Origin of the sequence: Streptomyces macrolidinus, from assembly GCF_023887685.1 — a bacterium.
GTDB lineage: Bacteria > Actinomycetota > Actinomycetes > Streptomycetales > Streptomycetaceae > Streptomyces > Streptomyces macrolidinus.
Map to the genome: position 1 here is coordinate 112,123 of NZ_JAMWMR010000002.1, position 115,343 is coordinate 227,465.

At 71.2% G+C, this 115,343-nt stretch carries 93 protein-coding genes and 1 tRNA gene (2 of these 94 only partly in view); 30 read left to right on the forward strand and 64 right to left on the reverse strand.

The features are described 5' to 3' along the window. Nucleotides 1-561, reverse strand: partial view of a 30S ribosomal protein S1 gene (gene rpsA, locus NGF19_RS02745; protein WP_252421879.1) — the start only. 933 nt of this gene lie to the left of the window's left edge; the window shows 561 of its 1,494 coding nt (coding positions 1-561); the start codon lies at nt 559-561; its stop codon lies beyond the left edge, outside the window. Nucleotides 562-949: 388 nt separating this feature from the next. Between rpsA and NGF19_RS02750 the strand changes: the two genes are divergently transcribed. Both NGF19_RS02750 and hrpB read left to right on the forward strand, forming a co-directional pair. Further along, nucleotides 950-1,762 carry a class I SAM-dependent methyltransferase gene (locus NGF19_RS02750; protein WP_372505566.1) on the forward strand — a complete coding sequence of 271 codons (813 nt, stop codon included), beginning with the start codon at nt 950-952 and terminating at the stop codon, nt 1,760-1,762. Between the two features lie 40 nt (nt 1,763-1,802). Further along, nucleotides 1,803-4,325: an ATP-dependent helicase HrpB gene (hrpB, locus tag NGF19_RS02755; protein WP_252421881.1), complete on the forward strand. Its 2,523-nt coding sequence runs from the start codon at nt 1,803-1,805 to the stop codon at nt 4,323-4,325. 69 nt (nt 4,326-4,394) lie between these two features. On the opposite strand, the gene NGF19_RS02760 is transcribed toward hrpB, so the two are convergent. Continuing rightward, nucleotides 4,395-6,128 carry a lytic transglycosylase domain-containing protein gene (locus NGF19_RS02760; protein ID WP_252421883.1) on the reverse strand — a complete coding sequence of 578 codons (1,734 nt, stop codon included), beginning with the start codon at nt 6,126-6,128 and terminating at the stop codon, nt 4,395-4,397. A 291-nt stretch (nt 6,129-6,419) separates the two neighbouring features. Continuing rightward, nucleotides 6,420-9,146, reverse strand: coding sequence for a DNA polymerase I (polA, locus tag NGF19_RS02765; protein WP_252421885.1), 2,727 nt, complete (start codon nt 9,144-9,146; stop codon nt 6,420-6,422). Nucleotides 9,147-9,409: 263 nt separating this feature from the next. Here polA and NGF19_RS02770 point away from each other — a divergent pair, with 263 nt between their 5' ends. From NGF19_RS02770 to NGF19_RS02800, 7 genes are all read left to right on the forward strand, one after another. Next, complete coding sequence (locus tag NGF19_RS02770; protein WP_252421886.1) at nt 9,410-11,689, forward strand: FdhF/YdeP family oxidoreductase; 2,280 nt, start codon at nt 9,410-9,412, stop codon at nt 11,687-11,689. A gap of 55 nt (nt 11,690-11,744) precedes the next feature. Then, on the forward strand, nt 11,745-12,233 hold the full coding sequence (locus tag NGF19_RS02775; RefSeq protein ID WP_252421887.1) for a PaaI family thioesterase: 489 nt from the start codon (nt 11,745-11,747) through the stop codon (nt 12,231-12,233). Nucleotides 12,234-12,979: 746 nt separating this feature from the next. Continuing rightward, nucleotides 12,980-14,194, forward strand: coding sequence for a branched-chain amino acid ABC transporter substrate-binding protein (locus NGF19_RS02780; RefSeq protein WP_252422215.1), 1,215 nt, complete (start codon nt 12,980-12,982; stop codon nt 14,192-14,194). 108 nt (nt 14,195-14,302) lie between these two features. After that, nucleotides 14,303-15,232, forward strand: coding sequence for a branched-chain amino acid ABC transporter permease (locus tag NGF19_RS02785; RefSeq protein WP_252421889.1), 930 nt, complete (start codon nt 14,303-14,305; stop codon nt 15,230-15,232). Between the two features lie 5 nt (nt 15,233-15,237). Then, a complete protein-coding gene (locus tag NGF19_RS02790; protein WP_252422216.1) occupies nt 15,238-17,010 on the forward strand; it encodes a branched-chain amino acid ABC transporter permease in 1,773 nt (590 codons plus the stop codon). 5 nt (nt 17,011-17,015) lie between these two features. Then, entirely contained in the window at nt 17,016-17,885 is an 870-nt protein-coding gene (locus NGF19_RS02795; protein ID WP_252421891.1) for an ABC transporter ATP-binding protein, read from the forward strand. Then, the gene (locus tag NGF19_RS02800; protein WP_252421893.1) at nt 17,882-18,598 is read left to right on the forward strand and encodes an ABC transporter ATP-binding protein; all 717 of its coding nucleotides are present in this window, start codon (nt 17,882-17,884) and stop codon (nt 18,596-18,598) included. Before NGF19_RS02795 ends, NGF19_RS02800 begins: the two co-directional genes overlap by 4 nt. Before the next feature lie 80 nt (nt 18,599-18,678). Here NGF19_RS02800 and NGF19_RS02805 read toward each other — a convergent pair whose 3' ends face one another. Beyond that, nucleotides 18,679-19,329, reverse strand: coding sequence for an ANTAR domain-containing response regulator (locus tag NGF19_RS02805; protein ID WP_252421895.1), 651 nt, complete (start codon nt 19,327-19,329; stop codon nt 18,679-18,681). Between the two features lie 103 nt (nt 19,330-19,432). On the opposite strand from NGF19_RS02805, the gene NGF19_RS02810 reads away from it, so the two are divergent. Next, nucleotides 19,433-19,506, forward strand: a tRNA-Leu gene (locus NGF19_RS02810). A 102-nt stretch (nt 19,507-19,608) separates the two neighbouring features. Continuing rightward, nucleotides 19,609-20,367, forward strand: coding sequence for a helix-turn-helix domain-containing protein (locus tag NGF19_RS02815; protein WP_252421897.1), 759 nt, complete (start codon nt 19,609-19,611; stop codon nt 20,365-20,367). Between the two features lie 18 nt (nt 20,368-20,385). Here the strand turns inward: NGF19_RS02815 and pyk are convergent, their stop codons facing one another. After that, on the reverse strand, nt 20,386-21,822 hold the full coding sequence (gene pyk / locus NGF19_RS02820) for a pyruvate kinase (protein ID WP_252421899.1): 1,437 nt from the start codon (nt 21,820-21,822) through the stop codon (nt 20,386-20,388). 179 nt (nt 21,823-22,001) lie between these two features. Here pyk and NGF19_RS02825 point away from each other — a divergent pair, with 179 nt between their 5' ends. Beyond that, nucleotides 22,002-23,807 (forward strand): 5'-nucleotidase C-terminal domain-containing protein, encoded by a 1,806-nt coding sequence (locus tag NGF19_RS02825; RefSeq protein WP_252421901.1) that lies wholly within the window; start codon nt 22,002-22,004, stop codon nt 23,805-23,807. Nucleotides 23,808-23,879: 72 nt separating this feature from the next. On the opposite strand, the gene NGF19_RS02830 is transcribed toward NGF19_RS02825, so the two are convergent. From NGF19_RS02830 to NGF19_RS02845, 4 genes are all read right to left on the reverse strand, one after another. After that, a complete protein-coding gene (locus NGF19_RS02830; protein ID WP_252421902.1) occupies nt 23,880-25,283 on the reverse strand; it encodes a lysine N(6)-hydroxylase/L-ornithine N(5)-oxygenase family protein in 1,404 nt (467 codons plus the stop codon). After that, complete coding sequence (locus tag NGF19_RS02835; protein WP_252421903.1) at nt 25,280-26,635, reverse strand: pyridoxal phosphate-dependent decarboxylase family protein; 1,356 nt, start codon at nt 26,633-26,635, stop codon at nt 25,280-25,282. Before NGF19_RS02835 ends, NGF19_RS02830 begins: the two co-directional genes overlap by 4 nt. Before the next feature lie 158 nt (nt 26,636-26,793). Then, nucleotides 26,794-29,280, reverse strand: coding sequence for an aminopeptidase N (pepN, locus tag NGF19_RS02840; protein ID WP_252421904.1), 2,487 nt, complete (start codon nt 29,278-29,280; stop codon nt 26,794-26,796). A gap of 143 nt (nt 29,281-29,423) precedes the next feature. Beyond that, nucleotides 29,424-29,759 (reverse strand): chorismate mutase, encoded by a 336-nt coding sequence (locus NGF19_RS02845; protein WP_252421905.1) that lies wholly within the window; start codon nt 29,757-29,759, stop codon nt 29,424-29,426. A 161-nt stretch (nt 29,760-29,920) separates the two neighbouring features. Between NGF19_RS02845 and NGF19_RS02850 the strand changes: the two genes are divergently transcribed. Further along, nucleotides 29,921-30,820: a hypothetical protein gene (locus NGF19_RS02850; RefSeq protein ID WP_252421906.1), complete on the forward strand. Its 900-nt coding sequence runs from the start codon at nt 29,921-29,923 to the stop codon at nt 30,818-30,820. A gap of 3 nt (nt 30,821-30,823) precedes the next feature. Here the strand turns inward: NGF19_RS02850 and qcrB are convergent, their stop codons facing one another. The 15 genes from qcrB to hisI all read right to left on the reverse strand — a co-directional run bounded on the left by qcrB (nt 30,824) and on the right by hisI (nt 49,260). Then, nucleotides 30,824-32,485 carry a cytochrome bc1 complex cytochrome b subunit gene (qcrB, locus tag NGF19_RS02855; protein ID WP_252421907.1) on the reverse strand — a complete coding sequence of 554 codons (1,662 nt, stop codon included), beginning with the start codon at nt 32,483-32,485 and terminating at the stop codon, nt 30,824-30,826. Between the two features lie 155 nt (nt 32,486-32,640). Continuing rightward, complete coding sequence (locus tag NGF19_RS02860; protein ID WP_252421908.1) at nt 32,641-34,104, reverse strand: glutamate synthase subunit beta; 1,464 nt, start codon at nt 34,102-34,104, stop codon at nt 32,641-32,643. Continuing rightward, on the reverse strand, nt 34,097-38,710 hold the full coding sequence (gene gltB / locus NGF19_RS02865; protein WP_252421909.1) for a glutamate synthase large subunit: 4,614 nt from the start codon (nt 38,708-38,710) through the stop codon (nt 34,097-34,099). The genes NGF19_RS02860 and gltB overlap by 8 nt, the downstream gene beginning before the upstream one ends. Nucleotides 38,711-39,128: 418 nt before the next feature. Further along, nucleotides 39,129-39,860, reverse strand: a complete 732-nt coding sequence (locus NGF19_RS02870) for a VIT1/CCC1 transporter family protein (protein WP_252421911.1) — start codon at nt 39,858-39,860, stop codon at nt 39,129-39,131. A 199-nt stretch (nt 39,861-40,059) separates the two neighbouring features. After that, complete coding sequence (lgt, locus tag NGF19_RS02875; RefSeq protein ID WP_252421912.1) at nt 40,060-41,121, reverse strand: prolipoprotein diacylglyceryl transferase; 1,062 nt, start codon at nt 41,119-41,121, stop codon at nt 40,060-40,062. 114 nt (nt 41,122-41,235) lie between these two features. Next, a complete protein-coding gene (locus NGF19_RS02880; protein ID WP_252421913.1) occupies nt 41,236-42,006 on the reverse strand; it encodes a DsbA family protein in 771 nt (256 codons plus the stop codon). Between the two features lie 125 nt (nt 42,007-42,131). Then, complete coding sequence (gene trpA, locus NGF19_RS02885; RefSeq protein ID WP_252421914.1) at nt 42,132-42,962, reverse strand: tryptophan synthase subunit alpha; 831 nt, start codon at nt 42,960-42,962, stop codon at nt 42,132-42,134. After that, complete coding sequence (trpB, locus tag NGF19_RS02890; RefSeq protein ID WP_252421915.1) at nt 42,959-44,245, reverse strand: tryptophan synthase subunit beta; 1,287 nt, start codon at nt 44,243-44,245, stop codon at nt 42,959-42,961. The genes trpA and trpB overlap by 4 nt, the downstream gene beginning before the upstream one ends. A gap of 168 nt (nt 44,246-44,413) precedes the next feature. Then, nucleotides 44,414-44,623: a tryptophan biosynthesis modulator TrpM gene (gene trpM, locus NGF19_RS02895; protein WP_252421916.1), complete on the reverse strand. Its 210-nt coding sequence runs from the start codon at nt 44,621-44,623 to the stop codon at nt 44,414-44,416. Between the two features lie 20 nt (nt 44,624-44,643). Continuing rightward, nucleotides 44,644-45,453 carry an indole-3-glycerol phosphate synthase TrpC gene (gene trpC / locus NGF19_RS02900; RefSeq protein ID WP_252421917.1) on the reverse strand — a complete coding sequence of 270 codons (810 nt, stop codon included), beginning with the start codon at nt 45,451-45,453 and terminating at the stop codon, nt 44,644-44,646. 235 nt (nt 45,454-45,688) lie between these two features. Then, complete coding sequence (locus NGF19_RS02905; protein WP_252421918.1) at nt 45,689-46,150, reverse strand: DUF2752 domain-containing protein; 462 nt, start codon at nt 46,148-46,150, stop codon at nt 45,689-45,691. A 104-nt stretch (nt 46,151-46,254) separates the two neighbouring features. Further along, the gene (locus NGF19_RS02910; protein ID WP_252421919.1) at nt 46,255-46,491 is read right to left on the reverse strand and encodes an HGxxPAAW family protein; all 237 of its coding nucleotides are present in this window, start codon (nt 46,489-46,491) and stop codon (nt 46,255-46,257) included. 129 nt (nt 46,492-46,620) lie between these two features. After that, nucleotides 46,621-47,259 (reverse strand): TIGR02234 family membrane protein, encoded by a 639-nt coding sequence (locus tag NGF19_RS02915; RefSeq protein ID WP_252421921.1) that lies wholly within the window; start codon nt 47,257-47,259, stop codon nt 46,621-46,623. A 94-nt stretch (nt 47,260-47,353) separates the two neighbouring features. Continuing rightward, nucleotides 47,354-48,847: an anthranilate synthase component I gene (locus tag NGF19_RS02920; protein ID WP_252421922.1), complete on the reverse strand. Its 1,494-nt coding sequence runs from the start codon at nt 48,845-48,847 to the stop codon at nt 47,354-47,356. Between the two features lie 11 nt (nt 48,848-48,858). Continuing rightward, nucleotides 48,859-49,260: a phosphoribosyl-AMP cyclohydrolase gene (hisI, locus tag NGF19_RS02925; protein WP_252421924.1), complete on the reverse strand. Its 402-nt coding sequence runs from the start codon at nt 49,258-49,260 to the stop codon at nt 48,859-48,861. Nucleotides 49,261-49,333: 73 nt separating this feature from the next. On the opposite strand from hisI, the gene NGF19_RS02930 reads away from it, so the two are divergent. Next, nucleotides 49,334-49,969, forward strand: coding sequence for a TIGR03085 family metal-binding protein (locus NGF19_RS02930; protein WP_252421925.1), 636 nt, complete (start codon nt 49,334-49,336; stop codon nt 49,967-49,969). 46 nt (nt 49,970-50,015) lie between these two features. Here the strand turns inward: NGF19_RS02930 and NGF19_RS02935 are convergent, their stop codons facing one another. The 10 genes from NGF19_RS02935 to hisD all read right to left on the reverse strand — a co-directional run bounded on the left by NGF19_RS02935 (nt 50,016) and on the right by hisD (nt 57,817). Beyond that, nucleotides 50,016-51,278, reverse strand: a complete 1,263-nt coding sequence (locus NGF19_RS02935) for an MFS transporter (RefSeq protein WP_252421926.1) — start codon at nt 51,276-51,278, stop codon at nt 50,016-50,018. Between the two features lie 50 nt (nt 51,279-51,328). Continuing rightward, on the reverse strand, nt 51,329-51,916 hold the full coding sequence (locus NGF19_RS02940) for an ArsR/SmtB family transcription factor (RefSeq protein ID WP_252421927.1): 588 nt from the start codon (nt 51,914-51,916) through the stop codon (nt 51,329-51,331). 143 nt (nt 51,917-52,059) lie between these two features. Then, nucleotides 52,060-52,815 carry an imidazole glycerol phosphate synthase subunit HisF gene (hisF, locus tag NGF19_RS02945; protein ID WP_252421928.1) on the reverse strand — a complete coding sequence of 252 codons (756 nt, stop codon included), beginning with the start codon at nt 52,813-52,815 and terminating at the stop codon, nt 52,060-52,062. 25 nt (nt 52,816-52,840) lie between these two features. Next, complete coding sequence (locus tag NGF19_RS02950; protein ID WP_252421929.1) at nt 52,841-53,248, reverse strand: RidA family protein; 408 nt, start codon at nt 53,246-53,248, stop codon at nt 52,841-52,843. Then, entirely contained in the window at nt 53,245-53,970 is a 726-nt protein-coding gene (gene priA, locus NGF19_RS02955) for a bifunctional 1-(5-phosphoribosyl)-5-((5-phosphoribosylamino)methylideneamino)imidazole-4-carboxamide isomerase/phosphoribosylanthranilate isomerase PriA (protein ID WP_252421930.1), read from the reverse strand. Before priA ends, NGF19_RS02950 begins: the two co-directional genes overlap by 4 nt. 3 nt (nt 53,971-53,973) lie before the next feature. Continuing rightward, a complete protein-coding gene (gene hisH, locus NGF19_RS02960) occupies nt 53,974-54,621 on the reverse strand; it encodes an imidazole glycerol phosphate synthase subunit HisH (RefSeq protein ID WP_252421931.1) in 648 nt (215 codons plus the stop codon). After that, nucleotides 54,618-54,782, reverse strand: a complete 165-nt coding sequence (locus tag NGF19_RS02965) for a CG2302 family histidine operon protein (RefSeq protein ID WP_252421932.1) — start codon at nt 54,780-54,782, stop codon at nt 54,618-54,620. The genes hisH and NGF19_RS02965 overlap by 4 nt, the downstream gene beginning before the upstream one ends. A 4-nt stretch (nt 54,783-54,786) precedes the next feature. Further along, a complete protein-coding gene (hisB, locus tag NGF19_RS02970) occupies nt 54,787-55,389 on the reverse strand; it encodes an imidazoleglycerol-phosphate dehydratase HisB (protein WP_252421933.1) in 603 nt (200 codons plus the stop codon). Further along, nucleotides 55,386-56,495, reverse strand: a complete 1,110-nt coding sequence (locus NGF19_RS02975) for a histidinol-phosphate transaminase (protein ID WP_252421934.1) — start codon at nt 56,493-56,495, stop codon at nt 55,386-55,388. Before NGF19_RS02975 ends, hisB begins: the two co-directional genes overlap by 4 nt. Continuing rightward, entirely contained in the window at nt 56,492-57,817 is a 1,326-nt protein-coding gene (gene hisD, locus NGF19_RS02980) for a histidinol dehydrogenase (RefSeq protein ID WP_252421935.1), read from the reverse strand. Before hisD ends, NGF19_RS02975 begins: the two co-directional genes overlap by 4 nt. Before the next feature lie 460 nt (nt 57,818-58,277). Here hisD and NGF19_RS02985 point away from each other — a divergent pair, with 460 nt between their 5' ends. The 3 genes from NGF19_RS02985 to ybaK all read left to right on the forward strand — a co-directional run bounded on the left by NGF19_RS02985 (nt 58,278) and on the right by ybaK (nt 61,214). After that, on the forward strand, nt 58,278-59,792 hold the full coding sequence (locus NGF19_RS02985; protein WP_252422217.1) for an oxidoreductase: 1,515 nt from the start codon (nt 58,278-58,280) through the stop codon (nt 59,790-59,792). Nucleotides 59,793-59,911: 119 nt separating this feature from the next. Continuing rightward, nucleotides 59,912-60,652, forward strand: coding sequence for an LON peptidase substrate-binding domain-containing protein (locus NGF19_RS02990; protein WP_252421937.1), 741 nt, complete (start codon nt 59,912-59,914; stop codon nt 60,650-60,652). A gap of 55 nt (nt 60,653-60,707) precedes the next feature. After that, nucleotides 60,708-61,214 carry a Cys-tRNA(Pro) deacylase gene (ybaK, locus tag NGF19_RS02995; RefSeq protein WP_252421938.1) on the forward strand — a complete coding sequence of 169 codons (507 nt, stop codon included), beginning with the start codon at nt 60,708-60,710 and terminating at the stop codon, nt 61,212-61,214. A 367-nt stretch (nt 61,215-61,581) separates the two neighbouring features. Here ybaK and NGF19_RS03000 read toward each other — a convergent pair whose 3' ends face one another. The 4 genes from NGF19_RS03000 to NGF19_RS03015 form a co-directional block, all read right to left on the reverse strand. Further along, nucleotides 61,582-62,268 (reverse strand): AAA family ATPase, encoded by a 687-nt coding sequence (locus tag NGF19_RS03000; RefSeq protein WP_252421940.1) that lies wholly within the window; start codon nt 62,266-62,268, stop codon nt 61,582-61,584. A 34-nt stretch (nt 62,269-62,302) separates the two neighbouring features. Further along, nucleotides 62,303-63,121 (reverse strand): ABC transporter permease, encoded by an 819-nt coding sequence (locus NGF19_RS03005; protein ID WP_308288441.1) that lies wholly within the window; start codon nt 63,119-63,121, stop codon nt 62,303-62,305. Between the two features lie 91 nt (nt 63,122-63,212). Further along, nucleotides 63,213-64,226, reverse strand: a complete 1,014-nt coding sequence (locus NGF19_RS03010) for an ABC transporter ATP-binding protein (RefSeq protein WP_252421941.1) — start codon at nt 64,224-64,226, stop codon at nt 63,213-63,215. A 76-nt stretch (nt 64,227-64,302) separates the two neighbouring features. Then, nucleotides 64,303-65,517, reverse strand: coding sequence for an NYN domain-containing protein (locus NGF19_RS03015; protein WP_252421943.1), 1,215 nt, complete (start codon nt 65,515-65,517; stop codon nt 64,303-64,305). A gap of 222 nt (nt 65,518-65,739) precedes the next feature. Between NGF19_RS03015 and NGF19_RS03020 the strand changes: the two genes are divergently transcribed. Continuing rightward, nucleotides 65,740-65,916, forward strand: a complete 177-nt coding sequence (locus NGF19_RS03020; protein ID WP_252421945.1) for a hypothetical protein — start codon at nt 65,740-65,742, stop codon at nt 65,914-65,916. A gap of 134 nt (nt 65,917-66,050) precedes the next feature. On the opposite strand, the gene dnaE is transcribed toward NGF19_RS03020, so the two are convergent. Further along, complete coding sequence (gene dnaE / locus NGF19_RS03025) at nt 66,051-69,590, reverse strand: DNA polymerase III subunit alpha (protein ID WP_252421947.1); 3,540 nt, start codon at nt 69,588-69,590, stop codon at nt 66,051-66,053. Nucleotides 69,591-69,991: 401 nt separating this feature from the next. Between dnaE and NGF19_RS03030 the strand changes: the two genes are divergently transcribed. The 3 genes from NGF19_RS03030 to NGF19_RS03040 all read left to right on the forward strand — a co-directional run bounded on the left by NGF19_RS03030 (nt 69,992) and on the right by NGF19_RS03040 (nt 73,031). Then, nucleotides 69,992-71,308 (forward strand): DUF2252 domain-containing protein, encoded by a 1,317-nt coding sequence (locus tag NGF19_RS03030; protein WP_252421949.1) that lies wholly within the window; start codon nt 69,992-69,994, stop codon nt 71,306-71,308. Between the two features lie 125 nt (nt 71,309-71,433). Beyond that, nucleotides 71,434-72,126: a hypothetical protein gene (locus NGF19_RS03035; protein WP_252421951.1), complete on the forward strand. Its 693-nt coding sequence runs from the start codon at nt 71,434-71,436 to the stop codon at nt 72,124-72,126. 92 nt (nt 72,127-72,218) lie between these two features. Beyond that, on the forward strand, nt 72,219-73,031 hold the full coding sequence (locus tag NGF19_RS03040) for a thioredoxin domain-containing protein (RefSeq protein ID WP_252421952.1): 813 nt from the start codon (nt 72,219-72,221) through the stop codon (nt 73,029-73,031). 110 nt (nt 73,032-73,141) lie between these two features. On the opposite strand, the gene NGF19_RS03045 is transcribed toward NGF19_RS03040, so the two are convergent. From NGF19_RS03045 to NGF19_RS03070, 6 genes are all read right to left on the reverse strand, one after another. After that, nucleotides 73,142-73,711 carry a dienelactone hydrolase family protein gene (locus NGF19_RS03045; protein WP_252421953.1) on the reverse strand — a complete coding sequence of 190 codons (570 nt, stop codon included), beginning with the start codon at nt 73,709-73,711 and terminating at the stop codon, nt 73,142-73,144. Nucleotides 73,712-73,758: 47 nt separating this feature from the next. Then, the gene (locus tag NGF19_RS03050) at nt 73,759-74,499 is read right to left on the reverse strand and encodes an SDR family NAD(P)-dependent oxidoreductase (RefSeq protein ID WP_252421954.1); all 741 of its coding nucleotides are present in this window, start codon (nt 74,497-74,499) and stop codon (nt 73,759-73,761) included. A gap of 83 nt (nt 74,500-74,582) precedes the next feature. Further along, complete coding sequence (locus NGF19_RS03055; RefSeq protein WP_252421955.1) at nt 74,583-76,169, reverse strand: Na+/H+ antiporter; 1,587 nt, start codon at nt 76,167-76,169, stop codon at nt 74,583-74,585. A gap of 121 nt (nt 76,170-76,290) precedes the next feature. Next, complete coding sequence (locus NGF19_RS03060) at nt 76,291-77,235, reverse strand: RluA family pseudouridine synthase (RefSeq protein ID WP_252421956.1); 945 nt, start codon at nt 77,233-77,235, stop codon at nt 76,291-76,293. A 58-nt stretch (nt 77,236-77,293) separates the two neighbouring features. Next, on the reverse strand, nt 77,294-77,953 hold the full coding sequence (gene lspA, locus NGF19_RS03065) for a signal peptidase II (protein WP_252421957.1): 660 nt from the start codon (nt 77,951-77,953) through the stop codon (nt 77,294-77,296). An 81-nt stretch (nt 77,954-78,034) separates the two neighbouring features. Continuing rightward, entirely contained in the window at nt 78,035-79,276 is a 1,242-nt protein-coding gene (locus NGF19_RS03070; RefSeq protein WP_252421958.1) for a TraR/DksA family transcriptional regulator, read from the reverse strand. A 636-nt stretch (nt 79,277-79,912) separates the two neighbouring features. Here NGF19_RS03070 and ileS point away from each other — a divergent pair. After that, nucleotides 79,913-83,050 carry an isoleucine--tRNA ligase gene (gene ileS / locus NGF19_RS03075; RefSeq protein WP_252421959.1) on the forward strand — a complete coding sequence of 1,046 codons (3,138 nt, stop codon included), beginning with the start codon at nt 79,913-79,915 and terminating at the stop codon, nt 83,048-83,050. A gap of 168 nt (nt 83,051-83,218) precedes the next feature. Here the strand turns inward: ileS and NGF19_RS03080 are convergent, their stop codons facing one another. The 16 genes from NGF19_RS03080 to rsmH form a co-directional block, all read right to left on the reverse strand. Further along, entirely contained in the window at nt 83,219-84,460 is a 1,242-nt protein-coding gene (locus NGF19_RS03080) for a DivIVA domain-containing protein (RefSeq protein ID WP_252421961.1), read from the reverse strand. A 52-nt stretch (nt 84,461-84,512) separates the two neighbouring features. After that, nucleotides 84,513-84,803: a YggT family protein gene (locus tag NGF19_RS03085; RefSeq protein ID WP_252421963.1), complete on the reverse strand. Its 291-nt coding sequence runs from the start codon at nt 84,801-84,803 to the stop codon at nt 84,513-84,515. A gap of 51 nt (nt 84,804-84,854) precedes the next feature. Beyond that, nucleotides 84,855-85,487, reverse strand: coding sequence for a cell division protein SepF (locus tag NGF19_RS03090; RefSeq protein WP_252421965.1), 633 nt, complete (start codon nt 85,485-85,487; stop codon nt 84,855-84,857). 129 nt (nt 85,488-85,616) lie between these two features. Next, the gene (locus NGF19_RS03095) at nt 85,617-86,336 is read right to left on the reverse strand and encodes a YggS family pyridoxal phosphate-dependent enzyme (RefSeq protein WP_252421967.1); all 720 of its coding nucleotides are present in this window, start codon (nt 86,334-86,336) and stop codon (nt 85,617-85,619) included. Nucleotides 86,337-86,342: 6 nt separating this feature from the next. Further along, nucleotides 86,343-87,071 carry a peptidoglycan editing factor PgeF gene (pgeF, locus tag NGF19_RS03100; RefSeq protein ID WP_252421969.1) on the reverse strand — a complete coding sequence of 243 codons (729 nt, stop codon included), beginning with the start codon at nt 87,069-87,071 and terminating at the stop codon, nt 86,343-86,345. Continuing rightward, nucleotides 87,068-88,261 carry a cell division protein FtsZ gene (ftsZ, locus tag NGF19_RS03105; protein WP_252421970.1) on the reverse strand — a complete coding sequence of 398 codons (1,194 nt, stop codon included), beginning with the start codon at nt 88,259-88,261 and terminating at the stop codon, nt 87,068-87,070. The genes pgeF and ftsZ overlap by 4 nt, the downstream gene beginning before the upstream one ends. 279 nt (nt 88,262-88,540) lie before the next feature. Beyond that, nucleotides 88,541-89,326, reverse strand: a complete 786-nt coding sequence (locus NGF19_RS03110) for a cell division protein FtsQ/DivIB (protein ID WP_252421971.1) — start codon at nt 89,324-89,326, stop codon at nt 88,541-88,543. A 43-nt stretch (nt 89,327-89,369) separates the two neighbouring features. Further along, nucleotides 89,370-90,461 (reverse strand): undecaprenyldiphospho-muramoylpentapeptide beta-N-acetylglucosaminyltransferase, encoded by a 1,092-nt coding sequence (gene murG / locus NGF19_RS03115; RefSeq protein ID WP_252421972.1) that lies wholly within the window; start codon nt 90,459-90,461, stop codon nt 89,370-89,372. A gap of 6 nt (nt 90,462-90,467) precedes the next feature. Continuing rightward, the gene (gene ftsW / locus NGF19_RS03120; RefSeq protein ID WP_372505567.1) at nt 90,468-91,799 is read right to left on the reverse strand and encodes a putative lipid II flippase FtsW; all 1,332 of its coding nucleotides are present in this window, start codon (nt 91,797-91,799) and stop codon (nt 90,468-90,470) included. 155 nt (nt 91,800-91,954) lie between these two features. After that, on the reverse strand, nt 91,955-93,382 hold the full coding sequence (gene murD / locus NGF19_RS03125) for a UDP-N-acetylmuramoyl-L-alanine--D-glutamate ligase (RefSeq protein WP_252421974.1): 1,428 nt from the start codon (nt 93,380-93,382) through the stop codon (nt 91,955-91,957). Beyond that, nucleotides 93,364-94,437, reverse strand: a complete 1,074-nt coding sequence (gene mraY / locus NGF19_RS03130; RefSeq protein ID WP_252421975.1) for a phospho-N-acetylmuramoyl-pentapeptide-transferase — start codon at nt 94,435-94,437, stop codon at nt 93,364-93,366. The genes murD and mraY overlap by 19 nt, the downstream gene beginning before the upstream one ends. Beyond that, nucleotides 94,434-95,864 carry a UDP-N-acetylmuramoyl-tripeptide--D-alanyl-D-alanine ligase gene (locus tag NGF19_RS03135; protein ID WP_252421976.1) on the reverse strand — a complete coding sequence of 477 codons (1,431 nt, stop codon included), beginning with the start codon at nt 95,862-95,864 and terminating at the stop codon, nt 94,434-94,436. Before NGF19_RS03135 ends, mraY begins: the two co-directional genes overlap by 4 nt. Before the next feature lie 4 nt (nt 95,865-95,868). Then, nucleotides 95,869-97,416, reverse strand: coding sequence for a UDP-N-acetylmuramoyl-L-alanyl-D-glutamate--2,6-diaminopimelate ligase (locus tag NGF19_RS03140; protein WP_252421977.1), 1,548 nt, complete (start codon nt 97,414-97,416; stop codon nt 95,869-95,871). Nucleotides 97,417-97,587: 171 nt separating this feature from the next. After that, nucleotides 97,588-99,534 (reverse strand): peptidoglycan D,D-transpeptidase FtsI family protein, encoded by a 1,947-nt coding sequence (locus NGF19_RS03145; RefSeq protein WP_308288442.1) that lies wholly within the window; start codon nt 99,532-99,534, stop codon nt 97,588-97,590. A gap of 5 nt (nt 99,535-99,539) precedes the next feature. Beyond that, nucleotides 99,540-100,088, reverse strand: coding sequence for a cell division protein FtsL (gene ftsL / locus NGF19_RS03150; protein WP_252421981.1), 549 nt, complete (start codon nt 100,086-100,088; stop codon nt 99,540-99,542). A gap of 72 nt (nt 100,089-100,160) precedes the next feature. Continuing rightward, nucleotides 100,161-101,159 (reverse strand): 16S rRNA (cytosine(1402)-N(4))-methyltransferase RsmH, encoded by a 999-nt coding sequence (gene rsmH / locus NGF19_RS03155; RefSeq protein ID WP_289734014.1) that lies wholly within the window; start codon nt 101,157-101,159, stop codon nt 100,161-100,163. 421 nt (nt 101,160-101,580) lie between these two features. On the opposite strand from rsmH, the gene NGF19_RS03160 reads away from it, so the two are divergent. The 4 genes from NGF19_RS03160 to NGF19_RS03175 all read left to right on the forward strand — a co-directional run bounded on the left by NGF19_RS03160 (nt 101,581) and on the right by NGF19_RS03175 (nt 107,313). Further along, nucleotides 101,581-102,123 (forward strand): beta-class carbonic anhydrase, encoded by a 543-nt coding sequence (locus tag NGF19_RS03160; protein WP_252421985.1) that lies wholly within the window; start codon nt 101,581-101,583, stop codon nt 102,121-102,123. Between the two features lie 281 nt (nt 102,124-102,404). Continuing rightward, on the forward strand, nt 102,405-103,469 hold the full coding sequence (locus NGF19_RS03165) for an AAA family ATPase (RefSeq protein ID WP_372505559.1): 1,065 nt from the start codon (nt 102,405-102,407) through the stop codon (nt 103,467-103,469). After that, nucleotides 103,469-104,827 (forward strand): DUF58 domain-containing protein, encoded by a 1,359-nt coding sequence (locus tag NGF19_RS03170; protein ID WP_252421987.1) that lies wholly within the window; start codon nt 103,469-103,471, stop codon nt 104,825-104,827. The genes NGF19_RS03165 and NGF19_RS03170 overlap by 1 nt, the downstream gene beginning before the upstream one ends. Further along, the gene (locus NGF19_RS03175; RefSeq protein ID WP_252421989.1) at nt 104,824-107,313 is read left to right on the forward strand and encodes a transglutaminase TgpA family protein; all 2,490 of its coding nucleotides are present in this window, start codon (nt 104,824-104,826) and stop codon (nt 107,311-107,313) included. Before NGF19_RS03170 ends, NGF19_RS03175 begins: the two co-directional genes overlap by 4 nt. 248 nt (nt 107,314-107,561) lie before the next feature. Here the strand turns inward: NGF19_RS03175 and NGF19_RS03180 are convergent, their stop codons facing one another. The 3 genes from NGF19_RS03180 to NGF19_RS03190 form a co-directional block, all read right to left on the reverse strand. After that, nucleotides 107,562-107,957: an SCO2097 family morphological protein gene (locus NGF19_RS03180; protein WP_252421991.1), complete on the reverse strand. Its 396-nt coding sequence runs from the start codon at nt 107,955-107,957 to the stop codon at nt 107,562-107,564. A gap of 278 nt (nt 107,958-108,235) precedes the next feature. Then, nucleotides 108,236-109,060 (reverse strand): methyltransferase, encoded by an 825-nt coding sequence (locus NGF19_RS03185; protein WP_252421992.1) that lies wholly within the window; start codon nt 109,058-109,060, stop codon nt 108,236-108,238. 185 nt (nt 109,061-109,245) lie between these two features. Beyond that, on the reverse strand, nt 109,246-109,785 hold the full coding sequence (locus tag NGF19_RS03190) for an SAV_6107 family HEPN domain-containing protein (RefSeq protein ID WP_252421993.1): 540 nt from the start codon (nt 109,783-109,785) through the stop codon (nt 109,246-109,248). Nucleotides 109,786-109,947: 162 nt separating this feature from the next. On the opposite strand from NGF19_RS03190, the gene NGF19_RS03195 reads away from it, so the two are divergent. The 4 genes from NGF19_RS03195 to NGF19_RS03210 all read left to right on the forward strand — a co-directional run. Then, entirely contained in the window at nt 109,948-110,907 is a 960-nt protein-coding gene (locus NGF19_RS03195) for an ATP-binding cassette domain-containing protein (protein ID WP_372505560.1), read from the forward strand. Further along, nucleotides 110,879-112,969 (forward strand): YhgE/Pip family protein, encoded by a 2,091-nt coding sequence (locus NGF19_RS03200; RefSeq protein ID WP_252421994.1) that lies wholly within the window; start codon nt 110,879-110,881, stop codon nt 112,967-112,969. Before NGF19_RS03195 ends, NGF19_RS03200 begins: the two co-directional genes overlap by 29 nt. Nucleotides 112,970-113,048: 79 nt before the next feature. Further along, on the forward strand, nt 113,049-113,684 hold the full coding sequence (locus NGF19_RS03205) for a TetR/AcrR family transcriptional regulator (RefSeq protein ID WP_252421995.1): 636 nt from the start codon (nt 113,049-113,051) through the stop codon (nt 113,682-113,684). Between the two features lie 336 nt (nt 113,685-114,020). Next, a protein-coding gene (locus NGF19_RS03210) for a phytoene desaturase family protein (RefSeq protein ID WP_252421996.1) crosses the window boundary here: on the forward strand, nt 114,021-115,343 show its 5' portion. Its footprint extends 207 nt past the window's final position; the window shows 1,323 of its 1,530 coding nt (coding positions 1-1,323); it begins with the start codon at nt 114,021-114,023; the stop codon falls past the right edge of the window.

The window sequence follows — 115,343 nt, forward strand, 5'->3', positions numbered from 1 at the left end:
GACCACGTTGTTGCGGTTCTTGTCCAGCTCGATGATCTTCGCCTCGAGCTCCTTGCCGACGTACGGCTGGAGGTCGCGGACGCGGCGCATCTCGACGAGGGAGGCCGGCAGGAAGCCACGGAGGCCGATGTCGAGGATGAGACCACCCTTGACGACCTCGATGACGGTACCGGTGACGATGCCGTCCTCTTCCTTGATCTTCTCGATGGTGCCCCAGGCACGCTCGTACTGGGCGCGCTTCTTCGAGAGGATCAGGCGGCCTTCCTTGTCCTCCTTCTGGAGAACAAGGGCCTCGATCTCGTCACCGACGGCGACGACCTCGTTCGGGTCGACGTCGTGCTTGATCGAGAGCTCGCGGCTCGGGATGACACCTTCGGTCTTGTAACCGATGTCGAGCAGGACCTCGTCCCGGTCGACCTTCACGATGACGCCGTCGACGATGTCGCCGTCGTTGAAGTACTTGATCGTCTCGTCGATCGCGGCGAGGAAGGCTTCCTCGTTACCGATGTCGTTGACCGCTACCTGCGGGGTGGTGGCGGTGGTCTCGGTGCTGCTCGTCATGTGGGAAAGGGCTCCGGTACGGACATTGAAGTCGTAGGCACTGCTTACGCCGGGAGCCCGTTTCGCTCTGCAGAAGCCGGACAGCCAAGGAAGCGCCACACAGAATCACTGTGGAGCCTCGACAACCGAGGGGACATACATACAGATGCGAGCGCAGCCTGCTACGTCTGAGGCGCGCAGGCTCGCAGCGCAACTTGTAGCATACGGGGGCAGCCGGACAGGGTCAATGCGCGAAGCGCACACCCGGGGCAGATCGCCGCATTTCCGGCACAAGACCCGTGCGACACCCTGCCGCGTTCGGCTGACGCGACAGGCCACGCAGGCCTGGGACAGCCGCTTCCACGGCACCGCCGAGACGGTTGCACGGAAGAGTACGACGAGGGAGCCCATCATCCAAGAGCCCGAACCGTTCGAGCCCGAAGCCACCCGACGCGCGGCCGGCGACGTGGAGAGTTCCCGCGCCAACCGGGGCTGGTGGGACCGGAACGCGGACGAGTACCAGACCGAGCACGGCACGTTCCTCGGCGACGACCGCTTCGTATGGGGCCCCGAGGGGCTCGACGAGGTGGAGGCCGAACTGCTCGGGCCCGCGCAGGATCTCAAGGGCCGGGACGTCCTGGAGATCGGCTCCGGCGCGGCGCAGTGCTCGCGCTGGCTCGCCGCCCGGGGCGCGCGACCGGTGGCGCTGGACCTCTCCCACCGCCAGCTCCAGCACGCCCTGCGCATCGGCGCCGCCTTCCCCCTGGTCGAGGCCGACGCGGGCGCCCTGCCCTTCCGTGACGGGTCCTTCGACCTCGCGTGCTCCGCGTACGGGGCGCTGCCGTTCGTCGCCGACCCGGTCGTGGTCCTGCGCGAGGTCCGCCGGGTGCTGCGGCCCGGCGGCCGTTTCGTCTTCTCCGTGACCCACCCCGTGCGCTGGGCGTTCCCCGACGAGCCGGGGCCCGAGGGCCTCTCGGTCGCCGCGTCGTACTTCGACCGCACGCCGTACGTCGAGCAGGACGAGCAGGGGCGGGCGGTGTACGTCGAGCACCACCGCACGCTCGGTGACCGCGTCCGGGACATCGTGGCGGGCGGCTTCCGGCTCGTCGATCTGGTCGAGCCGGAGTGGCCCGCCTGGAACACCTCCGAGTGGGGCGGGTGGTCGCCGCTGCGCGGCGGCCTGATCCCGGGCACGGCGATCTTCGTGTGCGAGCGGGACTGACCCGGTCCGAGCCGGTCGGGGCGCCTGGAACACTGGTGCGGTGATCCGCCACGACGCCCTCGACCGCCTGCCCGTCCGCCACGCCGTCCCTGCGCTCCGGGGCGCGCTGGACGAACACGGCGTCGCGGTGCTGTGCGCGCCGCCCGGTACCGGCAAGACGACGCTGGTGCCGCTGGTCCTCGCGGGGCTCGTCGGCGGCGGGCCCGCGCGCCGTGTGATCGTCGCCGAGCCGCGGCGGATCGCGGCGCGGGCGGCGGCCCGGCGGGTGGCGTGGCTGCTCGGGCAGCGGCCCGGCGAGAGCGTCGGGTACACGGTGCGCGGCGAGCGCGTGGTGGGGCGGCACACACGCGTGGAGGTCGTCACGACCGGTGTGCTGTTGCAGCGGCTCCAGCGGGACCAGGAGTTGGCGGGCGTCGACGTGGTCGTGCTGGACGAGTGCCATGAGCGGCATCTGGACGCCGACACGGTCGCGGCGTTCCTGCTGGACGTACGGGAGGCGCTGCGGCCCGAGCTGCGGCTGGTGGCGGCGTCCGCGACGACGGACGCCGAGGGCTGGGCCCGGCTGCTGGGCGGGGCCCCGGTGATCGAGGCGGCGGGTGTGTCGCATCCCGTCGAGGTGGTGTGGGCGCCACCCGTGCGTCCTGTACGGCCGCCGCACGGGATGCGGGTGGACCCGGCGCTGTTGGCGCATGTGGCGTCGGTGGTGCGGCGGGCGCTCGCGGAGTGCGCGGGGGACGTGCTGTGCTTCCTGCCCGGCGTCGGGGAGATCGCGCGGGTCGCGGGACAGCTCAAGGGCCTCGGGGACGTCGAGGTGCTCCAGGTGCACGGGCGGGCGCCCGCCGCGGTGCAGGACGCGGTGCTGTCGGCCGGCACCGGCAGGCGCGTGGTGCTGGCGACGGCCGTGGCGGAGTCGTCGCTGACCGTGCCGGGCGTACGCGCGGTCGTCGACTCCGGGCTCGCGCGGGAGCCGCGTGTGGACCACGCGCGCGGGCTGAGCGCGCTGACGACGGTGCGGGCCTCGCAGGCGACGGGACGGCAGCGCGCGGGCCGGGCGGGGCGCGAGGCACCCGGCCGGGTCTACCGCTGCTGGTCCGAGGCGGAGGACACACGGCTGCCGCGCTTCCCGGCGCCGGAGATCAAGCTCGCCGATCTGACGGCGTTCGCGTTGCAGGCGGCGTGCTGGGGCGATCCGGACGCCTCCCGTCTGGCGCTCCTTGACGCACCCCCGGGCGGGGCGATGGCGGCGGCGCGCTCGGTGCTGACGGCGATCGGTGCGGTGGACCCGGCGGGGCGGGCCACGCCGCGCGGTCAGGAGCTGGCCCGGCTGGGTCTGCATCCGCGGCTGGCGCGGGCGCTGCTGGACGCCGCCCGGGAGCTCGGCGCGGACCGGGCGGCCGAGGTGGTCGCCCTGCTGAGCGACGAGCCGCCGCGGGAGTACGGCGACGACCTGGCGGCGGCATGGCGGACGGCCCGGCGCGGCGGCGACGCCTACGCGGCGCGCTGGCGGGACGAGGTGCGCAGGCTCCGGTCCTCGCTGAGCGCGCCTTCCCGAGGCTCTCTCGGCGGCGGGGCGGGCGCGGCCGGGGCCCGGGACGATCAGGCGGCCGGGCTCGTCGCGGCCCTTGCCTTCCCCGAGCGCCTCGCGCGGGCCGACGGCGGCTCGTACCTCATGGTGAACGGCACCCGCGCCACGCCGGGCGACGGGTCGGGGCTGCGCGGCGCGCCGTGGCTCGCCGTCGCCGTCGCGGACCGGCCCGTCGGCGCGGGGCACGCGCGCGTGGGGCTCGCCGCGGCGGTCGACGAGGACGTGGCGCGGCGGGCCGCCGGGGCCCTGTACGCCGAGGAGGACGAGGTCCGGTGGGCCGAGGGGGACGTGGTGGCCCGGAGCGTCGCACGGCTCGGGGCCGTGGAGCTGACGGTACGGCCGCTGCGGGACCCGGCACCCGACCTCGTACGGGGAGCCCTGCTGGAGGGGCTGCGGGAGGAGGGGTTCGGTCTGCTGCGGTGGTCCGCGGAGGCGCGCGCCCTGCGGCAGCGGCTCGCGTTCCTGCGGCTGCACCTGGGTGCGCCCTGGCCGGACGTCCGTGACGACGCGCTCCACGCGCGCGTGGACGAGTGGCTGGAGCCCGAGCTGGGCCGTGCCCGGCGGCGTGCCGACCTCGCGCGGATCGACGCGGGGCAGGCTCTCGCCCGGTTGCTGCCCTGGTCCACCGGGGAGGCGGCGCGCCTGGACGAGCTGGCTCCCGAGCGGATCACCGTGCCGAGCGGGTCCAGGGTCCGGGTCGACTACGCGGTCCCCGAACGGCCCGTCCTCGCCGTCAAGTTGCAGGAGATGTTCGGGCTTCAGGAGTCGCCCGCGCTCGCGGGTGTGCCCGTCCTGGTGCATCTGCTCTCCCCCGCCGGGCGGCCCGCCGCCGTCACCGCCGACCTCGCGTCCTTCTGGCGGGAGGGGTACAGGGCCGTACGGGCCGAGCTGCGGGGCCGCTATCCCAAGCACCCCTGGCCCGAGGACCCGGCCGGCGCGGAGCCGACCCGGCACACCAACGCGCGGCTCAGGCGCTGACACGTCGCACACGACGGCGGCGCCCCACCCTGACAGGAGGGGCGCCGCCGTCGTACGTCCGTACGTGGTCTACGAGGCCGCCTCGGCCACCGTCAGTTCGACCGTGAGGGTCTTGCCGCCCGCGAGTTCGATGCGGAGCAGGAACGTGCCGGTCGTGTCGTCGGCGTACAGCTTCGGCAGCTCGATCCGGCCGTTCGCGTCGGTCTCGAGGCCCGTGAGGGTGCGTACGGCCTTGCCGCTCGCGTCCTTGAAGTAGGGGCCCTTGTCGTTCGCGGTCGGGTCGAGGACGGACGTGACCACGGTCGCGGTGGCCGTGACACCGCGCGCGGCGGCGCCCTGGTACGTGGCCTTCACGCCGACCTGGGTCGCGAACTCGCCGCCCGGGGTGGCGGTCAGCTCGGTGCCGCTGGTGGGGGTGAGGGTGTCGGCCTGCCGTTCGGTGACCGTGGCCGTGTAGTCGACGCCGGGGACCAGGCGGCCGACGACGAGGGCACGGACCGTGAACGTGCCGGTCTTCGTCCCAGCGACGAGCGCGGGCGCGGTGGCCTTGCCGGAGCTGTCGGTGACCACCGTCGCGACGGTCTCCCCGCCGGTGAACGCGGCGTCCGTGTCGCCGGTGATCGTGAACCGCACGCGGACCTTCGGTACGGCCTTGCCCGCCGTGGTCACGGCCTTGACCGCGACCTTCTGGTCGAACGTGTCGCCCGTCATGGCCGAGAGCGTGCCCGTGCCGCTGTCGGCCAGGTGGTCCACGGTGTCGGTCGGCGTGGGCGCGGGCGTCGCCGGAGGTGTGGACGGCGGCGTCGGCTTCGACGGCGGGGTGGGGTCGGCGGGCGGCGTCGACGGGGTCGAGCCGGAGCCGGTGTGGTCGCCGCCGCCGGGCTTGTGGGGGGCGGGCTTCGTGGGCTTCGGCTGTGTGGTCTCCCGCGGCGTGGGCGTGGGCGTGGGGCCGACGCCGGAGTGGTCGTCGCTGCGGTGCGAGGGCAGCGAGCCCGTGCCGTCCGGGATGGAGTGGCTGCCCTTGCGGTAGTACTCGTACCAGGACAGAACGGTGTTCAGGTAGTCCCGCGAGTTGTTGTAGCTCAGGATCGCCGCGTCCATGCCCGACCGGACCGACATGTCGCGGTCGAGGCGACAGAGGTAGTGCCCGGCGGCGAGGGCGGCGTCGTAGATGTTGTTGGGGTCCTTGACGCCGTCGCCGTTGCCGTCGCGGCCCGCCCAGTCCCAGGTGGTGGAGAGGAACTGCATGGGGCCGATGGCACGGGCGTAGGTGCCGTCGTGGTTCAGGATCCGGGCGAAGCCGCTGCTGCCGTCGAGTTCGGGGCCGAGGATCGGCGAGAGCGTCTTGCCGTTGGCGTCGACCCGGCCGCCGCGCGCGTGGCCGGACTCCACCTTGCCGATGGCGGCGAGCAGTTGCCAGGGGAGGTTGCAGCCCGGCTTGGACCGCTGCAGTTCGTCCGCCGCCTTCTTGTAGGCGTCGAGGACGGTGGCCGGGATACCGGCCTCGGAGGCCCCGGGGGAGCCGGAACCGCCGGTGGTGGGGTCCGTGGTCGTGCCGGGCGACTCGGTGGGGCTGTTGAGCGGCGGCAGGTCCGTGAAGTAGCCGCTGTTGCCGGTGGCCGTGCCGCCGTCGTCGCCGTTGCCGCCCGCGTCGGGCGTCGGCTGGGCGCCGCTGGTCAGTCTGCCCTGGTCGTCGGTGGTCACTCCCGAAGCCTGGGACGCGGTGAGCGCCGCGACCGCGGCTGCGGCCACGGCTGTGGTGGCCGCTCCCCTGCGCAGCCTCTTGCCGAAATGCGCCGCCATTGAGTGAACCCCTCCCGTCGACGACCATGCCTGTGCTGTTGTGGTGGTGCGTGGTACGGCCACACCCCCGGCGTGGCAGCCAATTGACCCTACGACAACTTCCGTCGCGCGGGCACCCGTTGGCGCTCGGCGCTTCCCCTTCGGTCACACCCGCCGCGACCGGCGCGCGGACCGGCCGGGCCACCACACCCTTTCACGCGTCCCTCCTGGGGGACACCCGTGATCGACGTATGGTTGCGCCCGGCCGGTCTCATTCATGAGCAGGACATTGCCTGTTGGGGCACCACTTCGCTAGTGCGCCGCGGACTCCCAGTCGCCGCCGTCGCCCACCGAGACGTCCAGCGGCGCCCTCAACCGCACCGCGTCCGCCATCTCGCGGCGGACCAGTTCCTCCACCCGGTCGCGCTCGCCCGGGGCGACTTCCAGGACGATTTCGTCGTGGACCTGGAGGAGCATGCGGGAGGTGAGGCCCGCCTCACGCAGGGCGCGGTCCACGTTCAGCATGGCGATCTTGACGATGTCGGCGGCCGTGCCCTGGATCGGGGCGTTCAGCGCCATGCGCTCCGCCGTCTCCCGGCGCTGGCGGTTGTCGCTGTTCAGATCCGGCAGATAGCGGCGGCGGCCGAACAGCGTCTCCGTATAGCCGGTGGCGCGCGCCTCGTCGACCACGCGGCGCAGATAGTCCCGTACTCCACCGAAGCGCTCGAAGTACGTGTCCATGAGGGCGCGGGCCTCGGCCGCCTCGATGTTCAACTGCTGGGACAGGCCGAACGCCGACAGGCCGTACGCCAGGCCGTACGACATCGCCTTGATCTTGCGTCGCATCTCGGGGTCCACCGCCGAGCGGTCGACGCCGAACACATGGGAGGCGACCGTGGTGTGCAGGTCCTCGCCGGAGGTGAACGCCTCGATCAGGCCCTCGTCCTCCGACAGATGGGCCATCACGCGCAGTTCGATCTGGCTGTAGTCCGCCGTCAGCAGGGAGTCGAAGCCCTCGCCCACGACGAAGCCGCGGCGGATCGCCCTGCCCTCGTCCGTCCGCACCGGGATGTTCTGCAGGTTCGGGTCCGTCGAGGACAGGCGGCCCGTCGCCGCGACCGTCTGGTTGAACGTCGTGTGGATCCGGCCGTCCGCCGCGATCGTCTTGATCAGGCCTTCGACCGTGACGCGCAGCTTCGCCTGCTCACGGTGGCGCAGCATGATCACCGGGAGTTCGTTGTCCGTCTGCGTCGCGAGCCAGGCCAGCGCGTCCGCGTCCGTCGTGTAACCCGTCTTGGTCTTCTTGGTCCTGGGCAGGCCCAGCTCGCCGAAGAGGACTTCCTGAAGCTGCTTGGGCGAGCCGAGGTTGAACTCGCGCCCCGCCGCCGCGTGCGCCTCCTTCACCGCCTGCTGCACGGCGCCCGCGAACATCTGCTCCATGGCCTCAAGATGCGTACGGTCCGCGGCGATGCCGTGGCGCTCCATGCGGGCCAGCAGCGCGGAGACCGGCAGTTCCATGTCGCGCAGCAGGTCCGCCGCGCCGACCTCGCGCAGCTTCTGCTCGAACGCCTCGCCCAGATCGAGGATCGCGCGGGCCTGGATCATCAGCGCCTCGGCCTCGGCGCCCTCGTCCGCCCCGAACGCGAGCTGCCCGTCCGCCAGGGCCGCGGGCTCCAGCTCCCGGCCCAGATACTCCAGCGACAGCGCGTCCAGCGCGAAGGAGCGGCGGCCCGGCTTGACCAGATACGCGGCCAGCGCCGTGTCCATCGTCACGCCGTCCAGCGACCAGCCGTGCTCGGGCACGACCCGCATCGCGCCCTTGGCGTTGTGCAGCACCTTGGGCCTGGCCGGGTCGGCGAGCCACTGCGCGAACGCCTGCTCGTCGGCCTCGTCGAGCTGCGCCGGGTCGAACCACGCCGCCGCCCCGTCGGCCGCGGCCAGCGCGATCTCGGCCACCGCGCCCGTGCCCAGCGCCCACGCGTCCACCGTGGCCACGCCCAGAGGCTTGTGGCCGTGCTCGGCGAGCCACGGCTTCAGCTCGCCCGCCCCGAGCACCGCGCCGTCCAGCTCGATGCCGCTCGCCGCGACCGGTGTCGTCTCGGCCACCTCGGCACCCGGGTCGACGGCGAACAGCCGCTCGCGCAGCGACGGGTTCCTGATCTCCAGGGTGTCCAGGATCATGGCGACGCCCGTACGGTCGTAGGGCGCGCGTTCCAGGTCCGCGACCGCCTTCGGCAGTTCGACCTGCCGCTCCAGCTCCGTGAGACGGCGGTTGAGCTTCACCGACTCCAGATGGTCGCGCAGGTTCTGCCCGACCTTGCCCTTGACCTCCTCGGCCCGCTCGACCAACTCCGCGAACGAACCGAACTGGTTGATCCACTTCGCGGCCGTCTTCTCGCCGACGCCCGGGATGCCCGGCAGGTTGTCCGACGGGTCACCGCGCAGCGCCGCGAAGTCCGGATACTGCACCGGCGTCAGCCCGTACTTCTCGAACACCTTCTCCGGGGTGAACCGGGTCAGCTCCGAGACGCCCTTCGTCGGATACAGCACCGTCGTGTGCTCGGTGACCAGTTGGAAGGAGTCGCGGTCGCCCGTGACGATCAGCACGTCGAAACCCTCGGCCTCGGCCTGGGTGGCGAGCGTGGCGATCACGTCGTCCGCCTCGAAGCCCTCGACCGCGAAACGCGGGGCGCGCATCGCGTCCAGCAGCTCGCCGATCAGCTCGACCTGGCCCTTGAACTCGTCCGGGGTCTTCGAACGGTTCGCCTTGTACTCCGCGAACTCCGCCGAGCGCCAGGTCTTGCGGGAGACGTCGAACGCCACCGCGAAGTGCGTGGGCGCCTCGTCACGCAGGGTGTTGGCCAGCATCGACGCGAAGCCGTAGATCGCGTTCGTCGGCTGGCCCGTCGCGGTCGTGAAGTTCTCCGCGGGCAGCGCGAAGAACGCGCGGTACGCGAGGGAGTGCCCGTCCATGAGCATCAGCCGGGGACGGCCGCCGCCGGAGGTCTTCTCGGTCTTCTTCGATGCTGTCTCTGCCACGCCCTCGATCCTGCCACGCCCCACTGACAGCGAGAGCCGTCCGGTACCGGCCGGTGGCTCTGTCACAGGCGCGTGCGAGGATCGGAGACCTACCTCACAGGTGGAAGCGACCGGTGGGGACGGGCAAGGACGGTCAGTGGAACCGACCGGCGGGAACGACCGGCGGGAATCGACCCGTAAGAACGCCGGTGCGAACGACGGGCGGGAACGCCGGTCGCTCGGCCGATGGGAACGCGCAGGTGTGAACGAAGGGGAGGGCCGCGATGGCCAGCAAGCCGCCCAAGGGTGACCCGGTCCAGGACGCGCCGCAGGTGGCCGGGGCGCAGCACGCCGCCGCGGGGCTGCCCGCCGTCGGGCACACCCTGCGCATCGCCCAGCAGCAGATGGGCGTGCGACGCACGGCACTCACGCTGCTGCGGGTCAACCAGAAGGACGGCTTCGACTGCCCCGGCTGCGCCTGGCCCGAGCCCGAGCACCGGCACACCGCCGAGTTCTGCGAGAACGGCGCGAAGGCGGTCGCCGAGGAAGCCACGCTGCGCCGGGTCACCCCGGAGTTCTTCACCGCGCACCCCGTGTCCGACCTCGCCACCCGCAGCGGCTACTGGCTGGGCCAGCAGGGACGCCTGACCCACCCCGTGTACCTCCCCGACGGCGCGGACCGCTACGAGCCCATCACCTGGGAGCGCGCCTTCGACATCGTCGCCGAGGAGATCGCCGCGCTCTCCTCCCCCGACGAGGCCGTCTTCTACACCTCGGGCCGCACCAGCAACGAGGCCGCGTTCCTCTACCAGCTCTTCGCCCGCGAGCTGGGCACCAACAACCTGCCCGACTGCTCGAACATGTGCCACGAGTCCTCCGGCTCCGCGCTCTCCGAGACGATCGGCATCGGCAAGGGCAGCGTCCTGCTGGACGACCTCCACCGGGCGGACCTGATCATCGTCGCCGGACAGAACCCCGGCACGAACCACCCCCGGATGCTCTCGGCCCTGGAGAAGGCCAAGGCGAACGGCGCGCGGATCATCAGCGTCAACCCACTGCCCGAGGCGGGCCTGGAGCGCTTCAAGAACCCGCAGACCCCGCAGGGCATCCTCAAGGGCGCCGCCCTCACCGATCTGTTCCTCCAGATCCGTATCGGCGGCGACCAGGCCCTCTTCCGCCTCCTCAACCAGCTGATCCTCGACACCGAGGGCGCGGTCGACGAGGAGTTCGTCCGCGAACACACCCACGGCTTCGAGGAGTTCGCCGCAGCCGCCCGCGCCGCCGACTGGGCCGAGACCCTCACCGCGACCGGCCTCACGCGCGAGGAGATCGAACAGGCCCTGCGCATGGTCCTCGCCTCGAAGCGCACCATCGTGTGCTGGGCCATGGGCCTCACCCAGCACAAGCACTCCGTCCCCACCATCCGCGAAGTCGTCAACTTCCTTCTGCTGCGCGGCAACATCGGCCGCCCCGGCGCGGGCGTGTGCCCCGTGCGCGGCCACTCGAACGTCCAGGGCGACCGCACCATGGGCATCTTCGAACGCCCCGCCCCCGCCTTCCTGGACGCCCTGGAGAAGGAGTTCGGGTTCGCGCCCCCGCGCGAGCACGGCTACGACGTCGTACGCGCCATCCGCGCCCTGCGCGACGGCGAGGCCAAGGTCTTCTTCGCGATGGGCGGCAACTTCGTCTCCGCCTCCCCGGATACCGAGGTGACCGAGGCCGCCATGCGCCGCGCGCGCCTCACCGTGCACGTCTCGACCAAGCTGAACCGCTCGCACGCCGTCACCGGCACCCGCGCCCTGATCCTGCCGACCCTCGGCCGTACCGAACGCGATCTCCAGGCCGGCGGCGAGCAGTTCGTGACCGTCGAGGACTCCATGGGCATGGTCCACGCCTCGCGAGGCCGGCTGAAGCCCGCGAGCCCCCATCTGCTGTCCGAGCCCGCCATCGTCTGCCGCCTGGCCCGCCGCGTCCTCGGCACCGGCAGCACGACCCCCTGGGAGACCTTCGAGAAGGACTACGCGACGATCCGCGACCGCATCGCGCGCGTGATCCCCGGCTTCGAGGACTTCAACGCGCGCGTGGCCCGCCCCGGAGGCTTCGCACTCCCCCACGCCCCCCGCGACGAGCGCCGCTTCCCCACCGCCACCGGCAAGGCCAACTTCACCGCCGCCCCCGTGGAGTACCCGACGCTGCCCGAAGGCCGGCTGCTGCTCCAGACCCTGCGCTCGCACGACCAGTACAACACCACGATCTACGGCCTGGACGACCGCTACCGCGGCATCAGGAACGGCCGCCGCGTCGTCCTCGTCCACCCCGAGGACGCCCGCGCGCTGGGCATGGCGGACGGCTCGTACGTCGACCTCGTCAGCGAATGGAAGGACGGCGTCGAACGGCGCGCGCCCGGCTTCCGCGTCGTGCACTATCCCACCGCCCGCGGCTGCGCCGCCGCGTACTACCCGGAGACCAACGTCCTGGTCCCCCTAGACGCCACCGCGGACACCAGCAACACCCCCGCGAGCAAGTCCGTCGTGATCCGCCTGGAACAATCGGCGGCCGACTGAGCGTTTGCTCAGCCACCAGCCGCGTGACCGATCACCGCCGAACGGAGCCGTACCCATGGGCGAGCAGCACACCGTGAAGTTCCCGCAGGAAGTCCTCGACGAGTACGCCGCGCTCGGCGTCGACCTGCCCGCCCTCTTCTCCGCCGGGCACCTCGGCACCCGCATGGGCGTCCAGATCGTCGAGGCCGCCGCGGAGCGCGTCGTCGGCACCATGCCCGTGGAAGGCAACACCCAGCCCTACGGCCTGCTGCACGGCGGCGCCTCCGCCGTCCTCGCCGAGACACTCGGCTCGATCGGCGCCATGCTCCACGGCGGCGCCACCAAGATCGCCGTCGGTGTCGACCTCAACTGCACCCATCACCGCGGGGTGCGCTCCGGCCTGGTCACCGGGGTCGCCACCCCTGTCCACCGGGGCCGCTCGACCGCCACGTACGAGATCGTGATCAGCGACGAGGACGGCAAGCGCGTCTGCAGCGCCCGCCTCACCTGCATGCTGCGCGACGTACGACAGGGCGACGCCGACCTGATCCCCGCCGCGGGCTGACCGCCAGGGGGTGGCCCCGCCGTACGGACACCCCCTGCCGTCCCCGTACCTCTCCGAACCCGCGCTTTCCCTGGACCCGCCCCTCTGCGTACCCGCACCTTCCGTACCTCTGCGGAGCCGCACCTCTCCCGGACCCGCCCTTCTCCGGACCGACCGGACGCCGCGCCCCGGCCGGGCCCAAACGCGCCCCTTGCCGTGCGCGCCGGGACAACCCACCGCATCGCGCTCAAGGCAGCGCGAGACAGCGTGAGACAGTGCGAGACAGTGCGAGACATCCGTATCCGACCGTCATCCGACTGTTCCGGATTACCGCCTGTTCCGGATTTACCGCGGAATCCCGACCCCCATTTCCTGATGTAACACTGCGTGACACGCGCGCAATACGACATCAATGCTCTCTTCGCCGACATCCGCCTCCTTGATCATTTGCGACACGTGACTCGGCCTGCGGCGCACGCGCGCTCAACTCCCTCGCGACGAAACGGAATTGATCGTTCGATAAACGTGTGGAGTACATGGAATTTCCGCCAAACCGGCCAAGATCCACCCCTGCGGAAGCCAGACAACCTGCACGTCATAACAAGAAAGTCACAAGCCAGCGCACGAGATGCCCATTTCGTGAGACCGGGCCTAGAGTCACGGCCAGTCACCGCTCCATCGGGAGTTCGGTACCAGCGCGGCACCCGCCCGCCCTCACCCCGGGTCGGCCACGCTTGCGGAAAGGACTGATTGTGCGACAGCGTTCCCTGGTGATACTCACCTCCGTTCTCACGACCGGAGCTCTGACCCTCACCGCGTGCGGCTCCCGCGACGACAAGAGCGACAACAGCGGTGCCAAGAACGACATCACCGTCACCATCGGCGTCGACGCCCCGCTCACCGGCCAGAACTCCGCCACCGGCCTCGGCATCCAGTACGGGTCCCAGATCGCCGTCGACGACGCCAACAAGAACCACACGGTCCCCGGCGTCACCTTCAAGCTCAAGGCCCTGGACGACAAGGCGCTGCCCGCCACCGGCCAGCAGAACGCCACCGCGCTCGTCGCCGACGCCAGCGTCCTCGGCGTCGTCGGCCCCCTCAACTCCGGTGTGGCCACACAGATGCAGCAGGTCTTCGACACCGCGAACCTGGTCGAGATCTCCCCCGCCAACACCGCCCCCGAACTCACCCAGGGCAAGAACTGGCAGACCAAGAAGGTCCGCCCGTACAAGACGTACTTCCGCACCGCCACCACCGACGCCCTGCAGGGCGGCTTCGCCGCCGACTACGCCTACAACGGCCTCAAGAAGAAGAAGGCCTTCGTCGTCGACGACAAGCAGACCTACGGCGCCGGACTCGCCAAGATCTTCAACGAGCAGTTCACCAAACTCGGCGGCAAGGTCGTCGGCACCGACCACGTCAACACCGGTGACCGCGACTTCTCCACCCTCGTTACCAAGATCAAGAACTCGGGCGCCGAAATGCTCTACTACGGCGGCCAGTACGACGAATCCGAAGTCCTCACCAAGCAGCTCAAGGACGCCGGCGCCAAAATCCCGCTCTTCGGCGGCGACGGAATGTTCTCCCCCACGTACATCAAAACCGCAGGTAAGGCATCTGAAGGCGACCTCGTCACCTCCATCGGCGTCCCCGTCGACACCCTGCCCGCCGCCAAGGACTTCATCGCCACCTACAAGGCCAAGAAGTACCCCGGCGACTACGGCACCTACGGCGGCTACTCCTACGACGCCACCACCGCCATCATCAAGGCCGTCGGCCAGGTCGTGAAGGACGGCAAGCTGCCCTCCGACGCCCGCGCCCAGGTCGTCGCCGCCGTCCAGAAGAACACCTTCGACGGCATCTCCGGCAAGCTGTCCTTCGACGAGTTCGGCGACACCACCAACAAGCAGCTCACCGTGTACCAGGTCACCGGCGGCGAGTGGAAGTCCGTGCACAGCGGCAGCTTCGAGCCCAAGAGCTGACCCCGAGGCACAGCCCACCGCACCACCCAGGGCCGCGCGGCACCGACCACCGTCACCGCGCGGCCCGTCCTCTTCCCCGACCCTCCCCACTCCCATGGAGGCCATGCGGTGAACACCCTGCCGCAGCAGCTGGCCAACGGGCTGTTCCTCGGCTCGATGTACGGGCTGATCGCCATCGGCTACACGATGGTGTACGGCATCGTCCAGCTCATCAACTTCGCCCACGGCGAGATCTTCATGACCGGCGGCTTCGGAGCCCTCACGGTCTATCTCGCCCTGCCGGACGGCATATCCATGTGGATAGCCCTCCCCGCCATGCTCCTCGGCGGCGCCCTCGTCTCCGTACTCATCGCCGTCGGCGCCGAACGCTTCGCCTACCGCCCCCTGCGCGGAGCACCACGCCTCGCCCCGCTCATCACCGCCATCGGCCTCTCCCTCGCCCTCCAGCAGGCCGTCTTCAACTGGTACCCCAACGCCAAGGCCGCCCGCGTCTTCCCCCAACTCCCCTTCGGGCCCTACCACCTCGGCTCCGTCAACATCCAGAGCGGCGACGTCTTCCTCATCGTCGCGGCCCCCCTCTGCATGGCCGCCCTCGCCTTCTTCGTCCGCCTCTCCCGCACCGGCCGCGCCATGCAGGCCACCGCCCAGGACCCGGACACCGCCCAGCTCATGGGCATCGACACCAACCGCATCATCGTCATCGCCTTCGCCATCGGCGGCTTCTTCGCCGCCGTCGCCGGCGTCGCCTACGGCGTCAAGTACGGCTCCCTCGAATACAGCATGGGCTTCGTCGCCGGACTCAAGGCCTTCACCGCGGCCGTCCTCGGCGGCATCGGCAACATCTACGGCGCCATGCTCGGCGGCCTCGTCCTCGGCCTCGCCGAAGCCCTCGCCACCGCCTACGTCGCCGACATCCCCGGCATGGAGCAGTTCGGCGGACAGGGCTGGGCCGCCGTATGGGCCTTCGTCCTCCTCATCCTCGTCCTCCTCTTCCGACCACAAGGCCTGCTCGGCGAACGCGTCACGGACAGGGCGTGACCACCATGACCCACACCACCACCAACATCGCGACCGAGACCCAGCGCGGACCTGTACCCCTCCCCGCCCCCGCCGCCCGCGCCCTCGTATCCCTCGGCGCCACCGGAACCATCGCCAGCGCCTTCCTGTCCTGGACCTACAGCTCCAACTTCCCCGGCGACCTCACCATCTACGGCTACCCGGCGGGACTCCAGATCCTCGCCATCGTCGCCGGCGCCCTCACCCTCCTGTACTCCCTCACCCTGTGGAACGTACGAGGACTGCACCGGCTCAACCCCGCAGGCGCCACCTCCCCCGTCCTCATGACGGCCCTGTCCGCCTTCACCGTCTGCTGGTTCGCCGCCATCGCCATCGCCGTCGACCTCGGCGGCCTCGTCAACCTCGCCCCCGGCGCCTACGTCGCCGTCGCCGCCTCCGCACTCCCCGTCATCGGCGCCCTCGCCCTGCCCCACCCCGCCCCCGGAACCGGCCTGCGCGGCTACCTCACCAAACCCGACCAGCCCCGCCCCGGCCCGCTCCCCGCCCTCGCCGAACGCGCCGTCATCACCCTCGGCACCGCCGTCGCCCTCATCGTCTTCACCTACGGCATCGGCATCAACGACGACGAGAGCGAAACCTTCATCGGCTACCTCCTCGCCATCGTCTTCGCCACCTGGGCCCTGGTCCACGCCGGACTCCTCGACCGCTACGCCGGCATCAGCGCACGACACAAGGGCTTCTCCGCCACCCTCGCCTTCGTCGCCGTCGCCGTCTTCCCCTTCACCCAGGACAACGACCACAACGCCAACCTCGGCGTCAGCATCCTCGTCTTCGCCACCGTCGCCCTCGGCCTCAACATCGTCGTCGGCCTCACCGGACTCCTCGACCTCGGATACGTCGCCTTCCTCGGCGTCGGCGCCTACGCCGCAGCCCTCGTCTCCGGCTCCGAGTTCTCCCGCTTCTCCGGCGTCCAATTCCCCTTCTGGGCCGCCGCCCTCACCGGCATGGCCGCCTCGCTCGTCTTCGGCGTCCTCATCGGCGCACCCACCCTGCGCCTGCGCGGCGACTACCTCGCCATCGTCACCCTCGGCTTCGGAGAGATCTTCCGCATCGCCGTCAACAACCTCGACGGCGTCTCCGGCCCCAACCTCACCAACGGACCCAACGGCATCTCCCGCATCCCCGACCTCGAAATCTTCGGGTTCAACCTCGGAGACGCCCACGACGTCGGCAGCTTCACCCTCGGCCGGTTCGCCAACTACCTGTTCCTGATGCTCTTCTTCACGGCCATCGTCGTCCTCGTCTTCACCCGCGCCGCCGACTCCCGTATCGGCCGCTCCTGGATCGCCATCCGCGAAGACGAGACCGCCGCCACCGCCATGGGCATCAACGGCTTCCGGGTCAAGCTCATCGCGTTCGCCCTCGGCGCCGCCCTCGCCGGACTCGCCGGCACCGTCATGGCCCACGTCAACTACAGCGTCAACCCGCAGCCCTACCAGTTCGCCGGCGCCGCCCCGCCCAACTCCGCCTTCCTCCTCGCCGCCGTGGTCCTCGGCGGCATGGGCACCGTCAGCGGACCCCTGCTCGGCGCCAGCCTGCTCTACCTCATCCCCGAGAAGCTCCAATTCCTCAAGAACTACGAGCTGTTCGCCTTCGGCATCGCACTCGTCCTCCTCATGCGCTTCCGGCCGGAAGGCATCATCGCCAACCGCCGCCGCCAACTCGAGTTCCACGACAGCAACACACCCGACACACCAGCACAACCCGACGAACCGGCCGTCACCAAGGCGGGGGCCTGACCACCATGACCACACCCGTACTCGAAGCCCGCGCCGTCACCATGCGCTTCGGCGGCCTCACCGCCGTACACTCCGTCGACCTCACCGTGGGCAGCGGCGAGATCGTCGGACTCATCGGCCCCAACGGCGCCGGCAAGACGACCTTCTTCAACTGCCTCACCGGCCTGTACATCCCCACCGAGGGCACCGTCACCTACCAGGGCACCGTCCTGCCCCCCAAACCCCACCTCGTCACCCAGGCCGGAATCGCCCGCACCTTCCAGAACATCCGGCTCTTCGCCAACATGACCGTCCTGGAGAACGTCCTCGTCGGACGCCACACCCGCACCAAGGAAGGCCTGTGGTCGGCCCTCCTGCGCGGCCCCGGCTTCAAGAAGGCCGAGAAGGAGTCCGAGGCACGCGCCATGGACCTCCTCGCCTTCGTCGGCCTCGACCACAAGCGCGACCACCTCGCACGCAACCTGCCCTACGGCGAACAACGCAAGCTGGAGATCGCCCGCGCACTGGCCAGCGAACCCGGACTCCTCCTGCTCGACGAACCCACCGCCGGCATGAACCCCCAGGAGACCCGGGCCACCGAGGAACTCGTCTTCGCCATCCGCGACAAGGGCATCGCCGTCCTCGTCATCGAGCACGACATGCGCTTCATCTTCAACCTCTGCGACCGCGTCGCCGTCCTCGTCCAGGGCGAGAAGCTCGTCGAAGGCACCTCCGACGTCGTCCAGGCCGACGAACGCGTCATCGCCGCCTACCTCGGCACACCCTTCGAAGGCGAACCCGGAGAAGAGGAAGCCGCCGAGGTCGCCGCAGCCGAAGCCGCCGCCGACGCACCCGCAGACAGCACCACCGGCAGCACCGAGGGAGACTCCCAGTGACCGCACTGCTCGAGGTCCAGGACCTCAGGGTGGCCTACGGCAAGATCGAAGCCGTCAAAGGCATCTCCTTCAGCGTCGAAGCCGGCCAGGTCGTCACCCTCATCGGCACCAACGGCGCCGGCAAGACCACCACCCTGCGCACCCTCTCCGGCCTCCTCAAACCCACCTCCGGCACCATCACCTTCGACGGCAAGCCCCTCACCGGCACACCCGCACACAAGATCGTCGCCCTCGGACTCGCCCACTCCCCCGAAGGACGGCACATCTTCCCCCGCCTGTCCATCGCGGAGAACCTCCAACTCGGCGCCTTCCTCCGCAAGGACAAGGACGGCATCGAGAAGGACATCCAACGGGCCTACGACCTCTTCCCCATCCTCGGCGAACGCCGCAAACAAGCCGCGGGCACCCTCTCCGGCGGCGAACAGCAGATGCTCGCCATGGGCCGCGCCCTCATGTCCCAACCCAAACTCCTCATGCTCGACGAACCCTCCATGGGGCTCTCGCCGATCATGATGCAGAAGATCATGTCCACGATCGCCGAACTGAAGGCCCAGGGCACGACGATCCTGCTCGTCGAACAGAACGCCCAGGCCGCGCTCTCCCTCGCCGACCAGGGCCACGTCATGGAAGTCGGCTCCATCGTGCTGTCCGGCACGGGCCAGGACCTGCTGCACGACGAATCCGTACGGAAGGCCTACCTGGGCGAAGACTGAGCACCGGGCAGGCAGGAGGCCCGCACCCCGGATCACCGGGGTGCGGGCCTCTTCCACACACAGCCGTACGGCGGACGAGGTCAGCCCTTGGCCGCCTTCTTCTCCTCACCGTCCTGGATCACGGCCTCGGCGACCTGGCGCATCGACATCCGCCGGTCCATCGACGTCTTCTGGATCCAACGGAAGGCCGCGGGCTCGCTCAGCCCGTACTCCGTCTGCAGCACCGACTTCGCCCGGTCCACCAGCTTGCGGGTCTCCAGCCGCTGAGTGAGGTCCACGACCTCCTTCTCCAGCGTCTTCAGCTCCGTGAACCGCGAGACGGCCATCTCGATCGCCGGTACGACATCGCTCTTGCTGAACGGCTTCACCAGATACGCCATCGCACCCGCGTCCCGCGCCCGCTCGACCAGATCACGCTGCGAGAACGCCGTCAGCATGAGCACCGGGGCGATGCACTCCTCGGCGATCTTCTCGGCCGCCGAGATACCGTCCAGCTTCGGCATCTTCACATCGAGGATGACCAGGTCGGGCCGGTGCTCCCGCGCCAGCTCGACGGCCCGCTCACCGTCACCGGCCTCACCGACGACGTGATAGCCCTCTTCCTCGAGCATCTCCTTGAGATCGAGCCGGATGAGCGCCTCGTCCTCGGCGATGACGACACGGGTCGTCAGCGGAGGCACATGCGACTTGTCGTCATCATCGACAGGCTGGGGCGACTCGGGGGCGGTCACGGGGGCTCCTCGTTACGGGCAGGCAGGATACTGCTCCCAGAAGCGTACCTAGCTGCGGTAAGGTAGAGCACGGCGGGTGACCGCCAACCTTCGTATTGAAGGAGCCCCGGTAGCCCAGCGGCGAGAGGCACGGTGCTCAAACCACCGACAGCGTGGGTTCGAATCCCACCCGGGGCACTTCACCTTCGATTCCAAGGTCAGGCCTAGCGGAGGTCCACGTTCGCGTGAACCTCCGCTTTTTGCTGCACGGGACGACGCTCAGTCGCACAGAGTGGCCACATGTACGACATGGGTACTCGTGAACGAACCCTGGCGCTGGTCGCTGAGGGGCGCAGCCTGAGCTCCATCAGCAAGGAGACGGGCATATCCCGGGCAACCATCCGTTCCTGGCGAACGTGCATCGAGCCGCGCAAGCGCCAAGGCCGTGCCTGCCCCAGGTGCCAGGACGAGCCCGCCCCGCCCGAGGAACCGGCAGCGTACGCCTACCTCCTGGGCCTCTATCTCGGCGACGGCCACATCAGCGCCCACCGCCGGGGCGTCCACGTCATGCGCATCGTGCTGGACCAGGCTTGGCCGGGCATCATCGACGCCTGTGAAGCCGCGCTGTACGCCGTGCGCCCGGACAACCGCGTATGCCGCGTGAAGAAGCAGGGGTGCTTCGCGGTCTCCTGTTTCAGCAAGCACTGGCCCTGCCTGTTCCCTCAGCACGGCCCTGGCAAGAAGCACGAGCGCCGGATCATCCTCGAACCCTGGCAGCAGGACATCGTGGATGCTCACCCCTGGGAGTTCATCCGCGGCCTCATCCACTCCGACGGCTGTCGCATCGTCAACTGGACGACCAAGGTGATCGCCGGTGAGCGCAAGCGCTACGAATACCCGCGTTACTTCTTCACCAACGTGTCAGAGGACATCATCCGGCTCTTCACCGACACCCTCGATCGAGTCCACGTGGAGTGGAAGGTGAACGGCCGCAACGTCTCCATCGCCCGCAAGGCCTCCGTTGCCCTCCTCGACATCCACGTGGGCCCCAAGTACTGACCCCACCCACGCGCCGCCCTACCGAGGGCTGTCGTCCTCGCCGATGTGGTGGACGCGGACCATGTTCGTGGAGCCCGAGACCCCGGGCGGGGAGCCCGCTGTGATGACCACGACGTCGCCCCGCTCGCAGCGGCCGTAGTTCAGGAGCAGTTCGTCGACCTGGTCCACCATCGCGTCCGTGGAGTCGACATGGGGGCCGAGGAAGGTCTCCACGCCCCAGGTGAGGTTGAGTTGGGAGCGGGTGGCCGGGGTGGGGGTGAAGGCGAGGAGGGGGATCGGGGAGCGGTAGCGGGACAGGCGGCGGGCGGTGTCGCCGGACTGGGTGAAGGCGACGAGGAACCTGGCGCCGAGGAAGTCGCCGATCTCGGCCGCCGCGCGGGCGACCGCGCCGCCCTGGGTGCGGGGCTTGTCGTTGTCGGTCAGGGGCGGCAGCCCGCCCGCGAGGATGTCCTCCTCCGCCGCTTCGATGATGCGGGCCATCGTGGCGACCGTCTCCACGGGGTACTTGCCGACGCTGGTCTCGCCGGAGAGCATCACGGCGTCCGTGCCGTCGATCACCGCGTTGGCCACGTCCGAGGCCTCGGCCCGGGTGGGGCGGGAGTTGTCGATCATCGAGTCGAGCATCTGTGTGGCGACGATGACCGGTTTGGCGTTGCGCCGGGCGAGCTTGATGGCGCGCTTCTGGACGATCGGGACCTGTTCCAGGGGCATTTCGACGCCGAGGTCGCCGCGCGCCACCATGATGCCGTCGAAGGCGGCCACGATGTCGTCGATGTTCTGGACGGCCTGGGGCTTCTCGATCTTGGCGATCACGGGGAGCCGTCGGCCTTCTTCGTCCATGACGCGGTGGACGTCCTTGATGTCTCTGCCGGTGCGGACGAAGGAGAGGGCGATGGTGTCGCAGCCGGTGCGCAGTGCCCAACGGAGGTCGTCCTCGTCCTTCTTGGAGAGGGCGGGGACGGAGACGGCGACGCCGGGGAGGTTGAGGCCCTTGTGGTCGGAGACCATGCCGCCTTCGACGACGGTGGTGTGGACGAGGGGGCCGTCGACGGAGGTGACGTCGAGGGCGACCTTGCCGTCGTCGACGAGGATGCGTTCGCCGGGGGTGACGTCGGTGGCGAGTCCGGGGTAGGTGGTTCCGCAGGTGTGGCGGTCGCCTTCGGCGCCTTCTTCGACGGTGATGGTGAAGGTGTCGCCGCGTTCGAGGAGGACGGGGCCTTCGGTGAAGCGGCCGAGTCGGATCTTGGGGCCCTGGAGGTCGGCGAGGATGCCGACGGTGCGGCCGGTCTCCTCGGAGGCCTGGCGGACGTGCCGGTAGCGCTCCTCGTGGTCGGCGTGGCTGCCGTGGCTGAGGTTGAAGCGGGCGATGTCCATTCCGGCTTCGACCAGTTCCTTGATCTGGTGGTACGAGTCGGTGGCGGGCCCCAGGGTGCAGACGATCTTCGCTCGGCGCATGGTTCGAGCCTAGGCCTTACCGACTGGTAGTGGGCGGGGAGTCGGCGCTCGCACGCTGATGGTCCGTCACTGATCGCCTGGTGGTCATCAGATCGCAACCTTCTGGGGCTGTTGCGCGTGGTGGTGACGGGACCACAATCTACGCGCGTCATTGACCGTTCCCCGGAGGAGTCACCAGCATGCCGTTCAACCGCCGTACGTTTCTGAAGAGTTCCGCCGTGACCGGGGCGGGGGTGGCGTTGACCGGTGCCGTGGCGGCTCCGGCGGCGCAGGCCGCGCCGGCCGAGCAGGCGAAGAAGGGTCTCAAGCGGCATTCGCTGACCGTGATGGGTACCACCGATCTCCACGGCCACGCGTTCAACTGGGACTACTTCAAGGACGCGGAGTACACGGACACGGCGGGCAACGCGACGGGTCTGTCGCGGATCTCGACGCTGGTGAAGCAGGTCCGCGCGGAGAAGGGCCGGGAGAACACCCTGCTGCTGGACGCGGGTGACACGATCCAGGGCACCCCGTTGACGTACTACTACGCGAAGGTCGACCCGATCACGGCCAAGGGCGGCCCGGTGCACCCGATGGCGCGGGCGATGAACGCGATCGGGTACGACGCGGTGGCGCTGGGGAACCACGAGTTCAACTACGGCATCGAGACGCTGCGGAAGTTCGAGTCGCAGTGCGACTTCCCGCTGCTCGGTGCGAACGCGCTGGACGCGAAGACGCTGAAGCCGGCCTTCGCGCCGTACTTCATGAAGAAGTTCCATGTGAAGGGCGCGGCGCCGGTGACCGTCGCGGTGCTGGGGCTGACGAACCCGGGTATCGCGATCTGGGACAAGGCGTATGTGCAGGGGAAGTTGACGTTCCCGGGGCTGGAGGAGCAGGCGGCGAAGTGGGTGCCGAAGCTGCGGTCGATGGGTGCGGACGTGGTGATCGTGTCGGCGCACTCGGGTGCGGACGGGACGTCGTCGTACGGTGATCAGGTTCCGTACGTGGAGAACGCCGCGGCGAATGTGGCCCGGCTGGTGCCCGGGATCGACGCGATCCTGGTCGGCCACGCGCATCTGGAGATCCCGGAGCTGAAGGTCACGAACGAGGCGACGGGGAAGACGGTCGTGCTGTCGGAACCGCTGTGCTTCGCGGAGCGGTTGGCGCTGTTCGACATCGATCTGGTCTTCGAGAAGGGCAGTTGGCGGGTGGAGTCGGTGGCGGCGTCGCTGCGCGATTCCAGGACGGTGGCGGACGACCCGGAGATCACGCGGCTGTTGGCGAAGCAGCACGAGGCCGTGGTGACGTACGTGAACCAGGTGGTGGGCCGGGCGACGGAGACGCTGACGACGGTCGACGCCCGGTACAAGGACGCCTCGATCATCGATCTGATCAACAAGGTCCAGGAGGACGTGGTCAAGGGGGCGTTGGCGGGTGGCGCGTACGCGTCGCTGCCGGTGCTCTCGCAGGCGTCGCCGTTCTCGCGTACGTCGCAGATCCCGGCCGGTGATGTGACGATCCGGGATCTGTCGAGTCTGTATGTGTATGACAACACGCTGGTCGCGAAGTTGATGACGGGTGCGCAGGTGCGCGCGTACCTGGAGTACTCGGCGGAGTACTTCGTGCAGACGGCGGCGGACGCGCCGGTGGACGTGGAGAAGCTGACGAACGCGAACAACCGGCCCGACTACAACTACGACTATGTGTCGGGGCTGCGGTACGACATCGACGTCGCGCAGCCGGCGGGTTCGCGGATCAAGAACCTGACCTTCGACGGCGCGCCTCTGGACGACGCGCAGGAGTTCGTGTTCGCGGTGAACAACTACCGTGCGAACGGTGGTGGCGCGTTCCCGTATGTGGCGTCGGCGAAGGAGTTGTGGTCGGAGTCGACGGAGATCCGGACGCGGATCGCGGAGTGGGTGACCGCGAAGGGTGTGCTGGACCCGAAGGACTTCGCGTCGGTGGACTGGCGGCTGACGCGGAACGGTACGCCGATGTTCTAGCGCTGGGGTGTTCTGAAGGGTTGTCGAGGGTCCGGCCGGGTTCGGCCGGGCCCTCGGTGTGTTCAGGGGTGTTCAGGTCTGGTCGATGAGGGCTTCTGTGGTGTGGTCGGGTGCGTCGGGTACGGCCTGTTGGTGAAGTCCGAAGGTGGTGAAGGCGGTTCGTCGGGGTTGGGGGTAATGCTCTTTGCCGGTGAGGGAGTTGAGGATGGTGGCGCTGCGCCAGGCGGCGAGGCCGAGGTCGGGGGCGCCGACGCCGTGGGTGTGGAGTTCGGCGTTCTGGACGTAGACGGATCCGGTGATGGCGGGGTCGAGGACCAGGCGGAACTGTTCGTCGATGCGGGGGCGTCGGCTGCGGTCGCGGTGCAGGTGGGGGGCGAGCCCGGCGAGGACGCGGTCCAGGGGCCGCTGGCGGTAGCCGGTGGCGAGGACGACGGCGTGGGTGGTGAGGCGGGTGCGGGTGCCCTGCTGGGTGTGTTCCAGGTCGAGTCGGATCGCTCCGCCGGGGGTGCGCTCGGCGGTGTGGACGCGGACGCCGGGGGTGAGGACGGTGTCGGGCCAGTGGCCGTGGAGGGTGCGGCGGTACAGCTCGTCGTGGAGGGCGGCGAGGGTGGCCGCGTCGATGCCCTTGTGAAGCTGCCATTGCGCGGGGACGAGGCGGTCGCGTACGGATTCGGCGAGGCCGTGGAAGTAGCGGGTGTAGTCGGGGGTGAAGTGTTCCAGGCCGAGCTTGGAGTACTCCATGGGGGCGAAGGCCTCGGTGCGGGCGAGCCAGTGCATCTTCTCGTGGCCGGTGGGGCGGTGGCGCAGCAGGTCGAGGAAGATCTCGGCGCCCGACTGTCCGGCGCCGACGACGGTGATGTGCTCGGCGGCCAGGAGGCTCTCGCGGTGCGCGAGGTAGTCGGCGGCGTGGAGGACGAGGGCGTCGGGGGTGTCGACGAGGGGGCGCAGGGGTTCGGGCACGTGGGGTGCGGTGCCGATGCCGAGGACCATGTTGCGGGCGTGGGCGCGGCCGAGGGAGGTGGCGGTGCCGTCGATGTCGAGTTGGGTGAAGTCGACGTCGAAGAGGGTGGTTCGGGGGTTCCAGCGGACGGCTTCGACCTGGTGGCCGAAGTGGAGTGAGGGGAGGTTGTCGGCGACCCAGCGGCAGTAGGCGTCGTATTCGGCGCGGGGGATGTGGAAGCGCTCGGCGAAGTAGAAGGGGAAGAGGCGTTCGCGGGTCCTGAGGTGGTTGAGGAAGGTCCAGGGGCTGGTGGGGTCGGCGAGGGTCACCAGGTCGGCGAGGAAGGGGACTTGGAGGGTGGCGCCGTCGATGAGGAGGCCGGGGTGCCAGTCGAAGCGGGGGCGTTGTTCGTAGAAGGCGGTGGAGAGGTGGGTGAGGGGGTGGGCGAGGGCGGCGAGGGAGAGGTTGAACGGGCCGATGCCGATGCCGATGAGGTCGTGGGGTGGTGGGGGGTCGTGCGGTGGGGGGTTGGTCATCGGGGGGTGCTTCCTTCTGCCGGTTTCAGGAGTGCGGCCAGGTCGCCGGGGCGGGTGTGGGGGTTGAGGAGGGTGGCCTTGAGCCAGAGGCGGCCGTCGAGGCGGGCGCGGCCGAGGACGGCGTGGCCGTCGTGCAGGAGGGTGCGGCGGAGGGCGGCGACGGTGTCGTCGGGGGCGTCGGTGGGCCGGAACAGGACGGTGCTGATGGTGGGTCGGGAGTGGAGTTCGAGGGTGGGGTGGGCCTCGATGAGGTCGGCGAGTTGGTGTGCGCGGGCGCAGACCTGGTCGACGAGGGCGCCGAGTCCGCTGCGGCCGAGGGTCTTGAGGGTGACGGCGATCTTGAGGATGTCGGGGCGTCGGGTGGTGCGCAGGGAGCGGCCGAGGAGGTCGGGGATGCCTGCTTCGGTGTCGTCGGTGGCGCTGAGGTAGTCGGCGCGGTGGTGGAGGGCGTGCAGGTCGTGGGGGTCGCGGACGGTGAGGAGTCCGGCGGCGACGGGCTGCCAGCCGAGCTTGTGCAGGTCGAGGGTGACGGTGTGGGCGCGGTCGAGGCCGGTGAGTGCGGGGCGGTGGCGGTCGCTGAAGAGGAGTCCGCCTCCGTAGGCGGCGTCGATGTGGAGGCGGGCGCCGTGGGTGGTGCAGATGTCGGCGAGGGCGGGCAGGGGGTCGATGAGTCCGGCGTCGGTGGTGCCTGCGGTGGCGGCGACGAGGGCGGGTCCGGTGAGGGTGGTGAGGGTGTGGTCGAGGGCGGCGGGGTCGAGGGTGCCGTGGGGGGCGGGGACGAGGACGGGCTCGGGCAGGCCGAGGAGCCAGGTGGCGCGGGGCAGGGAGTGGTGGGCGGCGGTCGAGCAGACGAGGCGGACGGGGCCGAGGGTCTCGCGGGCGAGGAGGAGGGCGAGGAGGTTGGATTCGGTGCCGCCGGTGGTGACGAGGGCGTCGGTGGCGCCGGTCTCTCGGGCGAGGGCGCGGGTGACGAGGGTCTCCAGCTCGGAGGCGGCCGGGGCCTGGTCCCAGGAGTCGAGGGAGGGGTTGAGGGCGGAGGCGGCGAGGTCGGCGGCGGTGGCGACGGCGAGGGGCGGGCCGTGCAGATGGGCGGCGCACAGGGGGTCGGCGGGGTCGGCGGCGCCTTCGGCGAGGGCGCGGACGAGGGTGTGGAGGGCGTTCGGGTCGCCGTCGTCCGGGAGGATGTCGCCGACGGTGGAGCGCAGCCGTGCGGCGACGGTCTGCGGGCCGCCCGCGGGCAGTGGTCCGCCGCGTGCGCGGGTGCCCTCGGCCAGGGCGTCGAGGACGGTGGCGAGCAACGGGCGTAGTGCGTCCGGTCCTTGGGGTCCTGAGGCGAGAGATGGCAGGCTCATGGGGGGTGGTCCTCCCTGGCGCACGGCGGGAGAACCAAGCCTGCACGGCGGGGAGTTCGGATCGCCAGACGGCAGCCGTGATCAGACCCGAAGGAGGTACTCCTGGGCGGCGGAGAGGGGCCGGCCGGGGCCCCGAGCGCCCGGCCGGCTCGCGGTGTCTACGCCTCGCGTACGCGCAACACCCGTGCCAGATCGTCCAGTTCGTCGATGAGGCGGCGGCGCAGGGCGGGGATCGGGTCGGCTTCGCTCAGGCACTGTTCGCCCTGGCGGAGCATGTCGGGGCGGATGGCATGGCGGGGGAAGGCCCAGCGGCCCGCGGCGGCGGCCATGGCGGGGCCGCGGCGGGCGGCGAGGGCGGGGGCGTCGGCCCAGTAGCGGTCGGCGTACGCCCCGAGGAGTTCGGCCTGTTCGGGTTGCCAGAAGCCTTCCGCGGTGGCGGTGAACAGGTAGTTGGACAGGTCGTCGGTGGTGAACATGGCGTCCCAGGCGCGCTGTTTGCTCGCGGGGTCGGGCAGGGCGGCGCGGCAGCGGGCGGCGCCTTCCTGGCCGGTGGCGCTGGGGTCGCGCTCGAGTTCCTCGGCGATCGCCGTCTCGTCCACGGCGCCGAGGACGGCGAGGCGGGCGAGGGTGCGCCAGCGCAGTTCGGGGTCGAGTTCGGGGCCGCCGGGGACGGTGCCGTCGGCGAGCCAGGCGGCGAGGGTGTCGGGGTGGGCGGCGGCGTCGATGAAGTGGCGTACGGCGATCAGGCGCAGTCCGGGGTGGGAGCCGTCCTCGGTGCGGCGGATGAGGTCGCGGCACAGGTCGGTGAGGGTGGCGAGGGCGGCGGGCCGCTGGTCGGGGGTGAGGTAGCGGTCGGCGATGTGGGCGCGGGCGAAGGCGAGGACGGCGTCGACGACGGCGAGGTCGCTCTCGTGGGGCAGGTGGGTGCGGGCGGTCTCCAGGTAGGTGGTGGCGGGCAGGTCGCCGTCGCGGACGGCGTCGCGCAGGGCGTTCCAGATGACGGCGCGGGTGAGGGGGTCGGGCAGGGTGGAGAGGGCCTCGCGGACGGCGGTGAAGGAGTCGGGGTCGAAGCGGATCTTGGCGTAGGTGAGGTCGCCGTCGTTGAGGAGGAGCAGGGCGGGGCGCTTGCCGAGGCGGAGCGGTGCGGTCTGGGGGATGTCGAGGTCGAGGCGTTCGCGCGGGGTGAGGGCGCCGTCGGGGAGGTGGTGGTCGTAGAGGCCGACGGTGATGCGGTGCGGGCGGCTGCCGTGGTGTTCGACGGTGAGGGTGCTGGTGCCGTCGGGGGTCTGGGTGAGCCGGGGGGTGAGGGTGTCGACGCCGGTGGTGCGCAGCCAGGCGTCGGCCCAGGCGTGGACGTCGCGGTCGGTGACGCTCGCGAGGGAGTCGATGAAGTCGGCGAGGGCGGCGTTGCCGAAGCGGTGGCGCGCGAAGTGGGTGTTGATGCCGGCGAGGAAGTCCTTCTCGCCGAGCCAGGCGACGAGTTGGCGCAGTGCGGAGGCGCCCTTGGCGTAGGAGATGCCGTCGAAGTTGAGGAGTGCGGCGGCGGTGTCCTCGACGGCTTCGGGGGCGACGGGGTGGGTGGAGACGCGCTGGTCGGCGTCGTATCCCCAGGACTTGCGGGCGACGGCGAAGTCGGTCCAGGTGTCGGTGAAGCGGGTGGCTTCGGTGAGGGTCTGGTAGCCCATGTACTCGGCGAAGGACTCGTTCAGCCAGATGTCGTCCCACCAGCGCAGGGTGACGAGGTCGCCGAACCACATGTGGGCCATCTCGTGGGCGATGACCATGGCGCGGGTCTGGCGCTCGGTGTCGGTGACGGCGGAGCGGTAGACGAACTCGTCGCGGAAGGTGACGAGTCCGGGGTTCTCCATGGCGCCGGAGTTGAACTCGGGGACGAACGCCTGGTCGTAGGAGTCGAAGGGGTAGGGCTCCTGGAACTTCTCGTGGTAGCGGTCGTAGCACTGGCGGGTGATCTCGAAGAGTTCGTCCGCGTCGGCGTCGAGGTGGGGGGCGAGGGAGCGGCGGCAGTGGATGCCGAAGGGCAGGCCGCGGTGTTCGGTGCGGACGGAGTGCCAGGGTCCGGCGGCGACGGCGATGAGGTAGGTGGACAGGGGCGGGGTGGTCGCGGCGCGCCAGGTGCCGTCGCCCTGGTGGGTGGTGATGCCGTTGGCGAGGACGCTCCAGCCGTCGGGGGCGGTCACGGTCAGGTCGAAGACGGCCTTGAGGTCGGGTTGGTCGAAGGCGGCGAAGACGCGTTGGACGTCGTGCATGAACAACTGGGTGTAGGCGTACGTCTCGCCGTCGGTGGGGTCGGTGAAGCGGTGCATGCCCTCGCCGGTGCGCGAGTAGTGCATCGCGACGTCGACGCGCAGTTCGTGCGGGCCCGGCGTGAGGTCCTTGAGCGGCAGCCGGTTGTCGGTGAGGGTGGTGGGGTCCAGTGGTGCGCCGTCGAGGGTGGCGCTGCGCAGTTCGGCGGGCTTGAACTCCACGAAGGTGTCCGCGGCCTGGTCCCCGCGCACCGTGAACTGGATGAGGGTTCGGGAGTCGAAGGTCTCGTCGCCGCGGGTCAGGTCGAGGGCGATCTCGTAGCGGTGGACATCGAGGAGCCGGGCACGGGTCTGCGCTTCATCGCGCGTCAGTACGGACATGGGGACATGCTGCCTGACGCCGCCCGCGGGGCACAGGGGCGGTCCGGTACACGCCTCGGGGCCGCCGTCCGCGCCGATGCGTCGGACGGGGCACGGGGTGCGGGGGCGCGGGGCGCGGGGCGCGGGGGTGCGGGGCGCGGGGGTCACTTCCCGTCGGCGGTGTCCTCCGCGATCCGCTCATGGTGCCGGATCACCTCGGCGATGATGAAGTTGAGGAGCTTCTCGGCGAACGCGGGGTCGAGCTTGGCGCTCTCGGCGAGCCTGCGCAGCCGGGCGATCTGGGCGGCTTCGCGCGCGGGGTCGGCGGGCGGCAACTGGTGCGCGGCCTTGAGGTGGCCTACCTGCTGGGTGCACTTGAAGCGTTCGGCGAGCATATGGACGAGGGCGGCGTCGATGTTGTCGATGCTGTCGCGCAGCCGGGCGAGTTCGGCACGGACGGCGGGGTCGGCGTCCGGGGCGGCGGTGTCGCGGGGGGTCATGAGGGATCAGCGTAGGGGGTACGGGGCGTCCTGATCCGCTGTGTCCACAGTCCGGATCGTCCGTGCGCGGTGCCGTTGTCCGCGGCGCCCGTGTGTGCCCGGTCCTCGGGTGCGGGCGCGTCTACAGTGGGGGCAGTGCGGGCGTCTTTGGGGGTGCGGGCGTGGCGAACGGCGGTCCGGTCGAGCACGGGTTTCCGCATCTGGACACGGTGCGGGCGGCGATCACGGCGTTGTACAAGCGGCTGTCGTACGACACGGTGCGGACCTTCGCGACGAGTGTGGCCCCGGCCGATGTGGCGTTCTGCGATCAGGACGATCTGTATCTGGGCACTCAGCGGGTGGCGCGGGAGCTGGTGCGGCACTACCGGCTGCCGGATGCCCGGATGGTCGTGAGCTTCCGTGAGATGACCTTTGCGGCCAACGTCGAACTGGCCGCGGGGCCCGAGTACTTCATCGAGTTGAACGACCGGTTCCGCACGCATCGGCGGGACATCGGCGCGGCCCTCGCGCACGAGGTGATGCATGTGTATCTGCACCGCCTCGGCCTGTCGTTCGCCGGGACGCGGGACAACGAGATCCTGACCGACACGGCGACGACGTATCTGGGCGCCGGCTGGCTGCTCCTGGACGCCTTCCGCGAGGACGCGCTGACGTCGCAGAAGCTCGGCTATCTCACCCCGGAGGAGTTCGGTTACGTGCTGGCCAAGCGGGCGCTGCTGTTCGATGAGGACCCGGCGATCTGGTTCACGAGCCCGCAGGCGTACACGGCGTACACGAAGGGCCTGGCGCTGGCCCGCCGCGACGGGCAGCAGCCGCCGTTGACGGCGGCCGGGTGGGCGGGCCGCCGCCGCTATGCCCGGGATCGCCGCCATGCCCAGGAGCGGTCGGGCCCCGGCCCGCGTCCGGATGCGCCGTACTCCTTCACGCGGGGTGACGGCGGTGGCCCGCTGCAGGTCTCCTTCCCGTGCCCGACGTGCGGGCAGCGGATCAGGGTGCCGGTGCGCGGGCGGGTACGGGCGCGGTGCGGGCTGTGCCGGACGGTGCTGGAGTGCGACACCTGACGTTCAGTGGTGGTCGCCCTTGCTCGTGAGTTCGCGGTACTCCTCCGCCGTGGGCTTGGGGATGCGTGCCTGGGGCCCGTACAGCGCCTTGGCGAGGCGGGCGCGCAGCCGGTGGGCGCGCCCGATCTGCCGGGTGACGCCGCCCGCGTCGACGAGCGGTCCGATCTCGTACGGGGGTGCCTGCTCGTGCTGGGTGAGGGTGAACAGCCGTTCCGGGGAGAGGGGTTCGTGGATCTCGACGTATCCGCCGGTGGGGAGCCGTTTGATGATGCCGGTCTCCCGGCCGTGCATCACCTTGTCGCGGTCGCGGCGTTGGAGCCCGAGGCAGATCCGTTTGGTGAGGACGAACGCGAGGACGGGTACGACGAAGAACGCGATGCGGACGAACCAGGTGATCGCGTTGATGGAGAGGTGGAAGTGGGTGGCCCACAGGTCGTTGCCGCCGCCCACGAGCAGCACCGCGTACAGCGAGAGCCAGGCCACGCCGAGGGCGGTGCGGACGGGGACGTTGCGTGGCCGGTCCAGGATGTGGTGTTCGCGCTTGTCCCCGGTCACCCATGCTTCGACGAAGGGGTAGACGCCGATGGCGAGCATGATGAGCGGGAAGAGCATGAAGGGGATGAAGACGCCCAGTTGGAGGGTGTGGCCCCAGGCGTTGATCTCCCATCCCGGCATCACCCGGATCAGGCCCTCGGAGAAGCCGAGGTACCAGTCGGGCTGGGCGCCGGTGGTGACCAGATCGGGCCGGTAGGGGCCGAAGGACCAGACGGGGTTGATGGTGGCGATCCCGCCGAGCAGCGCCAGGACACCGAAGACGAGGAAGAAGAACCCGCCGGCCTTGGCGGTGTAGACGGGCATGAGCGGCATGCCCACCACGCTCTTCTCGTCGCGTCCGGGTCCGGGGTACTGGGTGTGCTTGTGGTAGAAGACCAGGATCAGATGGGCGACGACCAGGCCCAGCATGATCCCGGGCAGCAGCAGCACATGGATCGGGAAGAATCGCGGGATGATGTCGTGGCCCGGGAACTCGCCGCCGAAGAGGAAGAACGCGAGATACGTGCCGATGACCGGTACGGACAGGATGGCGCCCTGGGCGAAGCGGACGCCGGTGCCGGAGAGCAGGTCGTCGGGGAGCGAGTAGCCGGTGAGGCCGGTGATCAGGGCGAGGAACAGCAGGGTCCAGCCGAACAGCCAGTTGACTTCGCGGGGCTTGCGGAAGGCGCCGGTGAAGAACACCCGCATCATGTGGATGAGCATCCCGGCGACGAAGACGAGGGCCGCCCAGTGGTGGATCTGCCGGATGAGCAGTCCGCCGCGTACGTCGAAGCTGATGTGCAGCGTCGACTCGTACGCCCTGGTCATGAGGACGCCGTTGAGTGGGTTGTAGGAGCCGTGGTAGACGGTCTCCGCGCTGCTCGGTTCGAAGAAGAGCGTGAGATAGATGCCGGTGAGGATGAGGACGAGGAAGCTGTAGAGGCAGACCTCGCCCAGCATGAAGGACCAGTGGTCCGGGAACACCTTGCGCATCAGGTAGTTGGCGGACCGGTGCGTGCCGAGGCGGCCGTCGGTCCAGTCGGCGAGCCGCTCGCCCTTGCCCGCCGGATGTCCGCGTCGCGAACTCCCGCCACCCGTCGGGTCGTTCGCCGTTCGTAGGCCGTCGTCCATGGAACGCCTCCCCCACGCTTCACTTCAGAGTGGCACGGCGGGCGGCGCGGACCAAGAGGGGTGACGGCGGGATCCGGTCACCCTTGGAGCCGGGACGCGCGGCGGCGCCTGCCGGTGGTCCGGTCGGGACCGGGGGCAGGCGCCGCCTGGGTGGGTCAGACCGTGAGCGCGCGGTCCGTCGGGCGGATCGGGGCCAGCAGGTCGCTCGCGCCGGTGAGGAAGCGGTCGACGCCGCGCGCCGCCGAGCGGCCCTCGGCGATGGCCCACACGATGAGGGACTGGCCGCGGCCGGCGTCGCCCGCCACGAACACTCCGGGGACGTTCGTCGCGAAGTCCGCGTCGCGCGCGATGTTGCCGCGCGCGTCCAGCTCCAGGCCGAACTGGTCGACCAGTCCGTTGTGCTGGTCGGTGCCGGTGAACCCCATGGCCAGGGTGACCAGTTGGGCCGGGATCTTCCGCTCGGTGCCGGGCTTGTGGACCGGCCTGCCGTCCACGAACTCGACCTCGGCCAGATGCAGCCACTGCACCTGCCCGTCCTCGTCGCCCTCGAAGTGGGTGGTGGCGGCGGAGTAGACCCGCTCGCCGCCCTCCTCGTGGGCCGAGGTGACCTTGTAGAGGATCGGGAAGGTCGGCCAGGGCTGGTCGACCGGGTGCCGCTCGTCGTTCGGGCGGGGCATGATCTCCAACTGCGTGACGGAGGCCGCGCCTTGACGGTGGGCGGTGCCCACGCAGTCGGCGCCCGTGTCACCGCCGCCGATCACGACGACATGCTTGCCCTCGGCCGAGATCGGCGCGGTGACGTAGTCACCCTCCTGGACCTTGTTGGACAGCGGCAGATACTCCATCGCCTGGTACACGCCCGTGAGTTTGCGGCCGGGGACCGGCAGATCGCGGGCCGTCGTCGCACCCGCCGCGATCACCACCGCGTCGTAGCGCTTGCGCAGGTCCGTCGCCGTGATGTCGCGGCCGATCTCGACGCCCGTACGGAACCGGGTGCCCTCCGCGCGCATCTGCTCGATACGGCGGTTGATGTGCCGCTTCTCCATCTTGAACTCGGGGATGCCGTAGCGGAGCAGACCGCCGACGCGGTCCGCACGCTCGTACACCGCGACCGTGTGGCCCGCCCGGGTCAGTTGCTGGGCGGCGGCGAGACCGGCCGGGCCCGAGCCGATGACCGCGACCGTCTTGCCCGACAGGCGTTCGGGCACGCGCGGCTTCACGGCACCGCTGTCCCACGCCCTGTCGATGATCGAGACCTCGACGTTCTTGATGGTGACCGGCTGCCGCCCGATGCCGAGCACACACGCCGACTCACAGGGGGCCGGGCACAACCGGCCGGTGAACTCGGGGAAGTTGTTGGTCGCGTGCAGCCGTTCCGCGGCGGCCGACCAGTCGCCGCGGTAGGCGTAGTCGTTCCACTCGGGGATCAGGTTCCCGAGCGGGCAGCCGTTGTGGCAGAACGGGATGCCGCAGTCCATGCAGCGGCTCGCCTGCGTGCTGATGATCGGCAGCAGGAAGCCGGGGGCGTAGACCTCGTTCCAGTCCTTGACGCGCTCGTCCACCGGACGGGACGCGGCGACCTCGCGGCCGTGCGTCAGGAAGCCCTTGGGATCAGCCATGGGTCGCCGCCTCCATCATCTTCTCGGTGATCTCGGTCTCGGAGAGACCGGCTCGCTCGGCGGCGTCCTTGGCGGCGAGCACTGCCTTGTACGTACGGGGGATGATCTTGCTGAAGCGGTCCACGGCCACGGGCCATTCGGCCAGGAGCTTCCCGGCGACCGTGGAACCGGTCTCCTCGGCGTGGCGGCGCACCACGTCGTGCAGCCACTGTCGGTCGGTGTCGTCCAGGGCCTCGACGGCGTCCTGGTTGCCGACGTTGACGTGGTCGCGGTCCAGATCGAGGACGTAGGCGATGCCACCGGACATACCGGCCGCGAAGTTGCGGCCGGTCTCGCCGAGCACGACCGCGTGCCCGCCGGTCATGTACTCGCAGCCGTGGTCGCCCACGCCCTCCGCGACCACCAGCGCACCGGAGTTGCGAACACAGAACCGCTCGCCCGTGCTGCCGCGCAGGAACAGCTCGCCGCCGGTCGCGCCGTAGGCGATGGTGTTGCCCGCGATCGTCGCGTACTCGGCGAGGTGCTCGGCGCCGCGGTCCGGGCGGACGACGACCCGGCCGCCGGACAGGCCCTTGGCGACGTAGTCGTTGGCGTCGCCCTCCAGGCGCAGCGTGATGCCGCGCGGCAGGAACGCGCCGAAGGACTGGCCCGCCGAGCCGGTGAAGGTGATGTCGATCGTGTCGTCGGGCAGGCCCGCGCCGCCGAACTTCTTCGTCACCTCGTGGCCGAGCATGGTGCCGACCGTGCGGTTGATGTTGCGGATCGGGACCTGGGCGCGCACCGGCTGGGCGTCGGCCGCCGAGCCCGCGGCCAGGGCGTCGGCGGCGAGCTTGATCAGCTCGTTGTCGAGCGCCTTCTGCAGACCGTGGTCCTGGGCGATGACCTGGTGGCGTACGGCGCCCTTCGGCAGTTCGGGGACGTGGAACAGCGGCTCCAGGTCCAGGCCCTGTGCCTTCCAGTGGTCGACGGCCCGCCGTACGTCGAGGACCTCGGTGTGGCCGACGGCCTCCTCGATGGAGCGGAAGCCGAGTTCGGCCAGCAGTTCGCGGACCTCCTCGGCGATGAACTGGAAGAAGTTCACGATGTGGTCGGCCTTGCCGGTGAAGCGCTCGCGCAGCACCGGGTTCTGGGTGGCGATGCCGACCGGGCAGGTGTCCAGATGGCAGACGCGCATCATGACGCAGCCGGAGACGACGAGCGGCGCGGTCGCGAATCCGAACTCCTCGGCGCCGAGGAGGGCGGCGATGACGACGTCGCGGCCGGTCTTCAACTGGCCGTCGGTCTGGACGACGATACGGTCGCGCAACCCGTTGAGCAGCAGCGTCTGCTGGGTCTCGGCGAGGCCGAGTTCCCAGGGTCCGCCCGCGTGCTTGAGGGAGGTCAGCGGGGAGGCGCCGGTGCCGCCGTCGTGCCCGGAGATCAGGACGACGTCGGCGTGCGCCTTGGAGACGCCCGCGGCGACCGTGCCGACCCCGACCTCGGAGACCAGCTTCACATGGATGCGGGCCGAAGGGTTGGCGTTCTTGAGGTCGTGGATGAGCTGGGCCAGGTCCTCGATGGAGTAGATGTCGTGGTGCGGCGGCGGGGAGATGAGCCCCACGCCCGGCGTCGAGTGCCGGGTCCTGGCCACCCACGGGTACACCTTGTGGCCGGGCAGTTGGCCGCCCTCGCCGGGCTTGGCGCCCTGGGCCATCTTGATCTGGATGTCGTCCGCGTTGACCAGGTACTCGGAGGTCACGCCGAAGCGGCCGGAGGCCACCTGCTTGATCGCCGAGCGGCGCGCCGGGTCGTACAGGCGCTCGGCGTCCTCGCCGCCCTCGCCGGTGTTGGACTTGGCGCCCAGCCGGTTCATGGCGAGGGCGAGCGTCTCGTGCGCCTCCTGGGAGATGGAGCCGTACGACATGGCGCCCGTGGAGAAGCGCCGGACGATCTCGGAGACGGGCTCGACCTCGTCGAGCGGGATCGGCTCGCGTCCGCAGGCGCCGTCCTTGCTTGTCTTCAGGGCGAACAGGCCGCGCAGGGTCATCAGCCGCTCGGACTGCTCGTTCACGCGGGAGGTGTACTGGCGGAAGACGTCGTAGCGGCCGGTGCGGGTGGCGTGCTGGAGGCGGAAGACCGTCTCGGGGTCGAAGAGGTGCGGTTCGCCCTCGCGGCGCCACTGGTACTCGCCGCCGATCTCCAGCGCGCGGTGCGCGGGGGCGATACCGGAGGCGGGGTAGGCCTTGGCGTGGCGGGCGGCGACCTCCTGGGCGATGACGTCGATGCCGACGCCGCCGATCTTGGTGGCCGTGCCGTCGAAGTACGTGGCGACGAAGCCCTCCTCCAGGCCGACGGCCTCGAAGACCTGGGCGCCGCGGTAGGAGGCGACGGTCGAGATGCCCATCTTGGACATGACCTTCAGCACGCCCTTGCCGAGGGCGTGGATCAGGTTGCGGATGGCCTTCTCGGTCTCGATGCCCGGCAGGAACGTACCCGCGCGGACGAGGTCCTCGACGGACTCCATCGCGAGGTACGGGTTGACGGCGGCGGCGCCGTAGCCGATGAGCAGGGCGACATGGTGGACCTCGCGGACGTCACCGGCCTCGACGAGCAGGCCCACCTGGGTGCGCTGCTTGGTGCGGATGAGGTGGTGGTGGACGGCCGCGGTGAGCAGCAGCGACGGGATCGGCGCGTGCTCGGCGTCCGAGTGGCGGTCGGAGAGGACGATCAGCCGGGCGCCGTTGTCGATCGCGGCGTCGGCCTCGGCGCAGATCTCCGCGATGCGCGCGGCGAGGGCGGCACCGCCGCCGGAGACCCGGTAGAGACCGGAGAGCGTGGCGGCCTTCATCCCGGGCATGTCGCCGTCGGCGTTGATGTGGATCAGCTTGGCCAGCTCGTCGTTGTCGATGACCGGGAAGGGCAGGACGACGCTGCGGCAGGACGCGGCGGTCGGCTCCAGCAGATTGCCCTGCGGGCCCAGCGACGAGCGCAGGGAGGTGACCAGCTCCTCGCGGATCGCGTCCAAGGGCGGGTTGGTGACCTGCGCGAAGAGCTGGGTGAAGTAGTCGAAGAGCAGCCGGGGGCGCTCGGAGAGCGCAGCGATCGGCGAGTCCGTGCCCATGGAGCCGATGGGCTCGGCGCCGGTCTTGGCCATCGGTGCGAGGAGGACGCGCAGTTCCTCCTCGGTGTAGCCGAAGGTCTGCTGGCGGCGGGTGACCGAGGCGTGGGTGTGGACGATGTGCTCGCGCTCGGGCAGGTCGCCCAGCTCGATCTCCCCGGCCTGGAGCCACTCCTGGTAGGGCTGCTGGGCGGCGAGGGTCGCCTTGATCTCCTCGTCCTCGATGATGCGGTGCTCGGCGGTGTCGACGAGGAACATCCGGCCGGGCTGCAGCCGCCCCTTGCGGACGACCCGGGACGGCTCGATGTCCAGGATGCCGACCTCGGAGCCGAGGACGACCAGGCCGTCGTCGGTGACCCAGTAGCGGCCGGGGCGCAGTCCGTTGCGGTCCAGTACGGCGCCGACCTGGGTGCCGTCGGTGAAGGTGACGCAGGCCGGGCCGTCCCAGGGCTCCATCAGCGTGGAGTGGAACTCGTAGAACGCGCGCCGGGCCGGGTCCATGGAGGCGTGGTTCTCCCAGGCCTCCGGGATCATCATCAGCACGGAGTGCGGCAGGGAACGTCCGCCGAGGTGCAGCAGTTCCAGGACCTCGTCGAAGGAGGCGGAGTCGGAGGCGTCGGGGGTGCAGATCGGGAACAGCCGTGCCAGCTTCTCCCCCGGCCCGAACAGCTCGGACATCAACTGTGACTCGCGGGCGCGCATCCAGTTGCGGTTGCCCTTGACCGTGTTGATCTCGCCGTTGTGCGCGACGAAGCGGTACGGGTGGGCGAGCGGCCAGCTCGGGAAGGTGTTGGTGGAGAAGCGCGAGTGGACCAGCGCGATCGCGGTGGCGAAGCGGCGATCGGACAGGTCCGGGAAGAAGGGTTCGAGCTGGCCGGTGGTCAGCATGCCCTTGTAGACGATGGTGCGGGCGGACAGCGACGGGAAATAAACGCCGGCCTCGCGTTCGGCGCGCTTGCGCAGCGCGAACGCCTTGCGGTCGAGGTCGATGCCGGTGCGCACGCCGTCGGTCACGAAGAGCTGGCGCAGGTGGGGCATGGTCGAGCGGGCGGTGGCGCCGAGCAGCTCGGGGGCGACGGGGACCGTGCGCCAGCCGAGGACGGTCAGGCCCTCGTCCGCGGCGATCGCCTCGATCCGGGCGACGGCCTCGTCGGTGCCGGACGTGGGCAGGAAGGCGATACCGACCGCGTAGGCGCCCGCCTCGGGCAGCTCGCATCCGGCCACGTCTCGGAAGAAGGCGTCGGGGACCTGGGAGAGGATGCCGGCGCCGTCTCCGGAGTCGGGCTCGCTGCCCGTGGCGCCGCGGTGCTCGAGGTTGCGCAGCACGGTGAGCGCCTGCTCGACCAGTGTGTGGCTCGCCTCACCGGTGAGGGTCGCTACGAAGCCGACGCCGCAGGCGTCGTGCTCGTCGCGGGGGTCGTACATGCCCTGCGCGGCAGGGCGGGCATCCATGAAGGACCAGGTCCGGTCCGTCGCGGAGTGCTGGGACGGCTGGCGCGGCGTACGCATCGGCTCTCCCGTCGTCGTCGTGGCATGGTGCTGGTGCCGAGGGACGACGTTGGCCCTCCGCGTGGAGTGCGTGATTCCGTGCAGTTCAGATGATGGAGCCTGTTCCGTGAGACGGATAGCTCGTTCCACCATGCGGACATCGCCGGGGTACGGCGCGGGAGGTCCACTGCTGCACGGTGTGGGGACTTACGAGGGGGCGCGGGGGAACAGATCGATGTCCGTCGGCCCGGGGTGCGGCGGGCCTCGTCGCCCGCCGCGATCTCTTGCGAAGCAGGCGTCATTGCCCGCGCTGCTTACGGGTCATGCCCGGCGGTAACCCGGTCGAAACCGCCGGGTAAAACAACTCCTTGTGCGAGGCTCCTCGCACAAGGGCCTGTCTGACAGGGAATTGTCAGACAGGCCCTTGGAGTCGCACGCGTCAGCCTACGGCGGTACCGAACAGGGTGCCCAGAAGGAAGGTCACGCCCGCGGCGGCGCCACCGAGGGCGAGCTGCCGCAGCCCGCTGTACCCCCAGCTCCGCGCGGTGACCTTGGCGACGACCGCGCCGCAGAGGAAGAGCCCGGCGAGCGCGAGCAGCACGGCGGGCCACAGGGCGCTGGCACCCAGCAGATACGGGAGGACGGGCAGCAGGGCGCCGAGCGCGAAGGACCCGAAGCTGGAGACGGCGGCGACCATCGGCGAGGGCAGGTCGCCGGGGTCGATGCCCAGCTCCTCGCGCGCGTGTATCTCCAGGGCCTGCTCGGGGTCGCGGGAGAGCTGCCGGGCGACCTCACGGGCCAGGCCGGGCTCGACGCCGCGGGCTTCGTAGAGCGCCGCCAGCTCTTCCTCCTCGCCCTCCGGGTGCTTCTTCAGCTCGCGCCGCTCGACGTCGAGTTCGGCCTCGACCAGTTCGCGCTGCGAGGCGACGGAGGTGTACTCGCCGGCGGCCATGGAGAAGGCGCCCGCGGCCAGGCCCGCCAGGCCGGTGATGATGATGGTCTGCCGGCTGACGGCTCCCCCGGCGACGCCCGTCATCAGCGCCAGATTGGACACCAGCCCGTCCATCGCACCGAAGACGGCCGGGCGCAGCCAGCCACCGTTGACATCGCGGTGGGTGTGGTTGTTCCGGTGCGCCTCGTGCAGCGTCGCTTTGGTCTCGATGATGGCCATGCCCCAGCCCCCAACATGCTTGATTGGACTGTTTCCACTTTTCGACTACGCCGAAAGTACGCCGAAATTCTGGATCCCGCCAGCAAGGAAAGGCTGGGCTAACCTGCGGTTTTACCTTCGCATGCCCATTCAGGCTCGCACACACGTACGCCGGGATCGAAGGCCATGCCCTCGATCCCGGCGTATGCGAAACCCTGCTTCAGACCTTCTTCGCCGACTTGACCTCGTCCGCTGCGGCCTCGGTGTCCTCAGGGGCCTCGGTGTCGTCGGAGGCTTCGGTGTCCCCCGTAGCCCCCGCGGCCTTGGTGGCGTCCTCAGGGGCCTTCTCGGCCTGCTTCTCGCCCTTCGGCCCCTGGCCGCCCGTGGAGTCGGCCTTGGCGTCGGTCATGGAATCGGTCGTGGCATCGGCCTTGGAGTCGGCCGCTGCCTCGACCGCCGCCTCGGACGCGCCCGGTTCCACGACCGCCTCCCGGCCCGGCCGCAGCCGTGCCGACACCACGAGGTAGGTCGCGGCGAGCAGGAACACCAGGGCCGCCGTCCAGACGTTCAGTCGCACGCCCAGGATGTGATGCGCGTCATCGACCCGCATGTACTCGATCCAGCCGCGGCCCGCGCAGTACCCGGCCACGTACAGCGCGAACGCGCGCCCATGGCCGAGCTGGAAGCGGCGGTCCGCCCAGATCACCAGGAATCCGACGCCGACGCACCACAGCGACTCGTACAGGAAGGTCGGGTGGTAGTAGCCGGGGGCCCGGCCGTCCGTCGCCGCCGTGATGTGCAGCGCCCAGGGCAGGTCCGTCGCCCGCCCGTACAGCTCCTGGTTGAACCAGTTGCCCCAGCGGCCGATCGCCTGGGCGAAGACGATGCCGGGGGCGAGGGCGTCGGCGTACGCGGGCAGGGGGATGCCCCGGCGGCGACAGCCGATCCACGCGCCGAGCGCACCGAGCGCGATCGCGCCCCAGATACCGAGCCCGCCCTGCCAGACCTTGAAGGCGTCCACCCAGTCACGGCCCTCGCTGAAGTACAGCTCGTAGTCCGTGATCACGTGGTACAGCCGGCCGCCGACGAGGCCGAAGGGCACCGCCCAGACCGCGATGTCGGCCACCGTGCCGGCCCGCCCTCCCCGGGCGATCCAGCGCTTGTTGCCGAGCCACACGGCCACGAAGACGCCGATGATGATGCAGAACGCGTAGCCGCGCAGCGGAACGGGGCCGAGATGCAGCACTCCGCGCGACGGGCTGGGGATATAGGCAAGTTCCATGGCAGGTCCGACGCTACCGTGCCGGGCAGGTGGCTTGGCAACCATCCCGGCTACGGCTCCATAACGTGACCCCCCGGCGCATCGGCACCGGGGGTCCGCTGATCATGGCGGTCCTCAGGACTTGTGTGCCGCCTCCACCAACTGCTTGAGCTTCGCCGGGGTCATCGTCCGGTCCTCGATGATGTTCTTGTCGCCGAGGAGCACGGTCGGCGTCCCCGTGAAGTGGCCCTTCTCGAAGGCGTCGTTCGACTTCTTCACCCAGCCGTTGTGCGTACCGTCCTTGACGCACTTCTGGAACGTCGGCGTGTCGAGGCCGCCCACCTTGCCCGCCAGCCCGATCAGCTTCGCGTGGTCCGCGAACGTGTCCTCGGTCTCCTTGGGCTGGTTGTCGTACAGCACATCGTGGTACGCCTTGAACTTCCCGGCGTCCTGCGCGCACGCCGCCGCGTTGGCCGCGTGGAGCGAGCCGCTGCCGCCCATGTTCCCGTCGATGAGCGTGACCAGGTGGTACTCGACCTTCAGCTTGCCCGCGTCGACCAGCTCGCGGAGCGTCGGGCGGTAGACCGTCTCGAAGACCTTGCAGGCCGGGCAGCGGAAGTCCTCCCAGACCGTGAGGGTCGACCGGGCGGCCTCCTTGCCGACGGGGATCGCGAGGCCGTCCTTGCCCGTCGCCCCCGAGGGCCCGATGGTGGGGCCCGAGGCGCTGCTCTTCTTGCCGGCGTTCGCCGCCAGGAGGCCCCCCACCGTCGCCAGGGCCAGCACACAGATGATCGCGGCTCCCACGATCATCCCGCGCCGACGCTTCTCCGCGGACTTCTGCTTCTCGCGCTGCGCCGCCAGCCGGTCCCGGGCGGCGCGCTTTCCCTCACGGTTCTTCTCGCTCACATCCGGCAGAACGAACCGGGGAGGCGCTGCGCGCCTCCCCGGCCCCAGGTCCACCCGTTCGAGTGAGCCAATTGTCCTTCGTTGCCCGATTCACCCGTGACGGTGCGGGGCGACGGGCGGGGGTGTCAGGCCCTGCGGCGGACGCCCTCGGCCAGCTCGCCCGCCAGGGTCCGCACGGCCTCGAGACCGGTCTGCTCGTCCGGCGCGTCCAGCATCCGCTTCACGAACGCCGAGCCGACGATCACGCCGTCGGCGAACCCGGCGACCTCGGCGGCCTGGGCCGGGTTGGAGACGCCGAGGCCGACGCAGACCGGCAGCTCGGTGGTCGCGCGGGTGCGGCGGACCAGCTCCTGGGCCTGCGTACCGACCGATTCACGCGTACCGGTGACGCCCATGAGCGAGGCCGCGTAGACGAAGCCGGAACCCGCCGCGGTGATCTCGGCGAGCCGCTCGTCCTTGCTGCTCGGCGCGACCACGAAGACCGTCGCGAGCCCCTGCTTCTCGGCGTGCTCGCGCCACAGGGCCGACTCCTGCACGGGCAGGTCCGGCAGGATGCAGCCCGCGCCGCCCGCCTCCGCCAGCTCGGTCGTGAAGCGCTCCACGCCGTAGCGGTCGAGCGGGTTCCAGTACGTCATCACGAGCACCGGCCTGCCGGTCGCCGCGTGCGCCTCGCGGACCGTGCGCAGGACGTCGGCGATCCGGACGCCGCCGCGCAGCGCGATGTCGTCGGCGGTCTGGATGACGGGGCCGTCGAGGACGGGGTCGCTGTGCGGCAGGCCCACCTCCACGACGTCGGCGCCGCCGTCGAAGACGGCCTTGATCGCGGCGATGCCGCCGTCGACGGTCGGGAACCCGGCCGGGAGGTACGCGATGAGGGCGGCGCGGTCCTCCGCCTTCGCGGCGGCGAGCGTGTCGGCCAGCAACTGGGCCTGTCCGCCGGTCACTTCTGCGCTCACTGGGCGTCCCCCTCGATCTCGGCGGTCTCGCTGTCGGCGTCCGCGGCGACGGACGCGTCGGTCTCGTACAGCCCGAAGTAGCGGGCGGCCGTGTCCATGTCCTTGTCGCCGCGCCCGGACAGGTTGACGATGATCAGCCCGTCCCTGCCCAGCTCCTTGCCGACCTCCAGGGCCCCGGCGAGCGCGTGGGCGCTCTCGATGGCCGGGATGATGCCCTCGGTGCGGGAGAGCAGGCGCAGGGCCTGCATGGCCGCGTCGTCGGTGACCGCGCGGTACTCGCCGCGACCGCTGTCCTTGAGGTACGCGTGCTCGGGGCCGATGCCCGGGTAGTCCAGGCCCGCCGAGATCGAGTACGGCTCGGTGATCTGCCCCTCGTCGTCCTGGAGGACGTAGGACCGCGAGCCGTGCAGGATGCCGGGCTCACCGGCGGTGAGGGTGGCGGCGTGCTCGCCGGTCTCGATGCCGTGGCCCGCGGGCTCGCAGCCGATGAGCCGGACGGAGCTGTCGGGGATGAAGGCGTGGAAGAGCCCGATGGCGTTGGAGCCGCCGCCCACACAGGCGACGGCGGCGTCGGGCAGACGCCCGGCGCGCTCCAGGATCTGCCGCCGCGCCTCGACGCCGATCACCCGGTGGAAGTCGCGCACCATGGCCGGGAAGGGGTGGGGACCGGCCACCGTGCCGAACAGGTAGTGGGTGTGGTCGACGTTGGCGACCCAGTCGCGGAACGCCTCGTTGATCGCGTCCTTCAGCGTGCGGCTGCCGGACTTCACCGCGACGACCTCGGCGCCGAGCATGCGCATCCGCGCGACGTTGAGGGCCTGCCGCTCGGTGTCGATCTCGCCCATGTAGATGGTGCAGTCGAGACCGAACAGGGCGCAGGCGGTGGCGGTGGCGACGCCGTGCTGTCCGGCGCCGGTCTCCGCGATGACGCGGGTCTTGCCCATGCGCCGGGTGAGCAGCGCCTGGCCGAGCACGTTGTTGATCTTGTGGGAGCCGGTGTGGTTGAGGTCCTCCCGCTTGAGGAAGACACGGGCGCCACCGGCGTGTTCGGCGAACCGCGGCACCTCGGTGAGGGCGCTGGGCCGGCCGGTGTAGTGGACGAGCAGGTCGCCGAGTTCACGGGCGAACTCGGGGTCGGTCTTCGCCTTCTCGTACTCGGCGGCGACCTCGTCCACGGCGGCCACGAGGGCCTCCGGGATGAACGTGCCGCCGAACGCGCCGAAGTAGCCGGCCGCGTCGGGCACCTGGCCCTCCGGGTCGGGAACGAAGAATTCGCTGGGCATGCGGTTACCTCGCAGGGGCGTGCGCCCCGGGTAGGTCGGACGGTGGGTGACGTCGATGCGTACACGCGCGGCCCTGAGGCGAACCGGCGGACCGGTGAGGAACCGGCGACAACCGGAAGTCCCGGCCGGCTCGGCTCAGTTCACCCGGTCCGGTTCACTCGGGTCGGTTCACCGCAGGCGCGCACGCGGGCGGCGCCATCGCATCCCGTTGACCTGGCCGGGCTCGTCCCCGATGACGTAGCGCACCCGGCGCCCGTGCACCCGGCGCGCGGGCGCGCGGCAGCCACGCGGGCGGCAGCCGCGCGCGAGGCGGGCGTACGGGTCACCGGGGCCTGTCCGGAGACAGGTCCTGGTGGCCACGGTGATCGGAGGCATCATCGACGTCACCCGGTGAGGCGTCAGCCCCGGCCGTGCCGCAGCGCGGGGTGCGCACCGGCGGCGACGAGGTCGGCGACCGCCGTCTTCGGGTCGCGTCCGGTCACCAGCGACTCGCCCACCAGCACGGCGTCGGCGCCGTGTTCGGCGTACGCGATCAGGTCGTGCGGTCCGCGGACGCCGGACTCGGCGACCCGGACGACCGACCCGGGGACCTCGGGGGCGACCCGCTCGAACGTGGAGCGGTCGACCTCCAGGGTCTTGAGGTTGCGCGCGTTGATCCCGATGACCTTCGCCCCGGCGTCCACCGCCCGCTCGACCTCGTCCTCGTCGTGCACCTCGACGAGCGGCGTGAGCCCGATGGACTCGGCGCGCTCGATGAGGGACTCCAGGGCGGGCTGGTCCAGGGCGGCGACGATCAGCAGCGCGAGGTCGGCGCCGTAGGCCCGCGCCTCCCAGAGCTGGTAGGAGGTGACGATGAAGTCCTTGCGCAGCACCGGGATGTCGACCCGGGCCCGGACGGCCTCCAGGTCGGCCAGCGAGCCGCCGAAGCGGCGCTGCTCGGTCAGGACGGAGATGACGGCCGCGCCGCCCGCCTCGTAGTCCGCGGCGAGCCCGGCCGGGTCCGCGATCGCGGCGAGCGCTCCCTTGGAGGGGCTGGACCGCTTGACCTCGCAGATCACCTTGACGCCGTCCCCGCGCAGGGCGGCGAGGCCGTCCCTGGCCGCGGGGGCCTTCGCCGCACGCTCCTTGAGCTCGTCGAGGCTGACGCGCGCCTGCCGCTCCGCAAGATCGGCACGGACTCCGTCGATGATCTCGTCGAGCACACTCACGCGAGCGGCCCCCTTCCTGACGGTTGAGGATTCCAGCGGCTCAGTCGGGCTGAGCCTGGGTCGCCGGGCGGGTCCGGACGGACGGAACCGGCGGTCACTGTGATGGTATCCGGAGGATGGCCCGGGCCTCGCATCCGGTGGAACGGCGACCCTCCTACCTGGAGGTTCACGGGTCGGCCCACCGGGAGGTGCCCGGATCGGTCAAAGGATGCAGCCACCCGCCGAAGGGCGACGGTCAAGGATGCAGCCACCCGCCGAAGGGCAGGTTGCGGACCACAGTGAAGGCCACCAGCAGGGTGCCCAGGCACCACAGGTGCACCGGTCCGAGGTCGAGCCGCAGCGGCCGTCCCCGCACCGCGCGCACCAGCCACACGCTCCACACCACCGCGAAGAGCAGATAGCCGCCGACGGCCAGGGCGTTGTCCTGGAGCGCCGCGAGGACGTCCCCGTGGACGAACGCGTGTGCGCTGCGCAGTCCGCCGCAGCCGGGGCAGAACACCCCGGCGAAGCGCAGCAGCGGGCAGACCGGGTAGTGGCCGGGCTGGTTGGGGTCCACCGCGCCGACGTAGGCGAAGGCCGCGAGGACGCCCGCGAGGACCCCGACGGGAGGGGCGGTGCGCCGCAGCAGGCCGCGGGCGGCCGGGGCGTGCGGCGGGGGCGGACTCACGCAGCGGGATGCGGTGTTCACGCCTCGCATTCTGCCCGCCCGCTCCCCGGCCCGCCCACCCCGGTCCGGGTACGCGTGAGGCGGCCCGGGACGCTTCGCGTGCCCGGCCGCCTCGCGTGCGGGGGTGCGGAGGGTCAGTGCTCCGTGATCGCGGCCCGCTTCATCAGGTCGCCGACGTCCTCCTGGCCCTTGCCCATCAGGCGCATGATGCCGCCGACGACACCGCCGAGGAGGGTGACCCCGACGCTCGCCCAGAAGCCGACGGGCTGAGCCATCACGGTGAAGGCGCCCGCGGCGCAGAAACCGATGAAGGCGATGATGACACCGGTCCAGGCGGCCGGGGTGTGACCGTGGTGGGTTGTGCCCGCCATGACTTGCTCCTCGTTAGCTGGCTGTACGTGTGTGAGTCCAAGGCTCGGCGTCATTGTCCCGTACCCGCGCGCAGCGGGTGAGCGCGGGGTCACCGTCGCGCGTCGACCGGGGCGATCAGCCGGTGGATGTCAGCCGGTGGGGTCCTCGCCCCGGTCCAGCGCCTTCCACAGCTCCTCGGGGCGGTCCGGGTCGACGGGCGCCGCGCGGCGGCGCGGCCGGGGGGTGCCGTCGCGTTCGTAGCGGCCGGACATCGTGGGCCACAGCCGGCCGTAGCGCAGGGCGAGCAGTCCGGCCAGCAGGATGAGGGCGCCGCCGAGGACCGCGACGTACGGCCAGGCGGTGTGGGTGAGCGCGGAGGCGGTCGCGGCGGTGTCACCGGCCGTCCGCGCCGCCTTCTCGTCCAGTGCCGAGTCGTCGGTGAGGCCCTGGAACGCGGCGGTGATGGTGCCGAGGCCGGAGAGCGCGAGGAGTCCGGCGACGAGGTGGCGGCCGGTTCTGCGGACGGCGAAGACGGCGACGAGCGCGGCGAGGCCCACTATGGCCAGGGCCGCGGGCACGCCCGTGACATCGCTGCCCTTGGCGCTGAGCGGGAAGTCGCCGCCGGCCAACGGCACGGTGCCCGCCGCCCAGTCCTGCCGGGAGGACAGCAGTGCCACGGCGGCACCGGCCGCCCCGCACAGCAGGGCGAGGGCGAGGCTGCGGCGGCCGGAGCGCGCGGGTGCGGCGGCCTCGGGTCGGGGGTGGGGTACGGCAGTCACGTACTCCACTATCACCCGAACCCCGGGCGAACCTTCACCCGGGGCCCCTGCGACGTACGACTCATCCGCGACGTACGACTCGTCCGCGGCGACCCGCGGCGGGTCAGCGGCCCAGCCGGTTCGCCGTGTGCACCGCGCGCAGCACCGCCGCCGCCTTGTTGCGGCACTCGGTGTCCTCGGCGACCGGGTCGGAGTCGGCGACGACGCCCGCACCGGCCTGGACATGTGCGATGCCGTCGCGCAGCAGTGCGGTGCGGATGGCGATGGCGGTGTCGGAGTCGCCCGCGAAGTCGAGGTAGCCGACGCAGCCGCCGTACAACCCCCGCCGGGACGGCTCGAGTTCGTCGATGATCTGCATCGCGCGCGGCTTGGGTGCGCCGGAGAGCGTGCCCGCCGGGAAGCAGGAGGTGAGGACGTCGAAGGCGGTGCGGTCCGGGGCGACCTGGCCGGTCACGGTCGAGACGATGTGCATGACGTGCGAGTACCGCTCGACGGACATGAAGTCGACCACCTCGACGGAGCCGGGGGTGCAGACCCGTCCGAGGTCGTTGCGGCCCAGGTCGACCAGCATGAGGTGCTCGGCGCGCTCCTTGGGGTCGGCGAGCAGTTCCTCGGCGAGGGCCTGGTCCTCCTGCGGGGTCGCGCCGCGGTGCCGGGTGCCCGCGATGGGGTGGACCATGGCGCGGCCGTCCTCGACCTTCACCAGCGCTTCCGGGCTGGAGCCGACCACGTCGAAGGCGTCGCCGTCGGCGCAGGGGAAGCGGAACAGGTACATGTACGGGGACGGGTTGGTGGCACGCAGGACCCGGTAGACGTCCAACGCGCTCGCCGTGCACGGTGTTTCGAAGCGCTGCGAGGGGACGACCTGGAAGGCCTCGCCCGCGCGGATGCGCTCCTTGATGTCCTCGACGGCCTCCTGGTAGTCCGGGCCGCCCCAGCGGGCGGTGTACTCGGGCAGCGCGGAGGGCGGGAGCACGGCGGGCGGCTGGGCGACCGCGCGGGACAGGTCGGCCTCCATCGCGTCCAGGCGGGCCACGGCGTCCGCGTAGGCCTCGTCGACGCCCGTGTCGAGGTCGTTGTGGTTGATCGCGTTGGCGATCAGCAGGACGGAGCCCTCCCAGTGGTCCATGACCGCGAGGTCGCTGGTGAGGAGCATGGTCAGCTCGGGCAGCCGCAGGTCGTCGCGCTCGCCGGGGCCGATCTTCTCCAGGCGGCGCACGATGTCGTAGCCCAGATAGCCGACCATGCCGCCGGTGAAGGGCGGCATGCCCTCCTGGTGCGGGGTGTGCAGGGCCTCGATGGTCGCGCGGAGGGTGGCCAGGGGGTCGCCGTCGACGGGGACGCCGACGGGCGGGACGCCGAGCCAGTGGGTGCGGCCGTCCTTCTCGGTGAGGGTGGCGGCGCTGCGCACGCCTACGAAGGAGTAGCGGGACCAGGTACGCCCGTTCTCAGCGGACTCCAGCAGGAAGGTGCCGGGCCGCTCGGCGGCGAGCTTGCGGTAGAGCGCGACCGGGGTGTCGCCGTCGGCGAGGAGCTTGCGCGTGACCGGGATGACGCGGCGGTCGGTGGCGAGCTTGCGGAACGTCTCGAGATCCATGGCCGCCGACCCTACTGATCCGCGGCGGGCGTTGCGGGCGCGGTGTCAGCGAGCAGCACGTCGGCGTCGAAGCACGTGCGGTCGCCGGTGTGGCAGGCGGCGCCGACCTGGTCGACCTTGACGAGAAGGGTGTCGGCGTCGCAGTCCAGGGCGACCGACTTCACGTGCTGGACGTGGCCGGAGGTGTCGCCCTTGACCCAGTACTCCTGGCGGCTGCGCGACCAGTAGGTGCAGCGGCCGGTGGTGAGCGTGCGATGCAGGGCCTCGTCGTCCATCCAGCCGAGCATCAGCACCTCCCCGGTGTCGTACTGCTGGGCGATCGCGGGGATCAGCCCGTCGGGGCTGCGCTTGAGGCGTGCCGCGATCTCGGGGGCCAGGCTGCTGGGTGGGGGCGTGCCGGTCATGCGGACCATTGTGCCGCGCCGCGGTGGCCCGCCCCGCCGCCGTCCGGTGGGCGGACGCTCCGTGTGGTCGTACGCTGACTGCATGTCGACCCATGCCAAGCGTGAACGGCTTCTGCTCGCCGATCTGTTGGAGTCCACCGGGCCGGACGCCCGCACCCTGTGCGAGGGCTGGACCACCCGGGACCTCGCCGCGCATGTGGTGGTGCGGGAGCGCCGCCCGGACGCGGCCGGAGGCGTCCTCGTCAAGCCGCTGGCGGCGCGGCTGGAGCGGGTGATGGCCGAGTTCGCCGCGAAGCCGTACGAGGAGCTGATCCAGCTCATCCGTACGGGCCCGCCGCGGTTCTCGCCGTTCGCGCTGAAGCAGATCGACGAGTTGGCGAACAGCGTCGAGTTCTACGTCCACACCGAGGACGTGCGCCGGGCGCAGCCCGACTGGACGCCGCGCCCGCTGGACCCGGTGTTCCAGGACGCGCTGTGGGCGCGCCTGGAGCGGATGGCCCGGCTGACCGGCCGGGGCGCGCCGACGGGCCTGGTGCTGCGCCGCCCGGACGGCCGGACGGTGGTGGCGCATCGGGGCACTCCGGTGGTGACGGTGACCGGTGAGCCCTCGGAGCTGCTGATGTTCGCGTTCGGGCGGCAGCGGGCGGCGGACGTGGAGCTGGAGGGCGACAAGGACGCCGTCGCGACGGTCTCCGACACCAAGGAGCTGGGGCTCTGAGCCACCGGGGAGCCGGGGCTCGGAGCCGTGCGTCCGGCGCGGTGGTTCATCGCGGAAGCTCGGCGCGGCGCAGGTCGCGGAAGACGAGGGCGACGACCCCGCCGAGCCCGCACACCGTCGCGCTGACGACGAACACCGGGCCGGTGCCCCAGGCGCCGATGGCGGCGGCGGACAGCGGCATGCTGAGCGGTGCGAAGCCGAGGCTGACGAGGCTCGACACGGCGGTCACGCGGCCCAGGTAGGCGGGGTCGGTCTGGGTCTGGAGCAGGGCTCCGCACAGGGCGCCGCTCAGGCCGACGAGGAGGCCGACGGCCAGGGCCAGCGCGACGGCCGTGGCGACTCCCGGGGCGTAGGCGAGGGCGCCGATCGCGACGGAGCCCGTGAGGATCGTGGGCGCCATCAGCCGTCCCGCGTGCGGCATCCGGCCGCGCACGGCGAGCAGCAGGGAGGCGATGCCCGCCCCGGTGCCGAAGCCCGCGAGGACCCAGCCCATGCCGGAGGCACCCCAGCCGCGCTCGTCGGCCAGCAGGGTCAGGCCGACGTTGAGCGGGCCGACGAAGCCGAGGTCGCCGAGGGCGATGGCCAGCATCAGCGGGGCGAGGACGCGGTGGTGCCGGATGTAGCCCAGGCCCGCCGCGAGGTCGCGCCAGGCGGTCTTCTCGCGGGAGCGGTTCTCGTCCGCGGGCAGTTCGCGCAGGCGGAGGGAGATCAGCAGCGGCACCGACACGGCGATCAGCGCTCCGGCGATCGCGAAGGCGGCTGCGGCGCCGCCCAGCGCGACGCCGAGGCCGCCGAGCGGGGCGCCGACGACGCTCGCGAACCGGATGGCGAGGCCTCGCATGCCCTGGACCCGGGTGAGCTGGTCCCGGCTCGTGACCCGCGCGGGCAGGGCGCCCACGGCGGGCACGAACACGGCGTCGACGGTGCCGAAGAGCAGCGCCAGCAGGGCCAGCGGCCACAGAGTCGGGCCGGTCAGGAACAGCAGGGCCGCCACCGCGAGGACGGCCACGCAGCGCACCGCGTCGCTGCCGATGACGACCTTGCGCGGCCCGAACCGGTCGGCGACCACACCGCCGCCCAGCATCAGCAGGGCCCGGGGCAGGGCGCTGATCGCCGTCACGATGCCGGCCTCGGCGGGCGTTCCGGCCCGGACGGCCGCCCAGGAGAGGGCGAGGTAGTAGATGTTGTCGCCGACCATCGAGGCGGTGTAGGCGGAGAGCCAGCGCAGGACGTTGCCGTCACGGTGCGCGGGGCGCTCGGGGGCGTCCGGGAGTAATGCGGTGCCGGTCGCGGGGGTGGGGGCGGTCATGGCTGCGGGTCCTCTCGGGCGCGGAACGGGGGCGGACGCGGATCGGGGCGTCAGACGCGGAACGGGAATCCGTAAGTGTGAAAGGCGACGTTCTCGCGCCCCTCGGTGTCGCCGTCGGCCTCGCGAGCCCGGCTCTCTTCGTGGTACCTCATCAGCAGGTCCATCAACTCCCGTTTCAGCGCGGCCAGTTCTGGTGCGGTCAGCCGCAGCAGCGTCTCGGAGTCGTACGCGGCGTCGTGCCACTCGACTCCCCAGTCGGCGCGTTGGTCGAGATAGGCGCGGTACATGTCGTAGCGCTGCTCGATGAACAGCCGGGTGGCAGCAAGGCGTGCCGCCGTCATCTCCGGCGCGTCCCGGAAGTCCTCGTCCTGGATGCTCACCCCTTCCGAGGCGGGCTGCCACCAGCGCTCCCGGCCGTCCCTGCTCTGCGGCTCCGCCTCCTCGATCAGCCCGTGCTCGGCGAGCTTGCGCAGGTGGTAGCTGACCAGGGAGACGGCCTCGTCCACCTGCTCGGCGAGTTGCGAGGCGGTCGCCACCTCGGCCACGCACAGCAGTCGGTAGAGGTTCATACGGAGGGGATGGGCCAGCGCCTTGAGCGTGCCCACATCGGCGATCCGGCGTTTCTCCTTGCTTGCCATGCCCACGACCCTAGATACGAAAGGGAAGTTGCGCAATGGAGTTTGCGCAACTTCCCTTTCGTGTCTGCCGAGAATCCGCCCGCACGCACGACAGAGCCCCGGTCCCCCACCAGGGGCGACCGGGGCTCAGGTCGAACGGAGTGTCACCGCACCGGGTGACCCGCCTCCCGCAGCGTCCGCTTCACCTGATCGATGCGCAGATCGCCGAAGTGGAACACCGACGCCGCCAGCACCGCGTCCGCGCCCGCCTCGATCGCCGGGGGGAAGTCGGTCAGCCTGCCCGCGCCGCCGGACGCGATGACCGGGACCGTCACGTGCTTGCGTACGGCCGTGATCATCTCCAGGTCGTAGCCGTCCTTGGTGCCGTCCGCGTCCATGGAGTTGAGCAGGATCTCGCCCGCGCCCAGCTCGGCCGCCCGGTGCGCCCACTCGACCGCGTCGATACCGGTGCCCTGCCGACCGCCGTGGGTGGTCACCTCGAACGAGCCGGACTCCGTACGGCGCGCGTCCACCGACAGCACCAGCACCTGGCGGCCGAAGCGCTCGGCGATCTCCCGGATCAGGTCCGGGCGGGCGATCGCGGCCGTGTTGACGCCCACCTTGTCGGCGCCCGCCCGCAGCAGCTTGTCCACGTCCTCGGCCGTACGGACGCCGCCGCCGACCGTGAGCGGGATGAACACCTGCTCGGCGGTGCGGCGCACCACGTCGTACGTCGTCTCACGGTTGCCCGAGGACGCGGTGATGTCCAGGAACGTCAACTCGTCGGCGCCCTCGGCGTCGTACACCTTGGCCATCTCGACGGGGTCGCCCGCGTCGCGCAGGTTCTGGAAGTTGACACCCTTGACGACCCGGCCGTTGTCCACGTCCAGGCAGGGGATGACTCGGACCGCCAGGGTCATGAATCCACGGCTCCTTCACACGCTCTCAGTCTTCGGGGTGCCGACCCCGGAAGGCTTCCAGTTCCACTTCGACCAGGATGCGCGGGTCGACGAATCCCTCCACGACCAGCAGGGTCGAGGCGGGGCGCACCGAGTCGAACAGTTCCTTGTGGGCCCGGCCCACCTCGTCCACGTCCCGGGGGTGCGCCAGATACATCCGCGTACGGACCACGGACTCGACGCCGAGCCCGAACGCGCCGATCGCCTCGACCGCGCTCGCGAAGGCCACCTTGGCCTGCTCGTACGGGTCCCCCTCGCCGTACAGCAAGGGGCCCTTGAAGGCGCTGGTGCCGCCCACCAGCACGCGGTCGCCCGCCGCGACGGCGCGCGCGTATCCGAAGTTCTCTTCCCAGACACTTCCGCTCTGCACGCGCCGTACGGCTTCGGACGTCATGGCGACACAGCCTCCAAGGCCTCTTCCAGGGTGAACGCCTTCGCGTACAGGGCCTTCCCGACGATGGCGCCCTCGACACCGAGCGGCACCAGGTCGGCGAGCGCCCGCAGGTCGGCGAGCGAGGAGACCCCGCCGGAGGCGACCACCGGCCGGTCCGTGGCCGCGCAGACGTTCTTGAGCAACTGCAGGTTCGGGCCCTGGAGCGTGCCGTCCTTGGCGATGTCCGTGACGACGTACCGCGCGCAGCCCTCCTTGTCGAGGCGCTCCAGCGTCTCGTAGAGGTCGCCGCCGTCGCGGGTCCAGCCACGGCCGCGCAGCGTCGTGCCGCGTACGTCGAGACCGACCGCGATCTTGTCACCGTGCTCGGCGATGACCCGGGCCACCCACTCGGGGCTCTCCAGGGCGGCCGTGCCGAGGTTCACGCGCGTGCAGCCGGTGGCCAGCGCCGCGGCCAGGGTGTCGTCGTCGCGGATGCCGCCGGACAGCTCCACCTTGATGTCCATCGCCTGCGCGACCTCGGCGACCAGCGCGCGGTTGTCCCCGGTGCCGAACGCGGCGTCCAGGTCGACCAGATGCAGCCACTCGGCGCCCGCCCGCTGCCAGGCGAGGGCGGCTTCCAGGGGAGAGCCGTACGAGGTCTCCGTGCCGGACTCGCCATGGACGAGGCGGACGGCCTGACCGTCACGGACGTCGACGGCGGGGAGGAGTTCGAGCTTGGCCATGGTCTACAGGGTTCCGATCCAGTTGGTGAGGAGCTGCGCTCCGGCGTCGCCGGACTTCTCGGGGTGGAACTGCGTGGCCCACAGGGCGCCGTTCTCCACGGCCGCCACGAAGGGCTTGCCGTGCGTCGCCCAGGTCACCTTGGGGGCCTGCATCAGCGGGCTGTGGGTCTCCAACTGCCAGTCGTGGACGGCGTAGGAGTGGACGAAGTAGTAGCGGGCGTCCGCGTCCAGACCGGCGAACAGGTCGGAGCCCTCCGGTGCCTCGACGGTGTTCCAGCCCATGTGGGGCACGACGTCGGCCTCGAGCGGGGCGACCGTGCCGGGCCACTCGTCGAGGCCCTCGCTCTCCACGCCGTGCTCGATGCCGCGCGCGAACAGGATCTGCATGCCGACGCAGATGCCCATCACCGGGCGCCCGCCGGCCAGCCGCCGCTCGATGATCCAGTCACCGCGCGCCCGCTTCAGGCCCTGCATACAGGCGGCGAAGGCACCGACGCCGGGCACCAGCAGGCCGTCGGCGGCCATCGCCTTGTCGTAGTCGCGGGTGATCTCGACCTCGGCTCCCGCGCGCGCGAGGGCGCGCTCGGCGGAGCGGACGTTGCCGAAGCCGTAGTCGAAGACCACGACCCGCTTGGTCAGCGGGCTGCTCAATTCCACACCTCCAGCCGCAGGACGCCCGAGACGAGGCACATCGCCGCGCCGATGGACAGCAGCACGATGAGGCTCTTGGGCATCTTCTGCTTGGCGAAGGAGATGATGCCGCCGACGAAGAAGAGACCGACGACGATCAGGACGGTCGACAAACCGTTCATGGCTCTACAGGGCACCCTTCGTGGAGGGGAGGATTCCGACAGCGCGCGGGTCGCGCTCGCTCGCGTAGCGCAGGGCGCGCGCGAGGGCCTTGAACTGGCACTCCACGACGTGGTGCGCGTTGCGCCCGTAGGGCACGTGGACATGCAGCGCGATCTGGGCCTGGGCGACGAAGGACTCCAGGATGTGCCGGGTCATCGTGGTGTCGTACGCGCCGATCATCGGGGCCATGTTCTCGGGCTCGGTGTGCACGAGATAGGGGCGGCCGGACAGGTCGACGGTGACCTGGGCGAGCGACTCGTCCAGCGGGACCGTGCAGTTGCCGAAGCGGTAGATCCCCACCTTGTCGCCGAGCGCCTGCTTGAAGGCGGCGCCCAGCGCGAGGGCGGTGTCCTCGATGGTGTGGTGCGTGTCGATGTGCAGATCGCCCTCGGTCTTGACGGTCAGGTCGAACAGACCGTGGCGGCCGAGCTGGTCCAGCATGTGGTCGAAGAAGCCGACTCCCGTGGAGATCTCGGTCCTGCCGGTGCCGTCGAGGTCGATCTCCACGACGACCGACGTCTCCTTGGTCGTGCGCTCGATTCTTCCGAAGCGACCCTCGCGCGTCATGCGTCCTGCTCCTTCTTCAGCTCACGTACCGCGTCGAGGAACGCGTCGTTCTCCTCGGGGGTTCCCGCGGACACCCGCAGCCACCCCGGTACTCCGTTGTCCCGGACCAGGACGCCCCGGTCGAGGATCTTCCGCCAGGCTTCCTGGGTGTCGGCGAACCGCCCGAACTGGACGAAGTTCGCGTCGGACGCGGTGACCTCGCAGCCGATCGCCCGCAACTCCGTGACCAGCCGGTCCCGTTCGGACTTGAGCTGCTCGACGTACTTCAGCAGCGTGTCCGTGTGCTCCAGGGCGGCCAGCGCGGTCGCCTGCGTGACGGCCGACAGGTGGTAGGGCAGCCGTACGAGCTGGACGGCGGCCACGACCGCGGGGTGCGCGGCGAGATAGCCGAGGCGCAGACCTGCGGCGCCGAAGGCCTTGGACATGGTCCGCGAGACGACGAGATTCGGCCGACCTTCGAGGAGCGGCAGCAGCGAGTCGCCGTGGCTGAACTCGATGTACGCCTCGTCCACGATCACCATGGACGGCTTCGCCGCCTGCGCCGCCTCGTACAGGGCGAGGACCGTCTCGACGGGAAGCGCGTTCCCCGTGGGGTTGTTGGGGGTCGTGAGGAAGACGACATCCGGCCGGTGCTCGGCGATCGCCTGCCCGGCGGCGGCCACGTCGAGCGTGAAGTCCGCGCTGCGCGGGCCGGAGATCCAGCGCGTGCCCGTGCCGCGCGCGATGAGCGCGTGCATCGAGTACGACGGCTCGAAGCCGATCGCGCTGCGGCCCGGTCCGCCGAAGGTCTGCAGCAACTGCTGGATGACCTCGTTGGAGCCGTTGGCCGCCCACACGTTCTCGGCGGTGACCGGGTACTTGCCGGTCTTCGTGAGGTACTCGGCGAGCTTGGTGCGCAGCTCGACCGCGTCCCGGTCCGGGTAGCGGTTCAGCCCACGGGCGGCCTCGCGCACGCGCTCGGCGATCCGTTCGACCAGCGGCTCGGGCAGCGGGTACGGGTTCTCGTTGGTGTTCAGCCGTACGGGGACGTCCAGTTGAGGGGCGCCGTAGGGGGACTTGCCGCGCAGCTCGTCCCGTACGGGAAGATCGTCGATTCCGAAGCTCACTTGCTCTCAGGCACCTTCCAACCGAACCTTGCCTTGATCGCCGCGCCGTGCGCCGGCAGATCCTCCGCCTCCGCCAGCGTCACCACATGGGAGGCGACGTCGGCGAGCGCGTCGCGGGTGTAGTCGACGATGTGGATGCCGCGCAGGAAGGACTGCACGGACAGGCCCGAGGAGTGGCAGGCGCACCCGCCGGTCGGCAGCACGTGGTTGGAACCGGCCGCGTAGTCGCCGAGGGAGACCGGCGCCCAGGGGCCGACGAAGACCGCGCCCGCGTTCCGTACGCGGTTCGCCACCGCGACGGCGTCGGCGGTCTGGATCTCCAGGTGCTCCGCGCCGTACGCGTCGACCACCCGCAGGCCCTCGTCGACGCCGTCCACGAGCACGATCGCGGACTGCCTGCCCGCGAGCGCGGGGCGGATCCGGTCCTCGACGTGCTTGGTGGCCTCGACCTGCGGCTTCAGCTCCTTCTCCACCGCGTCGGCCAGTTCGACCGAGTCGGTGACGAGGACGGCCGCCGCCAGCGGGTCGTGCTCGGCCTGGCTGATCAGGTCCGACGCCACGTGCACCGGGTCGGCGGTGTCGTCCGCGAGGACCGCGATCTCGGTGGGACCGGCCTCCGTGTCGATGCCGATCCGGCCGGTGAAGTAGCGCTTGGCCGCCGCGACCCAGATGTTGCCGGGGCCGGTGACCATGTCGGCGGGCGCACAGGACTCGGTGCCGTACGCGAACATCGCGACGGCGGTCGCGCCGCCCGCCGCGTACACCTCGTCCACGCCGAGCAGGGCGCAGGCGGCGAGGATCGTCGGGTGGGGCAGGCCGTCGAACTCGGCCTGGGGCGGGGAGGCGAGCGCGATCGACTCGACGCCTGCCTCCTGCGCGGGCACGACGTTCATGATCACGGAGGACGGGTAGACGGACCGGCCGCCGGGCGCGTACAGCCCGACACGCTCGACCGGGACCCACTTCTCCGTGACCGACCCGCCGGGGACGACCTGGGTGGTGTGCGTGGTGCGGCGCTGCTCGCGGTGGACGACGCGGGCGCGGCGGATGGACTCCTCCAGGGCCGCGCGCACGGCGGGGTCGAGTCCGTCGAGCGCCTTGCCGAGCGCCTCGGCCGGGACCCGGACGGACGTGAGCCGTACGCCGTCGAACCGCTCCGCGAAGTCGATCAGTGCCGCGTCGCCGCGATGATGCACGTCCTCGCAGATCGGACGCACCTTCTCCAGGGCGGCCGATACGTCGAAGTCGGCTCGGGGCAGCAGGTCACGCAGGGCGCGGCCCTCGGGGAGGGCGTCGCCGCGCAGATCGATTCGGGAGATCACAGGGCCAATTCTCTCAGACGGCGTGGAAAGGCCGGACGGCCGTATCAGTGGCTGATACGTGACGCGGACGGACCGGCGGTGCCCCGGGGTCCGGGCGGCGCGCCCGCGCGACCGGGCAGGACACGGGCCGCACCGCGCTCGGCCCTGCGGCGCCCGGCGACGGCTCGCGTGTGTCGCGGCCGGGGCTCGCGCGGGTGTGTCGCCGGACACGATGACCGGATCCGGCGGTCCGCGCGGCCGGATTCCGGCGGCGGGCGGTGCGAGGGCCGTGGCCGAATCCCACCGGCCCCGTACGGCACCCGGAAGATCCCCTTCACCCAGGGCGTTCGGCCCGTCACACAACGGGCATCACGGTCGTACACACCCACCGGTAGCCAGGGAGGAGGGAACCGCCGTGACCGAGAGTTCCGCCTTCAGCAGGGGGGACCTGCCGGACGAGCTGACCGCCGCCGAGGCCGGGATGTGGCAGGCCTTCCGCAACGGCACCGTGTACGACCTGCGCGCCGGGGACACGGCCGTGGACGATCCGCACGGCGGCCACCCCTGGGGGTCCGAGCGCACCGTACGGGCGCGGATCGTGGCCTGGCTGCTGCTGGACGGGCCGCCCGCGCTGGCGGGCCGGGTCTCGTCGCTGAAGCTGACCGGGGTGCGGATCGCCGACACGCTGGACCTCGCGGGCGGCACGATCCTGCCGTACGTGGAGCTGAAGGGCTGCCGGTTCGAGAAGGAGGTCCTGCTGCCGGAGGCCCGCTTCACCACGCTGCGGCTGGTGAACTGCTCGGTGCCGCGGCTGGAGGCGGCGCGGGTGCACACGGAGGGCGATCTGCATCTGCCGCGCTGCCGGTTCCAGGGCGGCGTCCGGCTCACCGACGCCCATATCGGCACCGACCTCCTGCTCAACCAGGCCGTGGTCCACCGCGACCGGCGCGGGCGTTCGATCACCGCGGACGGGCTGACGGTCGGGCAGGACCTCCAGGCCGAGATGCTGGAGTCGCACGGCGAGATGAGCCTGCGCAGCGCCACCGTCGGAGTCTCGCTGAGCCTGCGCGGCGCCCGGCTGGACAACCCGTACACCCGGCTGGCGCTCAACGCCCCCCAGTTGACCGTCGAGCGGACCCTGTATCTGACCCCGGCGGCCGTCGGCAATCCGCTGCTGACCAGCGGCACCACACCGGCGCGCGGGACCCGGGTGCAGTACTTCGAGTGCCGGGGCGGCGTCCGGCTGGACGACGGGCGGTTCGGGGACGCCGTCGACCTGGACCGGGCCCGGTTCGTCCTCGACGACGACCAGGAGCTGTCGCTGCGCCGGGTCCAGACACCCGAGCTGCGCTTCCTCGGCGACCGGCCCGAGCACGGCAAGGTGATCATGTCGGGTGCGCGGACGGTGAACCTGGTCGACCGGTGGGCGAGCTGGCCGGGCCTCGGCAATCTGCACATGGGCGGCTTCGCCTACGAGAACCTCGTGCCGCAGGACGCCTTCCCGCTGGCCCGGCGGCTCGCGTGGGTGGCGGCGGCGACCGCCGAGTACAACCCGGAGCCGTACGAGCGGCTCGCGAGCGTGCTGCGCACCTGCGGGGAGGACGAGGACGCGCGCGAGGTGTTGCTGGCCAAGCAGCGGCGGCGGCGCGAGACGCTTCCGCTCGCGGCGAAGCTGTGGGGGTACGCGCAGGACTGGACCGTCGCCTACGGCTACCGGCCCGGCCGGGCGGCGGTGTGGATGGCGGTGCTGTGGGCGGCGTCGTCGGTCGCGTTCTCGCACGCGAGCCATCCGCCGGTCGACAAGGGCGGGCATCCGGCGTGGAACCCCGCCCTGCTCGCGCTGGACCTGCTGCTGCCGGTCATCGATCTCGGCCAGGCGGGCGAGTGGCGGCTGAGCAAGGGCTGGCAGTGGGTGGCGTCGGCGGTGATCCTGCTCGGCTGGACCCTCGCGACGACGGTCGCGGCGGGCGCGACGCGGCTGCTGCGGCGCGGCTGAGGGCGCCGCTGGGAAGGCCGTCCGGGCCTGCTCCGCGGGCGGCCCACCGGCTCCGTACGGCGTGCGCGCGGCGACCACACCGGACGCAGTCCCGCCCGGGACCATTAGGCTTTCGGGTCGTGACCACCGTCCGGCTCCCGCTCTTCCCCCTGAACTCGGTGCTGTTCCCCGGGCTCGTGCTCCCGCTGAACATCTTCGAGGAGCGCTATCGCGCCCTGATGCGCGATCTGCTGAAGACTCCCGAGGACGAACCGCGCCGCTTCGCCGTCGTCGCCATCCGCGACGGCCACGAGGTCGCGCCGAGCGAGCCCGGCATGCCGGACACGACGGTGCTGCCCTCCCGCGGCCCCGCGGCGGGCTTCGGCCCCGACCCGGCCAAGGCGTTCCACGCGGTGGGCTGTATCGCGGACGCGGCGACGATCCGGGAGCGGACCGACGGCACCTTCGAGGCGCTGGCGACGGGCACGACCCGGATCCGTCTGCTGTCGGTGGACGCCTCGGGCGCGTACCTGACGGCCGAGGTCGAGGAGTTGGCGGAGGAGCCGGGCGACGAGGCGGGCGCGCTGGCCGAGGGGGTGCTGCGGTCGTTCCGCCAGTACCAGAAGCGGCTGGCGGGCGCGCGCGAGCGCACCCTGGCGTCCGGTATGGAGCTGCCGGACGAGCCGTCGGTGGTGTCGTATCTGGTGGCCGCGGCGGTGATGCTGGACACGCCGACGCGGCAGCGGCTGCTGCAGGCGCCCGACACGTCCTCCCGGCTGCGGGACGAGCTGAAACTCCTGCGCACGGAGACGTCGATCATCCGTAGTCTGCCGTCGTTGCCCGCGGCGGACCTGACGCGCGGGCCGACGAGCCTCAACTGAGGCGGGGCCGATCGGCCGACCGAGCCGACCGAGCCGTTGGAGAGGAAGCGGGCCCATGGCCAAGAAGGCGAAGAAGCAGCGGGAGAACGCGGGCGGCACCCCGGCGACGGTGGCGCTGACCGCGGCGGGCGTGGAGTTCACGGTGCACTCCTACGACCACGACCCGTCGCACCCCTCCTACGGCGAGGAGGCGGCCGAGGCGATGGGCGTGTCACCGGACCGGGTCTTCAAGACCCTGGTGGCGGACGTGGACGGCGCGCTGGTGGTCGGCGTGGTCCCGGTGGCGGGCTCGCTGGACCTGAAGGCGCTGGCGACGGCGGTGGGCGGCAAGCGGGCCGCGATGGCGGACCCGGCGCTCGCCGAACGCACGACGGGGTATGTGCGCGGCGGCATCTCCCCGCTGGGCCAGCGCAAGAAGCTGCGTACGGTGCTGGACGCCTCGGCCTCGACGCACGCCACGATCTGCGTCTCGGCGGGCCGCCGGGGCCTGGAGGTGGAACTGTCCCCGTCGGACCTGACCCGCCTCACCCAGGCGGCACTGGCACCGATCGGCCGGGGCTAGTGCCCCGGCAGGCAACGCTCGCCCCGTCGCGACGCCCGGCACGTACTCTCGCCGCACCGGACGAAAGCCCACGTACGTCCAGTACGAGGGCTTCCGTCCGGCACACCGAGAGCACGCACCGGACGCCGCTCCTGACGGGCAAACGTTGCCTGCCGGGGCACTAGGACCTCACCTCGGCAAGCCCCTGCGTTCGACGGACGGGCCGTCCTCCGCTAGTACGGAGATATGTCGAAGAGGACACGCAAGCGCGCATGGCGCGCGAAGAAGGGCCACTCGAACCACGGCCACCGTCCGGCGTGACCACGCCGCTCACCCCGGCGCCGGGCGGCCTCTCCGCCGCCCCGGCGCCCTCGGAGGAGGGACGAACCTAGGCGGGCGGCGCCCCGTGCTCGTACGGCTTCGCGTACGGGTCCGGGTCCCGCGGGCCGAACAGGGCCGTCAGGCCCAGGTGAACCACCAGCGCGGCCACCGGCCAGGCGAGCAGCGCGCCTTTCGCCCCCAGCTTCAGCGGCGCGGGGAACGTCACGCCCTTGCCCACGGCCTTCGCGTGCGCGAGCACGTCCTTCGAGGGGCCCAGCAGGATGCCCAGCCGCCAGGCGAGCAGCGACCCGAGCAGTCCGCCCAGGGCGAGCCCCACCACCAGCGGCACCCCGCCGCGCCTGCGGACCAGGAAGACGACCAGCGCGGCGACCAGTCCGAAGCCGAGCGCGAGCAGGACGAACGTGCCGTCGCCCCCGATGGCCTGCTCCCCCTCGGTGTCCTTCAGATAGACGACCCAGTTCTTGTCGACCACCGCGCCCACGAGCGGCACGCGCGGCGCCAGCCATGCCCACAGCAGCCCGAGGAGCGCCCCGGCGACCGCGGAGACCACCGTGATGACGGCCGCCTCGCGCAGCTCGGTGCCCATCCCGGGACCGTCGTGCGGATACAGCGCCGTGGCACCGTGCGGAGCGGGCCCCAGGACCGACGGGGCGGGCGCCGCTTGCCACGTGTCCGGAGCGGACGGCGGGCGCTGTTCGTGCGGCGGCGGAGGCGGAGTCAACGGAGCGGTCACCTTCACATCCTGCCAAACACGGCTGTCAGTTGCGTCATCGGACGGCCGCCCTGCGGTACGCCCAGGTCGCCAGGGCCAGCGAGGCCACCCCGACCGCGCCGCACACGGTGAGGTCCCCGAGGACGGACGCCCAGGCCGGGTCGGGGTCGAAGGTCCGGGCGAACGCCTCGACGCCGTAGGTGGACGGCAGCAGATCGCGCAGGAGTTGGACGCCCTCCGGCATCCGATGGGCCGGCAGGACCCCGAGCAGCAGCGCCGCCGACATGCCCAACTGCCCCAGCAGCGTGGCCAGTTCGGGCCGGGGCGCGAGCAGCCCGAGGGCGGCCCCGAGTCCGGAGAGCGCGGCCCCGGCGAGCGGGATCACCGCCGCCAGCACCCACAGGTGTCCCATCGGCAGCCCGAACAGCACGCTTCCGAAGACGGCGGTCACGACCGTCCCGGGCACGGTGAAGGACGCGTACGCCCCTGCCGCGCCCAGCACCACCGCGGCGGCCGGCGCCGGCAGCGTGGCGTAGTGGTCGAGCCCGCCGCTGCTCCGCAGTTGGCCGAAGTACTGCGCCAGCAGGTTCAGTCCGACGAAGGCGACGACCAGCACGGACGACCCGGCGACCACGGACCGCGCGTCACCGCCGCCGTCCACGACGCCGCGCATCATGACCATGATGCCGATCGACTGGAAGGTCGCCACGAACAGCAACGGGATCCGCGCGACCCGCGCGCGGGACAACTGCGCCCGGTACACGGCGGCGAGCGACGGCCACAGTCGCGCCCGCGGCCCGAGGGGGGCCTCGTCCCCGGCGCCGCCCGCCGCCGCCACGGGCCTGGGCAGAGCCTTCGCGGGTACGACACTCACGTCGTGCTGCTCCTCTTCACGTCTGCCGCCGCGTCTCCCCTGTGCGCGGCGCCCCTTCCACTCCCCCGAGGATCCGAGGATCCCGGCGCGCTCATGCCTTCACCAGCCCCTGCCCGCTGCCGCCGAGCGACAGATAGACATCCTCCAGGCTCGGCGTGGCCAGCGTGAAGTCGTCCAGCGCGGCGAAGGCGGCGCCCCCGGTGACGGCGGCGACGGTCGCCCGCGCCTCCTCGGGAGCCATCCGCAGCGACCAGCGGCGCCCGTGCTCGGCGGCGCGGTCGCGCAGCGCCGCGATCTCGGGCACCTCCAGCGGCGCGCGCTCGCGCCACACGAGTTCGACCCGCACCTCGCCCGCGACCCGCTCCTTGAGCCCGGCGGGGGTGTCGCAGGCGATGACGCGACCCCGGTCGAGGACGGCGACCCGGTCGAGGACGGTCTCCGCCTCGATGACGTTGTGGGTGACCAGCAGGACGGTCGTCCCGCGCTCGGCCCGGCGCCGGTCCACGGCGGCCCAGACGGCCCGCCGGGCGACGGGGTCCATCCCGGTGGTCGGCTCGTCCAGCACGAGCAGCGGTCGCTCCCCCACCAGCGCGGCGGCGAAGCAGGCGAGCCGGCGCTGGCCGCCGGAGAGCTTCTTGAGCGGCCGTGCGGCGATCGGCGCGAGCCCGAGTTCGTCGAGCACGGCGTCCCGTTCCTCGCGCGCCCGCCGCAGTTCGAGCCCGCGCAGCCGCCCGGTGGTCTCGGCCGCGAGCGAGACGGTCAGTTCGTCGAGGGCGGTGGACTCCTGCCCGAGGTAGGCGAGGATCCGCGCGGCCCGCTCGGGGTGGCGCACGATGTCGTGTCCGAGGATCTCGACGCTGCCGCGGTCGGGCCGCATCAGCCCGGTGAGCTGCCGTACGAGGGTGGACTTGCCGGCGCCGTTCGGCCCGAGCAGCCCGAAGATCTCACCGCGCCGGATGTCCAGCCGTACGTCGTCGGTGGCCCGTACCTCGGGCGTCCCGGGCGCGCCGCGCCGGCCCCGTACCGCCGGATAGGTCTTGGTCAGTCCGCGTACGCACACGACCTCGCGATGCTGCGGATTCGTCGGTGCGGGGCGCGTACTCACAAGGGACGAGGGTACGGGGTGCCGCGTGGTCGGCGGTTCCCGGGGCCGGGCGACGACGGGAACGTGACGGCAGGCCCTACTCGCCGACGGGCGCGTGCTCCGCGGCCGTGCGCTGGTCGATCTCCCGCCAGAAGCCCGCCCTGATCGCGTACCGGTCGTGCTCGTCGATCTGGTCGTCCTTGTGCGCGAGCAGCCCGAACCGGGCGGCGTAGCGCAGCAGTTCGCCGTCGATGCGGTGCGGGATGCGCGGGTACATGCCCGACAGCCTCGTCAGGTGCGGGGGGTCGGTGAGCCGCTCGATCCAGCGGCGCGCGAAGACCTGCCCGACCTCGTACGGATCACCGCCGACCGTGGTGATGTCCTCCTCGCGGTCGGCCCACCGCTGCTCGGCGCTCGTCAACTGGGCCAGCGTCGGCAGGAAGGCGGCCTCCGGCGACTCGGCCGTCGTGGGCCGGTCCACCCAGCCCTTGTCGGAGGACCAGCGCAGGGTCGCCCCGGCGGGCTGCTGCGCGGTCTGCGCGCCGGGGGCCCGCAGGGCGGCCAGGTCCTTCGGGGTCGGTACGCCCTTGGCCGCGGGCAGCCGCTCCTGCGTGCCGTTCTGCGCGGTGGCCGAGGCGGCGCCCTCCGGCTCCTCGGCGGGCCGTTCCGCGGTGGCCGTGAGGCCCCCCTCGGGCAGCGGGGCCGACAGGATCGCGGCGATCTCCGGGCGCGGTGCCGGCGGGGGTGCGCACACACCGCCCAGTTCCTTGGCCCGGACGGCTCTGGTGATCCAGACGCGGTCGAGCACCCGGCGCTCATCGGCCTCGGCGACCAGGTCCTCGGACTGGTTGTAGTCGCCGTCCGCGGCCTGGACGGCCCACAGATGGACGGCGACGCCGTGCTCCTTCGCGGCCATCATGCCGGGGAGCAGATCCCCGTCGCCGGTGACGAGCACGATGTCCGAACAGGCGCGGTTGCGGGCCAGTTCGGTCAGTTCGGCGTGCATGGCGGCGTCGACGCCCTTCTGTGCCCACCGCCCGTCGGTACGGGTCAGGGCGCCTAGGCGCACGGTCACTCGGGGCATCACGCGCAGCCTGCGGTGTTCGGGCTGGGGCAGCCGGTCAGGGGCGCCGTCGAACCAGTAGATACGCAGCAGGGGGCGCTGTGTCTCGGACTCGGCGCGCTCGCGCAGGGCCTGGATGAGGGCGGCGTGATCGACGGTGATGCGCGATCTGGAGGGCTCCCCGGCGAGCAGGCTGGCGGCGGCCCCTAGCAGATACCCGGCGTCCACCAGGACGATGCAGCGGTCCACGCGATCCACCCTCTTTCCGGGAGGTTTGCTTCGGGCTTGCTTCGAGTCTGCCCGACCACGGCGAGGTTAACGGCCCGAACTCGATCTTCGGCGTGGCGTATCGGGACAGATCGCCCCGACGAGCCTTGTCACGCACGGTAATTGTCCGACATGCGCCTGTTGTCGGCTTGTGTGAATCTGGTCCCGGCCCTGGCCCCAAGACCCCACACAGGAGGCATCACCATGGCCAAGAACAAGAACCGCAAGCAGTCCGCCTCGCAGAGCCGCTCCTCGCAGAGCGAGAGGAGCCAGGAGCAGGCCGAGAGGTCCGCGCCGGAGGGGCACCAGCCCTCGATCACGCAGCCGGGCGGTTCGTCGGATGTCTCCCGTAAGCAGGGGAAGCGCTTCGGCCACAACTGAGGCCCGGACACGGGCGCGTGACGCGTCAGCGGGGCGCCGGTCCCCGGACACACGCGGGGGCGCACCCGTAACGGGTGCGCCCCTCACGCGCGTTGCCGCTCCCGGAGATCACCCGGCGGGCGAGCTCCGGGCGTTCACCCCGCCAGGCAGGACGGGCCGAGCAGGACCTTGAGGTCGCCGTAGAGCGCGGGGTCCGGCTTCACCCGGTGCCGGTCCAGCCGCAGGACGGTCGTCCTGCTCGGGCCCTGGAGCTTGATCCGTACTTCGCTGTCGCCCTTGTGCTGGCTGAGAATCTCGCCGAGGCGGCTCACCATCGGCGGGGTGACCTTCATGGCCGGGATGGTGAGCACGACGGGCGCGTTGGTGCCCGCGGTCGACAGGTCCGGGACCATCAGCTCCATCGCGACGAGCCGCGGGACGTCCTCGCGCTTGTCGAGGCGGCCCTTGACGAACACCACGGCGTCCTCGACGAGTTGGGTGGACACCAGTTGGTAGGTCGCCGGGAAGAACATGCACTCGATGGAACCGGCCAGGTCCTCCACGGTGGCGATCGCCCACGCGTTGCCCTGCTTGGTCATCTTGCGCTGCAGGCCCGAGATGATGCCGCCGATGGTCACGACCGCGCCGTCCGCGTGCTCGCCGCCGGTGAGCTGCGAGATGCCCGCGTCGGCCTTGTCGGACAGCACGTGCTCCAGGCCGAAGAGCGGATGGTCGGAGACGTAGAGGCCGAGCATCTCCCGCTCCTGGGCGAGCAGATACGTCTTGTCCCACTCCTCGTCGGTGAAGACGACGTCAAGACCGAAGCCGGGCTCGTCGTTCTGCTCGTCGCCCATGCCGCCGAAGAGGTCGAACTGGCCCTCGGCCTCCTTGCGCTTGACCGCGACCACGTTGTCGATCATCGGCTCGTACTGCGCGGTCAGCCCCTTGCGGGTGTGGCCCATGGTGTCGAAGGCACCGGCCTTGATCAGCGACTCCGTGGTGCGCTTGTTGCAGACCACCGCCTCGACCTTGTCGAGGTAGTCCGGGAAGGACGTGTACCGTCCCTTGGCCTTGCGGCACTTGATGATCGACTCGACGACGTTGGTGCCGACGTTACGGACGGCGGAGAGGCCGAAGAGGATCACGTCGTCGCCCTGGGCGGCGAAGTTCTGCTCGGACTCGTTGACGTTCGGCGGAAGCACCTTGATGCCCATGCGGCGGCACTCGTTGAGGTAGACGGCCGACTTGTCCTTGTCGTCCTTGACCGAGGTCAGCAGACCGGCCATGTACTCGGCGGGGTGGTTGGCCTTCAGATAGGCGGTCCAGTACGAGACCAGTCCGTACGCGGCGGAGTGCGCCTTGTTGAAGGCGTACCCGGCGAACGGGACCAGCACGTCCCAAAGGGCCTGGATCGCCTCGTCGCTGAAGCCCTTGCCGCGCGCGCCGGACTGGAAGATGGTGAAGTTCTTCGCCAGTTCCTCGGGCTTCTTCTTGCCCATCACACGCCGCAGCACGTCGGCCTCGCCGAGCGTGTAGCCCGCGATGATCTGGGCGGCCTTCTGCACCTGCTCCTGGTAGACGATCAGGCCGTAGGTGACGTCCAGGACCTCCTTGAGCGGCTCCTCCAGCTCCGGGTGGATCGGCGTGATCTCCTGCTGGCCGTTCTTGCGCAGCGCGTAGTTCGTGTGGGAGTTCATGCCCATCGGGCCCGGCCGGTACAGGGCCGACACGGCGGAGATGTCCTCGAAGTTGTCGGGCTTCATCAGCCGCAGCAGCGAGCGCATGGGGCCGCCGTCGAACTGGAAGACGCCGAGCGTGTCACCGCGCTGGAGCAGGTCGAAGGTCTTCGGATCGTCCAGCGGGAGGCTGAGGAGATCGATGTCGATCCCCTTGTTGGACTTCACCATCTTGACGGCGTCGTCCATGATCGTCAGGTTGCGCAGGCCGAGGAAGTCCATCTTCAGCAGGCCGAGCGACTCACAGCTCGGGTAGTCCCACTGGGTGATGGTGACGCCGTCGGTGTGCCGGACCCAGACCGGCACATGATCGGTGATCGTCTCGCTGGACATGATCACGCCGGCCGCGTGCACGCCCATCTGCCGCACCAGGCCCTCGACGCCCTTGGCGGTGTCGATGACCTTCTTCACGTCCGGCTCGTTCTCGTACATCCCGCGCACCTCGCCCGCCTCCGAGTAGCGCGGGTGATTCGGGTCGGTGATGCCGGACAGCGGGATGCCCTTGCCGAGGACGTCGGCGGGCATGGCCTTGGTGATGCGGTCGCCCATCGCGTACGGGTAGCCCAGTACGCGCGCGGAGTCCTTGATCGCGTTCTTGGCCTTGATGGTGCCGTACGTGCCGATCATGGCGACCTTGTCGGCGCCGTACTTCTCCGTCACGTACCGGATGACCTCGACGCGCCGACGCTCGTCGAAGTCGATGTCGACGTCGGGCATCGAGATGCGCTCGGGGTTGAGGAACCGCTCGAAGATCAGACCGTGCGGGATCGGGTCGAGGTCGGTGATGCCCATGGCGTAGGCGACGATCGAGCCCGCCGCGGAGCCTCGGCCGGGGCCCACCGCGATGCCGTTGTTCTTGGCCCACATGATGAAGTCGGCGACCACGAGGAAGTAGCCCGGGAAGCCCATCGAGATGATGACGTCCATCTCGTAGTCCGCCTGCTTCTGGCGGTCCTCGGGGATGCCGCCCGGGAAGCGGCGCTCCATGCCGCGGCGGACCTCCTCCTTGAACCAGGTGACCTCGGTGTAGCCCTCGGGGATGTCGAACTTGGGCATGAGGTCGCGCTTCTCGAACATGCCCGTGGTGTCGATCTGCTCGGCCACCAGGAGGGTGTTGCGGCAGCCCTCCTGCCAGGCGTCCGAGGAGTCGATGGCGTACATCTCGTCCGTGGACTTCAGGTAGTAGCCGGTGCCGTCGAACTTGAAGCGGTCCGGGTCGGAGAGGTTCTTGCCGGTCTGGATGCACAGCAGGGCGTCGTGGGCCCCGGCCTCGTGGGCGTAGGTGTAGTGCGAGTCGTTCGTGACCAGCGGGGGGATGCCGAGCTTCTTGCCGATCTCCAGCAGGCCGTCGCGGACCCGGTGCTCGATGTCGATGCCGTGGTCCATCAGCTCCAGGAAGTAGCGGCCCTTGCCGAAGATGTCCTGGTAGTCGGCGGCGGCCTTCAGCGCCTCGTCGAACTGGCCGAGGCGCAACCGGGTCTGCACCTCGCCGGAGGGGCAGCCGGTGGAGGCGATGAGCCCCTCGGACCACTGGGCGATGGTCTCCTTGTCCATCCGGGGCCACTTCTGGAGCCAGCCCTCGGCGTACGCGTCCGAGGAGAGCCGGAAGAGGTTGTGCAGCCCCGTCTTGTCCGCGGCCCAGATCGTTTTATGCGTGTATCCACCCGAACCCGAGATGTCGTCCCGCTTCTGATGCGGCTGGCCCCACCGGATCTTGCGCTTGTTGCGCCGCGACTCGGGGGCGACGTACGCCTCGATACCGACGATCGGGGTGATCCCGGCCTTCTTCGCGGAGTGGAAGAAGTCGTACGCGCCATGGAGGTTGCCGTGGTCGGACATGGCGATGTGTGTCATGCCCATCTCATTGCAGGCATTGAACATGTCCTTCAGCCGCGCGGCACCGTCCAGCAGCGAGTACTGGGTGTGGACGTGCAGGTGCGTGAACGGCGGCTTTGACACGGCTGGAGCCTCCAGGTAGGTCAGGCACAGGACGGGGTCGGGCGCCGCGCGGGCGTACCTCGACGGGGGTCCCGCGGGCTGCGGGCAGCCAGAGGGGACAGCCCCGAAGTCTATGCCGACGCGAGTGGTCCGATGCGAAGACCGTGACGGTTGTGGTCGGATCGGCGGTGGGATCGAGGGGACCCGCCGCCCGTGACTCGTACGCCTTCGTACGTGTCTTCGTCCGCCTTCGTACGCGTCTTCGTCCGCCGGACACGCGCCCCGTCCCCCGTGTCCGCGCGCCGGGGTCCGGGGCACTCGCGCGTACCGTCGTCCGTTGGAAGGGGGCGGAAGATCGTTCCGATCGTCACGCACCACCCGTATCCGATCGTCACAGCACCACCGCATCTGGAGGCAGAGCGATGTCGGTTCCGCAGCGCAGCGCCGGGCAACGCGGCGAGGAGATCCGCGCCGTCCTCGACACCGCCTTCGGTGAGCTGCTCGCCACCGACCCCGCCGCGGGCGGCGCGCGGCTCCGCAGGATGGCGGCCTCGCCCCTCGCGTTCTACCGGGGCACGGCCTGCCTCTTCTACCACGACCTCGACGCCGAGAAGCGCGGCGGCCCCTACCTGGACGACCGCACCTCGCGCGTGTGGATCCACGGCGACCTGCACACGGAGAGTTTCGGCAGCGGTCTGGACGCCACGGGCCGCCTGGTGTTCGGCGCGACCTCCTTCGACGAGGCGTACGTCGGCCCCTTCACCTGGGACCTGAAGCGGTTCGCCGCCTCGCTGGCCCTGCTCGGGTACGCGAAGGCGCTCGGCGACGAGCGGATCGGCGGCCTGGTCGAGGCCTACGCGACGGCCTACCGCGAACGGGTCCATGCCATGGCGACGGGCGCCAAGAGCGACGAGGTGCCGCCCTTCACGCTGGACACCGCCCAGGGGCCGCTGCTGGACACGCTGCGCGTGGCCCGCACGCTGACCCGCTCCTCCCTCCTGGACGCGCTGACCGAGGTCCGCGACGAGCGCCGCTTCACCGCGGACGCCGACTCCATCGAGCTGGACGCGGCCACGCGCTACAAGGTCCTCGCGGCCTTCGACGGCTATCTGGAGACGCTCCCGGACGCGTCGCTCGCGCGCCCGGAGTCCTACCGCGTGAAGGACGTCGTCGGCCGCCGCGGCCTCGGCCCGGCGGGGCTCCCCTCGTACGACATCCTGCTGGAGGGCGACAGCGACGCCCTGGAGCACGACGTGGTGATCTCCATCCGGCAGGCCGCCACCCCGGCGGTCTCCCGGCACATCACGGACCCGGCGATCCGCGGCCACTTCTCGCACGAGGGCCACCGCACGGTCACCGCCCGGCGCGCCCTCCAGACGCACCCCGACCCGTGGCTCGGCTGGACCGAACTGGACGGCGCGGGCCGGGTGGTCACGGAGGTCTCGCCCTACCGCGTGGACCTCGACTGGAGCGACCTCGACGACCCCGAGGAGATCGCGTCGGTGGTCGCCGACCTGGGCCGGGCCACCGCGGCTCTGCACGCGGCGGCCGACGACCGTTCCGGCGATTCACCGGTGCCCTTCTCCACGGAGCGGGCCATCGACGCCGCGATCGCCGCCGACGAGGCCGGCTTCGCGGGCCGACTGGTGGACTTCGCGCACGCGTACGCGGCACAGGTGCGCGAGGACCACCAGCTCTTCGTCGACCTGGTCCGGGGCGGCCGTATCCCCGGTCTGTGACCCGCCGCACCGGATCACTTCCCCCCCCGGCCACAACATCACTTCCCCACGACCACAACGCTCCCGTAACACATAGCGACCCTTTAGGGGGCTCTTACGGCGGCACGTGGGACACTCGTGCCGCTATGGACATCTCCGGGATCCAGCTCAGAGCCGTGCGCGCGGCGCTGTTCACGACCGTGGTCGTGACGCTCAGCACCGCGTCGCACGTGCTGCTGTCCGAGGTCCCGTTGCCGCTGGGGACGGTGGCCGCGGTCGCCACCGCCGTCTTCGTCGTCGCGTACGCGCTGGCCGGCCGCGAGCGCGGCTTCGGCCGCATCGCCGCCCTGCTGATCCCGCTGGAGCTGGCCGCCGACACGGTGTTCACCACGGGCCAGCACACCTGCTACGGCAGCGCGGGCGGCCCGGTCACGGGCCCGCTGCGCTCGGTCGGCCTGGACCTCCTGTGCAGCGGCAGAAGCGTGGGCACCCCGTTCGCCACCAGCCCCGGCACCGACCGCGTCGCCGCGCTGCTCGCGGACGCCGACCCGGCCACCGCCTGGCTGCTGCTCGCCGCCCATGTGGGCGTGGGGCTCCTCGCGACCGCCTGGCTGCGCCGGGGCGAGCGGGCGCTGGCCCAACTGCTGCGCGCGGCGGCGGCAGCAGCCTCGTCGACGGTCCGGCCGCTGCTGGTCGCCTTCGCGGCGGTGACGGTACGGCTGCTCGCCCCGGTCCGCCGGATGCCGCGTCCCGCGTACCGCGTCGCCGTCGTCCGCCCCCGTCTGTTCGCACACTCCCTGGGACTGCGGGGTCCGCCGTCCTCGGTCGCCTGCTTCTGAGGCACCGAGCACCGGACATCCCCCTGCGTACCCGTACGCAGCAACCCCCACTTCCCGCGCACCCCTGTGCGCGCGTCCCCATGGAGATCATCATGAGCAAGCGGAACACCCAGGCGGCGAAGACGGCGGCCCGTGAGCGGCTGCGCCTGGAGCGCGAGCGGCAGGCCAAGCGCGACAAGGTCAAGCGCCAGCTCGTCGTCGCCGGGGGCGTCGTCGCCGTCCTGGCCGTCGCGGGCGGCATCGGCTACGCCGTGGTGCAGAACAGCAAGCCCGGCTACTGGGAGAGCGTGAAGGACCAGAAGCTCGTCAAGCCGGCCAACACCACCGGCAAGGACGGCACCACGGTCGTCATCGGCAAGGACGAGGCCAAGAAGACCCTGGCGATCTACGAGGACCCGCGCTGCCCGATCTGCGCCCACCTCGAGCAAGCCGTCGGTCCGACCATGAAGAAGGACATCGACGACGGCAAGTACAAGGTCCAGTTCATAGGCGCCTCGTTCATCGACAACGCCTCCAACGGCGAGGGCTCCAAGAACGCGCTCAGCTCCCTGGGTGCCGCGCTGAACGTGAGCCCCGAGGCCTTCCTCGACTACAAGGCCGCGCTCTACTCGACCAAGTGGCACCCCGAGGAGACCGACGACAAGTTCAAGGACGACTCCTACCTGCTCAAGATCGCGAACACCGTGCCCGCCCTCAAGGGCAACGCCTCGTTCGAGAAGGCCGTGAAGGGCGGCACCTTCGACCGGTGGGCGCTGGAGATGTCCAAGAAGTTCGACAAGAGCGGGGTGCAGGGCACACCGACCCTGAAGATGGACGGCAAGACGCTGACGGGCGGGGACGGGCAGAACACGCCGATGACCGTGGCCGAGTTCAACACGGCGATCGAGAAGGCACTCAAGGGCTGACCGTCGCCGTACGGGGCTGAGCGGTCCCACAGTCGAAGAGCGGGCGAACTCCTCCGGTTCGCCCGCTCTTCTCTTCGTCTCTTCGCCTGTTACAGGCTCCTCTTCGTCCGTTACAGGCTCTCGAGGAAGCCGAGTGCCACCCTCCACGTGGCCTCGGCCGCCTCCTCGTCGTAGTCCGGCAGATCGGGGTCGGTGTAGAGGTGGCCGGCGCCCGCGTACCGGTAGACCTCGACGTCCGCGCCCGCCCTGCCCATCTGGAGGTACCAGGCGCTCAGCCAGTCGTCCGTCTCGAAGGGGTCCGGCTCGGCGACGTGCAGTTGCACCGGCAGGCCGTCCACCGAGGCGTTCGCCGCGATGTCCGAGGTGCCGTGCAGCAGCAGGAGTCCGCGCGCCTTGTCGTCACCGAGTGCCAGCGTCTGCGCGGTGGCGGCACCGAACGAGAACCCGGCGTAGACCAGCCCTCGCTCCGAGTACGGCGCCGCCGCCAGGACGGCGCGCTTGAGCAGCTCGTCCTTGCCGATCCCGTCCTTGAAGGCCATGCCCTCCTCGACCGTCTCGAAGGTGTGGCCCTCGAACAGGTCGGGGGTCCACACCTCGTGCCCGGCGGCACGGAGCCGGTCGGCGGCGGCCCGGACGGCAGGCCGCAGTCCGTACGTCGAGTGGAAGAGCATGATGTTCATGAGGCCATGGTGCCAGCCCGGCGGGACGCTCGGGACGCTCGGTGCGGTCAGTGCCCGCGTTCCGCCCCGCCGTTGACCTGGATCACCTGCGCGGTGATGTGCCCGGCGCCGGGGGACGCCAGCCAGTGCAGGGTCCGGGCGATGTCGCCGGGCGTCCCGGCGCGGCCGGTGGACGTCTCCGCGATGCGCTGCTCGCGCCGCGCCGGGTCCATCGGACCGCCGAAGAACTCGGTGTCCTCGACATAGCCGGGCGCGACCGCGTTCACCGTGATGCCGCGCGGCCCCAACTCCCGCGCCAGCGCGAAGACATACGGGTGCAACGCGGCCTTGGCCGCGCCGTACGCCGCGCTGCCGGAGCCGCGGTAGGCCGCGATCGAGCTGAGGAAGAGCACGCGCCCGCCGGGGCAGGCGAGCCGCTCCCGCAGCGCCTGGGTGAGCAGGACCGAGGTCAGCACGTTCTGCCGGAAGGCGAGGGACCACGCGTGCGCGACGGCTTCGAGCGGGTCCTCGGTCGCGGCCTGGGGCTCCAGCCGTCCGCTGCCGCCCGCGTTGTTGACGAGGACGTCCACGGTGCCCAGCTCCTGGGCCACGAACCGGGCGAGCCCGCCCACGGCGTGCGGATCGCTCAGATCGGCCGCGTAGGAGAGCGAGCCCGGCACCGAGGCCTTCTCCAGCACCTCCGCCCGCCGCCCGACCAGCAGGACCTGGTCCCCGTCCGCGGCGAAGGCCCGCGCCGCCGCGAGCCCGATGCCCGTACCGCCGCCACTGATCACCACATTGCGCGCCACGAGGCGATCGTACTGAGGAGTCCCGGCCGGACGGCCGCATTCGCCCGCCCCCGGAGCGGTCTCGGGGCGTCGCGGACGCGGTGTCAGCGCAGGCTGCGTACGTCCAGATGGCGCAGTACCCGGTCGACGACCTCCGGGTCGGCCCCCGGCTCGCTGCGCGCCGCCAGTACCTCGTGCCGTGCCGCGCTCAGCATCTCCTGCTGGATCCCGCGCAGCCGCTTCACGCGCCGGGCGCGCTGCTCGTACGCCTCCCGCCGTTCCTCCTCGCCCAGGTCGGGGCTGATGCGCACACCGATGTCGAAGGCCCGCCGCACCAGTTGCTCGGTCAGCTCCTCCGGCAGCTCCTCGACCTCCTCGATCTCCCTGAGCCGGTGCCTCGCCGCCTTGGCCGCGCGGATCGCCAGCGTCCGTTCGAACTCCTTCTCGCTCTCCGTGTCGCCCCGTACCCCGAGCAGCTTCACCAGCCAGGGCAGGGTGAGCCCCTGGAGGACGAGCGTCGACATGATCACCCCGAACGCGATGAAGACGATCTCGTCGCGGTCCGGGAAGGGCGACCCGTCGTTCGTCGTCAGGGGAATGGCCAGGACCAGCGCCACCGACGCCACGCCCCGCATCCCCGACCACCACATCACGACGGACTCGCGCCAGGTCATCGGGATGTCCTCGTCGTAGTCCCGGCGGGCGTGCAGCCGTTTGGTCAGCCAGGTTGCCGGCAGCAGCCACAGCAGCCGTACGAGCACCACGACGGCGACCACCGCGGCGGCCCAGCCGAGCATCTCGCCCCAGCGCCCGGCCGCGGTGCGGGTCGCGTTGTGCAGCTCCAGCCCGATCAGCCCGAACGCGACGCCGGTGACCAGGGTGTCCACCACGTCCCAGAACGTGTGCCCGGCGAGCCGCATCATCACGTCGTCCGGGTCGGAGGCGTACTCCGCCAGGAACAGCGCGGTGACCAGCACGGACAGCACACCGGAACCGTGCAGCGCCTCGGCCAGGACGTACGACGCGTACGGCAGCAGGAGCGTCAGGCTGATCTGCAGGGTGGCGTCGCCGAGCAGGTCGAGGAGCCGGTTGGCGGCCCAGCCGAGGGCCAGCCCGATGGCGAGGGCGACCAGCGCGGAGAGCGCCAGTTCGAGCGCGGCGTGCGGCAGGGAGAACGTCCCGCTCGCGACGGCGGCGATCGCCACGTGGTACAGCACGATCGCCGTCACGTCGTTGAACAGGCCCTCGCCCGCCAGGATCGACACCAGGCGCCGGGGCAGCCCGAGTTGGCCCGCGACGGCGGTCGCGGCGACCGGGTCGGGCGGCGCGACCAGCGCGCCGAGCGTGATCGCCGCCGCGACCGGCAGCCCCGGCACGATCGTGTGCGCGACGGCGGCCACGCACACGGTGGTGACGAACACCAGGGCCACGGCCAGCAGGAAGATCGGACGCCGGTTGGCCGCGAACTGCCGCCATGAGGTCCGGCGCACCGCGGCGTACAGCAGCGGCGGCAGCAGCGCGGGCAGGATCAGCTCGGGCGGGATGTTGACGTTCGGGACGAACCGCATCAGCGCGAGCGCCATCCCGAGCAGGGTCATCAGTACCGGTGCCGGTAACCCGAGCCGGTCCCCGACCGGGACGCTCACCACGGCCCCGAGCAGCATCAGAAGCAACAGCGCCAACTGAGCCACGGCCAGCTCCGCGAGGTCGGACGATCACACGAGGGAGCTCAAGACTGCCACGTCACCCCGCCCCACCGGCCTTTTGGCGCCCCAGGGCCGGTAGGGAGTTGCCCGCCGCATATACGGCGGCTTACCGCCAGCTCTCCTCGCGCACCGTGTCCAGCGCCTTCTGCAGGTCGGCAGGGTAGGCGCTCTCGAACTCGACCCACCGCCCGTCCCCCGGATGCTCGAAGCCGAGCCGGACGGCATGCAACCACTGGCGGGTCAGGCCGAGCCGCTTGGCGAGCGTCGGGTCGGCGCCGTACGTCAGGTCGCCGACGCAGGGGTGGCGGTGCGCGGACATGTGGACGCGGATCTGGTGGGTGCGGCCGGTCTCCAGCTTGACGTCGAGCAGGGAGGCCGAGCGGAACGCCTCGATCAGGTCGTAGTGCGTGACGGAGGGCTTGCCCTCGGCCGTGACCGCCCACTTGTAGTCGTGGTTCGGGTGGCGTCCGATGGGCGCGTCGATGGTGCCGCTGGTCGGGTCGGGGTGGCCCTGGACGAGCGTGTGGTACCGCTTGTCGACCGTGCGCTCCTTGAACTGGCGCTTGAGCGACGTGTACGCGTACTCCGACTTGGCCACGACCATCAGGCCGGACGTGCCCACGTCGAGGCGGTGCACGATGCCCTGGCGCTCGGCGGCGCCGGAGGTCGAGATGCGGTACCCGGCGGCGGCGAGACCGCCGATCACGGTGGGGCCGGACCAGCCGGGCGACGGGTGCGCGGCGACGCCGACGGGCTTGACGATCACGACCACGTCATCGTCGTCGTGCACGATCTCCATGCCCTCGACGGGCTCGGCGACCACCTGCACCGGCGCGGGCGCCTGCGGCATCTCCACCTCGAGCCAGGCGCCGCCGTGCACGCGCTCGGACTTGCCGACCGCCGTGCCGTCGACCAGCACCTTGCCCGCCGCGGCCAGCTCGGCCGCCTTCGTACGGGAGAAGCCGAACATGCGGGAGATGGCGGCGTCGACGCGCTCGCCCTCCAGGCCGTCGGGCACGGGCAGGGTACGGATCTCGGGAAGCGTGCTCACCCGTCGAGTATGCCGGACGGCGCCGGCACCCCGGACAGGGGCTGTGGACAACCGGTGCTCAGTCCTTGTGGACGGTGCCGTCGGGGTCCCGGCCGAGGAAGGACAGCAGCACGATCAGGATGCCGCCGCAGACGATCGCCGAGTCGCCGAGGTTGAAGACGGCGAAGTGCTTGGGCGAGATGAAGTCGACGACCGCGCCCTTGAAGAGGCCCGGCGCGCGGAAGATCCGGTCGGTGAGGTTGCCCAGCGCGCCGCCGAGCAGCAGGCCGAGCGCGATCGCCCAGGGCAGGCTGTAGAGCTTGCGCGCGAGCCGGATGATCACGACGATCACCGTGGCCGCGATCAGCGTGAAGATCACGGTGAACGCCTCGCCGATGCTGAAGGCGGCTCCCGCGTTGCGGATCACCTCGAGGCGCAGCCAGTCGCCGATGACCTGGACCGGCGCGTGATGCTCCAGCTTCGCGACCACGATCAGCTTGCTGGCCAGGTCGAGCGCGTAGGCGACGGCGGCGACGGCGAACAGGACGACGATCCGCCGCTTGCCCCGGCCCTCGGCGGAACCGGACACCGCCTGCGCCATGCCGAGGGCCTCGGCCGAGGCCGCCTCGACGGTCGCCGCGGCGGAGTCCGAGCGGGGTCGTTCACCGGACTGCTCCGGCCCGGCCCCTGCCGCGTCTGGGGTATCCGGCGTACCGATCATGCGCTCCGCCTCTGCCACGTGAGTCCCTCAACCTAGGTGCCTGACTGTGGACGAGACTACGACACCGGCTCGCCCGGCCATGCCGCCAGGCGGGACTCGTCAGTGGCGTTCCTGCTTCTGCTTGCACTCGACGCACAGCGTGGCGCGCGGGAAGGCCTGCATCCGGGCCTTCCCGATGGGGCTGCCGCAGTTCTCGCACAGACCGTAGGTACCGGCGTCGAGGCGCTCCAGGGCGCGCTCGGTCTGGTCGAGCATCTCGCGCGCGTTGGCGGCGAGGGCCAGCTCGTGCTCGCGCGTGATGTTCTTGGTACCGGCGTCGGCCTGGTCGTCACCGGCACCGTCCCCGGAGTCGCGCATGAGGCCGACCAGCGCCTGCTCGGAGGCCTCGATCTCGGCGCGCAGCCGGAGCGCGTCGCCCTGCAGCTCGGCTCGCGCGTCGGTCACCTCCTCGGGGGTCCACGGGGTCTCACCGGGGCGCACCGCGAGTTCGCCGGGCTCCACCGACCGTGCCTTGGGGACCGCGGTGGCCGTGCCAGGAGTCTTCTTCGCAACCACTGTCGTGGCTCCCGTCTGCTGGGCGGCCTCGACCGCACCCGCCTTCTTCTTCGCCGCGCTCTTGCCGCCCTTGGCGACGGCCTTCTTCGCCGCGCTCTTGCCGCCCTTGGCGACGGCCTTCTTCGCCACCGCGTCCTTGGCGTCGACCTTCTTCGCCGCCTCCTTCGTGACCGTCTTCCTCGTGACCGTCTTCTTCACCGCCGTCTTCCCGGCGACGGGCTTCTTCGCCCCTGTGTCCTCGGCGCCGGCCTTCTTCGCCGCCGCCTCCTTCGTGACCGTCTTCTTCACCGCTGCCTTCCCGGCGGCGGTCTTCTTCGCCGTCGCCTTCTCGGCCGCGGCGCCTGTCGCCGCTGCCTTCTTGCCGACCCTCTTCCCGCCGACCGCCTCCTTGCCGACCGCCTTCTCGGCAGCCGCCTTCTCACCCGCCGCCTTCTTGGCTGGGGCCTTCTTGGCGGGGGCCGCAGGTCCGGCCGCCTCCTTGGCGACCGCCTTCTCGGCCGGGCCCGCAGATCCGGCCGCCTTCGAGGCCGCCGCCTTCTTCGTCGCGGGCCGTGCCGCCGCCTTCTTCCGCGCGGCACCCGATGCCTCCATGGCCGCCGCCTCCCTGGCCGGAGCCTGCTCGGCCGCCGCCGGGCTCCGCCCGCGCACGGCCCCGGCGACAGCCGTTCCGTTCACCTCTGTGGGCCCGGCTGCCCCGTGTGCGGTCGTGCCGGTGGGCGCACGCGTGGCCGCCGCGCCGCCGGATCCACCCGGCGGTCGCTGTACGGCGGTCTTCTTCGCCACCATGGCCGCGGCCCCTTGGCTTCTGTGATCAGCTTCCGTGATCTCGGCTTCCGTGGTCTCGCGCGCAGATCGTGCTGGGACGATAAATCGACTTCTGGCCCGCGGCAACGGGGCACGCTCACGAGGCGCCCGTCGCACGCGGGCCGCGCGCCGAGCCTCCATCCGTTGTGCCCAGCTCTCCGGCCGGTAATCCGCCGGGCCCGACATCCCGGCGTCCGGGACGACCCGCGCCTGGCCATTCGGGTCACCGCGCACGCCGCGGCGCCCCCGGTCACGGGGCGGACGAAATCCGGTCGGCCGCTGTCCGTGGGGCGCCGTACACTGGGCGGAGCGAACAGCGTGGATGGGGACGAGTAGCGGCGTACGCAGCCATGAGCGATCCGGGGACGGTGGAAGCCCGGAGGCCCGCGCGACGTGAAGATCACCCCGGAGCCGCCGGAAGAACGCCTTGGGTCCGCCCAGGGCCGGTAGAACCGGTATCGCGACCCCAATGAGGGGGCTCATCGATGCGTACGGCGCACCGAGGAGCCAAGGAGGGTGGTACCGCGGGAGCGCGCCGCACACGGCGTACGCAGGATTCACGGAATCCGGGCTCTCGTCCCTCCGACGGAAGGCAGCACGTCCGCCGGAGGAAGATCAATGACGCAGTACCGCCAGGTGCCCGCCCAGGTCGACCTGCCCGCACTCGAGCACGCCGTGCTCGACTTCTGGCGCGAGCAGAAGATCTTTGCCAAGACCCTGGAGCAGTCCGAGGGCCGCCCTGAATGGGTGTTCTACGAAGGCCCGCCCACCGCCAACGGCATGCCGGGCGCCCACCACATCGAGGCCCGCGTCTTCAAGGACGTCTTCCCGCGCTTCCGCACCATGCGCGGCTACCACGTGGCCCGCAAGGCCGGATGGGACTGCCACGGCCTGCCCGTGGAGCTGGCCGTCGAGAAGGAGCTGGGCTTCTCCGGCAAGCAGGACATCGAGGCGTACGGCATCGCCGAGTTCAACGCCAAGTGCCGCGAGTCGGTCACCCGCCACACCGACGCCTTCGCCGAGCTGACGACCCGCATGGGCTACTGGGTCGACCTGGACGACGCGTACCGCACCATGGACCCGGAGTACGTCGAGTCGGTCTGGTGGTCGCTGAAGGAGATCTTCTCCAAGGGCCTGCTGGTCCAGGACCACCGCGTCGCCCCCTGGTGCCCGCGCTGCGGCACCGGCCTCTCCGACCACGAGCTGGCGCAGGGCTACGAGACGGTCGTCGACCCGTCGGTCTACGTCCGCTTCCCGCTGACCTCAGGACCGCTCGCGGGCGAGGCCGCGCTCCTGGTGTGGACGACCACCCCTTGGACCCTGGTCTCCAACACGGCGGTCGCCGCGCACCCCGAGGTCACCTACGTCGTCGCCACCGACGGCACGGAGCAGGTCGTCGTCGCCGAGCCGCTGCTCGCCAAGGCGCTCGGCGAGGGCTGGGAGCCCACCGGACAGACCTTCACCGGCACCGAGATGGAGCGCTGGACGTACCGACGCCCCTTCGAGCTGGTCGAGTTCAGCGAGCCCGCCCACTACGTGGTCAACGCCGAGTACGTGACCACCGAGGACGGTACGGGCCTGGTCCACCAGTCCCCCGCCTTCGGTGAGGACGACCTCAGGGTCTGCCGCTCCTACGGCCTGCCCGTGGTCAACCCGGTCCGCCCCGACGGCACCTTCGAGGAGGACCTGCCGCTGGTCGGCGGCGTCTTCTTCAAGAAGGCCGACGAACAGCTCACCGAGGACCTGAAGCAGCGCGGCCTCCTCTTCCGCCACCTGCCGTACGAGCACAGCTACCCGCACTGCTGGCGCTGCCACACCGCGCTGCTCTACTACGCCCAGCCCTCCTGGTACATCCGTACGACGGCCGTCAAGGACCGTCTGATCCAGGAGAACGAGAAGACCAACTGGTTCCCGGACACGGTCAAGCACGGCCGGTTCGGTGACTGGCTGAACAACAACATCGACTGGGCGCTGTCCCGCAACCGCTACTGGGGCACCCCGCTGCCCATCTGGCGCTGCGCGGAGGACCACCTCACCTGCGTCGGCTCCCGCGCGGAGCTGACCGAGCTGTCCGGCACGGACCAGTCGGGCCTGGACCCGCACCGGCCGTACATCGACGAGGTCACCTTCGCCTGCCCGCACGAGGGCTGCGGCGCGACGGCCACGCGCGTGCCGGAGGTCATCGACGCCTGGTACGACTCGGGTTCGATGCCGTTCGCGCAGTGGGGCTACCCGTACAAGAACAAGGAGCTGTTCGAGAGCCGGTACCCGGCGCAGTTCATCTCCGAGGCGATCGACCAGACCCGCGGCTGGTTCTACACGCTGATGGCCGTCGGCACCCTGGTCTTCGACAAGTCCTCGTACGAGAACGTGGTCTGCCTCGGCCACATCCTCGCCGAGGACGGCCGCAAGATGTCCAAGCACCTAGGCAACATCCTCCAGCCGATCCCGTTGATGGACCAGCACGGCGCCGACGCGGTCCGCTGGTTCATGGCGGCGGGCGGTTCCCCCTGGGCGGCCCGGCGCGTGGGCCACGGCACCATCCAGGAGGTCGTCCGCAAGACGCTCCTGACGTACTGGAACACGGTCGCCTTCCAGGCGCTGTACGCCCGGACGGCGAACTGGGCGCCGAGCGAGGCCGACCCGGCCCCGGCCGACCGCCCGGTCCTCGACCGCTGGCTGCTGTCGGAACTCCACGCGCTCACCGACCAGGTGACGCGGTCCCTGGAGGGATACGACACCCAGCGCGCCGGCAAGCTCCTGTCCGCGTTCGTCGACGACCTGTCGAACTGGTACGTCCGCCGCTCGCGGCGCCGCTTCTGGCAGGGCGACAAGGCGGCGCTGCGCACGCTGCACGAGGTGCTGGAGACGGTCACCAAGCTGATGGCGCCGCTGACCCCGTTCGTCACCGAGCGGGTGTGGCAGGACCTCGTGGTGCCGGTGACCCCGGGCGCCCCGGAGTCGGTGCACCTGTCGTCCTGGCCCGAGGCGGACCTGTCCGCGATCGACCCGGAGCTGTCGAAGCAGATGGTGCTGGTGCGCCGTCTCGTCGAACTGGGCCGTGCCACGCGCGCGGAGTCGGGCGTCAAGACGCGTCAGCCGCTGTCCCGCGCGCTGGTCGCGGTGAGCGGCTTCGAGTCGCTGGACCCGGCGCTGCACACGCAGATCACGGAGGAGCTGAACGTCGAGGCGCTCGCCTCGCTGAGCGAGGTCGGCGGCTCGCTGGTCGACACGACGGCGAAGGCGAACTTCCGTGCGCTGGGCAAGCGTTTCGGCAAGCGCGTCCAGGACGTCGCCAAGGCCATCGCGGGCGCGGACGCGGCGGCCCTGTCCCTGGCCCTGCGCGAGGGCACGGCGTCGGTGGAGGTCGACGGCGAGACCGTCACCCTCGCCCCCGACGAGGTGATCATCACGGAGACCCCGCGCGAGGGCTGGTCGGTGGCGTCCGACTCCGGCGCGACGGTCGCTCTCGACCTGGAGATCACCGAGGAGTTGCGGCAGGCGGGCCTCGCGCGTGACGCGATCCGGCTGATCCAGGAGGCGCGCAAGAACAGCGGCCTGGACGTCGCCGACCGGATCGCGCTCCGCTGGACCGCGACGGACCCGGCGGTCATCGCGGCCCTGACCGAGCACTCCGGTCTGATCGCCGACGAGGTCCTGGCCACGGACTTCGCCCAGGGCGAGGCGGACGGGAGCTACGGCACCCCGTTCACCGACGAGCCCCTGAGCCTGACGTTCCGCCTGCGCAAGGCATAACGGCGGCCGCGAAGGCCCGGATCCGCCAACTTCCTTGGTGACTCCGGGCCTTCGGCGTTGCGGCAGGGGGACACAGGTGCGGTGTGCCGAGACAAGGGCGGGGCCCCGGATCGAGAATCCGGGGCCCCGCCCTGAATGCTGCCGCTGTCTACGGCGCCTGTACGACCGTCAGTTGTCGTCCTCGTCGATGAGGAACCCGCGCATCGGCGAGGGCGCCTGGCCCATCGGCGACGGGCCCTGCGGACGCACCGGCGCCATCGGCTGGGTCATCGCCGGGGACATCTGCTGCTGACCGCCGAAGGACGGAGCAGAGGGAGCCGGAGGACCACCCATCGACTGGTTGCCGCCGTACGACGGGCCACTCGCGCCCGCCGGAGCCATCGACGGCGCCGACGGCGCGGGCAGCGAGGCCGCGGCCGGGGTGCGCGGCGGAGCCAGCGAGTCGTCGGCCTGGGTCTCCAACTGACGGAGCTGCGACTCCAGGTACGACTTCAGCCGCGTGCGGTACTCGCGCTCGAAGCCGCGCAGGTCCTCGACCTTGCGCTCCAGCGTGGCGCGCGCGGACTCCAGAGAACCCATCGCGACGCGGTGCTTCTCCTGCGCGTCCCGCTCCAGCGCGTCGGCCTTGGCACGGGCGTCGCGCTCCAGACCCTCGGCGCGGCTGCGGGCCTCACCGACGATCTTGTTGGCCTCGGAACGGGCCTCGGCGATCGCCTGGTCGGCGGTCTGCTGAGCCAGCGACAGGACACGCGCGGCGCTGTCGCCACCGGGACCCTGACCGGGCATGCCCGGACCACCGGGACCTCCCGGACCGCCCATCGGGCCACCGCCCATGGGACCGGGGCCGCCCATGGGGCCACCCATCTGCTGCTGCATCGGAGGCTGGCCGCCCATCGGCCCCTGCCCCATGGACCCTTGGCCCATCGCCCCCTGGCCCATGGGTCCTTGACCCATCGGACCCTGTCCCATCGGACCCTGGCCCATCGGACCGGGACCCTGGGGACCACCCTGACCGCCGCCGGGGCCGGCAGGCAGCTGCGGGGCACCGCTCGGCAGCTGGGGCGGACCACCCATGGGGCCACCCATCTGCTGCTGCGGCGGGCCCGATATCCCAGCGGGCACCGGAGCCCCCGGACCTCGCATGCCCTGCGGTGGCTGCGGCGGCTGCTGTTGCTGCTGCTGCTGGTCCTGCTGGCCCTCCGGGGGCTTGCGCATGTTCTGCTGGTTCTGCGCCGCGGCACGCGTGGCGGCGGCCAGCTTGGCGCGCAGATCCTCGTTCTCCCTGAGGAGACGAGTCAGTTCGGCTTCGACCTCATCGAGGAAGGCATCGACCTCGTCCTCGTCATAGCCTTCTCGGAGGCGGACGGTCGTGAACTGCTTGTTCCGCACGTCCTCGGGGGTCAACGGCATCTCTTCACCTCAACGTAGTCATCGGCAGTCGGCAAGACCGTATCGTCCACAGTCACCTCGCGAGGTTGCCCACGATGGAGATCAGGATGTAGACGATGATCATCAGTACGAAGAAGGACAGGTCGAGCGCCACGCCTCCGAGACGCAGCGGCGGGATGAACCGCCGCAGAAGCTTCAGCGGTGGATCCGTGACGGTGTAGGTGGCCTCCAGAATGACCACCATCGCCTTGCCGGGTTGCCATGAGCGGGCGAACTGGAAGACGTAGTCCATGACCAGCCGGAAAATCAGCACGACGAGGAAGCACATCAGCGCGATGTAGACAACCTCCAGGAACACGCTCATGATCCGTGCTTCCCTCTCCCCTGTTCCCGTGCGGCTTTCCGATTGTGCGTCTCAGCTCTGGTTGAAGAACCCGCCCTCTGCGATGCGGGCCTTGTCCTCCGCCGTGACATCGACGTTAGCAGGCGACAACAGGAACACCTTCTGCGTCACCCGCTCGATACTTCCATGCAGGCCGAAGACCAAACCTGCCGCAAAGTCGACAAGTCGCTTCGCGTCCGTGTCGTCCATCTCCGTCAGATTCATGATCACCGGAGTGCCCTCACGGAAGTGTTCCCCGATGGTACGGGCCTCGTTGTAGGTCCGCGGGTGAAGCGTGGTGATCCGGTAGGGCTCTCGCTCGGACACGACCTTGGGCATGATCACCGGGGCGCTCTTCTCCAGGCTCTGGCGTTCTTGTGTGATGGATGCCACGGGGGCGATGCGGGCCGGACGCCCCGATTCCGCGGCCGGCGAAGCCGAATGGGACACCGGATCGCGCTGCGCCGGCGGCTGAACCACTCGCACCGATTCGTCCCGTTGGGGCTGAAGTGCCTGATGCGACGGCTCATGCCGCCTGCGGTCCCGCTCCGGCTCCGGGTCGAGTTCGGGCTCGAAGTCGTCGTCGGGGTCGAACCCCCGGCCGTCGTACCCATCGTCCTCCACGAGGCCGAGGTAGACCGCCATCTTGCGCATCGCGCCGGCCATTTCCTGAGTCCTCCGCTCTGTGGTGGATCGACTGACGACTGCCAAGTGCCCGCGATCCACGTGGTCGTCATGCCCGCCGATCGGCGGAATTGACCATATTTTCTGCTGTGGTCCGACTTCTTGGCGACGTTACCCGAGCCTCGGGCGGACTCCGAGTACCGCAGTACCGACGCGCACATGTGTCGCCCCGGCCGCCACGGCCTGCTCGAGGTCCGCACTCATCCCTGCCGACACCATGGTTGCAGTCGGATGGGTTCGGCGCAGGTCGGTCGACAAAACCATCAACCGCTCGAATGCTGCCTGTTGACGCCCCGCATACTCTCCTATGAGCGGCGCGACGGTCATCAGACCGTCCAGCCGCAAGCCCGGAGCGTTCGCGATGAGGTCGCCCAACTCTTCGATTCCAGAAGGCGCGACGCCACCGCGCTCGCCCCGTTCGTTCGCCCCCGCGTCCAGTGCCACCTGGATCAGGCAGCCCAGTTCGCGCCCGGCCCGCACGGCCTCCTTCGACAGCGCCGTGACCAGTCGGGAACGATCCACGGACTGCACGAGATCGGCATAACCGACCACGGAGCGCACCTTGTTGGTCTGCAACTGACCGACGAAGTGCCAAGTGAGGGGCAGATCCGAGCACTCGGCCGCCTTGGGTGCCGCGTCCTGGTCGCGGTTCTCCGCGACGTGCCGTACGCCGAGTTCGGAGAGAAGACGCACATCACTGGCGGGGTAGGTCTTGGTGACCACGATGAGGGTCACCTCGTCCCGCGCGCGGCCGACGGCCCGGCACGCGGCCGCGATACGGTCCTCCACCTGCGCCAGATTCGCGGCGAGTTGAGTCTTACGGTCCGTCATGTCCCATCAGTCCAGCCAGACATAGCCAGCGAGCCGTCCGGTCGTCCGGTCGCGGCGGTACGAGAAGTGGTCGCCCGATTCGAGGGTGCACACCGGCGACTGCGCCCGGTCACACACCCCGAGTCGTTCGAGTTGGGCGTGCACACCGGCGGTCACATCGACCGCGGGAGTGCCCCAACTCGTCTCGGCGTGCGCCGCCGGTTCGGCGGCGGACACCTCCGCGCGCATCGCTTCCGGTACCTCGTAGCACCGGCCGCAGACGGCGGGGCCCGTGCGGGCGACGATCCGGGAGGGATCGGCACCCAGTTCCGTCATCGCGCGGACGGCGGCCGGGACCACCCCGGCCACCATGCCGGGACGGCCCGCGTGGGCAGCCGCCACGACCCCGGCGACGGGGTCGGCGAGCAGAACAGGCGTGCAGTCGGCGGTGAGTACCGCGAGGGCGAGTCCGCGTCGCACGGTGACGATCGCGTCCACCTCGGGCACCCGCATTTCACCCCACGGGGCGTCCACCACGGCCACGTCCGCCCCGTGCACCTGGTTCATCCAGACCACGTCGGCCGGGTCGAGTCCCAAGGATTTGGCGGCGAGTTCGCGGTTGGTGCGGACGGCCTCGGGGTCGTCGCCGACCGCTCCGCCGAGATTGAGCTCCTCGTACGGAGCGGCGCTCACCCCGCCCCACCGGTCGGTGAAGGCGAAGTGCGCGCCGCTCACGGTGTCGCGCTGTCCTATCACTTGAGGAAGTCCGGGACGTCCAGTTCCTCGGCCGCGCTGTCCGAGTAGGTCCGCGACGACGGGATCGGCGGCGGGGTGACGGGGATCTCGGTCACCGGCTCCGGGGCGGGCGCGGGCTCCGGCGTCTCCTTCGGCGCGACGCTGCCGAGCGAGCCGAACGCCGGACGGCTCTCCGCGGGACGGGCCGGCTCCTCGCGCTTGACCGAGGACGAGCTGATCACGTTGTCCCGCTTGGCCGGAGGCTGGCCGCCGTCGAAGCCGGCGGCGATCACGGTGACCCGTACCTCGTCCCCGAGGGCGTCGTCGATGACCGCGCCGAAGATGATGTTGGCCTCGGGATGCGCGGCCTCGCTGACGAGTTGGGCGGCCTCGTTGATCTCGAACAGGCCGAGGTCGGAGCCGCCCGAGATGGACAGGAGCACCCCGCGGGCGCCGTCGATGGACGCCTCCAGCAGCGGCGAGGAGATCGCCATCTCGGCGGCGGCCACCGCGCGGTCGTCGCCGCGGGCCGAGCCGATGCCCATGAGGGCCGAACCGGCCTCGGACATCACGGACTTCACATCGGCGAAGTCGAGGTTGATGAGGCCGGGGGTGGTGATGAGGTCAGTGATGCCCTGGACACCGGAGAGCAGCACCTGGTCCGCCGACTTGAAGGCGTCGAGCACGGAGACCTGACGGTCCGAGATCGACAGCAGCCGGTCGTTCGGGATGACGATGAGGGTGTCGACCTCTTCGCGGAGTTCGGCGATACCGTCCTCGGCCTGGTTGGCGCGGCGCCGTCCCTCGAAGGTGAACGGGCGGGTGACCACACCGATCGTCAGGGCGCCCAACGAGCGGGCGATGTTGGCTACGACGGGCGCTCCGCCCGTGCCGGTGCCGCCGCCTTCACCGGCCGTGACGAAGACCATGTCGGCCCCCTTGAGGACCTCCTCGATCTCCTCACGGTGATCCTCGGCGGCCTTGCGTCCGACGGCCGGGTTGGCGCCGGCGCCGAGACCGCGGGTGAGTTCACGGCCGACGTCGAGCTTGACGTCGGCGTCGCTCATCAACAGAGCTTGCGCGTCGGTGTTGATGGCGATGAACTCGACGCCCTTGAGACCGACCTCGATCATCCGGTTGATGGCATTGACACCACCGCCGCCGACACCGATGACCTTGATGACTGCGAGGTAGTTCTGCGGTGCTGCCACGTCGAAGGCCTCTCGCCTCGAATTACGTTGCCGTCGCCCTCGGGTGGCCCCGTGGTCCGACGGCGGATGCCGAATGGGACGGTCCGAACGCCGACCCGAACCCTAACGCTGAAGTTTAGGGTTACCAGTGTGCCTGTTCCCTGGACTCTTCCGGACAGGACACTAAGTCGACAAGTGGCGCACGTTCAACGAACACGCCGAACCTCCCGTTTTTCTTTTCACCCTATGTGATCAGCCGTAGCAGTGCCCAACCAGGGTGGTGGCCTGCACGGATGCACGTCAACTCCCTGATGACGCAGGGGAGGTGGGCACGCTGACGTCGAAGTGCCGGGCGTCCGGGGCCGCTTTCATCAGTGCCGTCAGCGTGACCGACTTCGCCTTGCCCTTCTCACCACTTCCCCACATCACGCTCCGACCGTCGCGCAACCGAAGCGAGATGGAGTCGTAGGAACGGACCTTGACGGTCCGTGTGTCCCGCGCGACGGCGGTCGGCACGGCCTCGGCCACGCGGACCGCCTCGCGCAGCAGCCGGTCGGTGCCGAAGCGGCGCGGGCCGCCCGTGCGGGGCAGCGCCCACTCCAGTACGGGGACACCCTCCGGAGCATGCGTCACCGTGGCGAACCGAACGCCCTCGCGGTCGACTTCGACGAACCGGCCGCCGCTCGCGAGGAGCAGGACGGGGGTCCGCTCGGTCACGTTCAGGGTGATTCCATGAGGCCAGGAGCGGACGGCCTCGACCGTGTCGATACGGGGCAACTTCCGCCGCAGCCGCGCCTCGATCGCGTCGGTGTCGAGAGACGCCAGCGGCGTTCCGGTCCGTACCCCGGCCGCCGTACGCACCTGAGCCGGGGTCAGAACACGCGTACCGGACACGGTCACCCGCTCCACGCGCAGCCATGAGGAGCCGTACAGCAGCCAGATGACGCCGCCGCTCACCAACACCACTGCCAGCAAAAGGATGATGAGCATACGGCGGCGGGCCCACCGTCCGGGGACGGGCGGCCGGGGCGGGCCGGACTTCTGCTTCTGCCGTGCGTCGCGCTCGGCGGCCTTCGGTCCGGCCACGCTCCCTGCCCTCCCTCATGTCCCTTGCGGTGCACGCATGTCCCTAGCGGTGACGTGCGGCGATCGCCTCGTACACCATGCCGACGAGCAGGTCGTCGGCGTCCCGGCGGCCGAACTCACCGGCGGCGCGGGACATCTGGTACAGCCGGTGCGGATCGGCGAGCACGGGCAGGACGTTCTGCTGGATCCACTCCGGCGTCAGTTCCGCGTCGTCGACCAGCAGTCCACCGCCGGCCTTCACCACCGGCTGGGCGTTCAGCCGCTGTTCGCCGTTGCCGATGGGCAGCGGGACATAGGCGGCCGGGAGCCCGACGGCGGAGAGTTCGGCGACGGTCATCGCGCCGGCCCGGCAGAGCATCATGTCGGCCGCGGCGTACGCGAGGTCCATCCGGTCCACGTACGGTACCGGGATGTAGGGGGGCATCCCCGGCATCTGCTGTACGCGCGGCAGTTCGTTCTTCGGGCCGACCGCGTGCAGGATCTGGATCCCGGACTGCTGGAGGTACGGGGCGACCTGCTGCACCACCTCGTTGAGCCGCCGGGCGCCCTGCGAGCCGCCGGAGACCAGCAGCGTCGGCAGATTCGGGTCGAGCCCGAACGCGGCGCGCGCTTCCGGGCGTACGGCGGCGCGGTCCAGGGTGGCGATGGCGCGGCGCAGCGGGATGCCGATGTAGCGGGCGCCGCGCAGCTTGCTGTCCGGGGTGGAGACGGCGACCTGGGCCGCGTACCGCGAACCGATCTTGTTGGCCAGGCCGGGGCGGGCGTTGGCCTCGTGGATGACGATCGGGACACCGAGGCGCTTGGCCGCGAGATAGCCGGGCAGGGCGACATAGCCACCGAAGCCGACGACGGCGTCCGCCCTGGTGCGCTCCAGGACCTGCTCGGCCGCCTTGATCGTGCCGCGCAGCCGCCCGGGGACCGTGATCAGTTCGGGGGTCGGCTTGCGCGGCAGCGGCACGGCCGGGATCAGCGCGAGTTCATAGCCGCGCTCGGGTACGAGTCGGGTCTCCAGGCCGCGCTCCGTGCCCAGGGCCGTGATCCCCACGGTCGGATCCTGCCTGCGCAGGGCGTCCGCGAGGGCGAGCGCGGGCTCGATGTGGCCGGCGGTCCCCCCACCAGCGAGTACGACATGCACCGAAATTCACCGCTCTCCGGACGAGCGCGCCGCCGAGGCGCGTCGTCGCATCGTGTTCCATCTCCGAGGCCCCCGTGTGAGTACGGCGCCTCCCGCTCGCTTTCTACCAAAGCGGGGTTGCCGCCTCGCAAGCGCCGCTCGCGCACCGGGCTCCTCGCGCGCGAAGGCGATGAGCAGTCCGATGGCGAACATGGTCGGCAGCAGGGCGGAGCCCCCGTAGGAGAACAGCGGGAGGGGCACACCGGCGATCGGCAACAGGCCGAGCACCGCACCGATGTTGATCACCGTCTGCATGGTGATCCAGGTGGTCACGCCTCCCGCGGCATACCTGACGAAGGGGTCCTTCGTGCGTCCGGCCACGCGGATACCCGCATAGCCTAGAGCCGCGAAGAGGGCGAGGACCGACAGCGTCCCCACGAGGCCCAGTTCCTCACCGGTGACGGCGAAGATGAAGTCGGTGTGGGACTCCGGCAGTTGACCCCATTTTTCCACGCTCGCACCGAGCCCGGAACCGAAGAACCCGCCGGACGCCAGGGCGTAGATTCCGTGCACGGCCTGCCAGCAGGTGCCCTCGGGTCCGAGGTCCGTGGCGCCGATGCAGGCGAGCCGGTCCATCCGGTTGGGGCTGGTCTTGATGAGGAACACGCCGATCATGACGGCGATCGACAGCACCCCCACGAAGAGCCGCGTGGGCGCGCCCGCCAGCCACAGCAGCCCGAACAGGATGGCGGTCAGGATGATCGCGGTGCCCATGTCGCCGCCCAGCATGATCAGCCCGAGCAGCATGAACGCCACGGGGACGAGCGGCACCAGCATGTGCTTCCACTGCGTCAGCAGCCGCTTCTCCTGCTTGCGGGCGATCAGATCGGCTCCCCAGAGCACGAGTGCCAGCTTGCCGAGTTCGCTGGGCTGGATCTGGAAGGAGCCGCCGAGCGCGATCCAGTTCTGGTTGCCGTTGACCGACATCCCTATCCCGGGCACCTGCACCAGGGCCATCAGGAAGACGGAACCCGCCAGCATCGGGTACGCCAGTGCCCGATGCAGCTTCACGGGCATCCGCGCGGCCACGAGCATCAGCACGGCGCCGATGGAGGCCGCGAGGAACTGCTTGCGGAAGAAGTACGAGCCGGGCAGCGCCATCTGGAGCGCGGTGACCTGCGAGGCCGAGTAGACCATCACGAGGCCCAGCACGGTGATCAGCAGACTGCCGCCGAGGATCAGGTAGTAGGCGGTCAGCGGCCGGTCCCAGGCGCGCCGGGCCCGCAGGACGAGCCGGGTGACGGGGTTGTCGCGCGGGGGGCGAGCCGAAACGGAGGGACGCCTGGGCGCGCGCGGCACGCTACGGCTGGCGGGCACCGGCGCTCACCCCGCCCCGCCGTGCGAGAACGCCGTCGGCCCGCACAGCGCCGCAGCGCTGTCCGGGCCCCAGCCACATCCGAGTCACGCATCCCTCCCGCACTCGCCCGGTCGCCGCCGGGCAGGGCGGGGCCGGGTCAGTCGTCGGCGGAGCCGAGCTCACGAACGGCCTCCGCGAACGCGTCCCCGCGCTTGTTGTAGTTCACGAACATGTCCATGGAGGCACAGGCCGGCGCCAGCAGCACCGTGTCGCCCGGCCGGGCGAGCCCCCGCGCCTCCTGGACCGCCGCGCGCATCGCCCCAGTGTCGGTCCGTTCGAGGTCGACGACGGGTACTTCTGGCGCGTGTCGCGCCAGGGCTTCGCGGATCAGCGCACGATCCCTGCCGATGAGCACGGCGCCCCGCAGGCGCGGTGCGGAGGCGGCGACCAGTTCGTCGAAGGTCGCGCCCTTGGCGAGCCCGCCCGCGATCCACACGATCGACCCGTAGGCCGCCAACGAGGCTTGCGCCGCATGGGTGTTGGTGGCCTTGGAGTCGTCGACGTACGCGACGCCGTCGTGGTCCGCGACGTGGGCGATGCGGTGGGCGTCCGGGGTGAAGGCCCGCAGACCGTCGCGCACGGCCTGGGCGGGGACGCCGAAGGCACGCGCGAGGGCCGCCGCGGCAAGGGCGTTGGCGATGTTGTGCGGGGCGGGCGGGTCGATGTCGGAGACCTGCGCCAGCTCCTGCGCGTTCTTGTGCCGGTTCTCGACGAAGGCGCGGTCGACCAGGATGCCGTCCACGACGCCGAGTTGGGAGGGCGCGGGCGAGCCCAGCGTGAAGCCGACGGCCCGGCAGCCCTCCTCGACGTCGGCCTCGCGCACCAGGTCCTCGGTCGCCTTGTCGGCGACGTTGTAGACGCAGGCGACGCGATTGCCCTCGTAGGCACGGCCCTTGTCGGCGGCGTACGCCTCCATGGAGCCGTGCCAGTCGAGGTGGTCGGGCGCCAGGTTGAGCACGACGGCGGAGTGCGCGCGCAGCGACGGCGCCCAGTGGAGCTGGTAGCTCGACAGCTCCACGGCGAGGACGTCGTACTGCTCCTCGCCGAGGACGACGTCGAGGAGCGAGACGCCGATGTTGCCGACGGCCGCCGTGCGCAGGCCCGCCGCCTTCAGGATGGAGGCGAGCATCTGCACGGTCGTGGTCTTGCCGTTGGTGCCCGTGACCGCGAGCCAGGGGGCCGCGTCGGGGCCGCGCAACTGCCAGGCCAGCTCGACGTCGCCCCAGACCGGGACGCCCGCCTCGGCCGCCGCGGCGAACAGCGGCTTGTCGGGGCGCCAGCCGGGCGCGGTGACGATCAGCTCGGTGCCCTCGGGCAGGGTCGACCCGTCACCGAGGCGGACCGTGATGCCGAGCGCTTCGAGTTCCGCGGCCTGCGTCCGGGCCCGCTCGTCGTCGCCGTCGTTGACGACGGTGACGAGCGCGCCGAGCCCGTGCAGCACCTTGGCCGCCGGGACACCCGAGACGCCGAGTCCCGCGACGGTGACGTGCTTCCCCTGCCAGTCGGTCACTTGTCCGCTGCCCATCCTGCGTAGAAGATGCCCAGTCCGACGACCACACAGATGCCCTGGATGATCCAGAACCGGACGACCACGAGCACCTCGGACCAGCCCTTGAGCTCGAAGTGGTGCTGGAGCGGGGCCATCCGGAAGACGCGCTTGCCGGTGAGCCGGAACGAGCCGACCTGGATCACGACGGACATGGTGATCAGGACGAACAGACCGCCCAGCAGCGCGAGCAGCAGCTCGGTGCGGGAGCAGATCGCGAGGCCCGCGAGGGCGCCGCCCAGTGCGAGCGAGCCGGTGTCACCCATGAAGATCTTGGCGGGCGAGGTGTTCCACCACAGGAAGCCCAGGCAGGCGCCCATCAGCGCCGAGGCCACGATGGCGAGGTCGAGCGGGTCGCGTACCTGGTAGCAGGCCGCGGGGTTGGTCAGGGTCATCGCGTTGGCGCAGGACTCCTGGAACTGCCAGACGCCGATGAACGTGTAGGCGGCGAAGACCAGGACGGAGGCGCCCGTGGCCAGGCCGTCGAGACCGTCGGTGAGGTTCACGCCGTTCGACATCGCGAGGATCATGAACAGCGCCCAGATCACGAAGAGCACCGGGCCGATGGACCAGCCGAAGTCCTGCACGAAGGAGAGCTTGGTGGAGGCCGGGGTGTTGCCGCGGTTGTCGGCGAACTGGAGCGCCAGCACCGCGAAGGCGATACCGCCGAGCAACTGTCCGGCCATCTTCGCCTTGGCCCGCAGACCCAGCGAGCGGCGCTTGACGATCTTGATGTAGTCGTCGAGGAAGCCGACCATGCCCATGCCCACCATCAGGCCGAGCACCAGCAGTCCCGAGTAGGTCGGGGGGTAACCGGTGATCACCTTGGACAGGAAGTAGGCGGCGACCGTCGCCAGGATGAAGGCGATACCGCCCATCGTCGGCGTACCGCGCTTGCTGGCGTGCTCGCGCGGGCCGTCGTCACGGATGTACTGACCGTAGCCCTTGCGGGCCAGCAGCTTGATCAGCAGCGGAGTGCCGACCAGGGTCAGGAAGAGGCCAATGACACCCGCGAACAGGATCTGCTTCATCATCGGGCGGCAACCTCACCCTCGGCACCGGTCTCGAGCAGCGCCTGCGCCACACTCTCCAGACCGACCGACCGGGACGCCTTCACGAGTACGACGTCTCCCGGGCGCAACTGACTGCGCAACAGGTGGACCGCCGCCTGTGCGTCGGACACGTGCACCGACTCCTCACCCCACGAACCCTCGTTATATGCGCCCAATTGCAGCCAGGACGCTTCCCTGCCCCCGACCGCGACGAGCTTGCTGACGTTGAGTCGGACGGCGAGCCGTCCGATCGCGTCGTGCTCGGCGAGCGCCTCGTCCCCGAGCTCGGCCATCTCGCCGAGCACCGCCCAGGTGCGCCCCCCCTGGGCCCGTGAGGCCTCGCCCATGGCGACGAGCGCGCGCAGGGCGGCCCTCATGGACTCGGGGTTCGCGTTGTAGGCGTCGTTGACGATCGTCACGCCGTCCGGGCGCTCGGTGACCTCCATCCGCCAGCGGGAGAGGGAGCCCGCCTCGGAGAGCGCCACGGCGATCTCGTCTGCGGACATGCCCAGCTCATGGGCGACGGCGGCCGCGGCGAGCGCGTTCGACACGTGGTGCTCACCGTACAGGCGCATCGTCACATCGCTTGCACCGGAGGGTGTGTGAAGCCTGAAGACGGGCTGTCCGGTGTCCGTGAGTCTCACGTTCTCGGCGCGTACGTCCGCTTCGTCGGACTCTCCGAAAAGGATCACCTTCGCCTTCGTACGGGAGGCCATGGCCCGTACCAGCGGATCGTCTGCATTGAGGATCGCGACGCCGCCCGCGTCCGCGGCGGGCAGGCCCTCGACGAGCTCGCCCTTGGCCAGCGCGATCTGCTCACGGCCGCCGAACTCGCCGATGTGCGCGGTGCCGACGTTGAGCACGACACCGACGCTCGGCGGGGTCAGCCCGGCGAGGTAGCGGATATGGCCGATGCCGCGGGCGCCCATCTCCAGGACGAGGAACCTCGTCTCCTCGGTGGCGCTGAGAGCGGTGAGGGGCAGCCCGATCTCGTTGTTGAGCGAGCCGGGCGTGAACACGGTCGGCGCCTTGCGCCCGAGCACCTGGGCGATGAGGTCCTTGGTGCTGGTCTTGCCCGCGGAGCCGGTGAGGGCGACGAGGGTCGCCCCCAGCCGCTCGACGACATGGCGGGCGAGGGCGCCGAGGGCGGCCTGGACGTCGTCCACGACGATCGCGGGCACGCCGACGGGGCGGGACGCCAGTACGGCGACGGCGCCCGCCTCGACCACGGCCGGTGCGAAGTCGTGTCCGTCCACGCGCTCGCCCACGAAGGCGACGAAGAGGCTGCCGGGCTCCACCTCACGGGAGTCCCGGACGACCGGTCCGGTGACATGGACGGACGGATCCGGTATGTCGTGCGTCTGCCCGCCGACGACTCTGGTGATCTCGGCGAGAGAGAGGGCGATCACAAGTTCATCCCTGGTTCTTCTGGATAGCTTCGCGAAGTACGTCGCGGTCGTCGAAGGGACGGACCACTCCGGCGATGTCCTGGCCCTGCTCGTGTCCCTTGCCCGCGACCAGCACCGTGTCGCCGGGTCGCGCGCGGGCGACGGCGGCGGCGATGGCGGCGGCCCGGTCCTCGAAGACCTGCACCTCGCCGCGTTCGTGGGCGGGTACGGAGGCCGCGCCCTCGAGCATCGTGGCGAGGATCGCGAGGGGGTCCTCGGAGCGGGGGTTGTCGGAGGTCAGTACGGCCGTGTCGGCGAACCGGGCCACGGCGGCACCCATCGGGGCGCGCTTGGTCGTGTCCCGGTCGCCGCCGCAGCCGAGCACGGCGTGCAACTCGCCCTCGGTGACCTTGCGCAGAGCCCGCAGCACGGACTCGACGGCGGCGGTCTTGTGGGCGTAGTCGACGACCGCGAGATACGGCTGCCCGGCGTCGACGCGCTCCAGCCGGCCCGGGACACCCGGCACCGCGGCGATACCGTCGGCGGCGGTCTGCGGGTCGAGCCCGGCCTGGGCGAGAGCGACGACGGCGGCGAGCGTGTTGGCCACGTTGAAGGGGCCGGGCAGGGGGGACTTCGCGGCGATGCGCCGCCCGTCGGGGCCGACCACGGTGAACGTCGAGTCCAGCGGGCCGATCTCGACGTCCTCGGCACGCCAGTCGGCGTCGGGGTGGCCCTCGGCGGAGAACGTGACGACCGGGACACCGGAGTCCGCCACGAGCCTGCGGCCCCACTCGTCGTCGTAGTTGACGACCCCGGCCCGGCTGCGCCGCTCGGTGAACAACTGCGCCTTGGCCCGGTAGTAGTCCTCCATGTCGGAGTGGAACTCCATGTGTTCCGGGCTGAGGTTGGTGAAGACGGCGATGTCGAAGACACAGCCGTCGACGCGGCCGAGGACCAGTGCGTGGCTGGAGACCTCCATGGCGACCGCCTCGACCCCGCGCTCGCGCATGACCGCGAACAGGGACTGGAGGTCGGTGGCCTCGGGCGTGGTGCGCTCGGACTTGATGCGCTCGTCGCCGATGCGCGTCTCGACCGTGCCGATCAGGCCCACGCGCGGGTCGCCGTCGCCGCCGTGGGTGGCCCGCAGGCCGCCCTCGACGAGGTACGCGGTCGTGGTCTTGCCGGAGGTGCCGGTGATCCCGATCTGGAGCAGGTCGCGTCCGGGACGGCCGTAGATCGTGGCCGCCAGCTCGCCCATCCGGCCGCGCGGGTCGTCGACGACCAGGACCGGCAGCCCCGTCGCGGCGGCGCGCTCGGCGCCGGTCGGGTCGGTCAGCACGGCGACGGCACCGAGGCCGGCCGCCTGCGTCACGAAGTCCGCGCCGTGCAGGCGGGCGCCGGGCAGGGCGGCGTACAGGTCACCGGGACGGACGGCGCGCGAGTCGTGGGTGATGCCCGTGACCTCGGCCGCTCCGTCCGGCTCGTCCGGCCTGGCGGCCTCCAACTGATCAGCGAGCTCCGCGAGGGGGGTGGCGGAGACCTGAGCCGGTCGCGGCGGTCCCGGGTATGTCACGGAAGCGCCCTTCTGGGTGGTTTGGGACTGATCAGCGTATGGCACGGCGGTGAGCGTACCGGGCACACCCCCGCCGGAGCGAAGTGAGGGCTCGGAGGGCTGCTGGTTCCCGGGATCGGGGGTGATCGTTGTCACGAGCTGGTTCCTGGTGGGTCGTTCCAGTGGTGCTGATCATGGCGTGAACTCGACGGGAAGGTTCGCGGGCCGCGCCCCGGTGGGCGGGACCTGGAGGGTCTTGAGGGCGAACTCCATCACCTGCTTGAAGATGGGTCCGCAGATCTGGCCGCCGAAGTAGTTGCCCTTGGTGGCGTTCTGGATCGCGCAGTAGACGGTGACGCGGGGCTTGTCCGCGGGGGCGAAACCGGCGAAGGACGAGGTGTAGCCGCGGTATTTGCCGGTGGCCGGATCCACGCGGTTCGCCGTGCCCGTCTTGCCTGCGACGCGGTAGCCGGGGATGCGTGCCTTGCTGCCGGTGCCCTGCTCGTCGTCCACCACGGACTCCAGCATCTGGGACAGCGTCTTGGCCGTCTTCTCGCTGACGACCCTTGTCTCCTGCGGCTTCGGGGCCGGTGCGAAGTCTCCGTCCGGGCCCTTGGTGCCGCGTACCAGGGTGGGTTCGATCCGGACGCCGCCGTTGGCGATGGTCGAGTAGACCGACGCGGCCTGCATCGCGCTGATCGACACGCCCTGGCCGAAAGGGATCGTGTACTGCTGCGAGGTGGACCAGGCGTCGGGCGGCGCGAGAATGCCACGCGTCTCGCCCGGGAACCCGAGCCCGGTGGGGCTGCCGATGCCGAACTTGCGCAGATACGAGTAGAGGGTCTTGTTGGCCTCCGGCTGCGTCTTGCCGAGCTGACCGGTCGCCAGGATGGTGCCGATGTTGCTGGACTTGGCGAGGACGCCGTTGAGCGTCAGGTACCAGGTCTTGTGATTGATGTCGTCCTGGAAGAGCCGGTCGCCGCGGTGCAGCCGGTTGGGCACGGTGACATGGGTCGTCGGGGTCGCGGCGTTCTCCTCGAGCACGGCGGCCATCGACATGACCTTGGCGGTGGAGCCCGGCTCGTACGTGTCCTGGAGGGCCGCGTTGCCGAGGGCCGCCGGATCGGCCTTGGAGAGGTCGCCCGGATCGAAGCCGGGCGCGTTCGCGAGGGCGAGGATCTGCCCGGTCCGGGTGTCCTGCACCACCACGTACCCGCCGTCCGCCTTGGACTCCTTCACCTGCTCGGTGATGGCGTTCTGGGCGGCCCACTGGATGTCGCGGTCGATGGTCAGCTCGATGTCGGACCCGGCCACGGCGGGCGTCTCGGCGGAGCCCGCGGTCGGTACGAGCCGGCCGCCGGACTGGGCGTAGCGGATGCTGCCGTCCTTGCCCGCCAGCTCCTTGTCGAGCTGCCGCTCGATACCGCCGCCGCCTCGGCCGTCGGCGCTGACCCAGCCCAGTGTCCCGGCGGCGAGATCGCCGTTCGGGTACACGCGCTTGCTGGTGGGGACCGCGAGGACCCCGGCGAGCACGCTGACCGTGCCGGGCGCGGCCTTCGTGGCGAGCGTGTTCTTCAGGTCCTTGATCTGGTTCCAGACCTGGGGGGTACGGCGCTGGGCCAGGAGCACATAGCGGGTGTGCGGGGTCTTGAGCTTGCGCGTGAGCGTCGCGGCGTCCTGGCCGAGGATCGGGGCGAGGAGCGCGGCGGCCTGCTCCGGGGCGTCCGGCCGCTTGGCGGCCTGTGGGGTGAACATCGTGGGGTCGGCCGTGATGTCGTACGCGTCCACGCTGGTCGCCAGCTCGACGCCGTTGCGGTCCGTGATCTTGCCACGCTCGGCGGCCAGGGTGCGGCCGACGTAGCGGTTCTGGTCGGCCTTGGCGGTGTACGCGCTCGCGTCCACGGCCTGCACCTGGAGCAGCCGTCCGACGAACGTGAGCATCACGAGAGTCAGAGCAAGGCCGATCAGGCGGAGCCGGGGGCGGGGGCTGCCGAGCCGGAGGGGGCCGCGGGCGGCGCCGCGGGTCTGTGCCGGGCGGCGTGCGGGGCGGGCGCCGGGGCCCGGACGGCGCCGGGCGTCGGGGCGCACGGGCCGGGCCGGGCCGGGCACGCGGCGTCGCGGCGGTTCCCTGTCGGACACTTCCGTCACCTGCCGGGAGTCGGAGAGGGTGCTGCGGACGGGGTGGAGCCGGTCGCCGAGGGCGTCGCGCGGGACGGCGACGGCGACGCCGAGGCCGAGGCCGTGCGGCTCGGGGACGGTGACGCCGTGGTGCTCGGGGACGGGCCGGGCGACGCGGGCGCGGACAGGGACGCGGGGCTCGCCGAGGGCTGCGCGGCAGGACGGGGGACGCCCTTGACCGTGCCGTCGGGGCCGAGGAAGGCCGGGTCGCCGCCGGGGACCATGCCGAGCGTGTCGGCGCGGCGCCGCAGGGCGTCCGGGGCGGCGTAGGCGTCCACGTCCCGCTGGAGAGCCTGCTCCTCGTCGGTGAGGTTCTTGGTCTCCCGCTGAAGGTCGGAGAGCTTGAACGCGCCTTCGCTGAGTGCGGAGTTCAGCACCAGGAGTCCGATGAGCCCGCCGCCGAGCAGCACGACGACGAGCAGGACGAAGGGGGTACGGGCGGCGCCGCCCCCGCCCGCCGGAATGAGCCGCGCCAGCCGGGCGGCCCGCCCTCGGAGCCGGGGTTTCCTGCTCACACGCCCTCCCGCCCCTGAAGGACGGTCGCGTCCCGGAGTCCGCCGCTCACTCGCCCACCCCTCTCGTCCGGTTCACTCGACGTCCTCGCGGATGCGCTCGGCGCCCCGCAGGCGGGCCGGAGCCGCTCTGCGGTTCTCGGCGACCTCCTCCTCGGTGGGGAGTTCGGCACCACGGGTCAGGAGCTTGAGCCGGGGCTGGTAGCGCTCGGGCACGACGGGCAGGCCGGGCGGCGCGGTGTTCGCGGCGCCCGCCGCGAACACCTGCTTGACCAGACGGTCTTCGAGCGAGTGGTAGGACAGCACGGCGATCCGGCCGCCGACCGCGAGCGCCTTCACGGCCGCGGGGATCGCCCGCTCCAGGACGGCGAGTTCGCCGTTGACCTCGATGCGCAGCGCCTGGAACGTGCGCTTGGCCGGGTTGCCGCCGGTCCGCTTGGCCGCCTGCGGCAGCGCGTCGCGGATCAGCTCCACGAGCCGCGCGCTGTTGCTGAACGGCTCCTTCTCGCGCTCGCGCACGATCGCGGACACGATCCGCTTGGCCTGCTTCTCCTCGCCGTACGCCCGCAGGATCCGTACGAGTTCGCCCGGCGGGTAGGTGTTGAGGACCTCGGCGGCGCTGACGCCGGTCGTCTGGTCCATGCGCATGTCGAGCGGGGCGTCCTGCGCGTAGGCGAACCCGCGCTCGGCCTCGTCGAGTTGCATCGAGGAGACCCCGAGGTCGAACAGCACGCCCTGGACCCGCGGGATGCCCAGCCGGTCGAGGACGTCGGGGAGTTCGTCGTAGACGGCGTGCACCAGGTCGGTGCGGTCCTTGAAGGGGGCGAGCCGCTCCCCGGACAGGCGCAGCGCCTCCGTGTCACGGTCGAGCGCCACGAGGCGGGCCTCGGGGAACCGCGTCAGCAGGGCTTCACTGTGGCCGCCGAGGCCCAGGGTGCAGTCGACCACCACGGCGCCCGGTTCGGTGAGGGCCGGGGCCAGCATGTCCAGGCACGGCCGGAGCATGACCGGCACATGTCGGTCCTGCTGTCGCCCGCCGCCGCCCTGCTGCGGAAGCGCTTCGCGCCTTGCCAATTCCGGGGCCTCTCAGATTCCTGCGCGACGGCACGCACCGCCGGGTCCCCGCCCGCTCACGAAGGGGAGGCAAGCCGGCGCCAAATGCGTCAGCCGACCAGGAGCGGGAGGAGGCCGAGCCGTACGTACGCGCCGCGCACGCGGGGAGAAACCGGCACACTGCCGGGATCTTCGGGTGAACAGTCCGCAGGGAGAGCCTCACGCCTCCCGCTTCGCGTCACTTTAGTCCACCCTGTCTTGCGGTCAATCAACCGGCCTGCGCGTCGCACCCTGGCTGGTCACGGCCGCATGATCCGCGAGAATCCGCCCGCGCGGCGGCGTTTCACCGTCCGTGTGGGTTCCCTCACAACAAGCCGCGCCCGTGTTCTTTGTCCCGTCTCACAGCGGGCCTGGATCACCCGCGCCCAGTACCGTCTTGGGTATGACGACTTCCGCATCCGCACCCGCCGGTCCCGAGGGCACCCTGGTCGGCACCGTCACCGACCGCCTCGTGTCGGCCAACGCGGGCTACGCCGCCGCGTTCACCGACCCCGGCATGGACGCGCACCCCGTGCTCCGGGTCGCCGTCGTGGCCTGCATGGACGCCCGGCTGGACCTGCACGCCGCGCTCGGCCTTGAGCTGGGTGACTGCCACACCATCCGCAACGCGGGCGGTGTCGTCACGGACGACGTGATCCGCTCCCTGACCGTCAGCCAGCGCGCGCTCGGCACCCGCAGCGTCGTCCTCATCCATCACACCGACTGCGGTCTGGAGTCCCTGACCGAGGACTTCCGGCACGAGCTGGAGATGGAGGTCGGCCAGCGTCCGCCGTGGGCGGTCGAGGCGTTCCGCGACGTGGACCAGGACGTACGGCAGTCGATGCAGCGCGTACGGACCTCCCCGTTCCTGTTGCACACCGACGACGTGCGGGGCTTCGTCTTCGACGTGCGGACGGGACTCCTGCGGGAGATCGACCCCGCGTAACGGGTCGCCGCGGCAGCGCCCCCGGCTGCTCGCCCCGCCTCGTCTCGCTCTACTGGACGACGAACATGCATTCGGGCAATGGTCCCGGGACCGCTGTGCCGAAACGGCCGTAAGGCCGACATACCGCGGTCAGTTATCCACAGGCGAGTGACACGAACCAGCAACGCAACAAGAATGCGGGTGTGACGTCACGCGGAACATTCCCGTGTGGTGTGGCGTGTTTCGGGGTGGGCCGCATCGCAGAGCGTCGGCCCGGAGGAAGAACGGGCGAGGAGGGCCGGGTGACGACCTATGACGATCGTGCGAGCCGGGGGGGTCTCCCCGCTCGAGCGGGGTCGGGAGCGGGCGACGATCTGACCACCACTGTGGAGCGTGTCCGCAGGTCGGTGGAGGGAGTGATCGAGGGCAAGCCCGACATCGTACGGCTGTCGCTGACGGTGCTGCTCGCCGAGGGGCATCTGCTGATCGAGGACGTGCCCGGCGTCGGCAAGACCATGCTCGCCAAGGCGCTGGCCCGCTCCATCGACTGCTCGGTGCGGCGCATCCAGTTCACGCCCGACCTGCTGCCCTCGGACATCACGGGCGTGTCCATCTGGGACCAGCAGCGCCGGGACTTCGAGTTCAAGCCGGGCGCGATCTTCGCCCAGATCGTCATCGGCGACGAGATCAACCGCGCCTCGCCCAAGACCCAGTCCGCGCTCCTGGAGTCGATGGAGGAGCGGCAGGTCACCATCGACGGGCAGACACATGAACTGCCGAGCCCGTTCATGGTGGTGGCCACCCAGAACCCGGTGGAGATGGAGGGCACCTACCCGCTGCCCGAAGCCCAGCGCGACCGCTTCATGGCCCGTGTCTCCATCGGCTACCCCAGCCCGGACGCGGAGTTGCAGATGCTCGACGTCCACGGCGGGGTCAACCCGCTGGACGACCTCCAGCCGGTAGCGCACGCGCACGAGATCGTGAAGCTGGTCGAGGCCGTCCGGGGCGTGTATGTCGCGGAGGCCGTCCGGCGCTATGCGGTGGACCTGGTCGCCGCCACGCGCACGCACCCCGACCTCAGACTCGGCGCCTCGCCGCGTGCCACGCTGCATCTGCTGCGCGCGGCGAAGGCCTCCGCCGCCCTCGAAGGGCGGGACTACGCGCTGCCGGACGATGTGCAGGCCCTCGCCGTGGCGGTGCTGGCCCACCGGTTGCTGCCCACGGCCCAGGCCCAGCTGGGCCGCCGTACGGCGGAGCAGGTCGTCCAGGAGATCCTCCAGCAGACCCCGGTGCCCGCGGCGTCCCAGCGGCAGACCGGTCTCGCGATGGACCGCGGCTACGCCCACGAGCCGCCCCGGGGGCTGTGATGACACACGGGGGGACGGCCCCCGCCGCCGGTGCGGACAAGGGCGGCTTCGGGGCCGCGCTCGCGGGGCTGACCACCCGCGGGCGGTCCTTCCTCGCCGCCGGTATCGCCGCCGCGATCTGCGCCTTCGTCCTCGGCCAAGGCGACCTGCTGCGGGTCGGGCTGCTGCTGGCGGTGCTGCCCGTGGTCTGCGCGATCGTGCTGTACCGCACGCGCTACCGGGTCGCGGGCAGCCGCGGTCTGTCGCCCTCCCGTGTGCCCGTCGGCTCCGAGGCCCGCGTCCATCTGCGGATGGAGAACGTCTCGCGGCTGCCCACCGGGCTGCTGATGCTCCAGGACCGGGTGCCCTACGTCCTCGGGCCGCGCCCCCGGTTCGTCCTGGACCAGGTGGAGGGGGGCGGCCGACGCGAGGTGTCGTACCGCGTGCGCTCGGATCTGCGGGGGCGCTATCCGCTCGGCCCGCTCCAGTTGCGGCTGACCGACCCCTTCGGGATGTGCGAGCTGACCCGCGCCTTCTCCACGTACGACACGCTGACGGTCATCCCGCGCGTGGAGCCGCTGCCGCCGGTACGGCTCGCGGGTGAGGCGAAGGGGTACGGCGACGGGCGGCAGCGCTCGGTGGCGCTGGCGGGCGAGGACGACGTGATCCCGCGCGGATACCGCCACGGCGACGATCTGCGCCGGGTCCACTGGCGTTCGACCGCGCGCTACGGCGAGCTGATGGTGCGCCGCGAGGAGCAGCCGCAGCGCGCCCGGTGCACGGTGCTGCTCGACACCCGGGGCGTCGCCTTCGAGGGCACGGGCCCGGACTCCGCCTTCGAGTGGGCGGTCTCGGGCGCGGCGTCCGTACTGACGCACATGCTCGAACGAGGCTTCTCCGTAAGACTGTTGACCGATACGGGCAGTTCGGTGCCGGGCGAGGGCGCGGAGGGGTTCGCGGGCGCGAGCCAGGAGTCCGCGGACGCGGCCGGGCTGATGCTGGACACGCTCGCCGTGATCGACCACTCGGAGGGAGTGGGTCTGTCGCGGGCGTACGAGGTGCTGCGCGGCGGCAACGAGGGGTTGCTGGTGGCCTTCTTCGGCGATCTCGACGACGAACAGGCCGCTGTGGCCGCGAAGATGAGCCGGCGCAGCGGGGGCGCGCTCGCCTTCCTGCTCGACAGCGAGGCCTGGGGGCGGCAGCCGTCCGAGGAACCGGACACGGGCGAGCGGAGCGAGGAGAGGCTGCGGCTGCTGCGCGAGGCGGGCTGGACGGCGGTGCCGGTGCCCCGGAGCAGGTCGCTGACGGAGCTGTGGCACGAGGCGGACCGGCAGCGTACGGGCGTGGGTGCCCTGAGCGGTACGGGCGGCCGGTCATGAGCGGGCGGGCCCGGCTGGCCCTGTGTGCCGCGGCGGCGACCCTGATGACGTCGTGCGCCCTGCTGCCGCTGGTGTCCCCGGCGACCTGGCTCTTCCAGGCGGCCTTCCTGGTGGCGGCGCAGACCGGGGTGGGCGCGCTGACACGGCGGGTCCCGCTGGCCCGTCCGCTGACCATCGCCTGCCAAGGGGTGGTCGGCCTGCTGCTGCTCACGCTGGTCTTCGCCCGCGAGCAGGCCGTCGCCGGGTTCGTTCCGGGTCCCGACGCCTTCAACCACTTCGGGGTGCTGTTGCAGCAGGGCGCGGAAGACGTCGGGCGGTATGCGACCCCGGCGCCGCTGACCCCGGGGATCCGGCTGATGACGGTCGGCGGGGTCCTGGTGATCGGCCTGCTGGTGGACGCGCTCGCGGTGACGTTCCGCGCGGCGGCCCCGGCCGGACTCCCGCTGCTCGCGCTGTACTCGGTGGCCGCGGGCCTGTCCGAGGGCGGGGCCGACTGGCTGTGGTTCCTCATCGCCGCGGGCGGCTATCTGATGCTGCTGCTGGCCGAGGGCCGTGACCGGCTCTCCCGGTGGGGGCGGGTCTTCACGGGCGCGCCCCGTTCCCAGGGCGCCGCCTCGGGTGGCGCCGTGGCCCCCGTACGCGCCGGACGGCGTATCGGCGCGGTCGCGCTGGGCGTCGCCCTGGTGGTGCCGATCGCCCTGCCCACGCTCGACGGCGGTCTGCTGGACAGCGCCCGGAACGGCAGCGGCTCGGGCACGGGCGACGGCGGCACGGTCTCCGCGGTCAACCCCCTGGTGTCCCTGCGTGACAGTCTCAACGCGGACGAGGACCGCCAGGTCATGGCGTACCGCACCAACTCCCGGACCACCCAGGACATGTATCTGCGGATCGTGGCCCTGGACGACTTCGACGGCACCACCTGGAAGCCGGCCCGGCGGCACATCAGCGCCGTACCGGACACCCTGCCCACCCCCAGCGGTCTCGCGGGGAGCGTGCGGCGGACCGAGGTCGACACGAGGATCTCCGCGGCGGACTGGTACGCGCAGGACTGGCTGCCACTGCCGTACCCCGCGACGCAGGTGAAGATCAAGGGCAGTTGGCGGTACGAGCCGGTGGGCCGCACGCTGGTGGGCGATCACGGGCAGAACACACGCGGCGCGCGCTACGAGGTCAGAAGCCTGGTCGTGCAGCCCACGGCAGAGCAGTTGGCCGCGGCGCCGGAGCCGCCGCCGTCGGTGAAGAGCGCGTTCACGAAGGTACCGGGGTCCCTGCCGGCGATGGTCGCGAGGACGGCCCGCGAGGTCACCGCCGGGGCGTCGAACCACTACGAGGAGGCGGTCAAGCTCCAGGACTACTTCGCCTCCGACGGCGGGTTCACCTACAGCACCGAGGTGAAGGTCGGCAGCGGTCCGGGGGCGATCGCCCGGTTCCTCAGGGACAGGCAGGGCTTCTGTGTGCACTTCTCCTTCGCCATGGCGGCGATGGCGCGCACGCTCGGGATACCGGCACGGGTGGCGGTGGGCTTCACCCCGGGCACTCAGCAGGCGGACGGTTCCATGAGCGTGGGACTGCGGGACGCGCACGCCTGGCCGGAACTGTACTTCGAGGGCGCGGGCTGGACCCGGTTCGAGCCGACGCCGACCCGTGGCTCCAGCCCGGCGTACACGCAGCCGGACGCGCCGGGTGTGCAGGATCCGGTCATGCCGCGGCCGTCGACGGAGTCGTCCTCGGCGCCCTCGGCCGCACCGTCGGCGAGCGAGAGCTGCTCGGCGGTGCTGAAGCGGGAGCAGGCGTGCGACACCGCGCTGCCGCCGCCGTCGAGCGGCTCTTCGGGCGGGGGCCCGCGCTGGTACCAGGTCCTGGCGTGGACCCTCCTCGGGCTGGTCGTGGCGGCGCTGCCGCTGTCGCCCCTGCTGTGGCGGCTCAGACGCCGGTCGGTGCGGCTGGCCTCCGCCCGGCACGCGGCCTCGTCCTCGTCCCAGGGGCAGGGCCGTGGTCACCGGGACGGTCGGCCCGCCTCCCCGCCTGCCCCGGACGACAGCGGGGTGTCCGTCCCCTCGACAGAGGTGGCCGTCGAACACACCCTTGCCGTGTGGCGCGAGCTGACGGACACGGCGTGGGACCACGGCATCGTGCCGGACGACGCGCTGACCCCGCGGAAGGCCGCCGAGCGGATCGTACGGCTCGGACGGCTGGACGGGGCGGCGGCCGAGGCGGTGCACCGGGTGGCCGGTGCCGTGGAGCAGGTGCTCTTCGCGCCGCGACCGCGCGTCCAGGCCGGGCTGGTCGGGGACGTACGCAGGGTGCGGGCCGGGCTGCGGTCCGTGGCCGACCGGCGGACCCGGGTCCGGGCGGTGCTGGCGCCGCGCTCGGCCGTCCGGGCCGTGTGGGCGTTCACCGACCGCTGGGCGGCGCGCAGGGCCCGCCTGGCGGCACGCTGGACGGCGTTGGTACGGCGTCCCTCCGAGCAGCGGCAGAGCGGCTGACGTACGGGACCGCCCGCCCCGGCGGCCGGGGCGGGCGGTCGGTACGGGCTTCCCCGTACGCGGGCTTCCCGGTACGGGCTTCCGTTTCGAAGAACCGGCCGGAACGACGGGCACCCTGAACGACAAGTGCCTGAACGACGAACAACGACGAACAGGGGCGACCACTCATCGGTGGTCGCCCCTGTCCTCAGGTCCTGAATACTCGGGTCTTGGATACTCGGGTCTTGGACTGATCCGAACGCGAGGCCCTAGTGGCCCTGTTCGTCCCGGCGTCGCTGCCAGCGCTGTTCGATGCGGTCCATCATGGAGCGTCGCTGGCGGGCCTGCCCGCCGCGGGCGCCGACACCGGGTGGCGTGCCCTGCTCACCGGGCTTCGGGGCCTTGCGCCAGCCGGTCACGGCGAGTACGGCGCAGCCCAGCATGACCAGGAACCCGACCACGCTGACCCAGATCTGCTGAGCGACCATTCCGGCCATGAGGAGCGCGATACCCACCAGGAAGCCCACGACCGCCTGGTAGACCCGTCGCCGGGTGTACGTACGCAGCCCGCTTCCCTCAAGCGCTGTCGCGAACTTGGGATCTTCGGCGTACAGCGCTCGCTCCATCTGCTCGAGCATTCGCTGCTCGTGCTCCGAGAGCGGCACGGAGTCCTCCTCATCGTGCAGTCGCCGGGGCGACCGGGGGTCCCCTTCAGGATAGGCAGGGAATCGCCCCCTTGAAACCCGCCCCTCTACGCCAATTGGCCAACCGGAATCCGCCATGACCCGTCCCGGCTCGCTGAAGCTTCCATTCCCCAGCAGCCGACCCGTCATGCCGGGCGGTGTCCCTCGATCATACGGCTCACAGCTCCCGATCGGGCGGGCTGTGGCGTACACCATCTGCCGCCGCGCCGCTGATCAGCGGCGCCGTCCCGGGCGACGGCTCAGGACCCGGCGGGACCCCGCGTCTCGCCGAGGACATGGAGCTGGGTGGCCACCGAGTGGAAGGCGGGGGACTCGGCCGCCGCGGCCTCCAGCTTGAGCAGCGCGTCCAGGGCGCCGGGCTCGGTGTCGACCAGCACGCCGGGCACGAGGTCGGCGAAGACCCGGACGCCGTGCACGGCCGCGACGCTCAGCCCGGCGTCCTCGACGAGCGCCCTGAGCTGCTCGGCGGTGAAGCGGTGCGGTACGGGGTCGTTCTCGCCCCAGCGCCCGGCCGGGTCCTCCAGCGCCTGCTTGGCCTCCGTGAAGTGCCCGGCCAGGGCCCGCGCGAGCACGGCGCCGCCGAGACCGGCCGCGAGCAGGCTGAGGACGCCGTCGGGGCGCAGCGCGGCGACCACGTTGCGCAGGCCCTCGGCCGGGTCGTCCACGTACTCCAGGACGCCATGGCACAGCACCACGTCGTAGCCGCCCCGCTCGACCACGTCGAAGAGGCCGTGGGCATCGCCCTGGACTCCTCGCACCCGGTCGGCGACCCCGGCCTCGGCGGCCCGGCGCTCCAGCGCGAACAGCGCGTTCGGGCTGGGGTCGACGACGGTGACGCGGTGGCCGAGGCGGGCGGCGGGCACCGCGAAGTTGCCGCTGCCACCGCCGGCGTCGAGGACGTCCAGCACCTCGCGCCCCGTGGCCTTGACGCGGCGGTCGAGGGCGTCCTGGAGGACCTCCCAGACGACCGCGGTGCGCAGGGAGGCGCGGGGACGCGAGGGATCGGAGCCCAGCGACGTCTGAGCGTGGTGGTGGGAGACGGGCGGGCGCATAGGGTCCGACACGGCAGTTGACTCCTCGGCGCGGCACCGCCTGCTGTGCGGCGGAGCGATCGGACGGCCTTCCGGTCCCGACCAGGGCGAAAGGCTTCAGGCCACTCCACCCTATTGCCTCCGGCGACCTGCCCGGATCCCGGCCCGCACCACCTCGCGGCACCCCCGCACCACCTCGCGGCACCCCGCGGCCCCGCTCACCCCGCGTCCGGTATCTCCTCGCTCTCCTCCCACCTCGGCCTCGGCAGGACGGGCTGGGCCGCCAGCATCCGCTCGACCAGGCGCAGGAACATGGCCACGTCCCGGATCAGGTCGTCCGCGTCACGGGCACTGGCCGCGCCCCGGATGTCCGCCTCGGCGCGGGCGCGACGGGCGGCTCCGGAGGCGAACAGCGCGCTCCATTCGGTCAGCTCGGGGGCTGTCTCCGGCAGCACGTCCCAGGCGCTCCTGATCCTCGCGCGACCCCGCGCCGTGGGTTCCGGACGTCCGCGGGCGGCGAGCACCGCGGCGGCGGTGCGCAGGGCCGCCAGATGGGCCGTCGCATAGCGCTCGTTGGGGGTTTCGAGGACGGCGGCCTCGTCGAGTCCGGCGCGGGCCTGGGCGAGCAGGTCGAGCGCGGCGGGCGGGGCCGTGGCCCGGCGCAGCACGGGGTGCACGTCTCCCGCCGGGCCGGTCAGTGAGGGGGCAGGGCCGATGCCGCGGCGCCGGGGGGCGGCGGCTGCGTGGTGGCTGGCCATGACGAGCCTCCTGTCGTCTGGGTGACGGCACTGCGGCCGTATGTACCCATCGTGCGATATGGCACTGACAATCCGTTCTGATCTGGGGTTTTGCCTCACCCGAAGATCCAGCGCTAGTTTTGCACTGACCAGTCAGTACAACTTCCTGGGGAGGGCCGGTACATGACCGTCCAGGGGAGCGAGGGGGACATGGATCTGCCACGGACAGCGGCCGGAGCCGCGGTCCACGCCGTGGACTTCGGGGTGAAGGGGCCGCGCGGCTGGGCCTTCCGGAACGTCTCCTTCACCGCGGAGCCGGGCTCACTGATCGCCGTCGAGGGGCCCTCGGGCGCCGGCCGCACCTGTCTGCTGCTCGCCCTCACCGGGCGGATGAAGCCGAGCGAGGGGCACGCCGAGGTCGACGGGATCCGGCTGCCCCGGCATTTGCCGGCGGTGCGCCGGATCAGCGCGCTCGCGCACGTTCCGGGCGTCACCGACCTCGACCCGGCGCTCACCGTCGGCGAGCACCTGCGCGAACGGGCCCTGCTGGCAAGCCGGTTCGGCGACTCCCTGCGTGCGCTGCTGCGGCCTCGCGCGCGGCGTGCGGCCGAAGCGCGGGCGCGGATCGACAGCGCCCTGGCCGCCGCGGGACTCGACCCGGAGACGCTGCCCAAGGGGCCTCGTACGGCCGTACGCGATCTGGAGCGGCTGGAGGCGCTGCGGCTGTCCGTGGCCCTGGCCCTGATCGGCCGTCCGCGTCTGCTGGCCGTCGACGACACCGACCTCAAGCTCTCCGCCGCCGAACGGGCGGACGCCTGGGGCCTGTTGAGGTCGCTCGCCGAGGCCGGGACCACGGTCCTCGCGGTGTGCGGCGAGGCCCCCGAGGGCGCGGTCGTGGTGACCACGACACCCCGCGCCGGCACGGCGGGCAGCACCGAAGGCCGACGCGTGGACGCCGTACGCGAGGAGCCCGCCGAGGACGGCGCGGGCACCGGCCCGGACAAGGCCACCCAGGACAACGGCCGTACGCACAACGGCCGTACGGACAACGGCGGTACGCCCGCCAAGGACATCGCCACGGACGAAGGCCCGGACGACGACAAGGAGACGGCGTATGCGCACGCCGAAGCTGGCCGCGCTTGAGTTCAGGCGGTTCAGCAGGGGGAGGCTGCCGCGCGCGGCCCTGGTCGCGCTCCTGCTGCTGCCGCTGCTGTACGGCGCCTTGTACCTGTGGTCGTTCTGGGACCCTTACGGGCGGCTCGACCGCATCCCCGTGGCGCTCGTCAACGACGACAAGGGGGCGACCGCCGGGGACCAGCGCATCGCCATCGGCGACGACATCGTCAAGGGGCTGCACAAGAGCGACACCTTCGAGTGGCATGACGTGAGCGCCGCCGAGGCCAGGAAGGGCGTCGAGGACGGCACGTACTACCTGTCGCTGACCATGCCGTCCGACTTCAGCAAGCGGATCGCGTCCAGCTCCGGGGACTCCCCCGAGACCGGCGCCCTTCAGGTGCGGACGAACGACGCCAACAACTACATCGTCGGGCAGATCTCCCGCACGGTGTTCAGCGAGGTGCGCACGGCGGCCTCCACCAAGGCGTCGCGCTCGTTCCTCGACCGGATCTTCATCTCGTTCTCGGATCTCCACGGGGCGACCGTGAAGGCCGCCGACGGGGCCGACCGGCTCGCCGGTGGCCTCGGCAAGGCGGAGAAGGGCTCCAAGAACCTCGTCGACGGGCTCACGAACGCCAAGGAGAGCAGCAGCGACCTGGCGACCGGTCTGCGGAAGCTCGACACGGGCGCGGGTGACCTCAAGGACGGTACGCAGCAGGTCGCGGACGGCACCCGGGCGCTGGCCGAGCGGGTCGGCGGCGCGGCCGACCAGGTGCGGCCCTTCCTGAAGGAGAACAGCAAGCAGATCGCGGACACGGCGACCCTGGTGGCCGATTCCGCGGGTGTGATCAGCGACCACCTCGACGCGTTCGTCACCACGGCGCCCCTCGCCGAGACCGGCACCACCAAGGCCTCCGAGACCCTGGCCGCGGTCTACGCGCGGCGCTGCGCCGACGACGCCGCCACCACGCCCGACCCGGCCTGCGGCGACCTCGAGAAGGCGAAGGACGCCGCGGCGGACGCGGCACGCCTGGCCACGGACGTCAACACGGTGGTGACGGACTACCACGACGACACGACCTCTCTCCAGAAGGACCTGAAGACTCTTCAGGAACAGGCGCGGGCGCTCGCCGAGGCGGCACCGCATCTGTCCGAGGACCTCGACGACGCGGTCACCAAGGTGGAAGCGCTCGACAAGGGCGCCGCGGCGGTCGCCAAGGGGGCGAACACGCTGAACACCGGCCTCGGCAAGGCGAGTACGGGGGCGACGGACCTCCACACGGGCATCGGCAAGCTGAAGACGGGCGCGGTCGACCTCGACGGCGGTATCTACAAGCTCGTCGACGGCTCCGGGAAGCTCGCCGAGGGCCTGCACGACGGCGCGGGCGCGATCCCCGACTACGACAAGAAGGACCGCGACCAGCGCACCCAGGTGATGGCCGACCCGGTGCAACTGGCCTCCCGGGACCTGCACAAGGCGCCCAACTACGGCACCGGTTTCGCCCCGTACTTCATCCCGTTGTCCCTGTGGGTGGGCGCGATGGTGGCGTACATGCTGATCGCGCCGATGAACCGGCGCGCGCTCGCGGCGGGCGCCCCGGCCTGGCGGATCGCGCTGGCGGGCTGGCTTCCGGTGGCCGCCATAGGCGTGTTGCAGACCGCCGCCCTCATGGCGGTGCTGCACTGGGCGGTGGGCCTGCAGATGGCGCGGGCGGCCGGGACGGTCGGCTTCCTGTTCCTGGTGTCGGCGTGCTTCGCGGCCCTCGTGCAGTGGCTGAACGCACGCTTCGGGGCGGCGGGCCGGATCCTCGTCCTCGCCCTGCTGATGCTCCAGTTGACGTCCGCGGGCGGCACCTACCCCGTGCAGACCAGTCCGGGCTTCTTCAACGCGCTCCACCCCTACCTGCCGATGAGTTACGTTGTCGAGGCTCTCAGGAGGCTGATCACCGGCGGCGGGCTGGGACCGGTGTGGCAGGCGTGCGCCGTGCTGGCGGCGTTCACCGTGGGCGCCCTCGCGCTCACCGCCCTGTCGGCCCGCCGCAAGCAGGTGTGGACCCTCGACCGGCTGCACCCGGAGCTGAGCCTGTGACCCCGTGACAACCGGTGGGCCCCTGCCCTCCCCCATGGCCCGCGACCAGCAAGGCCGTGCTCATTTCGCTAGGAGACCGATGGAACACCGCAGTGCCGCCGCGTCGGGCGGGTCGTCGAGCCGTCGCGCGGCGACCCGGCAGAAGCTCTACGAGGCGGCCGTCACCCTCATCGCGGAGCAGGGGTTCTCCGCGACCACCGTCGACGAGATCGCCGAGCGGGCCGGTGTCGCGAAGGGCACGGTCTACTACAACTTCGCGAGCAAGTCCGGCCTCTTCGAGGAGTTGCTGCGGCACGGCGTGGGGCTCCTCACCGCCTCCCTGCGGGAGGCCGCCGAGCGGACCGAGGTGTCCGGTGGCACCAAGGTGGACGCCCTGGACGCGATGATCCGCGCGGGGCTCGGCTTCATCGCCCGCTACCCGGCCTTCACACAGTTGTACGTGGCCGAGCTGTGGCGCACCAACCGCGCCTGGCAGTCCACGCTCATGGTGGTGCGGCAGGAGGTCGTCGCGGTCATCGAGGGAGTGCTGCGCGAGGGTGTGGCGGGCGGCGAGTTCAGCGATGACATCGACGTCCCGCTGACGGCCGCCGCGCTGGTCGGCATGGTGCTGGTGGCGGCCCTCGACTGGCAGTCCTTCCAGCCGGAGCGCTCCCTCGACGACGTCCACGCGTCGCTGTCGCGGCTGCTCCAGGGGCGTGTGAGCGGCGGCAGGTAGCCACGTTCGGGACGCCAAAGCGCCGGTGCGAGGCCCTCCGCGTGTGCGGACGGCCCTGGACCGGCGCTCCGTCGTACCTCCGTCGGGCCCGTGGGGACGTGTCCCCCTGTGTCCCCGTGTCCCGCCGTCGCGTGACCGGGCCGACGAAGAGAGCGGCCAGGGACACGTGCCGTTCCGCCGCCCCGTGTCGGCGGTGCCGGAGCCGCGCCCCTTTCCCGTGTCCCCCACTCTCTCCTCCGGACGGCCCGGCTCCCATCCGTGCGCCTACTCATCTCGCCGCCTAGGTACGGATACTCAGTGTCCGGATTGTCGGTGGGGGCCGATAGAGTCCCTGGCATGGCACGGATTGCGGTGATCGGCGCCGGGATGGGCGCGATGGCGGCCGCCGCCCGGCTGGCCGTCGCGGGCCACCGGGTGGTGGTGTACGAGCGTACGGAGACGTACGGCGGCGCGGTGCGCCGCTTCACCCGCGACGGCTTCTCCTTCGACACGGGGCCGGGCCTGCTGCCGCTGCCCGCCGTCTACCGCGACCTGTTCGTCAAGACGGGCAGGGAACCGCTGGAGGACTGCGTCGAGTTGGTCCAGGCGGACCCGTCGGCGCGGCATGTCTTCGCGGACGGCACGGCGGTCTCGCTGCCCAACGCGTCTCGCGCGGGCGTCGTTTCGGCCTTGGACGCGGCGCTCGGCGACGGCGCGGGCGAGCGCTGGGGCGACTTCCTGGTGCGGGCGCGCGAGGCCTGGGACCGTACGCGCCGACCGCTTCTGGAAGAGCCGCTGTGGCCCAACTGGCAGGTGCTGGCCGAGCGTGACCCCTACCCGGCGGTGGCGCGGCGCAGGCTGCTGCGCACGCGGCGCGCGGGCACGCTCGCGGAGGTCGGCGCCTGGGAGCTGCGAGACCCCCGGCTCGTGGCCCTCCTGGAGAGTCACGCCCTGGCGTACGGCCTGGACCCGCGCACCACGGCGGCGAGCGCGGCCGTCCTTCCGTACATGGAGTACGCCTTCGGCACCTGGTATGTGCGCGGCGGCATACGGGAGTTGGCACGCGCCGTGTACGAGCGGTGCGTGGCCCGGAAGGTGGAGTTCGTGTTCGGCGCGGAGGTCGCCGGGATCGTCGAGAAGGACGGCCGGGCGGCCGGGGTGGAGCTGGCGGGGGGCGCCTCCTCGGCCTCCGGCTCCACGGTCGCGGAGGCCGACCATGTGGTGGCGGGTGTCGACCCGGCGTGCCTGCGCCGCCTGACGGAGCGTCCCCTTCAGGGCGAGGACGATGTCCGGCCGGATCCGGGGACCCGGCGCGCGGGGCGCTTCACGGTGCTGCTGGCCTTGCGCGGCGCCTGCGCGACGAACACCCCGCACCGCACGCTCGTGCACACCCCCGACCGCACGGCCGAACTGGACTTCCTGTCCGGCCGTACCACGAAGCCGGCGACGCCCACGGTGATCGTGCTGCGCCCGGACGACCCCGCCCTGCGCCCGGACGACGCGCACGAGTCGGTGGTCCTGACCGCCACGGTGCCGACGGACCTGGACTGGAGCGCCGGTGAGACGGCCGAACGCTTCGCCGACCTGATGGTCCGTGCGGCCGACGCCGCCGTCCCGGGGGTACAGGACCGGCTCCTGTGGCGCGAGGTGCGCACTCCGCGCGAGAACGCCGAGGAGACG

Excerpts from the sequence above, each read along its gene's own strand:
- NGF19_RS02760 (WP_252421883.1), bottom strand. The coding sequence starts at position 6,128 with ATGGCGGCGCATTTCGGCAAGAGGCTGCGCAGGGGAGCGGCCACCACA.
- NGF19_RS02770 (WP_252421886.1), top strand. The coding sequence starts at position 9,410 with ATGGCCAGCAAGCCGCCCAAGGGTGACCCGGTCCAGGACGCGCCGCAG.
- NGF19_RS02775 (WP_252421887.1), top strand. The coding sequence starts at position 11,745 with ATGGGCGAGCAGCACACCGTGAAGTTCCCGCAGGAAGTCCTCGACGAG.
- NGF19_RS02790 (WP_252422216.1), top strand. The coding sequence starts at position 15,238 with ATGACCCACACCACCACCAACATCGCGACCGAGACCCAGCGCGGACCT.
- NGF19_RS02795 (WP_252421891.1), top strand. The coding sequence starts at position 17,016 with ATGACCACACCCGTACTCGAAGCCCGCGCCGTCACCATGCGCTTCGGC.
- NGF19_RS02815 (WP_252421897.1), top strand. The coding sequence starts at position 19,609 with ATGTACGACATGGGTACTCGTGAACGAACCCTGGCGCTGGTCGCTGAG.
- pyk (WP_252421899.1), bottom strand. The coding sequence starts at position 21,822 with ATGCGCCGAGCGAAGATCGTCTGCACCCTGGGGCCCGCCACCGACTCG.
- NGF19_RS02825 (WP_252421901.1), top strand. The coding sequence starts at position 22,002 with ATGCCGTTCAACCGCCGTACGTTTCTGAAGAGTTCCGCCGTGACCGGG.
- NGF19_RS02830 (WP_252421902.1), bottom strand. The coding sequence starts at position 25,283 with ATGACCAACCCCCCACCGCACGACCCCCCACCACCCCACGACCTCATC.
- NGF19_RS02835 (WP_252421903.1), bottom strand. The coding sequence starts at position 26,635 with ATGAGCCTGCCATCTCTCGCCTCAGGACCCCAAGGACCGGACGCACTA.
- pepN (WP_252421904.1), bottom strand. The coding sequence starts at position 29,280 with ATGTCCGTACTGACGCGCGATGAAGCGCAGACCCGTGCCCGGCTCCTC.
- NGF19_RS02845 (WP_252421905.1), bottom strand. The coding sequence starts at position 29,759 with ATGACCCCCCGCGACACCGCCGCCCCGGACGCCGACCCCGCCGTCCGT.
- qcrB (WP_252421907.1), bottom strand. The coding sequence starts at position 32,485 with ATGGACGACGGCCTACGAACGGCGAACGACCCGACGGGTGGCGGGAGT.
- NGF19_RS02860 (WP_252421908.1), bottom strand. The coding sequence starts at position 34,104 with ATGGCTGATCCCAAGGGCTTCCTGACGCACGGCCGCGAGGTCGCCGCG.
- gltB (WP_252421909.1), bottom strand. The coding sequence starts at position 38,710 with ATGCGTACGCCGCGCCAGCCGTCCCAGCACTCCGCGACGGACCGGACC.
- NGF19_RS02870 (WP_252421911.1), bottom strand. The coding sequence starts at position 39,860 with ATGGCCATCATCGAGACCAAAGCGACGCTGCACGAGGCGCACCGGAAC.
- lgt (WP_252421912.1), bottom strand. The coding sequence starts at position 41,121 with ATGGAACTTGCCTATATCCCCAGCCCGTCGCGCGGAGTGCTGCATCTC.
- trpB (WP_252421915.1), bottom strand. The coding sequence starts at position 44,245 with ATGCCCAGCGAATTCTTCGTTCCCGACCCGGAGGGCCAGGTGCCCGAC.
- trpM (WP_252421916.1), bottom strand. The coding sequence starts at position 44,623 with ATGATGCCTCCGATCACCGTGGCCACCAGGACCTGTCTCCGGACAGGC.
- NGF19_RS02905 (WP_252421918.1), bottom strand. The coding sequence starts at position 46,150 with ATGCGAGGCGTGAACACCGCATCCCGCTGCGTGAGTCCGCCCCCGCCG.
- NGF19_RS02910 (WP_252421919.1), bottom strand. The coding sequence starts at position 46,491 with ATGGCGGGCACAACCCACCACGGTCACACCCCGGCCGCCTGGACCGGT.
- NGF19_RS02920 (WP_252421922.1), bottom strand. The coding sequence starts at position 48,847 with ATGGATCTCGAGACGTTCCGCAAGCTCGCCACCGACCGCCGCGTCATC.
- hisI (WP_252421924.1), bottom strand. The coding sequence starts at position 49,260 with ATGGTCCGCATGACCGGCACGCCCCCACCCAGCAGCCTGGCCCCCGAG.
- NGF19_RS02930 (WP_252421925.1), top strand. The coding sequence starts at position 49,334 with ATGTCGACCCATGCCAAGCGTGAACGGCTTCTGCTCGCCGATCTGTTG.
- NGF19_RS02935 (WP_252421926.1), bottom strand. The coding sequence starts at position 51,278 with ATGACCGCCCCCACCCCCGCGACCGGCACCGCATTACTCCCGGACGCC.
- NGF19_RS02940 (WP_252421927.1), bottom strand. The coding sequence starts at position 51,916 with ATGGCAAGCAAGGAGAAACGCCGGATCGCCGATGTGGGCACGCTCAAG.
- hisF (WP_252421928.1), bottom strand. The coding sequence starts at position 52,815 with ATGACCCTGGCGGTCCGAGTCATCCCCTGCCTGGACGTGGACAACGGC.
- NGF19_RS02950 (WP_252421929.1), bottom strand. The coding sequence starts at position 53,248 with ATGACGTCCGAAGCCGTACGGCGCGTGCAGAGCGGAAGTGTCTGGGAA.
- priA (WP_252421930.1), bottom strand. The coding sequence starts at position 53,970 with ATGGCCAAGCTCGAACTCCTCCCCGCCGTCGACGTCCGTGACGGTCAG.
- NGF19_RS02965 (WP_252421932.1), bottom strand. The coding sequence starts at position 54,782 with ATGAACGGTTTGTCGACCGTCCTGATCGTCGTCGGTCTCTTCTTCGTC.
- hisB (WP_252421933.1), bottom strand. The coding sequence starts at position 55,389 with ATGACGCGCGAGGGTCGCTTCGGAAGAATCGAGCGCACGACCAAGGAG.
- NGF19_RS02985 (WP_252422217.1), top strand. The coding sequence starts at position 58,278 with ATGTGGCAGGCCTTCCGCAACGGCACCGTGTACGACCTGCGCGCCGGG.
- ybaK (WP_252421938.1), top strand. The coding sequence starts at position 60,708 with ATGGCCAAGAAGGCGAAGAAGCAGCGGGAGAACGCGGGCGGCACCCCG.
- NGF19_RS03020 (WP_252421945.1), top strand. The coding sequence starts at position 65,740 with ATGGCCAAGAACAAGAACCGCAAGCAGTCCGCCTCGCAGAGCCGCTCC.
- NGF19_RS03030 (WP_252421949.1), top strand. The coding sequence starts at position 69,992 with ATGTCGGTTCCGCAGCGCAGCGCCGGGCAACGCGGCGAGGAGATCCGC.
- NGF19_RS03035 (WP_252421951.1), top strand. The coding sequence starts at position 71,434 with ATGGACATCTCCGGGATCCAGCTCAGAGCCGTGCGCGCGGCGCTGTTC.
- NGF19_RS03040 (WP_252421952.1), top strand. The coding sequence starts at position 72,219 with ATGAGCAAGCGGAACACCCAGGCGGCGAAGACGGCGGCCCGTGAGCGG.
- NGF19_RS03045 (WP_252421953.1), bottom strand. The coding sequence starts at position 73,711 with ATGAACATCATGCTCTTCCACTCGACGTACGGACTGCGGCCTGCCGTC.
- NGF19_RS03070 (WP_252421958.1), bottom strand. The coding sequence starts at position 79,276 with ATGGTGGCGAAGAAGACCGCCGTACAGCGACCGCCGGGTGGATCCGGC.
- ileS (WP_252421959.1), top strand. The coding sequence starts at position 79,913 with ATGACGCAGTACCGCCAGGTGCCCGCCCAGGTCGACCTGCCCGCACTC.
- NGF19_RS03080 (WP_252421961.1), bottom strand. The coding sequence starts at position 84,460 with ATGCCGTTGACCCCCGAGGACGTGCGGAACAAGCAGTTCACGACCGTC.
- NGF19_RS03085 (WP_252421963.1), bottom strand. The coding sequence starts at position 84,803 with ATGAGCGTGTTCCTGGAGGTTGTCTACATCGCGCTGATGTGCTTCCTC.
- NGF19_RS03090 (WP_252421965.1), bottom strand. The coding sequence starts at position 85,487 with ATGGCCGGCGCGATGCGCAAGATGGCGGTCTACCTCGGCCTCGTGGAG.
- NGF19_RS03095 (WP_252421967.1), bottom strand. The coding sequence starts at position 86,336 with ATGACGGACCGTAAGACTCAACTCGCCGCGAATCTGGCGCAGGTGGAG.
- murD (WP_252421974.1), bottom strand. The coding sequence starts at position 93,382 with ATGGGCAGCGGACAAGTGACCGACTGGCAGGGGAAGCACGTCACCGTC.
- mraY (WP_252421975.1), bottom strand. The coding sequence starts at position 94,437 with ATGATGAAGCAGATCCTGTTCGCGGGTGTCATTGGCCTCTTCCTGACC.
- NGF19_RS03160 (WP_252421985.1), top strand. The coding sequence starts at position 101,581 with ATGACGACTTCCGCATCCGCACCCGCCGGTCCCGAGGGCACCCTGGTC.
- NGF19_RS03170 (WP_252421987.1), top strand. The coding sequence starts at position 103,469 with ATGACACACGGGGGGACGGCCCCCGCCGCCGGTGCGGACAAGGGCGGC.
- NGF19_RS03175 (WP_252421989.1), top strand. The coding sequence starts at position 104,824 with ATGAGCGGGCGGGCCCGGCTGGCCCTGTGTGCCGCGGCGGCGACCCTG.
- NGF19_RS03190 (WP_252421993.1), bottom strand. The coding sequence starts at position 109,785 with ATGGCCAGCCACCACGCAGCCGCCGCCCCCCGGCGCCGCGGCATCGGC.
- NGF19_RS03195 (WP_372505560.1), top strand. The coding sequence starts at position 109,948 with ATGACCGTCCAGGGGAGCGAGGGGGACATGGATCTGCCACGGACAGCG.
- NGF19_RS03200 (WP_252421994.1), top strand. The coding sequence starts at position 110,879 with ATGCGCACGCCGAAGCTGGCCGCGCTTGAGTTCAGGCGGTTCAGCAGG.
- NGF19_RS03205 (WP_252421995.1), top strand. The coding sequence starts at position 113,049 with ATGGAACACCGCAGTGCCGCCGCGTCGGGCGGGTCGTCGAGCCGTCGC.